101 protein-coding genes and 3 pseudogenes (2 of these 104 only partly in view) are annotated in these 115,343 nt (G+C 71.7%); 65 read left to right on the top strand and 39 right to left on the bottom strand.

Annotated elements, in window-relative coordinates; genetic code table 11:
• Nucleotides 1-1,158, top strand: partial view of an MFS transporter gene (locus tag ACQEVU_RS29685; protein WP_433329234.1) — the 3' portion only. It extends 78 nt beyond the left edge of the window; 1,158 of the gene's 1,236 nt are visible here — the last part of the coding sequence; its start codon lies off the left edge, out of view; it ends in the stop codon at nt 1,156-1,158.
• Here the strand turns inward: ACQEVU_RS29685 and ACQEVU_RS29680 are convergent.
• Nucleotides 1,150-1,917 (bottom strand): enoyl-CoA hydratase/isomerase family protein, encoded by a 768-nt coding sequence (locus ACQEVU_RS29680; protein WP_433329232.1) that lies wholly within the window; start codon nt 1,915-1,917, stop codon nt 1,150-1,152. The genes ACQEVU_RS29685 and ACQEVU_RS29680 overlap by 9 nt on opposite strands.
• Nucleotides 1,914-2,894, bottom strand: coding sequence for a zinc-binding dehydrogenase (locus ACQEVU_RS29675; RefSeq protein WP_433329230.1), 981 nt, complete (start codon nt 2,892-2,894; stop codon nt 1,914-1,916). Before ACQEVU_RS29675 ends, ACQEVU_RS29680 begins: the two co-directional genes overlap by 4 nt.
• 174 nt (nt 2,895-3,068) lie before the next feature.
• Here ACQEVU_RS29675 and ACQEVU_RS29670 point away from each other — a divergent pair, with 174 nt between their 5' ends.
• From ACQEVU_RS29670 to tkt, 11 genes are all read left to right on the top strand, one after another.
• On the top strand, nt 3,069-4,268 hold the full coding sequence (locus ACQEVU_RS29670; RefSeq protein ID WP_433329228.1) for an acyl-CoA dehydrogenase family protein: 1,200 nt from the start codon (nt 3,069-3,071) through the stop codon (nt 4,266-4,268).
• 2 nt (nt 4,269-4,270) lie between these two features.
• Nucleotides 4,271-6,406 (top strand): acetate--CoA ligase family protein, encoded by a 2,136-nt coding sequence (locus tag ACQEVU_RS29665; protein WP_433329226.1) that lies wholly within the window; start codon nt 4,271-4,273, stop codon nt 6,404-6,406.
• Between the two features lie 34 nt (nt 6,407-6,440).
• Nucleotides 6,441-7,541 (top strand): acyl-CoA dehydrogenase family protein, encoded by a 1,101-nt coding sequence (locus ACQEVU_RS29660; protein WP_433329224.1) that lies wholly within the window; start codon nt 6,441-6,443, stop codon nt 7,539-7,541.
• A gap of 1 nt (nt 7,542) precedes the next feature.
• The gene (locus ACQEVU_RS29655) at nt 7,543-7,965 is read left to right on the top strand and encodes a Zn-ribbon domain-containing OB-fold protein (protein WP_433329222.1); all 423 of its coding nucleotides are present in this window, start codon (nt 7,543-7,545) and stop codon (nt 7,963-7,965) included.
• Nucleotides 7,962-9,110: a thiolase C-terminal domain-containing protein gene (locus ACQEVU_RS29650; RefSeq protein WP_433329220.1), complete on the top strand. Its 1,149-nt coding sequence runs from the start codon at nt 7,962-7,964 to the stop codon at nt 9,108-9,110. Before ACQEVU_RS29655 ends, ACQEVU_RS29650 begins: the two co-directional genes overlap by 4 nt.
• Nucleotides 9,111-9,124: 14 nt before the next feature.
• Nucleotides 9,125-10,033 (top strand): SDR family oxidoreductase, encoded by a 909-nt coding sequence (locus ACQEVU_RS29645; protein WP_433329218.1) that lies wholly within the window; start codon nt 9,125-9,127, stop codon nt 10,031-10,033.
• Nucleotides 10,033-10,905, top strand: coding sequence for a MaoC/PaaZ C-terminal domain-containing protein (locus tag ACQEVU_RS29640; protein WP_433329216.1), 873 nt, complete (start codon nt 10,033-10,035; stop codon nt 10,903-10,905). The genes ACQEVU_RS29645 and ACQEVU_RS29640 overlap by 1 nt, the downstream gene beginning before the upstream one ends.
• Before the next feature lie 2 nt (nt 10,906-10,907).
• Complete coding sequence (locus ACQEVU_RS29635) at nt 10,908-12,068, top strand: acyl-CoA dehydrogenase family protein (protein WP_433335128.1); 1,161 nt, start codon at nt 10,908-10,910, stop codon at nt 12,066-12,068.
• Nucleotides 12,061-12,726, top strand: a complete 666-nt coding sequence (npdG, locus tag ACQEVU_RS29630) for an NADPH-dependent F420 reductase (RefSeq protein WP_433329214.1) — start codon at nt 12,061-12,063, stop codon at nt 12,724-12,726. Before ACQEVU_RS29635 ends, npdG begins: the two co-directional genes overlap by 8 nt.
• 32 nt (nt 12,727-12,758) lie before the next feature.
• The gene (gene fabG, locus ACQEVU_RS29625; RefSeq protein WP_433329212.1) at nt 12,759-13,520 is read left to right on the top strand and encodes a 3-oxoacyl-ACP reductase FabG; all 762 of its coding nucleotides are present in this window, start codon (nt 12,759-12,761) and stop codon (nt 13,518-13,520) included.
• A 190-nt stretch (nt 13,521-13,710) separates the two neighbouring features.
• Complete coding sequence (gene tkt / locus ACQEVU_RS29620; RefSeq protein ID WP_433329210.1) at nt 13,711-15,786, top strand: transketolase; 2,076 nt, start codon at nt 13,711-13,713, stop codon at nt 15,784-15,786.
• A gap of 102 nt (nt 15,787-15,888) precedes the next feature.
• Here tkt and zwf read toward each other — a convergent pair whose 3' ends face one another.
• Nucleotides 15,889-17,367: a glucose-6-phosphate dehydrogenase gene (gene zwf / locus ACQEVU_RS29615; protein WP_433329208.1), complete on the bottom strand. Its 1,479-nt coding sequence runs from the start codon at nt 17,365-17,367 to the stop codon at nt 15,889-15,891.
• Nucleotides 17,368-17,516: 149 nt separating this feature from the next.
• On the opposite strand from zwf, the gene ACQEVU_RS29610 reads away from it, so the two are divergent.
• The 8 genes from ACQEVU_RS29610 (at nt 17,517) to ACQEVU_RS29575 (ending at nt 26,649) form a co-directional block, all read left to right on the top strand.
• Nucleotides 17,517-18,269 (top strand): HAD-IA family hydrolase, encoded by a 753-nt coding sequence (locus ACQEVU_RS29610; RefSeq protein ID WP_433329206.1) that lies wholly within the window; start codon nt 17,517-17,519, stop codon nt 18,267-18,269.
• A 55-nt stretch (nt 18,270-18,324) separates the two neighbouring features.
• Nucleotides 18,325-18,699 (top strand): DUF488 domain-containing protein, encoded by a 375-nt coding sequence (locus ACQEVU_RS29605; protein ID WP_433329204.1) that lies wholly within the window; start codon nt 18,325-18,327, stop codon nt 18,697-18,699.
• Nucleotides 18,700-19,184: 485 nt separating this feature from the next.
• Complete coding sequence (locus ACQEVU_RS29600; RefSeq protein WP_433329202.1) at nt 19,185-21,155, top strand: S8 family serine peptidase; 1,971 nt, start codon at nt 19,185-19,187, stop codon at nt 21,153-21,155.
• 153 nt (nt 21,156-21,308) lie between these two features.
• Nucleotides 21,309-22,121 carry an MIP/aquaporin family protein gene (locus ACQEVU_RS29595; protein ID WP_433335126.1) on the top strand — a complete coding sequence of 271 codons (813 nt, stop codon included), beginning with the start codon at nt 21,309-21,311 and terminating at the stop codon, nt 22,119-22,121.
• Nucleotides 22,114-23,592: a glycerol kinase GlpK gene (glpK, locus tag ACQEVU_RS29590; RefSeq protein ID WP_433329200.1), complete on the top strand. Its 1,479-nt coding sequence runs from the start codon at nt 22,114-22,116 to the stop codon at nt 23,590-23,592. The genes ACQEVU_RS29595 and glpK overlap by 8 nt, the downstream gene beginning before the upstream one ends.
• Before the next feature lie 2 nt (nt 23,593-23,594).
• Nucleotides 23,595-25,310, top strand: coding sequence for a glycerol-3-phosphate dehydrogenase/oxidase (locus ACQEVU_RS29585; RefSeq protein WP_433329198.1), 1,716 nt, complete (start codon nt 23,595-23,597; stop codon nt 25,308-25,310).
• Between the two features lie 13 nt (nt 25,311-25,323).
• The gene (locus tag ACQEVU_RS29580) at nt 25,324-25,854 is read left to right on the top strand and encodes a GNAT family N-acetyltransferase (protein ID WP_433329196.1); all 531 of its coding nucleotides are present in this window, start codon (nt 25,324-25,326) and stop codon (nt 25,852-25,854) included.
• Between the two features lie 393 nt (nt 25,855-26,247).
• On the top strand, nt 26,248-26,649 hold the full coding sequence (locus tag ACQEVU_RS29575) for an excalibur calcium-binding domain-containing protein (RefSeq protein ID WP_433329194.1): 402 nt from the start codon (nt 26,248-26,250) through the stop codon (nt 26,647-26,649).
• 10 nt (nt 26,650-26,659) lie between these two features.
• On the opposite strand, the gene ACQEVU_RS29570 is transcribed toward ACQEVU_RS29575, so the two are convergent.
• Nucleotides 26,660-26,893 (bottom strand): hypothetical protein, encoded by a 234-nt coding sequence (locus tag ACQEVU_RS29570; protein ID WP_433329192.1) that lies wholly within the window; start codon nt 26,891-26,893, stop codon nt 26,660-26,662.
• A 112-nt stretch (nt 26,894-27,005) separates the two neighbouring features.
• Between ACQEVU_RS29570 and ACQEVU_RS29565 the strand changes: the two genes are divergently transcribed.
• From ACQEVU_RS29565 to ACQEVU_RS29555, 3 genes are all read left to right on the top strand, one after another.
• A complete protein-coding gene (locus ACQEVU_RS29565; protein WP_433329190.1) occupies nt 27,006-28,253 on the top strand; it encodes a vanadium-dependent haloperoxidase in 1,248 nt (415 codons plus the stop codon).
• Nucleotides 28,254-28,325: 72 nt separating this feature from the next.
• Entirely contained in the window at nt 28,326-28,715 is a 390-nt protein-coding gene (locus tag ACQEVU_RS29560) for a hypothetical protein (RefSeq protein ID WP_433329188.1), read from the top strand.
• A gap of 37 nt (nt 28,716-28,752) precedes the next feature.
• Entirely contained in the window at nt 28,753-29,376 is a 624-nt protein-coding gene (locus ACQEVU_RS29555; protein ID WP_433329186.1) for a hypothetical protein, read from the top strand.
• 116 nt (nt 29,377-29,492) lie between these two features.
• Here ACQEVU_RS29555 and ACQEVU_RS29550 read toward each other — a convergent pair whose 3' ends face one another.
• A complete protein-coding gene (locus ACQEVU_RS29550; protein ID WP_433329184.1) occupies nt 29,493-30,686 on the bottom strand; it encodes a tetratricopeptide repeat protein in 1,194 nt (397 codons plus the stop codon).
• Between the two features lie 259 nt (nt 30,687-30,945).
• Here ACQEVU_RS29550 and ACQEVU_RS29545 point away from each other — a divergent pair, with 259 nt between their 5' ends.
• Both ACQEVU_RS29545 and ACQEVU_RS29540 read left to right on the top strand, forming a co-directional pair.
• A complete protein-coding gene (locus tag ACQEVU_RS29545) occupies nt 30,946-32,742 on the top strand; it encodes a ricin-type beta-trefoil lectin domain protein (RefSeq protein ID WP_433329182.1) in 1,797 nt (598 codons plus the stop codon).
• A 123-nt stretch (nt 32,743-32,865) separates the two neighbouring features.
• A complete protein-coding gene (locus ACQEVU_RS29540; protein ID WP_433329180.1) occupies nt 32,866-33,189 on the top strand; it encodes a hypothetical protein in 324 nt (107 codons plus the stop codon).
• 5 nt (nt 33,190-33,194) lie between these two features.
• Here ACQEVU_RS29540 and ACQEVU_RS29535 read toward each other — a convergent pair whose 3' ends face one another.
• From ACQEVU_RS29535 to ACQEVU_RS29520, 4 genes are all read right to left on the bottom strand, one after another.
• Complete coding sequence (locus tag ACQEVU_RS29535; protein ID WP_433329178.1) at nt 33,195-34,388, bottom strand: cytochrome P450; 1,194 nt, start codon at nt 34,386-34,388, stop codon at nt 33,195-33,197.
• 79 nt (nt 34,389-34,467) lie between these two features.
• Nucleotides 34,468-37,416, bottom strand: a complete 2,949-nt coding sequence (locus ACQEVU_RS29530) for a hypothetical protein (RefSeq protein ID WP_433329176.1) — start codon at nt 37,414-37,416, stop codon at nt 34,468-34,470.
• A gap of 28 nt (nt 37,417-37,444) precedes the next feature.
• The gene (locus ACQEVU_RS29525) at nt 37,445-40,276 is read right to left on the bottom strand and encodes a hypothetical protein (RefSeq protein WP_433329174.1); all 2,832 of its coding nucleotides are present in this window, start codon (nt 40,274-40,276) and stop codon (nt 37,445-37,447) included.
• Nucleotides 40,277-40,402: 126 nt separating this feature from the next.
• The gene (locus tag ACQEVU_RS29520; RefSeq protein ID WP_433329172.1) at nt 40,403-40,996 is read right to left on the bottom strand and encodes a PASTA domain-containing protein; all 594 of its coding nucleotides are present in this window, start codon (nt 40,994-40,996) and stop codon (nt 40,403-40,405) included.
• 165 nt (nt 40,997-41,161) lie between these two features.
• On the opposite strand from ACQEVU_RS29520, the gene ACQEVU_RS29515 reads away from it, so the two are divergent.
• The 5 genes from ACQEVU_RS29515 to ACQEVU_RS29495 all read left to right on the top strand — a co-directional run bounded on the left by ACQEVU_RS29515 (nt 41,162) and on the right by ACQEVU_RS29495 (nt 44,780).
• On the top strand, nt 41,162-41,347 hold the full coding sequence (locus ACQEVU_RS29515) for a hypothetical protein (RefSeq protein WP_433329171.1): 186 nt from the start codon (nt 41,162-41,164) through the stop codon (nt 41,345-41,347).
• Nucleotides 41,348-41,499: 152 nt separating this feature from the next.
• Complete coding sequence (locus ACQEVU_RS29510) at nt 41,500-42,324, top strand: cell shape-determining protein MreB (RefSeq protein ID WP_433329170.1); 825 nt, start codon at nt 41,500-41,502, stop codon at nt 42,322-42,324.
• Between the two features lie 60 nt (nt 42,325-42,384).
• On the top strand, nt 42,385-42,702 hold the full coding sequence (locus ACQEVU_RS29505; protein WP_433329169.1) for a TraR/DksA family transcriptional regulator: 318 nt from the start codon (nt 42,385-42,387) through the stop codon (nt 42,700-42,702).
• 446 nt (nt 42,703-43,148) lie between these two features.
• Nucleotides 43,149-43,496: a TraR/DksA family transcriptional regulator gene (locus ACQEVU_RS29500; RefSeq protein ID WP_433329168.1), complete on the top strand. Its 348-nt coding sequence runs from the start codon at nt 43,149-43,151 to the stop codon at nt 43,494-43,496.
• Nucleotides 43,497-43,535: 39 nt separating this feature from the next.
• Nucleotides 43,536-44,780: a PucR family transcriptional regulator gene (locus tag ACQEVU_RS29495; RefSeq protein WP_433329166.1), complete on the top strand. Its 1,245-nt coding sequence runs from the start codon at nt 43,536-43,538 to the stop codon at nt 44,778-44,780.
• 6 nt (nt 44,781-44,786) lie between these two features.
• On the opposite strand, the gene gdhA is transcribed toward ACQEVU_RS29495, so the two are convergent.
• On the bottom strand, nt 44,787-46,139 hold the full coding sequence (gene gdhA, locus ACQEVU_RS29490) for an NADP-specific glutamate dehydrogenase (protein ID WP_433329164.1): 1,353 nt from the start codon (nt 46,137-46,139) through the stop codon (nt 44,787-44,789).
• A 421-nt stretch (nt 46,140-46,560) separates the two neighbouring features.
• Here gdhA and ACQEVU_RS29485 point away from each other — a divergent pair, with 421 nt between their 5' ends.
• Both ACQEVU_RS29485 and ACQEVU_RS29480 read left to right on the top strand, forming a co-directional pair.
• On the top strand, nt 46,561-48,444 hold the full coding sequence (locus ACQEVU_RS29485) for a sensor histidine kinase (protein ID WP_433329162.1): 1,884 nt from the start codon (nt 46,561-46,563) through the stop codon (nt 48,442-48,444).
• Between the two features lie 33 nt (nt 48,445-48,477).
• On the top strand, nt 48,478-48,762 hold the full coding sequence (locus ACQEVU_RS29480) for a hypothetical protein (protein ID WP_433329160.1): 285 nt from the start codon (nt 48,478-48,480) through the stop codon (nt 48,760-48,762).
• A gap of 56 nt (nt 48,763-48,818) precedes the next feature.
• Here the strand turns inward: ACQEVU_RS29480 and ACQEVU_RS29475 are convergent, their stop codons facing one another.
• Together ACQEVU_RS29475 and ACQEVU_RS29470 are read right to left on the bottom strand one after the other, a co-directional pair.
• A complete protein-coding gene (locus tag ACQEVU_RS29475) occupies nt 48,819-49,694 on the bottom strand; it encodes an SDR family NAD(P)-dependent oxidoreductase (protein ID WP_433329158.1) in 876 nt (291 codons plus the stop codon).
• On the bottom strand, nt 49,691-50,035 hold the full coding sequence (locus ACQEVU_RS29470) for a nuclear transport factor 2 family protein (RefSeq protein ID WP_433329156.1): 345 nt from the start codon (nt 50,033-50,035) through the stop codon (nt 49,691-49,693). The genes ACQEVU_RS29475 and ACQEVU_RS29470 overlap by 4 nt, the downstream gene beginning before the upstream one ends.
• Before the next feature lie 79 nt (nt 50,036-50,114).
• On the opposite strand from ACQEVU_RS29470, the gene ACQEVU_RS29465 reads away from it, so the two are divergent.
• Nucleotides 50,115-50,927, top strand: coding sequence for a MerR family transcriptional regulator (locus tag ACQEVU_RS29465; RefSeq protein WP_433329154.1), 813 nt, complete (start codon nt 50,115-50,117; stop codon nt 50,925-50,927).
• Nucleotides 50,928-51,006: 79 nt separating this feature from the next.
• Here the strand turns inward: ACQEVU_RS29465 and ACQEVU_RS29460 are convergent, their stop codons facing one another.
• Nucleotides 51,007-52,077: an ROK family protein gene (locus ACQEVU_RS29460; protein WP_433329152.1), complete on the bottom strand. Its 1,071-nt coding sequence runs from the start codon at nt 52,075-52,077 to the stop codon at nt 51,007-51,009.
• Between the two features lie 295 nt (nt 52,078-52,372).
• Between ACQEVU_RS29460 and ACQEVU_RS29455 the strand changes: the two genes are divergently transcribed.
• The 3 genes from ACQEVU_RS29455 (at nt 52,373) to ACQEVU_RS29445 (ending at nt 57,727) form a co-directional block, all read left to right on the top strand.
• On the top strand, nt 52,373-54,715 hold the full coding sequence (locus ACQEVU_RS29455; RefSeq protein ID WP_433329150.1) for an adenylyl cyclase: 2,343 nt from the start codon (nt 52,373-52,375) through the stop codon (nt 54,713-54,715).
• Nucleotides 54,716-54,777: 62 nt separating this feature from the next.
• Nucleotides 54,778-55,806, top strand: coding sequence for a WxL protein peptidoglycan domain-containing protein (locus ACQEVU_RS29450; protein ID WP_433329148.1), 1,029 nt, complete (start codon nt 54,778-54,780; stop codon nt 55,804-55,806).
• Nucleotides 55,807-56,323: 517 nt separating this feature from the next.
• Nucleotides 56,324-57,727 carry a galactose-binding domain-containing protein gene (locus ACQEVU_RS29445; RefSeq protein WP_433329146.1) on the top strand — a complete coding sequence of 468 codons (1,404 nt, stop codon included), beginning with the start codon at nt 56,324-56,326 and terminating at the stop codon, nt 57,725-57,727.
• An 85-nt stretch (nt 57,728-57,812) separates the two neighbouring features.
• Here ACQEVU_RS29445 and ACQEVU_RS29440 read toward each other — a convergent pair whose 3' ends face one another.
• From ACQEVU_RS29440 to ACQEVU_RS29415, 6 genes are all read right to left on the bottom strand, one after another.
• Nucleotides 57,813-58,031: an amidohydrolase family protein gene (locus tag ACQEVU_RS29440; protein WP_433329144.1), complete on the bottom strand. Its 219-nt coding sequence runs from the start codon at nt 58,029-58,031 to the stop codon at nt 57,813-57,815.
• A gap of 2 nt (nt 58,032-58,033) precedes the next feature.
• On the bottom strand, nt 58,034-58,501 hold the full coding sequence (locus ACQEVU_RS29435; RefSeq protein ID WP_433329142.1) for a hypothetical protein: 468 nt from the start codon (nt 58,499-58,501) through the stop codon (nt 58,034-58,036).
• Nucleotides 58,502-58,642: 141 nt separating this feature from the next.
• Nucleotides 58,643-60,058 carry a GH1 family beta-glucosidase gene (locus ACQEVU_RS29430; RefSeq protein WP_433329140.1) on the bottom strand — a complete coding sequence of 472 codons (1,416 nt, stop codon included), beginning with the start codon at nt 60,056-60,058 and terminating at the stop codon, nt 58,643-58,645.
• Nucleotides 60,055-60,948 carry a carbohydrate ABC transporter permease gene (locus ACQEVU_RS29425; protein ID WP_433329138.1) on the bottom strand — a complete coding sequence of 298 codons (894 nt, stop codon included), beginning with the start codon at nt 60,946-60,948 and terminating at the stop codon, nt 60,055-60,057. The genes ACQEVU_RS29430 and ACQEVU_RS29425 overlap by 4 nt, the downstream gene beginning before the upstream one ends.
• Before the next feature lie 10 nt (nt 60,949-60,958).
• Nucleotides 60,959-61,891, bottom strand: coding sequence for a carbohydrate ABC transporter permease (locus ACQEVU_RS29420; RefSeq protein WP_433329136.1), 933 nt, complete (start codon nt 61,889-61,891; stop codon nt 60,959-60,961).
• 65 nt (nt 61,892-61,956) lie between these two features.
• Nucleotides 61,957-63,234, bottom strand: coding sequence for an ABC transporter substrate-binding protein (locus tag ACQEVU_RS29415; protein WP_433329134.1), 1,278 nt, complete (start codon nt 63,232-63,234; stop codon nt 61,957-61,959).
• 265 nt (nt 63,235-63,499) lie between these two features.
• Between ACQEVU_RS29415 and ACQEVU_RS29410 the strand changes: the two genes are divergently transcribed.
• Entirely contained in the window at nt 63,500-64,516 is a 1,017-nt protein-coding gene (locus ACQEVU_RS29410; RefSeq protein WP_433329132.1) for a LacI family DNA-binding transcriptional regulator, read from the top strand.
• A gap of 65 nt (nt 64,517-64,581) precedes the next feature.
• Here ACQEVU_RS29410 and ACQEVU_RS29405 read toward each other — a convergent pair whose 3' ends face one another.
• The 3 genes from ACQEVU_RS29405 to ACQEVU_RS29395 form a co-directional block, all read right to left on the bottom strand.
• Nucleotides 64,582-64,755 (bottom strand): hypothetical protein, encoded by a 174-nt coding sequence (locus ACQEVU_RS29405; RefSeq protein WP_433329130.1) that lies wholly within the window; start codon nt 64,753-64,755, stop codon nt 64,582-64,584.
• The gene (locus ACQEVU_RS29400) at nt 64,752-65,009 is read right to left on the bottom strand and encodes a hypothetical protein (protein WP_433329128.1); all 258 of its coding nucleotides are present in this window, start codon (nt 65,007-65,009) and stop codon (nt 64,752-64,754) included. The genes ACQEVU_RS29405 and ACQEVU_RS29400 overlap by 4 nt, the downstream gene beginning before the upstream one ends.
• Nucleotides 65,010-65,081: 72 nt before the next feature.
• Complete coding sequence (locus ACQEVU_RS29395) at nt 65,082-65,963, bottom strand: SDR family oxidoreductase (protein ID WP_433329126.1); 882 nt, start codon at nt 65,961-65,963, stop codon at nt 65,082-65,084.
• Nucleotides 65,964-66,049: 86 nt separating this feature from the next.
• On the opposite strand from ACQEVU_RS29395, the gene ACQEVU_RS29390 reads away from it, so the two are divergent.
• Nucleotides 66,050-66,628, top strand: coding sequence for a TetR/AcrR family transcriptional regulator (locus tag ACQEVU_RS29390; RefSeq protein ID WP_433329124.1), 579 nt, complete (start codon nt 66,050-66,052; stop codon nt 66,626-66,628).
• Nucleotides 66,629-66,635: 7 nt separating this feature from the next.
• Here the strand turns inward: ACQEVU_RS29390 and ACQEVU_RS29385 are convergent, their stop codons facing one another.
• Complete coding sequence (locus ACQEVU_RS29385) at nt 66,636-66,926, bottom strand: hypothetical protein (protein WP_433329122.1); 291 nt, start codon at nt 66,924-66,926, stop codon at nt 66,636-66,638.
• A gap of 330 nt (nt 66,927-67,256) precedes the next feature.
• On the opposite strand from ACQEVU_RS29385, the gene ACQEVU_RS29380 reads away from it, so the two are divergent.
• Together ACQEVU_RS29380 and ACQEVU_RS29375 are read left to right on the top strand one after the other, a co-directional pair.
• Nucleotides 67,257-68,450, top strand: a complete 1,194-nt coding sequence (locus ACQEVU_RS29380; protein ID WP_433329120.1) for a Clp protease N-terminal domain-containing protein — start codon at nt 67,257-67,259, stop codon at nt 68,448-68,450.
• A gap of 64 nt (nt 68,451-68,514) precedes the next feature.
• Nucleotides 68,515-69,171, top strand: a pseudogene (locus ACQEVU_RS29375) (DUF2332 family protein); the annotation flags it as partial.
• Nucleotides 69,172-69,608: 437 nt separating this feature from the next.
• Here ACQEVU_RS29375 and ACQEVU_RS29370 read toward each other — a convergent pair.
• Complete coding sequence (locus tag ACQEVU_RS29370; RefSeq protein WP_433329118.1) at nt 69,609-70,592, bottom strand: DUF5937 family protein; 984 nt, start codon at nt 70,590-70,592, stop codon at nt 69,609-69,611.
• A 117-nt stretch (nt 70,593-70,709) separates the two neighbouring features.
• Between ACQEVU_RS29370 and ACQEVU_RS29365 the strand changes: the two genes are divergently transcribed.
• The gene (locus tag ACQEVU_RS29365; RefSeq protein WP_433329116.1) at nt 70,710-71,876 is read left to right on the top strand and encodes an MFS transporter; all 1,167 of its coding nucleotides are present in this window, start codon (nt 70,710-70,712) and stop codon (nt 71,874-71,876) included.
• 372 nt (nt 71,877-72,248) lie between these two features.
• On the opposite strand, the gene ACQEVU_RS29360 is transcribed toward ACQEVU_RS29365, so the two are convergent.
• From ACQEVU_RS29360 to ACQEVU_RS29350, 3 genes are read right to left on the bottom strand one after another with little or no spacing between them, the layout of a single operon-like run.
• Complete coding sequence (locus tag ACQEVU_RS29360; protein ID WP_433329114.1) at nt 72,249-72,482, bottom strand: hypothetical protein; 234 nt, start codon at nt 72,480-72,482, stop codon at nt 72,249-72,251.
• A 57-nt stretch (nt 72,483-72,539) separates the two neighbouring features.
• On the bottom strand, nt 72,540-73,244 hold the full coding sequence (locus tag ACQEVU_RS29355; protein ID WP_433329112.1) for a DUF998 domain-containing protein: 705 nt from the start codon (nt 73,242-73,244) through the stop codon (nt 72,540-72,542).
• A gap of 52 nt (nt 73,245-73,296) precedes the next feature.
• Nucleotides 73,297-73,566, bottom strand: a complete 270-nt coding sequence (locus tag ACQEVU_RS29350) for a hypothetical protein (protein ID WP_433329110.1) — start codon at nt 73,564-73,566, stop codon at nt 73,297-73,299.
• Between the two features lie 45 nt (nt 73,567-73,611).
• Between ACQEVU_RS29350 and ACQEVU_RS29345 the strand changes: the two genes are divergently transcribed.
• Nucleotides 73,612-74,460, top strand: coding sequence for a helix-turn-helix domain-containing protein (locus tag ACQEVU_RS29345; RefSeq protein WP_433329108.1), 849 nt, complete (start codon nt 73,612-73,614; stop codon nt 74,458-74,460).
• On the opposite strand, the gene ACQEVU_RS29340 is transcribed toward ACQEVU_RS29345, so the two are convergent.
• The gene (locus tag ACQEVU_RS29340) at nt 74,457-74,777 is read right to left on the bottom strand and encodes a hypothetical protein (RefSeq protein ID WP_433329106.1); all 321 of its coding nucleotides are present in this window, start codon (nt 74,775-74,777) and stop codon (nt 74,457-74,459) included. The genes ACQEVU_RS29345 and ACQEVU_RS29340 overlap by 4 nt on opposite strands.
• Nucleotides 74,778-75,102: 325 nt before the next feature.
• Nucleotides 75,103-75,363, bottom strand: a complete 261-nt coding sequence (locus ACQEVU_RS29335) for a hypothetical protein (RefSeq protein WP_433329104.1) — start codon at nt 75,361-75,363, stop codon at nt 75,103-75,105.
• Between the two features lie 32 nt (nt 75,364-75,395).
• On the opposite strand from ACQEVU_RS29335, the gene ACQEVU_RS29330 reads away from it, so the two are divergent.
• From ACQEVU_RS29330 to ACQEVU_RS29320, 3 genes are all read left to right on the top strand, one after another.
• Nucleotides 75,396-75,590 (top strand): hypothetical protein, encoded by a 195-nt coding sequence (locus ACQEVU_RS29330; RefSeq protein ID WP_433329102.1) that lies wholly within the window; start codon nt 75,396-75,398, stop codon nt 75,588-75,590.
• 123 nt (nt 75,591-75,713) lie between these two features.
• Nucleotides 75,714-76,466 carry an ABC transporter ATP-binding protein gene (locus tag ACQEVU_RS29325; RefSeq protein WP_433329100.1) on the top strand — a complete coding sequence of 251 codons (753 nt, stop codon included), beginning with the start codon at nt 75,714-75,716 and terminating at the stop codon, nt 76,464-76,466.
• 1 nt (nt 76,467) lies between these two features.
• Entirely contained in the window at nt 76,468-79,020 is a 2,553-nt protein-coding gene (locus ACQEVU_RS29320; protein ID WP_433329098.1) for an ABC transporter permease, read from the top strand.
• Nucleotides 79,021-79,050: 30 nt separating this feature from the next.
• On the opposite strand, the gene ACQEVU_RS29315 is transcribed toward ACQEVU_RS29320, so the two are convergent.
• On the bottom strand, nt 79,051-79,731 hold the full coding sequence (locus ACQEVU_RS29315; protein ID WP_433329096.1) for a response regulator: 681 nt from the start codon (nt 79,729-79,731) through the stop codon (nt 79,051-79,053).
• A complete protein-coding gene (locus ACQEVU_RS29310; RefSeq protein ID WP_433329094.1) occupies nt 79,728-80,876 on the bottom strand; it encodes a sensor histidine kinase in 1,149 nt (382 codons plus the stop codon). Before ACQEVU_RS29310 ends, ACQEVU_RS29315 begins: the two co-directional genes overlap by 4 nt.
• Here ACQEVU_RS29310 and ACQEVU_RS29305 point away from each other — a divergent pair.
• From ACQEVU_RS29305 to ACQEVU_RS29290, 4 genes and pseudogenes are all read left to right on the top strand, one after another.
• Nucleotides 80,772-81,437: pseudogene (locus ACQEVU_RS29305) on the top strand (UbiX family flavin prenyltransferase); the annotation flags it as partial. The gene ACQEVU_RS29310 and the pseudogene ACQEVU_RS29305 sit on opposite strands and share 105 nt — an antisense overlap.
• Nucleotides 81,438-81,450: 13 nt before the next feature.
• The gene (locus tag ACQEVU_RS29300; RefSeq protein ID WP_433335396.1) at nt 81,451-81,591 is read left to right on the top strand and encodes a hypothetical protein; all 141 of its coding nucleotides are present in this window, start codon (nt 81,451-81,453) and stop codon (nt 81,589-81,591) included.
• A gap of 46 nt (nt 81,592-81,637) precedes the next feature.
• A complete protein-coding gene (locus ACQEVU_RS29295; RefSeq protein WP_433329092.1) occupies nt 81,638-83,056 on the top strand; it encodes a non-oxidative hydroxyarylic acid decarboxylases subunit C in 1,419 nt (472 codons plus the stop codon).
• Nucleotides 83,053-83,403 (top strand): non-oxidative hydroxyarylic acid decarboxylases subunit D, encoded by a 351-nt coding sequence (locus ACQEVU_RS29290; protein ID WP_433329090.1) that lies wholly within the window; start codon nt 83,053-83,055, stop codon nt 83,401-83,403. Before ACQEVU_RS29295 ends, ACQEVU_RS29290 begins: the two co-directional genes overlap by 4 nt.
• Here ACQEVU_RS29290 and ACQEVU_RS29285 read toward each other — a convergent pair.
• Nucleotides 83,318-84,553, bottom strand: a complete 1,236-nt coding sequence (locus tag ACQEVU_RS29285) for an SMP-30/gluconolactonase/LRE family protein (RefSeq protein ID WP_433329088.1) — start codon at nt 84,551-84,553, stop codon at nt 83,318-83,320. The genes ACQEVU_RS29290 and ACQEVU_RS29285 overlap by 86 nt on opposite strands.
• 690 nt (nt 84,554-85,243) lie before the next feature.
• Between ACQEVU_RS29285 and ACQEVU_RS29280 the strand changes: the two genes are divergently transcribed.
• On the top strand, nt 85,244-86,650 hold the full coding sequence (locus tag ACQEVU_RS29280; RefSeq protein WP_433329086.1) for an acyltransferase family protein: 1,407 nt from the start codon (nt 85,244-85,246) through the stop codon (nt 86,648-86,650).
• A 258-nt stretch (nt 86,651-86,908) separates the two neighbouring features.
• Here the strand turns inward: ACQEVU_RS29280 and ACQEVU_RS29275 are convergent, their stop codons facing one another.
• The 3 genes from ACQEVU_RS29275 to ACQEVU_RS29265 form a co-directional block, all read right to left on the bottom strand.
• A complete protein-coding gene (locus ACQEVU_RS29275; RefSeq protein WP_433329084.1) occupies nt 86,909-88,318 on the bottom strand; it encodes a wax ester/triacylglycerol synthase family O-acyltransferase in 1,410 nt (469 codons plus the stop codon).
• A 230-nt stretch (nt 88,319-88,548) separates the two neighbouring features.
• Nucleotides 88,549-88,935 (bottom strand): hypothetical protein, encoded by a 387-nt coding sequence (locus tag ACQEVU_RS29270; protein WP_433329082.1) that lies wholly within the window; start codon nt 88,933-88,935, stop codon nt 88,549-88,551.
• Nucleotides 88,936-88,951: 16 nt separating this feature from the next.
• On the bottom strand, nt 88,952-89,089 hold the full coding sequence (locus tag ACQEVU_RS29265) for a hypothetical protein (RefSeq protein WP_433329080.1): 138 nt from the start codon (nt 89,087-89,089) through the stop codon (nt 88,952-88,954).
• Nucleotides 89,090-89,251: 162 nt separating this feature from the next.
• Between ACQEVU_RS29265 and ACQEVU_RS29260 the strand changes: the two genes are divergently transcribed.
• Both ACQEVU_RS29260 and ACQEVU_RS29255 read left to right on the top strand, forming a co-directional pair.
• The gene (locus tag ACQEVU_RS29260) at nt 89,252-90,136 is read left to right on the top strand and encodes a COG4705 family protein (RefSeq protein ID WP_433329078.1); all 885 of its coding nucleotides are present in this window, start codon (nt 89,252-89,254) and stop codon (nt 90,134-90,136) included.
• A gap of 285 nt (nt 90,137-90,421) precedes the next feature.
• Nucleotides 90,422-91,987: a tannase/feruloyl esterase family alpha/beta hydrolase gene (locus ACQEVU_RS29255; protein WP_433329076.1), complete on the top strand. Its 1,566-nt coding sequence runs from the start codon at nt 90,422-90,424 to the stop codon at nt 91,985-91,987.
• A gap of 593 nt (nt 91,988-92,580) precedes the next feature.
• Here ACQEVU_RS29255 and ACQEVU_RS29250 read toward each other — a convergent pair.
• Entirely contained in the window at nt 92,581-93,099 is a 519-nt protein-coding gene (locus ACQEVU_RS29250) for an SRPBCC family protein (protein WP_433329074.1), read from the bottom strand.
• A gap of 101 nt (nt 93,100-93,200) precedes the next feature.
• On the opposite strand from ACQEVU_RS29250, the gene ACQEVU_RS29245 reads away from it, so the two are divergent.
• Together ACQEVU_RS29245 and ACQEVU_RS29240 are read left to right on the top strand one after the other, a co-directional pair.
• The gene (locus ACQEVU_RS29245) at nt 93,201-93,506 is read left to right on the top strand and encodes a hypothetical protein (RefSeq protein WP_433329072.1); all 306 of its coding nucleotides are present in this window, start codon (nt 93,201-93,203) and stop codon (nt 93,504-93,506) included.
• A 401-nt stretch (nt 93,507-93,907) separates the two neighbouring features.
• Entirely contained in the window at nt 93,908-94,192 is a 285-nt protein-coding gene (locus ACQEVU_RS29240; protein WP_433329070.1) for a hypothetical protein, read from the top strand.
• A 198-nt stretch (nt 94,193-94,390) separates the two neighbouring features.
• Here ACQEVU_RS29240 and ACQEVU_RS29235 read toward each other — a convergent pair whose 3' ends face one another.
• The gene (locus tag ACQEVU_RS29235) at nt 94,391-95,914 is read right to left on the bottom strand and encodes a M1 family metallopeptidase (RefSeq protein ID WP_433329068.1); all 1,524 of its coding nucleotides are present in this window, start codon (nt 95,912-95,914) and stop codon (nt 94,391-94,393) included.
• Between the two features lie 203 nt (nt 95,915-96,117).
• Between ACQEVU_RS29235 and ACQEVU_RS29230 the strand changes: the two genes are divergently transcribed.
• The 7 genes from ACQEVU_RS29230 (at nt 96,118) to ACQEVU_RS29200 (ending at nt 110,735) form a co-directional block, all read left to right on the top strand.
• Nucleotides 96,118-96,387: an integrase gene (locus ACQEVU_RS29230; RefSeq protein WP_433329066.1), complete on the top strand. Its 270-nt coding sequence runs from the start codon at nt 96,118-96,120 to the stop codon at nt 96,385-96,387.
• A gap of 101 nt (nt 96,388-96,488) precedes the next feature.
• Nucleotides 96,489-97,073, top strand: coding sequence for a hypothetical protein (locus ACQEVU_RS29225; RefSeq protein ID WP_433329064.1), 585 nt, complete (start codon nt 96,489-96,491; stop codon nt 97,071-97,073).
• Nucleotides 97,074-97,691: 618 nt separating this feature from the next.
• Nucleotides 97,692-100,964: a hypothetical protein gene (locus ACQEVU_RS29220; RefSeq protein WP_433329062.1), complete on the top strand. Its 3,273-nt coding sequence runs from the start codon at nt 97,692-97,694 to the stop codon at nt 100,962-100,964.
• 22 nt (nt 100,965-100,986) lie between these two features.
• On the top strand, nt 100,987-104,904 hold the full coding sequence (locus ACQEVU_RS29215) for a hypothetical protein (protein ID WP_433329060.1): 3,918 nt from the start codon (nt 100,987-100,989) through the stop codon (nt 104,902-104,904).
• A 73-nt stretch (nt 104,905-104,977) separates the two neighbouring features.
• The gene (locus tag ACQEVU_RS29210) at nt 104,978-105,874 is read left to right on the top strand and encodes a response regulator transcription factor (protein WP_433329058.1); all 897 of its coding nucleotides are present in this window, start codon (nt 104,978-104,980) and stop codon (nt 105,872-105,874) included.
• Nucleotides 105,875-106,529: 655 nt separating this feature from the next.
• On the top strand, nt 106,530-107,015 hold the full coding sequence (locus ACQEVU_RS29205) for a chromosome partitioning protein (RefSeq protein WP_433329056.1): 486 nt from the start codon (nt 106,530-106,532) through the stop codon (nt 107,013-107,015).
• 156 nt (nt 107,016-107,171) lie between these two features.
• Nucleotides 107,172-110,735, top strand: a complete 3,564-nt coding sequence (locus tag ACQEVU_RS29200; RefSeq protein WP_433329054.1) for a hypothetical protein — start codon at nt 107,172-107,174, stop codon at nt 110,733-110,735.
• 92 nt (nt 110,736-110,827) lie between these two features.
• On the opposite strand, the gene ACQEVU_RS29195 is transcribed toward ACQEVU_RS29200, so the two are convergent.
• Nucleotides 110,828-111,502, bottom strand: coding sequence for an IS6 family transposase (locus ACQEVU_RS29195; protein WP_433335124.1), 675 nt, complete (start codon nt 111,500-111,502; stop codon nt 110,828-110,830).
• A gap of 128 nt (nt 111,503-111,630) precedes the next feature.
• On the opposite strand from ACQEVU_RS29195, the gene ACQEVU_RS29190 reads away from it, so the two are divergent.
• From ACQEVU_RS29190 to ACQEVU_RS29180, 3 genes and pseudogenes are all read left to right on the top strand, one after another.
• On the top strand, nt 111,631-111,837 hold the full coding sequence (locus ACQEVU_RS29190; RefSeq protein WP_433329052.1) for an excisionase family DNA-binding protein: 207 nt from the start codon (nt 111,631-111,633) through the stop codon (nt 111,835-111,837).
• A pseudogene (locus tag ACQEVU_RS29185) lies at nt 111,837-113,113 on the top strand (tyrosine-type recombinase/integrase). The gene ACQEVU_RS29190 and the pseudogene ACQEVU_RS29185 overlap by 1 nt, the downstream one beginning before the upstream one ends.
• 89 nt (nt 113,114-113,202) lie before the next feature.
• Complete coding sequence (locus ACQEVU_RS29180) at nt 113,203-113,754, top strand: hypothetical protein (RefSeq protein WP_433329050.1); 552 nt, start codon at nt 113,203-113,205, stop codon at nt 113,752-113,754.
• An 827-nt stretch (nt 113,755-114,581) separates the two neighbouring features.
• On the opposite strand, the gene ACQEVU_RS29175 is transcribed toward ACQEVU_RS29180, so the two are convergent.
• Complete coding sequence (locus ACQEVU_RS29175; protein WP_433329048.1) at nt 114,582-114,857, bottom strand: hypothetical protein; 276 nt, start codon at nt 114,855-114,857, stop codon at nt 114,582-114,584.
• 136 nt (nt 114,858-114,993) lie between these two features.
• Here ACQEVU_RS29175 and ACQEVU_RS29170 point away from each other — a divergent pair, with 136 nt between their 5' ends.
• Nucleotides 114,994-115,343 carry the 5' portion of a LysM peptidoglycan-binding domain-containing protein gene (locus ACQEVU_RS29170; RefSeq protein WP_433329046.1) on the top strand. Its footprint extends 703 nt past the window's final position, so the window shows 350 of its 1,053 coding nt (coding positions 1-350); it begins with the start codon at nt 114,994-114,996; its stop codon lies beyond the right edge, outside the window.

Raw genomic sequence — 115,343 nt, 5'->3', positions numbered from 1 at the left:
GTCGCCCAGGTCACCGGCAACTGTGGCATGTGGATGCACCGCACCGCGCACGTGTGGCTGGTCGTCCAGCTCTCCGGGGCCGACGGGCTGGCGGTGGGTGTCGTGACGAGCCTGCAGTACCTCTCGATGATCGTGCTGAGCGTCGGCGGCGGTTCGCTGGGGGACCGGTTCGACAAGCGCCGGCTCATGCTGGTCACGCAGGTGGCGTCGGTCCTCGCCTGCCTCGCGCTGGCCCTGCTCATCTTCAGGGGCCTGGTGACGCTCCCGATCGCCTACGTGTTCGCGGTTCTGCTGGGCATCCCGAACGCGATCGACGCCCCGGTGCGGCTGGCCTATCCGCGCCAGCTGGTACCGCGGGAGGTCCTCGCCCCCGCGGTGGGTCTCAACGGCGCGGTGTTCCAGTTCGCGCGGGTGGTGGGTCCGGCCCTGGCCGGCGGCGTGCTCGCCCTGCTCGGAACGGGCCAGGCGTTCCTGGTGGTCGCGGCGCTGGGCGCGGTGTCGTGCACGGCGCTGCTCGGGATCCGGCCGCCGGTCCGAGGCAACCGGGTCGAGCGCGGCCGGGTGGCCGGCTGGCGGCGCACCCTGCGCGAGCTGCGGAACCCGGCGTACCTGGTGCCCCTGTTCGGCGGCCTGGTCCTGGGCATCGGGATGACGAACCTGCAGCTGGTCCTGCCCCTGCTGGTGCACTCCTCCGACTCGGCGGCCCGCAGCTTCGGCGTCTACCTCGCCATGATCGGCGCCGGTGGCGTGGTGGGCTCCGCGCTGACCTCCGTGGTCGTCTCGGTGCCCCGCAACCGGCACTTGCACCTGTGGTCGGCCGTCTTCGCCGCGGTCACGATCGTCGTGGCGCTCCTGCCGAGCGGGGTCTGGCTGGCGGTGGCGTTGTTCGTGGCCGGCGCGGTGATGCAGGCGTTCGGCACGACGGCGATCTCGGCGTTGCAGCTGCGCGGGTCGGCCGATCTGCAGAGCAAGCTGATGGCGTTGTACGTCATCGTGTTCTTCGTCTGGGCACCCCTCGGCGCGCCGCTCTTCGGCGGGCTGGCCGACCTGCTCGGCGCCCGGTCGGCGCTGACCGCCTCCGGGGTGCTCTGCCTGGTCCTGATCGGCCTGTCGGTGGTGGTGCTCCGGCGCGGCCGGGGCCCGGCGTCGTCACTGTGATCGCAGCGAGACCGTTGCGGCTCCGCCGGCGGTGAAGTGCCGGCGGAAGTGCCGCCACTCCTCGTCCAGGGACGCCGCACGGTCGCGGCCCCGGATGCTGCGCAGCAGGCCGACCAGCTGGGCGAGGACGGCCGGCGAGTGCGCCGCCAGCGTCGCCACGTGCCGGTCGACGGTCTCCTCCAGCGCCGCGCCCGGCACGACCTCCGAGCACAGCCCGAGCCGCAGGAGCTCCGCCGCGCCGAGGCGCTCGCCGAGCAGCAGGATGCGAGTGGCCGCCGCCTCGCCCACGGCCCGGGTCAGCCGCGTCGCGCCGCCCCACCCGGGCAGCCGGCCGTGCGGCAGGTGGAGGTCGCCGGCCACCGCGTCCTCGGCGGCGACGACGAGGTGGCAGGCGAGCAGCAGTTCGAGCCCGCCGGCGAACGCGGCACCGTTCACCGCCGCGATCACCGGCTTCCCGGCGTCCTCGATCTCGTGCATGAGCCGCCGTCCCGCATCGAGGTAGGCGAGGCGGGACTGGGCGTCGCCGAGCGCGGCGGACGCCTTGACGTCGGCGCCCGGGCAGAACGTGCGCCCCGTGCCGGTGATGACCAGCGCGGCGACGTCCGGCTCCGCGCCGTGCTCCCGGACGAACGCGCGCAGCGCGTCCACCATGTCCGGCCCCAGCGCGTTGGCCCGCTCCGGGCGGTCGAGGCGGGCCCACGCGGCGGCGCCCCGCCGCTCGACCCGCACCCCGTTCGCGGCTCGATCGCCCCCGTTCACGGTTCGATCACCAGCTTCCCGAACGCGGTGCCGCTCGCCAGCCGAGCGAACTGGTCGCGCGCCGCGCTGAGCGGCGCCACCGAGTCGATGACGGGCCTCACCTTGGCGGCCACGACGAAGCGCAGCAGCGACCGGAGGTCGTCGATCGTGCCCAGGGTGGATCCCCTGACCGTGATCTGGCGGGAGAACAGCCGGGCGAGGTTGGTCCGGACGCCGAAGCCCGCGGTCGCTCCGGAGACGACGATCGTTCCGCCCGGGCGGACGGCGGCCAGCGACGTGGACCAGGTCGATCCGCCGACGGTGTCGAGCACGATGTCCGCGTCGCCGGGCACTGTCGCGCCGGTGAGCAGAACCCGGTCGGCGCCGAGCGCCTCGGCGCGCTCGCCCCGCGCCGCGTCGCGGGTCATCACCTGCACGTCCAGCCCTGCCCCCTTGGCCAGCAGGATCGCCGCGGTCGAGACGCCGCCGCCGGCGCCGTGGACGAGCACCCGGTCGCCGGGGCGCGCCCCGGCCTTGGTGAACAGCATCCGGTAGGCGGTGAGCCAGGCCGTGGGCAGGCAGGCCGCCTCGGCCCAGCCGAGCTCGGGTGGCTTGGGCACCAGGTTGCGCCGCGGCACGGTGATCCGGCCGCGCAGCGCGCCGAGCCCGGCGTCGGAGAGGATCAGCCGGCCGGGGTCGAGGGTCTCGTCGCCGTGGCCGCGGCTCGGGTCGCCGAGCACGCTGTGCACGACGTACTCGCCGCCGGCGTCGTCCACCACCGCCGCGTCGGTGCCGAGCACACAGGGCAGGCCGTGCGCCGGTACGACCGATCCCTTGAGCGTCCACAGGTCGTGATGGTTCAACGCGGCGGCCCGCACGGTCACCGTGACGGGGTCGCCCGGCACCGTGCCCGGGCCCGGAGGGTCGGGGAGGTCGCCGACGGCGAGGGCGGCCAGTGGATCGTCGGACGAGGTCGACGCGGCGTAGGCGCAGAGCATTGGCCCTCCAGGGGAGCAGACGGACTCTCGACAACATACCAACTAGACGGTACGGTCGGGAGACCCCGAGGCGCCCGATCAAGTCGAGGCGGTCTCGGGAGTTCCAGGCCGGGCGCCGATGCTCACCGTTGCCTCGCGCGAGCGGACCGGCCGCTTCCACTCAGGGGAGGATGCGTGGCGACCGACTTCGGCGATGCCCGGCTCGACGAGTTCCGTGGCGAGATCCGGGACTGGCTCCGGGTCCACCGGCGGCCCGCCCTGGCCGGGATGGGGGAGTACGACCTCGAGCGGGAGGCGTGGCGGAACCCGGCCTCCCCGCTCTTCGACGATTTCACCGCGTGGGAGAACGCCTCGCTGGAAGCCCGGCTCGTCTGCCCGCACTGGCCGGAGGAGTACGGCGGGCGCGGCCTGGACGACCTGCAGATGGCGGTGCTCGCCGAGGAGTTCGCCGCCGCCGACATGCCCCGCATCACCCGGGGCATGGGCGAGCGGCTGGCCGGCCCGGCGATCGTCGCCCACGGCACCCCCGAGCAGAAGGCGTACTTCCTGCCCCGCGTGGTCAACGGCGACGACCGCTACTGCCAGGGCTTCTCCGAGCCCGGCGCGGGCTCGGACCTCGCCTCCCTCACGACCCGGGGCGTGGTCGAAGGCGACGAGATCGTCATCACCGGCCAGAAGATCTGGACCTCGCGCGCGCACCTCGCCGACACCATGTTCCTGTTGTGCCGGACCGATCCCACCGCGCCGAAGCACCGCGGCATCTCCTACGTCCTCGTGCCGATGCGGGACAACGGCATCACGATCAGCCCCCTGATCACCATGTCCGGGGAGAACGCGTTCTGCCAGGAGTACATCGACGGCGCCCGCGCCCCGCTGTTCAACGTGATCGGCGGGCTGAACAACGGGTGGCGCTCGGCCATGACCACGCTCGGCAGCGAGCGGGGCGCGGTCGCCGCGGTCCAGCACCTCGAGTACGAGAAGGAATGGTCGGCCCTCGTCGAGCGGGCCCGGGAGCTCGGGCGGTCCGACGACCCGCTGGTGCGCCAGCGCCTCGCCTGGGCCTACTGCCAGGTGCACGTGATGAAGGCGACCGGGCAGCGGGTGCTGGCGACCCTGGCCCGCGGCGGCGAGCTCGGCGCCGAGGCGTCGCTGACCAAGCTGGTCTGGAGCGAGTACCACCGGCGGCTCGGCGAGATCGCGGTCGACATCGAAGGCGCCGAAGCCCTGATCCGGCCCGAGGGCGAGGGTTACCCGATCACGAGGTGGCAGAAGGCGTACCTCACCAGCCGCGCCGAGACGATCTTCGCCGGCACGAGCGAGGTGCAGCGGCGCATCGTCGCCGAGCGGGCCCTCGGTCTGCCCAAGTCGGGCTAGGCGTGGTCGCGTTGGATCTGTCGCCGCTGTTCCGCCCGCGCTCGGTGGCCCTCGTCGGGGCGACCGAACGGTCCAACTGGTCGGTCAACACCTTCAACAACCTGCGCCGGTACTCGCCGGACGTGACCGTGCACTGCGTCAGCCCGAGCCGGCAGAGCGTGCACGGGATGCTCGCGGCGCCGACGCTGACCGCGCTCGGCGAGCCCGTCGACCTCGCGTACATCATGGCGCCCCGGCAGTACGTGCCGGACCTGGTGCGCGAGGCCGGGACGCTGGGCATCCGGGGCGCCGTCGTGCTCACCGCCGGCTTCGGGGAGACCGAGGACGGCAAGGCACTGCAACGCGAACTGGTCGCGGCGGCGGCGGAGACCGGCGTCCGGGTGCTCGGCCCCAACGTCAGCGGCTACATCGACGTCGGCCGGTCGATCGTGCCGTTCGGGCTGGCCCTGCCGGCGCTGGCCGATCCGGGGGGCGCGTCGTTCGTCCTGCAGTCCGGCGGGCTCATGAAGCCGGTGCTGTCCCTCGCCAACGCGTGGGGCATCGGGGTCGGCTCGATCATCGGCACGGGCAACGAGGCCGCCCTGTCGACCACCGACGTCGCCGCCCACCTCCTGGACGATCCGCAGACCCGGGCGATCGGGCTGTTCGTGGAGGGGTTCCGCGATCCCGGCGCGTTCCGGGCGCTGGCGCGGCGGGCCGACGAGCTCGACCGCCCGATCGTGGCGCTCGCCGTCGGGCGCAGCGACGTGGCCCGGCGGGCCGCGCTGTCCCACACCGGCTCCCTCGCCGGCGACTCGCTCGTCACCTCCGCGGTCCTCGCCGACCTCGGGGTCGTCGAGGTGCACTCCATGGAGGAGCTTGTCGCCACCACCGGGCTGCTCGCCGCCGGGGTCCGCCCCGCCGGCGACCGTGTCGCGGTCGTCGGCGCGTCCGGCGGCGGGTGCGAGCTCATCGCCGACAAGGCCGCCGACGTCGGGCTCCGGCTCCCGGACCTGCCCGAGCCGGCGATGGCCGGCCTGAAGGAACTGCTGCCGGACTTCTCCGACGTCCACAATCCGCTCGACGTCACCGGGTACGCCACCGTGGACATCGAGCTCCCGATCAAGGCGGCCGAGGTGATCGCCGGTACGGCCGCCGACGACTACGACGTGGTGCTGTTCCAGGCGTTCGTCACGCCGCCCGACGATCCGCCCGACCCCGGCGGCGTGCGCCGGCACTTCACCGCGATCGCCGAGACCGCGCACGCCCTGGGCATACCGCTGCTCCTGCAGGACGAGGTGGCCGCCGGGATGGGCTCGTTCGCCCGCGGCCTCTTCCGCGAGCTCGGCCTGATCCGGCTGCCCGGGGTCGAGGTCGGGCTGCGGGCCCTCGCCCACGCGGTGCGGTACACCGGCCGCCGAAGCCGGCCCCGGAACCCGGCACCGCCGCTCGCCGCGCCGCGCGAGCCGCTGCCCGCCGGCAACGGTCGATGGTCCGAGGCCCAGGCGCTGGCGGCACTGCGCGAGTTCGGCCTGCCGGCCGTGCCGTTCCGGATCGCCGGCGACGAGGGTTCGGCGGTGGCGTATGCGCGGGAGTTCGGTGGCCCGGTGGCGCTCAAGGTCGTCTCACCCGACATCGCGCACAAGACCGAGGCGGGCGGCGTGGAGCTGGGCATCCACGGCGACGCGGAGGTGGCGGCCGCGTACCGGCGCATGCACGACACCGTCGCGCGGCGGGCACCGGGCGCCGCGGTGGACGGCGTCCTGGTCGCGCCGATGCGCGCCGGCGGCGTCGAGCTGATCATCGGGGTGAACCGGGACCCGACCTGGGGGCCGATCCTGCTGGTCGGCCTCGGCGGAGTCCTGGTGGAGGTGCTGCAGGACGTGGCGCTGCGGCCGCTGCCGGTGACCGCCGACGACGTGCACACCATGCTCGCCGGGCTCAAGGGGGCCGCGCTGCTCGACGGCCCGCGGGGCACGGCGCCGGTGGACCACGACGCGCTGGCCCGGGCCGTCGCGTCCGTGGCCGCGGCCGCGCAGGCGTGGGGCGACCGGTGGGAGTCCATCGAGGTCAACCCGCTTCGCGTGGACGGATCGCTGGTCGAGGCGCTCGACGCCCTCGTGCAGTGGCGCTCGACCGGGACGGATGCGACGAAGTGACACGAACGAACCTCGACGGCGGAAGGAGAACGCGGTGAGGCTGGCTTTCACGGATGAGCAGGAGGAGCTGCGTACCTCTGTGCGTCGCCTGCTGGCCGAACACTGGAGCCCGGAAAAGCGCCGGGCGGCGCTGGACTCGGCCGAGCCCTACGACGCGCGACTGTGGAAGACCATGGCCGAGGGCCTGGGCCTGCACGGCATGGCCATCCCCGAGGAGTACGGCGGCGCCGGCTACGGCTTCGTCGAGCAGTCGGTCGTGCTGGAGGAGATCGGCCGCGCGCTGCTGCGCGCCCCGTACCTGTCCACCGTAACGGTGGCCGCGACCGCCCTGCAGGCCGGTCAGGACGAGGCGCTGCGGGCCGACTGGCTGCCGCGCATCGCCGCGGGCCAGGCCGTGGCGGCGCTGGCACACGACGAGCGCCGTGGCGCCCGGCCGGCCGCGGCGGTCCGCGACGGCGCCGGCTGGCGGGTGAGCGGGACGAAGGCGTACGTCGTCGACGGCGCCCAGGCGGACCTGTTCGTCGTAACGGCGACGGGCGACGACGGCCCGGTGCTGCTCGCCGTGGAGGGCTCGGCCGACGGCGTCGCCACGCTCGAGCACCCGACGCTCGACCTGACCCGGCGCCTGGCCACGGTGACCTTCACCGAGGCCCAGGGGCGCGCCATCGCCGTGGGCGACCAGGCCCGGGACGTCCTGGACCGGACCCTCGACGTGGCCGCCGTGGCCCTCGCCTGTGAGCAGGTCGGCGGCGCGGCGGCGGCGCTGGAGATGACGGTCGAGTACGCGAAGATCCGCGAGCAGTTCGGCGCGCCGATCGGCAGCTTCCAGGCGATCAAGTTCAAGTGCGCCGACATGCTCCTCGACCTGGAGGCGGCCCGCTCGGCCGCGTACTACGCCGCGGCGTCCGTCAACGACAACGCCGCCGACCTGCCGATCGCCGCGTCCGTCGCCAAGGCCGTGTGCTCCGACGCGTACACGGCCATCACCGCCGAGATGATCCAGATCCACGGCGGCATCGGGTACACCTGGGAGCACGACGCCCACCTGTACTTCAAGCGGGCCAAGGCCGCCCAGCACCTGTTCGGCGACGCCGACCGGCACCGGGCCCGGCTGGCCGACCTGGTGGGCATCTGAGATGGGGGACAACAGCGGCAAGGCGGTACCGCAGCCCACTCCCGACACCGAACCGTACTGGGCCGGCGCGGCCGAGGGCGAGCTGCGGCTGCCGCGCTGCGCCGAGTGCGACCACGTCTTCTTCTACCCGCGGTCGATCTGCCCGCGCTGCTCCTCCTCGAAGATCGAATGGTTCGCCGCAAGCGGGCGCGGCACGCTGCACTCGTACCTGATCAGCCACCGCCCGGCCCGGGGCTTCGAGGGCGAGGAGCCGTACGCGGTGGCCGTCGTCGAGCTGCGGGAGGGGCCGCGGCTGATGTCGAACATCGTGGACGTACCCAACGACCCCGGGCACCTCGTGCTCGACATGGAGCTGGAGGTCGTGTTCGAGATGCACGGCGACGTGGCGGTACCGAAGTTCCGGCCCGTGGCCGGTGCGCGGTGAGCATCCGGGGCAAGGTGGCGATCGTCGGCGCCGCCGAAAGCGAGCAACTGGGCCGGATCACCGACAAGTCGGCCCTGCAGCTGCACGCCGAGAGCGCAGCCGCCGCGATCCGGGACGCCGGGCTGAGCATCGACGACATCGACGGCGTCGCGTGCGCCGGCGAGAGCCCGCTCGACGTCGCACACTACCTCGGCATCCGTCCGTCCTATCTGGACGGCACGATGGTCGGCGGCTCGTCGTTCATGCTCCACGTCCGCCACGCCGCGGCCGCCATCGTCGCCGGCCTGGCCACCAACGTCCTCATCACGCACGGCGAGTCCGGCCGGTCCCGCATCGGCATGCAGCCGTGGGCGCCCGCGCCCCAGTCCATGCGCGGGCAGTTCGAGGTGCCCTACGGCGGGGTGCTCGCGCCCTCGACGTTCCCGATCGGCGTGCTGCGGTACATGAAGGACTACGGCATGACGGCCGAGGAGCTCGCCATGGTGCCGGTGGTCCAGCGCCGGTGGGCGGCTCGCAACCCGCGCGCGAAGCTGCGCCAGGCGATCACGGTCGACGACGTCCTGAACTCCAAGATGATCGCCTACCCGCTGCACCTGCTGGAGTGCTGCCTGGTGACCGACGGGGGCGGGGCGCTGGTGGTGACCTCGGCGCAGCGCGCCACGGCCGGGCCCCGGCCGCCGGTGTACCTGCTGGGTGCCGGCGAGTCCGGCGAGTCCACCGCCATCTCCGCGATGGCCGACCTCACGTACTCGCGGGCGTTCCACGACGCCGGCCGGGCCGCGTTCGCCGAGTCCGGGATCGGCCACGACGACGTCGACCACCTCATGATCTACGACGCCTTCGCGCACACGCCGCTGTACGGGCTGGAGGCGCTCGGGTTCGTCGAGCGGGGCGAGGCGTTCCGGTTCGTGGCGGAGGGGCACACCGCGCCGGGCGGCCGGCTGCCGCTGAACACCAACGGCGGCGGTCTGGCGTACACGCACACCGGCATGTACGGGATGTTCGCCATCCAGGAGTCGGTACGCCAGATCCGGGGCGAGGCGGCCGCGCAGGTCGACGGCGTGGAGGTCGGTGTGGTGCTGGGCAACGGCGGCTCGTTCATGAGCGCCGGCGTCCTGGTGTTGGGAGGGGCGGCGACGCTGTGACGGAAGGAAGCGAGATGTCGGGAATCCTGGAGGGACGGGTCGCCGTCATCACCGGCGCCGGCAACGGGATCGGGCGGTTCCACGCCCTGGAGTACGGCCGGCAGGGCGCCAGGGTCGTGGTCAACGACCGGGGCGGCGCCCGCGACGGATCGGGTACGTCGTCCACGCCGGCCGACGAGGTGGTCGCCGAGATCATCGCGCTGGGCGGCGAGGCGGTGGCCGACCATGCCGACGTGTCGGACATGGCGGGCGCCGAGGCGATGATCCGGAAGGCGGTCGACACGTTCGGCACGCTCGACGTGCTGGTCAACAACGCCGGGATCATCCGCGACCGGACCATCACCAACATGTCCGAGGACGAGTGGGACGACGTCATCCGGGTCCACCTGAAGGGCACCTTCGCCCCCACGCGGGCCGCGGCCCGGTACTGGAAGGACAGGGCGAAGGCCGGCGAGCCGGTCGCCGCCCGGATCATCAACACGTCTTCTTCTTCGGGCCTGCTCGGCAACGTGGGCCAGAGCAACTACGGCGCGGCCAAGGCCGGCATCGCCGGGTTCACCGTCATCGCCGCGATGGAGCTGTACCGCTACGGCGTGACGGTCAACGCCGTCGCGCCCGGCGCCCGGACGCGCATGACCGAAGGGCTGATCGACGCGCCCGAGGGCGACTTCGACCCGTACGACCCCGCGGCGATCTCGCCGCTGGTGGCGTGGCTCGGGAGCCTGAAGTCGGCCGACGTCACCGGTCAGGTGTTCGGCTCGCACGGCGGTTTCCTGTCGGTCTACGAGGGCTGGCGGCACGGACCGTCGCTCGACGTGGGGCGCCTGTACCGGGCCGAGGAGCTCAACGACGTGGTCCGCGACCTGCTGGGCCGGTCGGCACACAACGAGCGCCTGCCGGTCGCGTACGGTCAGGGGACCTGATGGCCCTGGACCTGAGCGCGGTGGGTGCCCGAAGCGCCCCGGTCGAGCACGCCTGGACGTCCGACGACGCGTTGCTCTACGCGCTGGCGGTGGGCGCCGGCCAGGACCCGCTCGCGGAGCTCGACCTCACGACGGAGCACACCGAGGGCGTACCGCAGCGCGTGCTGCCCACCTTCGGCGCGCTGCTGAGCCAGAAGGTGCAGCGGCCCGACATCGGCGACTTCGACCGCTCGAAGCTCGTGCACGCCGAGCAGCACCTGACCCTCGCCGCGCCGCTGCCGACCGCCGGCGCGGTCCGGCTGGTCGCCGAGGTGGAGGCGATCCACGACAAGGGCGGCGGCGCGCTGGTCTGGACCGCCACGCACGCCGAGGATCTGGACACCGGCGCCCGGGTCTTCTCCACCCGGTCGGCCGCGTTCATCCGCGGCGAGGGCGGCTTCGGCGGCGAGCGGGGCGGCGCCGAGCCGTGGCAACGGCCCGACCGTTCCCCGGACGAGGTCGTACGGTATCGGACCCGGCCCGAGCAGGCGCTGCTCTACCGGCTCACCGGCGACCGCAACCCGCTGCACTCCGACCCCGCGTTCGCCGCCCGCGGCGGGTTCGACCGGCCCATCCTCCACGGGATGTGCACGTTCGGGTTCACCGGGCGTGCCCTTGTCCGGGCCGCCGGCGGCGACCCGGACCTCCTCGCGTCAGTCGGCGGCCGGTTCACCGCGCCGGTCGTGCCCGGCGAGGAGCTGGAGATCCGGATGTGGGTCGACGGCGACGAGGTCCTGTTCCAGACGCTGCGCGGCGACGGCACGGTCGTCATCGACCGGGGCCGGGCCGTCGTGGATTCCGCGCGAGCCGAGCGACGAGAGGTTTCCCCATGAACGTGAACCCGAAGGACTTCCTCGGGCTGGAGTCATCCCTGGACCCCGTCGACCGGCAGGTCGTCGACACCGTGCGGTCCTTCGTCCGGGACCGGGTGCTGCCCGATGCCGGCGGCTGGTACGACCGCGCCGAGTTCCCTCGCCACCTGGTCGGGGAGATGGCCAAGATCGGCCTGCTCGGCATGCACCTCGAGGGCTACGGCTGCGCCGGCACCACCGCCACGCAGTACGGCCTGGCCTGCCTGGAGCTGGAGGCGGGGGACAGCGGGATCCGCAGTTTCGTCTCGGTCCAGGGCTCGCTCGCGATGTTCCCGATCCACGCCTACGGCTCGCAGGAGCAGAAGAACGAGTGGCTGCCGCGGATGGCCGCGGGTGAGGCGATCGGCTGCTTCGGGCTGACCGAGCCGGATTCGGGCAGCGACCCGGCGAGCATGCGAACGCACGCGCGGCGCGACGGCACGGACTGGATTCTCAACGGATCGAAGATGTGGATCACCAACGGCCCGATCGCCGACGTCGCGGTGGTCTGGGCGCAGACCACTGAGGGCGTACGGGGCTTCCTCGTGCCGCGCGGCGTCGCCGGCTTCCAGGCCCATGAGATCCGGCAGAAGATGTCACTGCGCGCGTCGTACACGGGCGAGCTGGTGTTCCAGGACGTGCGGCTGCCGGGCGACGCGGTACTGCCCGGCGTCGTCGGCATGCGCGGACCGCTGTCGTGCCTCTCGGAGGCGCGGTTCGGCATCCTCTTCGGCGTGGTCGGCGCGGCCCGGGCGTGCTATGAGGCCGCCCTGGACTACACCATCGGCCGTACCCAGTTCGGCCGCCCCCTTGCCGCAAACCAGCTGGTGCAGCGGGCCCTGGTGGAGCTCATGGTCCGGGTGAACCGCTCGTACCTGCTGGCCCGTCACCTCGGCGCGCTGAAGGACGCCGGCGGCCTGGCGCCGGCGCTGGTCAGCTACGGCAAGATGGAGAACGTCAGGGCGGCCATCGAGGTCGCCCGGGAGGCCCGCGGGTTGCTCGGCGCCAACGGCATCTCGCTGGAGTACCCGGTGATCCGGCACATGACCAACCTGGAGTCGGTCTACACCTACGAAGGCACCCACGAGATCCACACCCTGGTCCTCGGACAGGCGCTGACCGGTCTGGCGGCGTTCCGTGGCTGAGGATGCATCGACCCCGCTGCCCCGCACGATCGCCATCCTGGGCGGGACGGGCCCGCAAGGGCGCGGCCTGGCCCGGCGCCTGGCCCTGGCCGGCTTCGACGTCGCCGTCGGCAGCCGATCCGCGCAGCGCGCACGGGAGACGGCGGCGGCGATCGGGCCGGACCTGACCGGCGGCACCAATGCCGAGGTGGTGGCCGGCGCCGACGTCGTCATCGTCGCCGTCCCGTGGGACGGGCACGCCGAGCTCCTCAAGAGCCTGGCCGGGGAGCTGGCGGGAAAGGTCGTCGTCGACTGCGTCAACCCGCTCGGCTTCGACAAGCAGGGCCCCTACGCCCTGGACGTACCGGAGGGCAGCGCCGCGCAACAGGCGGCCGCCCTGCTGCCGGACAGTCTGGTGACGGCGGCGTTTCATCACGTGAGCGCCGAGCTGCTTGAGGATGAGGCGATCGCCACCTGCGACGTCGACGTCCTGGTGCTCGGCGACGACCGGCACGCCACGGACGTCGTCCAGGGCATTGCCGCCCGCATTCCCGGCATGCGCGGCATCTACGCGGGCCGGCTGCGAAACGCGCGGCAGGTCGAGGCCCTGACCGCCAACCTGATTGCCATCAACCGGCGCTACAAGACCCACGCCGGCATCCGCGTGACGGACGTGTGACGGCGCGGATCACCCCCCGCAGAGGAGACGACGTGAGCAACACCAATGGACGTACCGCGATCGTGACCGGCGGCGCGCGCGGCATCGGCGCGGCCACGGCCCGGCGGCTCGCCGAGGACGGCTTCGCCGTGGCGGTGCTCGACCTCGACGAGGGCGACTGCCGGCCGGTCGTCGACGCGATCGAGTCGGCGGGCGGCCGCGGCCTGGCCGTTGGTGTTGACGTGTCCGCCGAGGCCGGCGTCGAGGCCGCGGTGACCCGGGTCGCCGCGGAGCTCGGCGACCCCACGGTCCTGGTCAACAACGCCGGCGTCCTGCGCGACAACCTGCTGTTCAAGATGAGCGCCGGCGACTGGGACTCGGTGATGCACGTCCACCTGCGCGGGGCGTTCCTCATGAGCCGCGCCGTGCAGCGGTACATGACCGCGCAGCAGTGGGGTCGCATCGTCAACCTGTCCAGCACCTCCGCGCTCGGCAACCGCGGTCAGGCCAACTACGCGGCGGCCAAGGCCGGCATCCAGGGGTTCACCAAGACGCTCGCCATCGAACTGGGCAGGTTCGGCATCACCGCGAACGCGATCGCGCCCGGCTTCATCGAGACGGACATGACCGCCGCGACCGCCGCACGCATCGGCGTGCCGTTCGAGGAGCTGAAGGCCCAGCGCGCCGCCCAGATCCCGGTCGGGCGCACCGGCAAGCCGGAGGACGTCGCCCACACGGTCTCGTTCTTCGTCAGCGACGGGGCGGGTTTCGTGTCCGGGCAGGTCGTCTACGTCGCCGGCGGCCCCCGCGGCTAGGGGCGCGACGGCGCAACGACAGGTTGCGCCGCGCCAGGCCCGCGGTGCAGACGCCAGGCGTGGCGCGGGTGGCGGGACAATCCCTCGATCCGGGTGAGTCTGCCGCAAACCCCGTGGATATTGGTTTGTACGGAGGGGCCTGGGACTGCGATGTGCCGAGCCCGACGACGCCCGCCAGGATCCACGATCCATGGAGGTCATCTTGACCACCACGACCATCGATCTGGACACGCTCTCCGTCAACACCATCCGCGGCCTGTGCATGGACGCGATCCAGCGGGCGGAGTCCGGGCATCCGGGCACGCCGATGGGGATCGCGCCGGTCGCCTACACGCTGTGGCAGCGGTTCCTGCGCTTCGATCCGGCCGATCCGATCTGGCCGAACCGGGACCGGTTCGTGCTGTCCGAGGGCCACGCCTCGGCGCTGCTGTGGTCGCTGCTGTACCTCAGCGGGGTGCGCGCGGTCGACCCGGACTACGAGGTGCTCGGCCGTCCCTCGGTCACCCTCGAGGACCTCAAGACGTTCCGGCAGCTCGACTCGCGCGCTCCCGGCCACCCCGAGTACCGGTGGACGAGCGGGGTCGAGACCACCACCGGCCCGCTCGGCCAGGGTGACGCGACCTCGGTCGGGATGGCCATCGCCGGCCGGTGGCTGGCGGCGCGGTACAACCGGGACGACTTCCCGCTGTTCGACTTCGACGTGTACTCGATCACCGGCGACGGCGACCTGATGGAGGGCGTCGCGTCGGAGGCGGCCTCGCTCGCCGGTCACCTGCGGCTGTCCAACCTGTGCTGGATCTACGACTCGAACCGGGTGACGATCGAGGGCTCCACCGACCTGGCGTTCACCGAGGACGTGGCCGAACGCTTCCTGGCGTACGGCTGGAACGTGACGACCGTCGCGGACGCCAACGACCTCGACGCCGTTGATCGGGCGCTGCACAACTTCCGGGCCGAACACGCGCGCCCGACGCTGATCGTGGTGCACAGCCACATCGGGTACGGCTCCCCGGTCGAAGGCACCGCGCAGGCACACGGCGAGCCGCTCGGCCCGCAGGCCGTACGGGAGACCAAACGGTTCCTCGGCATGCCCGAGGACGTCGACTTCTACGTCCCCGACGAGGTGCAGGAGTGGTTCGCCCGGGGCATCGGCACCCGCGGCGGCACGGCCCGCGCCGCCTGGCGGTCGAGCTTCGAGGGGTACCGGGCGCGGTATCCGGAGCTGGCCGACGAGATCGAGCGGATGCAGCGACGCGCACTTCCGGATGGCTGGCAGGATGCGCTGCCGACCTTCCCGGCCGATGCGAAGGGGGTCGCCACCCGCGACTCCTCGGGCAAGGTGCTCAACGCGCTGGCGCAGGCGGTGCCATGGCTGCTGGGCGGATCGGCCGACCTCGCCCCGTCCACCAAGACGCGCCTCACGTTCCCCGGCTCCGGAGACTTCCAGGCCGGCGATCCGTCCGGACGCAACTTCCATCTCGGCATCCGCGAGCACGCCGCGGCGGCGATCGCCAACGGGATGGCGCTTTCCAAGCTGCGCCCGTACTGGTCGACCTTCCTGATCTTCTCCGACTACGCCCGCGCCGCGATCCGGCTGTCGGCGCTGATGGAGATCCCGACGGTGCACATCTTCAGCCATGACTCGATCGGCGTCGGCGAGGACGGGCCGACCCATCAGCCCGTCGAGCAGCTCGCCTCGCTGCGGGCCACGCCGGGGCTGCTGGTGTTCCGCCCGGCCGACGCCAACGAGGTGGTCGAATCGTGGCGGGTCATCGCCGGACTGCGACGCGCACCGGCGGCGCTCGTGCTCACCCGGCAGCCGGTGCCCACGTTCGACCGCACCCGGCTGGCCGCTGCCGCCGGGGTCGCGAAGGGCGCGTACGTGCTGGCCGACCCGCCCTCGGGCGAGCCGGACGTGATCCTGCTGGCGACCGGCTCGGAGGTGGCGCTGGCGCTCGCGGCACGCGACGAGCTCGCCGTCGGCGGGATCGGCGCCCGGGTGGTGAGCATGCCGTGCTGGGAGCTGTTCGACCGGCAGCCGCGCGAGTACCGCGACGAGGTGCTGCCCCCGTCGGTCCGTGCCCGGGTCGCGATCGAGCAGGCGTCCACGCTCGGCTGGGAACGGTACGTGGGGGACTCCGGCGCGATCGTCGGCATGCACACGTTCGGCGCCTCCGCGCCGCTCAAGCAGCTGCTGAGCAAATTCGGGTTCACGCCCGAGCGGGTAACACAGGTCGCCCGGGAGCAGGTGGCCGCGAACACCTGAGCGCCGAGGCGGCCGCGCCCGGAGCCGGTGCTCGACTCCGGCCAGATCCAGACGTACATCGACAAGTATTGGTCGCCGCCTGGAACGACCTGCTGATCCCGGTCACGCGTTGTCTGGCAGGTACCAGTGGTGCGGCGAGATGAGCTGGTGAATGGAGTCCGGGCCCCACGATCCGGGCTCGTACGACTGCACGGGTGGCGGATCGTCGAGCAGCGGGCCGGACAGCTCCCAGAGCCGTTCGATGCCGTCGGCGCGGGTGAACAGCGACTGGTTGCCCAGCATCGCGTCGAGGAGGAGCCGTTCGTAGCCGGCCAGTGCGTGCCGGGTGCAGAACGAGTCGGCGTACCGGAAGGTCATGCTGCCCTCGCCCAGGCGCATGGTGGCGCCGGGCTCCTTGGCCAGGAAGCGGGCCGCGATCCAGCCGGGATCGTCGAAGTCGATCACCAGCTTGTTGGTGGGCGTGACGGTCGTGTCCGGATCGAGGGCGAACATTCGCATCACCGGCTGCTTGAGGGCGAGGGTGACGACCTGCCGCCGCTGCGCGAGCAATTTGCCGGAGCGCAGGTAGAACGGCACCCCCGACCAGCGCCAGTTGTCCACCTCGACGCGCGCGGCGATGAAGGTCTCGGTCTGCGAGCCGGGGTCGACGCCGCGCTCGTCGCGGTAGCCGCGGTACTGGCCGCGGACCACGCGGCCGGCGTCCAGGGGCGGCATGGCCGCGAAGACCTTGGCGGTCTCGTCGCGCAGCTGCTTGGCGGCCAGGGCGGTCGGTGGCTCCATCGCCACGAAGCCCAGCACCTGGAACAGGTGGGTGACGATCATGTCGCGGAAGGTGCCGGTCTGTTCGAAGAACCCGGCGCGGCCCTCGAGCCCGAGCGTCTCGGGCACGTCGATCTGGACGTGGCTGATGTGGTCGCGGTTCCAGATCGGCTCGAACAGCCCGTTGGCGAAGCGCAGGGCGAGGATGTTGTCGACCGACTCCTTGCCCAGGAAGTGGTCGATGCGGAACACCTGGGACTCGTCGAAGGTGGCGTGGATGGTGTCGTCGAGCGCGCGGGCCGAGGCCAGGTCCGTGCCGAAGGGCTTCTCGATGATGACGCGCGAGATGCTGCTGGCCAGCCCGGTGGCGCCGAGCATGCCGATGGTGGGTGTGAAGCCCTGCGGCGGCACGGCCAGGTGGAACAGCCGGCGTGGGTTGCCGCCGATCGACCTCTCGGCCGCCGCCACCGCGTCGAGCAGCGGCTGCGGATCCTCCGGCGCGGCCGCGCCGAAGGACAGCGACTCGGCGAACTCGTGCCAGGCCGCGCCGGTCGGCTCCGCCAGCCCGAACTCGGCCACGGCGTCCCTGGCCTGCCGGCGGAACTCGTCGTCGGTGTGTGCGGACCGCGCCGAGCCGACGATCCGATACCTGGCCGGCAGCAGACCGGCCTTCGCCAGGCTGAACAGCCCGGGCAGCAACTTGCGCCGGGCGAGGTCCCCGGTGGCGCCGAACAGCACGATCACGTGATCGTCGCGGGGCGCGCCCTCCCGCTGCGGCGTGACGGACTCCCTGGTACCAGGCGCGGCATATTGAACGCTCATGATCCCTGGACACTCCGAGGTTCCGGTGTTCCCCTGTGTTTCGTGGGCCCATACCCGGCTCGGCCGGGCATACACCGATGACCCGCGCCGGTGGATCGAGGCACGTCCGTCCTGGTTGCTGCCGGATCAACCCCGGTACCGTGAGAGAGGTGCTGAGCCTGCCTGCAGGCGTGCGCGCCTGCCTCTTCGACCTCGACGGTGTCCTGACGCCGACCGCGGCGGTGCACGCGGCGGCGTGGAAGGAGACCTTCGACGGCTTCCTGCGCCAGCGCGCCGCGCGCGTCGGGGAGGAGTTCAGGCCGTTCGACCTTGCGGCCGATTACGACGAGTACGTGGACGGCAAGCCCCGCCTCGACGGCACGCGGTCGTTCCTGGCGTCCCGCGACATCACGCTGCCGGAGGGCCAACCGGATGACCCGCCCACCCGGGAAACGGTCCAAGGGCTGAGCGCGCGTAAGGACACGGCGTTCTCGCGGAGGCTGGGCGACGGGGTCGAGCCGTTCGAGGGTTCGGTGCGGTATCTGCGCGCGGCACGCGACGCCGGGCTGCGGCGTGCGGTGGTGTCGTCGAGCAAGCACTGCGCCGCGGTCCTCGCGGCCGCCGGCATCGACGGCTTCGTCGAGGCCAGGGTCGACGGGATCGTCGCCGAGCGGGAACGACTGCATGGCAAGCCGACCCCCGACACGTACCTGTGCGCGGCCCGCATGCTCGGTGTCGAACCGGAAGCGGCGGCGGTGTTCGAGGACGCGCTGGCCGGCGTCGCCGCCGGCCACGCCGGCGGATTCGGATACGTCGTGGGCGTGGACCGGGTGGGCCAGGCCGACGAGCTCCGCACGCACGGCGCCGACACCGTGGTGCAGGATCTCGCCGAGCTCCTGGACCGGCCCGAACCGGGCGCATGATGGGACGTGGATGTCCACCGGCCCATACGAGTGCGGTCAGTCGGGGAGTACTGCCATGGCCAAGAAGATCACATACCGCAGGATCTACGAGGAGTCCTCGCCCGAGGACGGCAAGCGGGTGCTCGTCGATCGCGTCTGGCCGCGGGGGATGCGCAAGGCGGACGCACATGTCGACGAGTGGCTGCGTGACGTCGCCCCGTCCACCGAGCTGCGGCGCTGGTACGGCCACGAACCCGGCCGCTTCGACGAGTTCCGCCGCCGCTACCTCACCGAACTGCGCGAGCCCGCCCGGCAGCAGGCCGCAGACCATCTGCGCGACATCGCCAAGCACGACAAGGTCACCCTGCTGACCGCGACCCACGACGTCGACCACAGCCAGGCCGCGGTCCTCACCGAGTGGCTGAGCAGCGCCCGTCGATCCAAGGCCTGATCCGCCGCGGGCCGCAGCACCTTCGACGTACGCGTGGCCATCCCGGCGGGGTGGCCACGCGGTCTCTGGTCAAAAGAATAAGAAGCGAATTGGCATGGCTGGGCGTTACTGCGGCCCGGGCCGTCGGCGCATAGCGCCGAAATGGCCATGTGGCGTTGTGCGGGCTATCGACGGCACTCGCCGCTGCGGGTGGGCGCAATTGACACGGCAAAAAGTCCTGCGGCCTCGTTCGGGCGCGCAGGACCAGCGATCTTTGGTGAACGAAAAATAGGTGTTTCTTACCGATGGGGACTATCGGCCGTACAGACGAGTGAACTTCTACCGGGGGCGCTAATAGGCTCACCTGGCCCCAATCAGATCGTGGGGTGACCCCCCATTTCGCAGGAGGCCAGGATTTGAACTCCCGGTTGCCCCGGTACGCCTTATTCGCCGCGACAGCGGCGACGACCGTCGTGGCGGGCGCTGCACTTGCGCCGCTGCCCGCGATGGCCGAAACGACCGGACCCAATCTCAGCTACGTCGTCAACGCGGTGAGCAAGGAGCGGACGGCGGACGCCGCCGCTGCTGTCACCGCGGCCGGCGGCACGGTGACGGTGTCGTACGCCCAGATCGGCGTCGTCATCGCTCGCTCCACCAATCCCTCGTTCGTCCAGGCGGTGAAGGGCAACACCCACGGTGACGCCGTCCTGTCGGTGGGCGCCACCCGGACCGCGGCGCTGCCCGCCATGACCGAGGACACCGAGGCCGTCGACGACTACGCGCCGGACGCGATGGAGAACGCGACGCGTCAGAGCGACATGGTCCTCATCGGCGCCCGTGCGGCGCACGAGGTCAACCTCGGCAGCTCCACCGTCACGGTCGGTGTGCTCGACGACGGCATCGACGCCAACCACCAGGACCTCGCGCCGGTCGTCGACCAGTCGAAGTCCGTCAACTGCGTGGGAACGGGCGCTCCCGACACCACGCCGGGGGCGTGGCGGCCCACCAGCATCACCGCCGACTACCACGGCACCCACGTGGCCGGGACCATCGCCTCGGCCAAGAACGGCGTCGGCATCGTCGGCGTCGCGCCCGGCGTCAAGCTGGCCTCCATCAAGGTGGTCAACTCCGACGGGTTCATCTACCCCGAGTACGCGATCTGCGGCTTCGTCTGGGCGGCGGAGCACGGCATCCAGGTCACGAACAACAGCTACTACATCGACCCCTGGCTGTACTGGTGCGAGAGCCAGGCCGACCAGGCGCCGGTCGTCGAGGCTGTCCGCCGGGCGGTGGACTACACCACCGCGCACGGCATCCTCAACGTGGCGGCGGCGGGCAACGAGAACCAGGACCTCGCCAACAAGACGGTGGACACGACGAGCCCCGACGACACCAACCCGGTGCGCCGCACGCTCGACCCGAGCTGCCTCGACCTGCCGAGCGAGCTGCCCGGCGTGGTGACGGTCTCCTCCACGACCCAGCCGACCGTCCCCGCGACGGCCGTCGGGCCGTGGGCGCCCGGGCTGACCACGCAGCCGGCGCGGTCGTCCTTCTCCAGCTTCGGCCTCGGGGCGGTGGATGTGGCCGCACCCGGCTCGAGCATCTACTCCACCTCCCCGTCGACCGGGGTCAGCAGCTACCGGACGCTGTCGGGTACCTCGATGGCGTCGCCGCACGTGGCGGGCGTCGCCGCCCTGCTGGTGTCCAAGCACCCGGGGGCAACCCCCGACTACATTGCGGAGCTGCTGCGCAAGCAGGCGATCCCGCTTGCCTGCCCCACCTCGGGCACCGACTACACCCAGGGCCGGTGCAAGGTGGACCCCGCGAACCCGAAGGTCAACGGCTTCTTCGGGTACGGCCTGGTCAACGCCTACAAGGCCGTCACCGAGGCCGAGGACGTGACCGCGCCGAGCGTGGCGGTCACGGGCGTCACCCAGGGCCAGCAGGTCACGCTGGGCGTGCCGGTCACGCCCGGCTGCACGACGACCGACGCCGACAGCGGCGTGGCGAAGGCCGCGACCCTGGCCGTCACCGGCGGTCCGAAGGTCGGCTACTTCACCGCCACCTGCTCGGGTGGCCGTGACCGCGCCGGCAACACGGCCGCTCCGGTCAGCGTCACCTACCAGGTGGTGTACGGCTGGCACGACTTCGGCTCGCCGATCAACGTCGGCAAGCTCAACGTCGTGAAGGCCGGCAGCGCAGTCCCGGTGAAGTTCAGCCTGTCGGGCAACCAGGGCCTGGACATCTTCTCGGGCGGTGCTCCTTCGGTGCGGGCGGTCGCGTGCGACACGTCGGCCCCGCAGGACCTGGTGGAGACGACGGTCACGGCCGGGTCGAGCTCGTTGACCTATGACGCGGCAACCGACCAGTACAACTACGTCTGGAAGACGCAGAAGAACCAGGCGAAGACGTGCGGGCAGCTGGTTGTCACGCTGATCGACGGCACCATTCACACCGCGGATTTCATGTTCAACTGATAACCGCGGTCGTCATGAAACTGTCATTTTTGCTGGTTTTATGACGACGGTATGACAATGGCAAATAGGAGGGGCCCCCGACATGTCGGGGGCCCCTTCGGGTTATGCCGGTGGTGTAGGTACCGCGCGGCCGGGTAGATCGCGGCGATGGCTGTGTTGCGCTGGCTGCGCGAGGAGAAACTGGCCGGGGAGCTGTCGGCGGAATTCGCCGGGACGATGATTCTCATCCTGTTCGGGTGTGGCTCGGTCGCACAGGTCCTCGCCGCCGGGCTCGGCGGCCACGACAGCATCGCGTGGGGGTGGGGGTTCGGCGTGACGTTCGGCGTGTACGTCGCCGGGCGGCTCAGCGGCGGCCACCTCAACCCGGCCGTGAGCGTGGCGCTCGCCGTGTTCAGCGGCTTCGAGTGGCGCAAGGTGCTGCCGTACTCCCTGGCGCAGACCCTCGGCGCCTTCGTCGGCGCCCTGCTGGTGCGCTGGAACTACGGGTCGATGCTGCACGCCGTCGACCCGGGGCACACCGTCAAGACGCAGATCGTGTTCTCCACCTTGCCGGGCAACGGCACCCTGCCGGTCGACGTGCGCGACGCGTTCCTCGACCAGATCATCGGCACGGCGATCCTGCTGTTCCTCATCATGGCCGTCACCGACGTCCTCAACGTCGCGCCGCGGGCCAACCTGATGGCGCTGGTCGTCGGGCTCATCGTCGTCGCGATCGGCATGTCGTGGGGCTCCGCCGCCGGGTACGCCATCAACCCGGCACGCGACTTCGGGCCGCGGGTCGCCTCGTTCCTCACCGGCTACGGGGGCGCCTTCGTGGACCAGACCGGCTACCCGTACTTCTGGGTGCCGATCGTCGCGCCCTTCATCGGCGGCCTCATCGGCGCCGGGGCATACCGCCTCGCTGTCTCGCGGTACCTGCCGGCCGAGCAGCGCGAGCCGGGAAGGGTGGACCAGACCAGTGGCTGACTACGTCGGGGCGATCGACCAGGGCACCACCAGCACGCGGGCGATGGTGTTCGACCACGACGGCGGCGTCGTGGCCCAGCGTCAGGTCGAGCACCGCCAGATTCTGCCGCGGGCCGGCTGGGTGGAGCACGACCCGGCCGAGATCCTGCGCAACGCGCGGCTGGTCGCCGGCGAGGCCTTCCAGGGGTACCAGATCCGCGCTCTCGGCATCACCAACCAGCGTGAGACCACCGTGGTGTGGGACCGGCGCACCGGCACGCCCTTCGGCAACGCGATCGTGTGGCAGGACACCCGCACCGACCGGATCGCCGAGGCCCTCAACCGCGACGGGCGCGGCGAGCTCATCCGGCGCAAGAGCGGCCTGCGCCCGGCCACGTACTTCTCCGGCGGCAAGCTGCAGTGGATCCTCGAGCACGTCGACGGCGCCCGGGACGCGGCCGAGCGCGGCGACGCGCTCTTCGGCACCATCGACACCTGGCTGATCTGGAACTTCACCGGCGGCCGGGTCCACGCGACCGACGTGACCAACGCCAGCCGGACCATGCTCATGGACCTGGAGACGCTGGACTGGGACGACGAGCTGCTGGCGTGCTTCGGCGTGCCCCGCGCGATGCTGCCGCGGATCTGCCCGTCGTGCGATCCCAGCAGCTACGGCCGCACGGACGAGGGGATCGCGCTCGCCGCCGCGCTCGGCGATCAGCACGCCGCCACCGTCGGGCAGGTCTGCTTCGCGCCCGGCGAGGCCAAGAACACCTACGGCACCGGCAACTTCCTGCTGCTCAACACCGGCACCCGGCCGGTCCGCTCGGAGCACGGCCTGCTCACCACGGTCGCGTACCGGTTCGGCTCCGCGCCGCCGGTCTACGCCCTGGAGGGCTCGATCGCCGTCACCGGCGCCGCGGTGCAGTGGCTGCGCGACCGCCTGCACATCATCGGCACCGCGGCCGAGAGCGAAACCCTCGCGGCCCGGGTGCCGGACAACGGCGGCATGTACTTCGTGCCCGCCTTCTCCGGCCTGTTCGCGCCCTACTGGCGCTCCGACGCGCGCGGCGCGATCGTCGGGCTGTCGCAGTACGACACCGACGCGCACCTCGCCCGCGCCACCCTGGAGGCGATCTGCTACCAGTCCCGCGACGTCGTCGAGGCGATGCAGCAGGACTCCGGCGTGACCCTCGACGTGCTGAAGGTCGACGGCGGCGTCACCGCCAACGACCTGTGCATGCAGCTGCAGGCCGACATCCTCGGCGTGCCGGTGAGCCGGCCCGTGGTCGCCGAGACCACCGCCCTGGGCGCCGCCTACGCCGCCGGGCTCGCGACCGGCTACTGGAACGACACGGACGAGCTGCGGGCCAACTGGCACGAGTCGCACCGCTGGACGCCGACCTGGTCCCCTCAGCAGCGCGCCGAGGGGTACCAGCACTGGCACGACGCCGTCCGCCGAACCCTGGACTGGATCGAGATCGGGGCCTGACCATGGACCACACCGGCACCATGTCACCGACCGCCAGGAACGAGGCCCTCGCGGCCCTCGCCGGCGCCGAGCTCGACGTCGTCGTCATCGGCGGCGGCGTGGTCGGGGCCGGCTGCGCCCTCGATGCCACCACCCGTGGCCTGTCCACGGGCCTGCTGGAGATGCGCGACTTCGCCAGCGGCACCTCGAGCCGGTCGAGCAAGCTCATCCACGGCGGGCTGCGCTACCTCGAGATGCTCGACTTCCGGCTGGTCCGCGAGGCGCTGCGCGAGCGGAACCTCCTCCTGCGCCGGCTGGCCCCGCACCTCGTCCGGCCGGTGCGCTTCGTGTACCCGCTCACGCATCACGTGTGGGAGCGCGCCTACGTCGGCGCCGGCGTCACGCTGTACGACATCATGGCCGGCCGCGGCCCCGGCGCCCTGCCGCGCCACCGCCAGCTGACCCGGCGCGCCGCGCTGCGGATCTGCCCGGCGCTGCGCCCGGACAGTTTCGTCGGCGCCATCCAGTACTGGGACGCGCAGGTCGACGACGCCCGGCACACGGTGTTCGTGGCCCGCACCGCCGCCGCCTACGGCGCGCACGTGCTGACCCGCGCGCAGGTCATCGGGTTCCTGCGCGAGGGCGGCCGGATCACCGGCGTGCGGGTGCGCGACCTGGAGGACGACCGGGAGTTCCAGGTCCGCGCCCGGCAGGTCGTCAACGCGACCGGGGTCTGGACCGACGACACCCAGGCGATGATCGGCGAACGCGGCCAGTTCCGCGTCCGCGCCTCCAAGGGCATCCACCTGGTCGTGCCGCGCGACCGCATCCGCTCCGCCGCCGGCCTGATCCTGCGCACCGCGACCAGCGTGCTGTTCGTCATCCCGTGGGGCCGGCACTGGATCGTCGGCACCACCGACACCGACTGGACCCTCGACAAGGCGCACCCGGCCGCGACCAGCACCGACATCGACTACCTGCTGCGCGAGGTCAACAAGGTCCTCGCCACGCCGCTGCGCCGCGACGACGTCGAGGGCATCTACGCCGGCCTGCGCCCGCTGCTGGCCGGCGAGTCCGAGCTCACGTCGAAGCTGTCCCGCGAGCACCTCGTCGCCACGCCGGTCCCCGGGGTCGTCGCGGTCGCGGGCGGCAAGTACACCACGTACCGGGTGATGGCCGCCGACGCCGTCGACGCCGCCGTCCACAACCTGGGCGGGGCGGTACCCCCGTCGTGCACCGACCAGATCCCGCTCGTCGGCGCCGACGGGTACGCGGCCCTGTGGAACCGGCGCGCGACGCTCGCCGCCGAGAGCGGCCTGCACGTCGCCCGGATCGAGCACCTGCTCGGCCGGTACGGCAGCCTCGTCCCCGAGGTGCTGGACCTGATCCGCGACGACCCGGGCCTGGCGTGGCCCGTGCCCGGTGCCGACGACTACCTGCAGGCGGAGGTGCGCTACGCCGTCGAGGCCGAGGGCGCCCGCCACGTCGAGGACGTGCTCACCCGCCGGACCCGCATCTCGATCGAGACGTTCGACCGGGGCATGACCGCGGTACGCCCCGTCGCCGGCCTCATGGCCGAAGCGCTCGGCTGGACCGCCGAGCAGATCGACCGCGAGGTGGACAGCTACCGGCTGCGCGTGGAGGCGGAGCGGGCCTCCCAGGACCAGCCGGACGACTGCACCGCCGAGCTGATCCGCAGCGAGGCCCCCGACGTGGTCCCGGTGGTGCACGCCGTCTGACTAGGATCGTTGCGTGCACACGGAACGGGTCCGGTTGCGGCGCTGGGAAGACGGCGACCTGGCCGCGTACTTCGACATCTACTCGCGCTGGGAGGTCATGCGCTGGCTCGGCGCACCGCCGCGGCGGGCCGTGCGTGACCTGGCGGAGGCGCGTGAACGCCTCGCCCGGTGGCACGAGCGCGAGGCGGGCCTCGAGGCTCCGCTGGGGCTCTGGGCGCTCGTGCCGGTCGAGGACGCGGCGCCGCGGCCCGTGGGGACGGTGCTGCTCCTGCCGCTGCACGACGCCGACGGCCCCACCGATGAGATCGAGATCGGCTGGCATCTGCACCCCGATCACCAGAAGCGCGGACTGGTCACCGAGGCCGCGGAGGTCCTGCTCGGTGCCGCCGCCGCGGCCGGTATCAGGCGCGTGCTCGCCGTGACCGATCCCGACAACGCCGCGTCGCAGGCGGTGGCGGGCCGCCTCGGCATGGCCGACGAGGGCCTGACCGATCGCTGGTTCGGCACGACGACCCGCCAGTTCGCCTGGACGGCCAGCGCCTGAGGGGCCGCGCGGGCTCGACGTCAGGATCCGCAGCCCTCCTCGCCGGAGGCCGTGACGATCGCCTGCACCACCGGCTGCGCCGTCGCGCCGATCTGGCCGCGGCTGGGTAGCGTCGGTGGGCGTGGGCTGCGACAGATGCCCACGCCCACCCGTCTTGTCGGCTACCCCCTTGGCCGACTTCTGCTGGCCGGGCCTGCGACGAACGGCAGGAAACGGTTCGGCCCGGCGATGTTGAGATACCCGCCGCCGCGAGGTGAAACCGACCTCGTAGGGTTCGCCCGCACCGCGGTGGTGCGGCATGCGCCAACGGGTGGATCAAGAGCCAATGATCGGCGGCGGGTGCCGCCCGGTCCACTGATCCATTCCGGGGTACCGCCGAAGCATGATCCGGCTGTGACCATCCGCCGACTCACCGCCATCGCCGTGACCGCGCTCGTCCTGACCGGCTGCGGCCCCGACAAGACACCGACCGAACCGGACAACCTGGTCGGTATCGCCCCGTCCGCCAGCGCCAGCCCCAGCCCCAGCGACTCGCCGAGCCCGACGCCGGCGGCCACCACCGCGGCCGCGCCGACGACCGTGCCCGCGGTGCCGACGCCGGCCGCGACGACGAAGAACCCGGCGCCGGTCAGGACGACGACGAAACCGCCGGCGCCGAAGACGACACCGCCCGCGGCCGTCTACTACAAGAACTGCGACGACGTCCGCGCGCACGGAGCGGCGCCGCTGTACCGCGGGCAGCCCGGCTACCGGGCCGGCCTGGACCGCGACGGCGACGGCGTGGCCTGCGAATGACGAGCGGTCATCATTCGCAGCTGTCACCGGCCCGGCCGGACGGCGCTCGCGGCGCGACCGGTGTCAGGTCGCCCACGTCGAGGCCGTGCCGGTGCAGCAGTTCCTGCAGCTGGCTGGTCGTGCACCAGTGCTCAGCACCCCAGGGGTCGGTGGCGCGGTGCCACATGCGGTCGCCCGTGCCGTCGCGGTCGCACCAGACGGCCTCGACCCGCCATCCGTCGGCGTGCAGTACCGCCTCCGCCATGACCCCATGATCGCTCGGAGTTTTGGCAGGTCAAAGGCCTGACGGAACTACATCCCGGTCATTCAAGTGTTTCCTATTGAATCGATCGGAAAAGACAACTATGGTCACGGGCGTGCACTCATCGAAGCCCATGTCTCGCCGCGCCCTGCTGGCGACCGCCGCCGGTGCGGGCGCGGCCACCGTGTTGATCCCGTCGCCGGCCGGCGCCGCCGCGCCCCGGCTCGACACGCTGCTCGAGTGGTACGACCGCACCGCCACCACCATCGGGGTCATCACCGGGCCACAGCAGGTGACCAACAGCCGTACGTGGGCCGTCGCCTGGATCGCCGCCTGGCGCGCGGTGTCCGCCGTGCGTCCGGGCGCCGACGCCGAACTCGCGCTGGCCGCCGCGGTCCACGAGACCCTCATCACCACCAATCCCGCCGCCGCGCCGGCGCTGGACGCCGCGCTCGCGACCACCCTGGCCCGGCTGAGCGTCCGGCGCCCGGAGCGAGCCGTCGCCGCCGGCGTCGACGCCGCCCGTGCGGTGCTCGCCGAGCGGGCCGGCGACGGGCTCGACCCGGCCTCGGTCAACCGGCCGTTCACGCCGCCGGCGGCCGCGCCCGGCGTGTGGCAGCCGACGCCACCCGCCTTCGCCGCCGCCGTACAGTCCGGGCAGGGCGACGGGCGGCCGTTCCTGGTGCCCAGCGTGGAGCCGCTGCAGCCGGGACCGCCGCCGGCCCTCGGCAGCGCCGTCTACCTGCGCGACCTCGCGGAGTCGCGGGCGGTCGGGGCCGTGGACAGCGCCGTGCGCACGGCGCAGCAGACGGCCGTGGCCCGATTCTGGTCGCAGAGCTCGCTCAACGGCTTCACCGGTGCGCTGCGCACGACCGTCGCGCCGCACGGCTCGCACGCCGCGGACCGGCGCCCGCTCGGGCAGCGGATCGCGCTCGTCGCGCTGTTCCACGCGGCGACGATCGACGCACAGATCACGACGTACAGGGCGAAGTACCGCTTCCTGTTCTGGCGGCCGGTCACCGCGATCCGGACCGGTTCCGTCGCACCGGATCCGTCGTGGACGCCGCTGCTCGCCACGCCAGCCCACCCGGAGTACCCGTCGGGGCACACCACCTACGCGGGCGCGGCGCAGGCGGTGCTGGAGACGCTCGCCGGGCCGCCGCGGGCGGCGTTCTCGCTGACGAGCGCGGTGGCGACCGACGTGACGCTGACGTACCGGCGCTGGTCGGACCTGACCCGCGACAACATCGATGCGCGCGTCTGGGAGGGCGTGCACTTCCGCAACACGGACGAGGTGGGGGCGGCCGTCGGGCGGCGGGCGGCCCTGGCCGCGCTCGCCCGCTGGACGGGGCGGCCGCTGTAGCGCCGGCTGGGCTTCGACGAGCTGCACCTCGACCGTTGGTGATCGCCGAGGTCCGTGGTTTGATGACGGCCCATGAGGACTCGGCGGGCGTTGCTCGGTGTGGTTGCGGTGGTCGCGGCGGCCCTGGCCGGAGGCTGCGACTCGTCGTCGCAGACCACCGGTGATGCGTGCACCGATGTGCGCAACACGATGACGCACTACACGACGGACGCGCCCGAGTACAAGGCGATGACGGACGAGGTGCAGAAGAGCTACAAGGGAACGGGCGACCCCGGCAAGCTCGAGGCCGCCAAGGCCACCTACTACAAGGCGTTCGGCAACGCGTTGCGGCCGATCGCGGACGAGGCGAAGGCGCCCGAGCTGAAGACGGCGATCGCGAAGGTGGCGGACGCGTACAGCGCGGGCAACGGCGACGTCAGTGCGCTGCAGGACGTCGTCAAGCTGTGTCCGCAGCAACCGTAGACGGCTTGCCTCATCGACGATTCCGCACGCTCGGGCCTTGATCCCGCTGCGGTCCTGTCTGGCCAGGCGATTGACCCGGGTGCGGGTGGGCGCGAAGATCAGCGGCGACGGGCTGGTCGGCGGCATCGGTCCGCCGGCGCTCGAGCCGTTCGATGAAAGAGCTGGCATGTTGGTCAAGGCGCCGCGCGCAGTCATCGCGGCACTGGTGCTGGTGGCGGCCGTCGCTTCCGGCTGTAGCGGGCCCGGCCTCGGGCCGCGCGATGGTGCCGCCGCCCGGAACGCCTCGCCGCCGCCGAAAGTCACCCTCAGCGCGCCGGCAGCGCTCGGGTCGTGGAAGCAGGCCACCGACCAGTCATCGGCCCGCGCGCTGGTCGCCGTGTTCACGGACGCCACCAACGCGTTCGCGGTGCGGTACGAGCAGCCCGGCAAACCGCCCAGGACGCTGATCGTCCTGGGCGCGACCGCCGCACGCTTCCATCCCGGCGACGCGACAATCCAGCAGGACGCCTTCTATACGGCGCTGAACAGCAGCTCAGCGCCAGTCGCCCCAAGGCCCCGACCTGGGTCAGCGGCCATATCGGCGGCGAGTCGGCGTGCGCGGACACGGACTCCTTGGGCACCGGGTACGCCGCCTGCACCTGGATCGGCCCCGGCGTCCTGATCGCGTTTCTGGTGCAGAACACTGACACCGACACCGCCAGCCGGGAAGTCGAGCCGTTGGTCGGCGACTTCATCACCATCCAGTAACCGCGGGGGACCAGGGGCAACTCGCGCGGGTCAGGTGGCGTGGCGATCGGACCTGGTGTCCTGGTCCAGTTGCGGGAGCAGGTCGTTGATCGCATGGACGATGTCCGTCAGGCCGGCTTCGGCCGCGGCGTCGGCGCTGGCCGTGAGTACTTCGGCGGCTTCGGCGTGTCCTGCTGCAAGCAGCAGTTGGCCGAGGGTGTAGCCGACGACGGCGATGCCGTCGGGTTGTTGGAGTTGGGTGACGATCTGGAGCGCGTCGGCCAGTCGCGGTATGGCGGATGGATGGTCGTCGCGGTCGAGGTCGATTCGGGCGAGGCCACAGCTGGCGTTGGCGATGCCGTCGAGGTCGCCGAGATGTTGGTAGAGCTCGAGACTTCGCTGGCGTAGCGTGGCGGCTGTGTCATGGTCGCCGCGCTGGTGGGCGATGTCGGCGATTTTGCCCCAGGTGATGGCGGTGGAGCGGGTGTCGCCGAGCCGCTCGTACACCGGCAGCTGCACTTCGCGGCGGATGCGGAGTGCTTCGTCGAGTTCGCCGCGTCGGTGGGCGATGTCGGCGATGTTGCCCCAGGCGATGGCGGCGGCGCGGATGTCGCCGAGCCGCTCGTACACCGGCAGCTGCACCTCGCGGCGAATGCGGAGTGCCTCGTCGAGTTCGCCGCGCTGGTAGGCGATGTCGGCGATGTTGCCCCAGGCGATGGCGGCGGCGCGGATGTCGCCGAGCCGCTCGTACACCGGCAGCTGCACTTCGCGGCGGATGCGGAATGCTTCGTCGAGTTCGCCGCGGTCGTAGGCGATGTCGCCGATCTGCCCCCAGGATCGCCGCCTCCTCCGCCTCATAGTCCAGGTCGTCACGCCCCTGCGGCGACGACGCCATGAACGCCAGCCCCAGTCGGTACGCGTCCAGCGCTGACGCCGCGACCGGCGCACCAAGCCGACGGGCCACCCGGCCTCCGACGGCGATCCCACTGTCCGGACCTCGAACACCACCGGCCGCCGGGCCCGGCTCAACAGCATCGCGAACTGGCCGCCGTCGCCGTCCAACCAGGCGTACAACTCGCGACCCAGCACGAGGAACGCCGACATGTCCCCGCCCCGGTACACCGCCTGCGCATACCGGGCGGCCACGTCGTGCAGGAACGCCACATCGGCCGGCGACAGGACCCGGCGGCGGCCCACCCGCGTACCGTCCGCCAGCAGCTCGAAGCCGGAGGCGTCCAGCACCACACCGGTCGTCACCCAGCACCTCCGCACGATCGACAGGAGCCCGCACAGCAACCTGACGGACAGCGGCTGGCAGTGCGAAGCGTTCGGCCGGTGGCGCTGATCAACCAGTGCGATCTGCCAACAAAGTTAAACAATTCGCTGTTGGACATTGTTCGGTGGCGGCGAAGTGGAACACACTGGGCATTCCTGACCCGTCCGCCAGCGGGAGATGCCCATGTTTCGATTGCAGTTCAGGCCGCGGCCCAAGGTTCTCGCCATAGTGGCGGGGGCCTTGCTCGTCGTCGGCCTCGGTACGGCGCCCGCGTGGGCGCAGCAACAGCGTCAGGGGCCGCCGGACCCGTCGATTCCGGCCAACGACAGTGCGCGTGGTCTCGTGTACGACGGGTTCAAGGTCGGTACCGGGCGCTGCAAAGGGCTGTTCGAGCTCAAATCCGTCCCGGGCGCGTGCACCCACGGACCCGACGCATCCTTCGCCGGGACCGATGTGAAGCGGTCCGTGGCGCCCCTCGCGGAGTCGACGAACGCGGCGCAGGCCGCGGCCGCGGCGAACATCGTGTGTGACGGTGACGGGCAGTCCGGCAACCGGGTCCAGGTGCTGTACATCCACGGCTCCGGCAACGCCGACCGCTACAGCCAGTATCTCGCCTCGATCCGCACCTGGACCCAGGGCGTGGACGACATCTACAGCGCCAGCGCGGCCCAGACCGGCGGGGTGCGGCACATCCGGTTCGTCACCGACGGCTCGTGCAACATCTCGGTGACCGACGTGGCCATCGACAACGGGTCGCTGTCCGACTTCGGCAACTCGGTCAACGCGATCAAGGCGCAGGGGTACAACCGCACGGATCGCAAGTACCTCATGTACGTCGACGCGACCGCGCTGTGCGGCGTGGCCTACGTGACGCTCGACGATCGGCCCGGGCAGGACAACGCCAACAACTCCGGGGCCAGTTTCAGCCGGGTCGACTCCGGGTGCTGGGGTTCCGGGCCGGCGGCGCACGAGCTCACCCACGCCATGGGCGCGGTCATGAGCAGCTCGCCGAACCACACCGCCTACGGGCACTGCACCGACGACTACGACATCATGTGCTACAACGACGGGCCGGGCACCGTCCTGCGCGTCGTGTGCACCGACCAGGCCCAGGACAACCGCCTGGACTGCAACAAGGACGACTACTTCAACACCAACCCGCCGGCCGGCTCCTACCTGGCCACGCACTGGAACACCGCCAACAACCGCTTCCTGCTCACCAGCGGCGGCTCCGGTGGCGGCGGCATTCCGGCGGCGGCCGGGACGGTCACCGGTCCGGGCGGCAAGTGCGTGGACGTGAGCGGCGACGACACCGGCGGCAACGGGGCCGCGGTCCAGTTGTGGGACTGCCAGTCCTACGCGGTGGACCAGCACTGGACACACAACGCGGACGGTTCGCTGCAGACGCTGGGCCGGTGCCTGGACATCGTGGGGAACGGGACCGCGCTCGGCGCGCTGGTCGAGCTGTGGGACTGCAACGGCGTCGGTGGGCAGAAGTGGGTGCAGCAGGCCGACGGGTCGCTGCGCAATCCGCAGTCCGGCCGGTGCCTGGACTCGCCCAACGGGGCGACCGGCAACGGCACCCGGCTGCAGATCTGGGACTGCAACGGCAGCGGCGCGCAGAAGTTCGCCGTCAACGGCGGCGGCACGATCAACGGCCCGGGCGGCAAGTGCGTGGACGTGAGCGGCGACGACACCGCCGGCAACGGGGGCGCGGTCCAGTTGTGGGACTGCCAGTCCAACGCCGTCGACCAGCACTGGTACCACAACACGAACAACTCGCTGCGGACGCTGGGCCGGTGCCTCGACATCGTGGGCAACGGGACGGCGCTCGGCACGCAGGTCCAGTTGTGGGACTGCAACGGGGTCGGGGGCCAGGCGTGGGTGCAGCAGGCCGACGGGTCGCTGCGCAATCCGCAGTCCGGCCGGTGCCTGGACTCGCCCAACGGGGCCACCGGCAACGGCACCCGGCTGCAGATCTGGGACTGCAACGGCAGCGGCGCACAGAAGTTCGCCCTCGTCTAGAGGTCCGGCACGAGGATGGCCGTCCCGCCGGGCGGCCATCCCGCGTATCAGGACCCGGCAGGGTCACGCGCCGCTCGGCGAGGGGACAGCGGGCCGGCGGCGAGGTCGCTAGTATCCGGCGCCGTGAAGGAACTCATCGGACGGCTCGTGCTGCCCGTCATCTGTGCGCTGCTCGGGCTCGGGGTGTACTGGTTCGGCGGGATCGGCGACAACAGCGACGTCACGTGCGGCGGGCGGGTCATGCGGCCCGCCGACTCGTGCGACCACGTCACCAACGGCGCGACCCGCACCAACGACTACGACCAGGAAAAGGCCGAGCACGCGCGGCTGTCCAACGGGATCAAGTACGCCGGGCTGGGCATCGTCGGGCTCAGCGGGCTCGCCGTGGTGTACGTCGGCGTCTCCGGCGGCATCCGGGCGGCCCGCCGCAAGCGGGCCGCCGCGTAGCCGGCTCAGGCGGCGACGGCCGTCATCGGCAGGCTCGTCGGGCTGACCATCACCCACGGGTTGCGGAACTCGGCGGGCTCGGCGTGGTCGACGGCGAGGTCGGCGTACCGGCGCAGGAGGATCTCCATGGCGATCCGGGCCTCCAGGCGGGCCAGCGGCGCGCCCAGGCAGAAGTGCAGGCCGTGGCCGAAGCCCAGGTGCGGGTTCGGGGCGCGACGCGGGTCGAAGCGCTCCGGGTCGGCGAAGACGCGCGGGTCGCGGTTGGCGGCGGCGAGCCACGGCACGACCAGCGCGCCGGCCGGGATCGCGACGCCGGCGAGCTCGGTGTCGGTGGTGGCGCGGCGGATCAGGCGCGGGAACGGGGTGCGCAGCCGCACGACCTCCTCGATCGCGCCGGGCAGCAGGGCCGGGTCGGCCCGCAGATCCGCGGCGGCGTCCGGGTGCTCGTCGAGGCAGAGCATCATGTTGCCCAGCGTCGCCGTGGTGGTGATGTGCCCGGCGATCAGCAGCAGGCCGACGAACCCGACGATCTCCTCGTCGGACAGGCTAGCGCCCTCGGTCTCGGCGAGCACGAGCCGGCTGGTCAGGTCGTCGCCGGGGGCCGCCCGCCGCGCCCGGATCCGCTCCAGCAGATAGGCGTTCATCTGGTGTACCGCGGGAGCCGCCGCGGCCACCGCCTCCCCGTTCGCCAGGCGTGACACGGGCTGGTCGGGGCCGGCCTCGGCACGCTCGAAGATGCGGTCCGCCCACTCGCGGAACAGCGGCCGGTCCTCGGCGGGGATGCCGAGCAGCTCGGCGATGACGATGACCGGCAGCGGGTACGCCAGGTCCTCCACCAGGTCGAACCCGTCCGTCCCGGCCCGGGCGTCCAGCAGCGTGGTGGTCACCTCGGCGATGCGCGGTTCGAGGCCGGCCACCACCCGCGGCGTGAACGCCTGGCTGACTAGCCGGCGCAGCGCGTCGTGCCGCGGCGGGTCCATGCGCACGAAGTTGCCCCGCTGGAACAGCTCGAAGTCCTCTTGTTGGGGGAGGAGGTCGCCGAGGTCGGAGGAGTATGTTGCGGCGTCGGCCAGGACGGCGACGGTTTCCGGGTGCCCGAGCACGTTGGTGCAGCGCTGCGCACCGTCGTAGGAGACGGGACCGTCGCGGCGGGACCGCTCCAGCCAGGCGTGCAGGTCGGTGAGGGTGAGGGTCGGCATCGCCGGGGCCTACCCGGCCGGCCCGCCGCCAAACGCCCGGGCCGCCGGCGCACTACGGGCATCGCCCGTCGCGGCGGAGCTAACGGTGTGGCCGGCGCGCGGGCTGGGCAACCGGACGGGCGTTGCGGCGGGCCGCTCGCGGCCGGATCGTCAGCTGGGCGGCCAGCGCGGTGACGGCCAGCGCGGCACCGGCGGCCAGGACCGTCCACAGCGGAGCCGGCGACGGGCGGGGCGCATCGATGGACAGCGACGGCAGGAACAGACCGATCGTCGCCCACGCGACGAGTGCGGCCAGCAGGCCCGCGACGACGCCGGCGGCCACGACGCCGAGCGCGGTGGCGGCGTCGGTCCGCGCGGTCACCCGGCGCGGCATGCCCTGGATGCGCAGCGGGCCGTACGCGTCGGCGGAGGACGCCGCGACCACCACGGTCCCGGCGGCGCCGAGCAGCGCGGCCAGGGCGCCGGCGACGAGGAAGAACCGCAGGGCGAGCGGAGCGCCGCGGTGGCCCAGGGCGGCGCGCTCGTCGGCGACCGTGTGGCGGGCGACGACGGTGAGGCCGTGCGCGGCCAGCTCGCTCTCGACCGTGGCCGGCGCGCCCGCGGCGAGCCACACCTGGCCTTCCTTGACCACGCCGGAGTCGGTCGAGAGCAGGTCGGCGCGCTCCAGGTCGACGAGCGTGCCGTGCCGGCCGAGGCCGGGCACGGCGTGCAACGGGGCGGCCACGCCGGCGGTCACCGCGACACCGTCGAACAGGCCGAACGCGCCGTCGGGCGGCAGCGGACCCGTCGACAGCACCGGCAGCGCAACGGTGAGGTCGGCGGGGCGCACGGTACCGGCGCTGCTGCGGCCGGTGCTGGGCAGCGTCAGCGCGAGCCCGTCGGCGGTCGTGGCGGCCGTCGCGGACGGGGGCGCCTCCCAGTGCCGGGCCAGGTCGGCCGGGGTGCCGTCGGCGTCCAGGCGGTGCACGGTCAGCCGGCAGACCGGGCCGACGGCTGTCGCGACTCCGACCCGCAGCGCGACGAGCCGGCAGCCGGCGGCACAGGACGGGTCGTGGGCCTGGTAGGTGTGCCGCCCGGCGAAGAGGGCGCCGAACCCGAGCGCCACCGCCGGGCCGCCGTTGTCCGGCGCGAGCACGGCGTACAGCGAAGTCGCCACCGTGCCGGCGTCGGCCAGGGTCAGCTCGACGGTGAGCGTCGTGCCGCGCAGGCGTACCGGCTCGGGCACCGTCATGGCCTGCAGGCGCGCGGCCAGGTCGCGCGGCGGCAACGCGGCGTAGTCGGGGTGCCAGATCGCGACCGCGGGCAGCCGTGCCGAGTCGACGGCGAGCACGGGCGGGGCGCCCGTGGACAGGACGGGCAGCGGTACCGCGGCCATCGCGAACTTCCCGCCGGGATCCACGGCACGGGTCGCCGCCAGCAGCGCGGACCGGGTGGTGTCGCGCACGGTCAGCACCGTGGGGGCGCCGGTGGCCAGGTCGGCGGCGCGGGCCACGGTCGCGGCGGACACGTCCGTCGCGGTGGCCGCAAAGCCCAGCAACCCGAACGCGACAACGAGCAGCGCCAGCAGCCGCTGGCCGGTCGGCTGGCGGGCCAGCCGGGTCGCGGTCAGGGCGGTGACCAGCCGTCCGCGGTGCAGCGCCCGGCCGGCGATCCGGGCGGCGAGCGGCCCGGCCAGTCGCGCGGCGAGCAGGCCGATGGCCAGCATGACCAGCGGCGGGGCGAGCAGCGCGACGCCGGACAGCGTGCCGCCGCGAGCCTGCACCTGGACCACGGCGGCCACGGCGAGCACCACCACGAGGATCTCGACGGTGAGCGAGCGCCAGAGGCCGGGCCGCCGCTCGGTCTCGCGCAGCAGCTCGGCGACGGGGCGGCCGGCCGAGCGCAGCTGGGCGGCGACGGCGACCACGAGCGCGCCGGCCGTCGTCACGCCGGCCGCGAGGAGCATGAGCGGGTCGGCGTACCGTCCACTGAGGACGGCCACGGCCAGGTAGCCGATCGGCGCGCCGACCAGCACCGCCAGCGCGGTCTCGGCGGCGGCGAACCATCCGCGGCGCACTCCGGTGACGCCGCGCAGCGCGACGACGCCGAGCTCCTGGCGGCGGGCGCGGGCCGCGGCGGCGGCCGCGAAGACGATCAGCGCCCAGCTGAGCGCGGCCAGCGGCACCGCGGCCACCGCAGCGGTGGCGCGGGCCTGCGCCAGGTCGGCGTCGATGCCGGCGATCAGGTCGGGCAGGCGGGTGCCCAGTGCCGGGCTGCCGTCCGCCTGCACGCCGGCGGCGGCCAGCCAGGCGCGCAGCGCCGGCAGCGCGGCGACAGTGATGCCGCCCGGCCCGAAGTACCCGGCGAGGTGCTGCTCCTCGTCGGGATGGTCAATGGCGTTGAGCGTGACCCGGGAGACGTAGAAGGGCACACCGGCGCGGTCGGCGCCCGCGGCGTCGGCGACGGTGCCGCACCAGTACGGCTCGGCGGCGTCGCGGGCCCGCACCACCCCGACGACGGTGAGCCGGGCCGGGTCGCCGGCGGGCCGGTAGATCTCCTCGCCGCCGATGTACGCCCCGGCGGCCAGGTCGAGCGCGTCGCCGAGGCGCACGCCGAGGCCGGCCGCGGCGCGCTCGTTGACCACCACCTCCATGGCGCCCATCAGGCAGCGGCCGGCCACGACGACGACGTGGTCGCAGAGGTCCTGCCGGTAGCCGACCCGCCGGGAGTCGGCGGGCGGGGCCTTCTCCGGCCCGGCCGGGATCATCGTGATCTCGGAGCTGAACACCTGGGTGAGGCCGGGCCCGGCCAGGCGCGGCGTCGCGGACTGTTCGAACCCGACGTCCAGGCGGGGCACGGTCGCGGCGAGCTCGACCGTGCGCTCGACCGTCGACGCGGCGGCGAGGTGCCCGGCGACGATCTGCTCCTCGACGGTGCCCAGACAGGCCGGGGTGGCCACGGCGGCCGCGGTGGCCAGCGCGGCCAGGACCAGGGACAGCGCGAACTGCGCGCGCCGGCCCCGCACCATGTCCCACAGCAGGCCGATCATGCCGCCCCCGCGCTCCGCTGCGAGCCGGTCATACCTTTGCCCGGGCGGTGAGCAGGGCCACGGCGGCGAGACCGAGCGCGGCGGCCGCCGCGCCGGCCACGAGCGGTACCGCGGCCGGACCGGTCGGTGGCGGCAGCACGGACCAGCCGTCGGCGAACGGGTCCACGGGCGCGTCGGCGAGCAGCCGCGCGACCACGGCGGACAGCAGCCCGATCAGCACCCCGGCGACGGCCGGCACGGTCGCCGCCACGAACCCGGCGGCCCGCACCACCCGGCGCGGCGCCCCCTGGACGCGAAGCGCCAGCAGCTGCGCATCGGTGTCGGGGCGCTGCGTGGCGCCGGCGACGCCGAAGGCGCCGGCCACGAGCAGCAGCGCCAGCACCCCGGCCAGCAGGCCGTAGCGCAGGGCCGCGGCCGGGCCGTAGCCGTCCAGCCGGCGGTGCGCGGCCGCCGTGGAGTCCTCGGCGACGACCCGCAGCCCGGCGGCGCCCAGGTCGTCCACAATGGACGGCCGCGCGCCCGGGGCCAGCCACACCTGTTGCAGGTCGCCGGGGACCGCGGTGCCGGCGAGCCGGGCGGCGTACTCGAGGTCGACGATCGTGCCGTCCGCGCCCACCCGCGGCAGCACGCCGCACGGGTCCGGCGAGATCGGCACCGCCACGTCGCCGAAGGGGCTGACGGACGCCAGGTTGTGCTCGTCGCCGGCGGCGACGAAATGCCCGGTGACGAGCGCGGGCAGGGGCACCGGGGTGTCCACGACGTACACCCTCGGGTCGGTCGAGCCCGCCTTCCCCGGCGGGAGCGCGGTCAGCACGAGCGCCCCGTCGCGGTGGGTCGGGCTGACCGACGGCAAGGTGTCGCCGAGGGAGGTGCGCCAGCGGGCGGGGTCGCCGAAGACGCCGGCGGGCACGGCGACGGCACCGTCGGCGAGCAGCTGCCGGATCGTCACGGTCGTGCGGGCACCCTGGAGTTCGACGGTGGTCATCCGGCATCCGCGCCGGCACTGAGGAACATCCACTGTGGACGATCCGGCCGGGAAGACGGCGTTGAGGATTTCGCCGGTACCCCCGGCCACGAACCCGACCACGACGGACACGCCGGGCGCATCGGCGGTGGCGTCGAGCCGCAGCGCCGTGCCGGTCACGATCAGCGGCGCCGGCGCGGGCGGGTGCAGCCGGGCCGCGACGGCCGGACTGGTGCCGGTGACGGCGGCGAAGCGGTCCGAGTCGACGGCGAGCACGAGCCGGCGGTCCCGCCCCGCGCTCTGCACGACCGCCATGGCGGCGGTCCCGGCCGGGTCGGCGGCGCGCACCGCGGCGAGGAACCGCTCCTGGTCGCCGGTTTCGACGGTGAGCACGCGCTCGGCACCGATCGCGATCGCAGCCCGGTCGGCCCGGGCCTCGTCGGCGGCGATCCAGTCCTGCACGGCGACGACGAACAGGCACGCGCCGGCGGCGAGCAGCGGCACGAGCCGGTGCACGGCGCCGCGCCGGGCGAGCAGCAGCATACCGATCCCGGCGCCGAGCCGGCCGTTGTTGTCGCTCGCCACGGCGGCGGCGTGCCCGGCCCGGGCGGCGAGCGGCAGCAGCAGCCGGGACAGCAGGACCGCGGCGGCCAGCGCGAGCAGCACCGGTACGAACGCCTCGAGGCCGAACCCGGCGTCCGGCCTCCCGTGCCGGCTGACCGCCTGGAACACCGCCGCGCAGGCCAGGGCGAGCGCCGCGATGTCGGCGGTGGCACCGCCGCGCCGCGAGCCGTGCGGGGCGCCGGTCTGCAGCAGCCGCTGCACGGGCGTGGTGATGGTGCGCCAGTCGGCCATGATGATCGCGCCGAGCCCGCCGGCGGCGACCGCCCCGACGGCCGGCGGCGGGTACCGCCACGCGAACCCGCCGAGCGCAATGCCCGCCAGCAGCGGCAGGGCGCCCTCCCCGGCGGCGAGGATGAGCATCCGTGAGCGCGCGGTGCCGTGCAGCGCCATGCGGGCGACGTCGAGCCGGCGCGCCTCGGCCGCGTAGCGCGCGGTGACCGCGAACGCCAGCAGCGCGACCACGAACAGCTGAGCGGTGGCGAGCTGTACCCCGCGGCGCACTGCCCGCCCGTCGTCGGCGAGGTGCGCATACAGTTCGGCGGCGCCGGACGAGTACGCGAACTGCTGGCCGCGCAGCCGGTTCAGGGCGGCGTCGATGCGGCCGGGATCGGCGAACAGCTCGGCGGGCAGCAGCGCGTCGAGCGCTGCGTCGGCGAATCCGCTGCCGGCGAGGACGGTTTCGGCGGTGCCGTAGAGCGCGGTGCCGCCCTGTGCGAACCAGTACCAGTCGGTGGGGTTGCGGGCCCGGTACGTGCCGACGACGGTGAGCGCAAGCGGGGCGGTGCCGGACCCGGAGGAGTACCGGGCGCTGTCGCCGACGGCGATGCCGAGCGGCAGCCGCTCGCTGACGACGACCTCGCCGCGCGCGGCCGGGCAGCGCCCGGTGACGAGGACGGCGTCGCAGAAGTTGTCGCGGTACCGCAGCTCGCCCGCGACCGGCCTGGTGCCCAGCAGGAGCGTCCCGGAGCGCCGGAGCCCGACGGCGGCCCGCTGCGCGGGCAGCTCCAGCCCGACGCTGTCGCGGAACCGTTGCAGCGCCGCCGCCGCGACATCGGGGCGGTCGTCGCCGCCGGCGGTGACGCGGCCCTGCACGGTCAGCGTCCGCTGCGCCGGGGTGGCCTCGCGGACCAGGGCGGCCGCGCTGTCGCGGGCCGCCGCGGCGGAGTATGCGGGAGCGGCCGCGATCGCCGCCACGGCCAGCGCCGCGAGCAGTCCGAGGGCAAGCGACGACATGCGCCGCGCACGCACCGCGTCCCAGATCAGCTCCAGCACCGGGCAAGGATACGACGAATCATCGCAAGACAATGACCCGCTTGGATGGTGTGGGCGTTCATTGCGGTTGTGTGACCTGGAAGGCGCCTGCCGCACGCCTTCCAGGTCGGTTGGGCAGCTATCGACCTATGCCTTCTTCGTGCATGTGAGCACGATCAGGGTGTCCGTCGTGATCTGAGTTCCCGCCGGGTGGGACTGCTTCGTCACCGTCCAGTTCGCCGCCAGGATCACCACCGTGTCGCCCGGGTCCTGCGAACCGAGCTGGACCCTGGTCAGCCCGAGGTGCTTGAGCTCGTCCTGGGCCACGGCGGCGTTCTTGCCGACCAGGTTGGGCATCGTGACGGTGGCCGGGACGGGCGACGGTGACGCCGACGGTGAGGCGGCCGGCAGCGGCGCGGTGGTGGAAGGTGCTGCCGCGGCCACTGCCGCCGCCGTTGTCGCGGCGGCGCTGGCGTTTCCGCCCGGTGCGGCGTTCTTCTTGTCCTTGCCGATGACGGCGTTCACCGCGGCGGCGCAGCAGCACAACAGCAGCAGCGCAGCGGCGACGGATATGCCGATGATGACAGCCTTGGACGGCCGGCGACGTCCCGGCGGATTCGGCTGGTTGGTTGTGAACTGGGGGCCGGTAGGCGGGAATTGCTGGTTGTTCTGATATGCCACCGGGCGATTGTTCCGTTGCAAGGATCTATGGCCATCGGGAGTGTGGTCAGCGACTTCCATCCGATCGACTTGATCACAATGAAGCCGCGTCGGTGGGCGCGAGGGTCGCATTGCCGGTGGTCGGCAATGTGCGTGACGCGAGGTTGCCGACCGGTGCCGGTGCGTCGCCTGCGGTCGTCGGCGGATGCTGAAAGTCCTTTCGGTCCGCGTGCGGGGGTGATGACCATGACGACTGGCGTGTTGTACAGCAAGCGACCTGCCGTCCCGGTCGCCGCCTGCCCCCTGCAGAGCGGTTCGCCCGGCATCGGACCGGCGTGGCCGGATGCCGCCGGGGAGCGAGTCGGGCTCGAGCCGGTGCGCCGGCGGCAGTCGCCGCCCGGCCGGCCCGGCCGGTCGACCAGCATCCGCTGACCGTCGGACCGACGACGCGCGCGGTGTCCAGGGCCGGGTAGGCCCGGCCCGTCGACTGCGCCCGCTGTCCCGGACCGTGCTTGTCTTGGGGCCGGCAGCCGGATCTCCCGCCATCGCCAGGGACCGCGTTCGCGTACCCGAAAGGAGAACCAATGCTCACCAGACCAAGCGGCAACGCCGTTCTTGAAGGCCCGGACGACTTCAGGCGCCGTCACGTGGACGAGACCGCGCCGTACGAGCCCGCGGCCGTCGGGGTCGACCTGGGCAGTGCCAACACCAGGATTTGGGCGTCCGGCCGCGGTACCGTGCTCACCGCCAGCTCCGCGTCGGCCACCGCGCGGCTGTCCGGCCCGATGGTTCGGGGCCGAATCACCGACCCCGAGGCGATGCGGACGTTGCTGTCCGGTCTGCTGTCTGGCCGGCGGCGGCCGCTGCCGGCCGGTGTCGTGGTCGTGGCGTGCCGGCCGGTGGGCGGCGGCTCCGGTGCGGAGCTGGCCTTGCGCGAGGTCATGACGACCGTGTTCGAACCGGCGCGGCTGCTGTTCATCGACACCCTGCGGGCCGCGGCGATCGGTGCCGGCGCGGCGCCCGGCCCGTTGCTGATCGCCGATGTGGGCGCGCACCTGACCGAGGTCGCCGTGCTGGCGGGTGGCGTGACCGTCGCCGCCGGGCGGCGCGACATCGGGCTGCACGACCACGCCGACGGGCTGGACCCGGATGCGGCGGTCATCGCCGCCGTCACCGACCTGATCGATCAGGTTCGCCGGCAGCCTCGCCAGCGCCAGGCCGTTGCGGCGGCGCTCCGCGGTGGTCTGCTCCTCGTCGGCGGCGGCGCGGCCCGCCCGCGGCTGGCCGCCCGTATCGCCGGCGCCGCCGGCGCCCCGGTCCGCCGCCCCGCCGCACCGCACCTTGTCGCGGTGCGCGGCGCGGGCCTGGCCGCCCTGGCCGCGCTGCGTCGCCGTGCCATGCGTCCCTGACCGGCGGCCCGTGCGGCACACCGCAATCCGCTATCCGACGACCGTTGACGGGAGACCCGTATGGACATCGACACCGCTCCGAGCATCGACACGCTGCGGCAGATGCTGCAGGCCCAGCTGCGCCAGCACTCCGCGGACCTCACCGTGCTCACCGCCGCGGGCACCGATCCGGGGAGCACCGGCGAGGACCCGCAGACAATCACCGCGCGTACGGCCGCCGCCCGCCACGCGGTCGAGGAGACCACCGCCGCGCTGGCGCGTATCACCGCGGGCGTCTACGGGCGCTGCGAACGCTGTGCCGGCTCAATTCCCGGCGCGCGGCTGGAAATCCTGCCGCACGCCCGGTTCTGCGTGCCCTGCCAGGCGCGCGGACGATGACCGGCTAGCCCCGACAGTGCACCCGCGGGAAGGAGTAACCGTCGCCGTGACGCACATCAGCAGCACCATCGTCGCAGCGCTGCACGAACAGCTGGAGTCGCAGTTCGCGCAGCACATGGCACGGTTGATCACCTTGACGTGCCGTGCGGGCCGGACGGCCGAGGACGAAGCCGCGGTGGCGGTGCTTCGCCAGGCGGTCGCCGAGACGGCCGGAGCCCTGCAACGCATGGCCGACGGCAGCTACGGCCGGTGTGAACACTGCCGGCTGCCCATCCCGGCCGCGCAGCTGCAACGCCGCCCGGCCGCCCGCACCTGCCGTCGCTGCCAGCTCCTTCCCGGCAGCCCGGCGCGGCCGCGCATGGCGACCGCGGCGCCGCGCGCTCGCAGCGCACGCCGACCGAGGCCCGTCCCGTCGGACGGGCGACAAGCACCGAGGAGCCTTGACCGTGTACATCTTCAGCAGGCAGCGAGAACTCGACGTTCTGCGCGTCCTGTTGCAGGAGCATCGCGGCCGGTACCGCACGCAGCTTCGTCTGCTTGACCAACCGCCGTCGCAGCAGCATGCCGGGGCCGGCGACCAGATGACGATGGCGGCGGTCACCCTGCGCCGGCTCGACGAGATCGAACGTGCGCTGCAGGCCCTCGAGCACGGTCGTTACGGCGTCTGCTCGAGCTGCGTGATCGATATCCCGATCGATCATCTGGTCCGGCATCCGGCCGCGAAGCACTGTCCCGCATGCAGCCGGTTTAGACTGCCGGGGACCGGCAAACAAGGGCCGTATGGTCCGCGGTGAGGCGGCCACCGCCCGTATTGCCAGTGAAAGGTGAGGGGCGTGGCCGACAACAGCCGCCGGCGGCGACAGCCCGCCGCGACCGAACTGCCGCAAGCGCAGCTGGCGTGGCTGGCCGACGTCGCCACCGCCGCCGCCTCCGACGCCGGCGGTGTCCCGGTCGAGCTGCTCGGTGACTACCTGCCGATGCTGGCCGACGCGGCCCTCAGCGGACGCCGCCCCAGGCGCGCCGAGCTCGACGCGGTGGGCCGGCTCGGCCGCCAGGCCGCCGAGCAGGGTATCTCGGCCGGACGGGTGGTCCAGCTGTACCTGTCCTCGGCCCGGCGGCTGTGGCAGGACCTGCCCATGGTGGTGCGCTCCCGCGACAGCGAGGTCGTTCGCGCCGCGGCGGCGGCGGTGCTGCACGTCATCGACGACGCGGTCGCCACCCTCGCCGACGGCTACGCGGTGGCCCGCCGCGACCTGGTCCGCCGGGAGGAGGCGCTACGCCGGGAACTCGTCGACGACCTGCTGCGCGGCGACTCCGACCTCGGCAGCGTGGTCGAGCGGGCGGAGCCGTTCGGGCTCGACCTCGCCCGGGTGCACCAGGTGGCGCTCGCCGCCCCGAGCCGGCGGCTGCCCGACACCGACACGGCGATCAGCGCCCTGGAGGCGGTCATCTTCGACCGGCTCGGTGACCGCGACGTCCTCGTCGCCACGAAAGAGGGCCTGCTCGTCGTCCTCGCCCCGGCCGAGGCCAACGCGGCCGGCCGGGCCGCACGCGCCGACCGCAACGACGACCTCGGGCGGCTGATGCACGGCGAGCTCAACCGGCTCCGGCACGGGCGACCCTGGCGGGTTGCCGTCGGCCGTCCCCACCCCGGCCTGTACGGCATCGCCCGGTCCTACGAGGAGGCCCGCGAGGCGCTGACCATGGCCGGGCGCCTGCACGCCGACAAGACGGTCGTCACCGCCACCGATCTGCTGGTGTACCGGGTTCTGCTGCGCGACCAACCCGCCATGGTCGACCTGGTCTCCGCGGTGCTCACGCCGCTGAACCAGGCCCGCGGCGGCGCGGCGCCGCTGCTGGACACGCTGGACGCCTACTTCACCACCGGCGGGGTGGCCACCGAAGCCGCCAAGCAGCTGCACGTCGCGGTGCGCACGGTGACGTACCGCCTCGACCGGATCAAGGCCCTGACCGGCTACGACGCGGCCGACCCGGCGGACCGGTTCACCCTGCAGGCCGCGGTGCTCGGCGCCAAGGTCCTCAACTGGCCCGCCGAGGCGTTGCCGAGCACCGCGTAACCGCCGTCAGATCAGGCCTTGCGCCAGCATCGCCTCGGCCACCAGCCGGAACCCGTCGATGTTGGCGCCGGCGACATAGTTGCCCGGCATGCCGTACTCCTCCGCGGTGGCGTGGCAGCGCGCATGGATGTCACGCATGATGCCGCGCAGCCGCTGCTCGGAGTAGTCGAACGTCCACGAGTCGCGGCTGGCGTTCTGCTGCATCTCCAGCGCGCTGGCCGCCACCCCGCCCGCGTTGGCGGCCTTGCCGGGAGCGAACTGCACACCGGCCTCGGTGAACAGGCGTACCGCCGCCGGCGTCGTCGGCATGTTCGCCCCCTCCACCACGACCGTGCAACCCCCGGCGATCAGGGCGGCCGCATCGTCGGCGTCGATCTCGTTCTGCGTGGCACACGGAATGGCGACCAGGCACGGCACGTCCCGCCACACGCGCCCGCCGGGGACGAAGGTCGCGTGAGGGCGGTGGCGGACGTACTCCCCGATGCGCTCCCGCTGCACCTCCTTGAGCTCCTTGAGGACCGACAGGTCGATGCCCCGGTCATCGCGCACATAGCCGGTCGAGTCGGAGCAGGCGACCACCGTGCCGCCGAGCTCGTGCACCTTCTCGATCGCGTAGATCGCCACGTTGCCCGAGCCGGACACCACGACCCGCTTGCCGTCGATGCTGTCGCCGGCGGTGCGCAGCATCTCCTCGGCGAAGAACACCGCGCCGTAGCCGGTCGCCTCGCGCCGCACCTGGGCGCCGCCGTAGACAAGGCCCTTGCCGGTGAGCACCCCGGACTCGTACCGGTTCGTGATGCGCTTGTACTGCCCGAACAGGTAGCCGATCTCCCGGGCGCCGACGCCGATGTCGCCGGCCGGCACGTCGGTGTACTCGCCGATGTGGCGGTACAGCTCGGTCATGAACGACTGGCAGAACCGCATCACCTCGCGGTCGGAGCGGCCCTTCGGGTCGAAGTCCGACCCGCCCTTGCCGCCCCCGATCGGCATGCCGGTCAGGGCGTTCTTGAACAACTGCTCAAACCCGAGGAACTTCACGATCCCGAGGTAGACCGACGGGTGGAACCGCAGGCCGCCCTTGTAGGGGCCGAGCGCGGAGTTGAACTCGACGCGGAACCCGCGGTTGATGTGGACCTCGCCCCGGTCGTCCTCCCACGGCACCCGGAAAATGATCTGCCGCTCCGGCTCGCAGATCCGCTCGATGATCTTGGCGTGCGCGTACTCGGGGTGCTTGTCCAGCGCGGGGGCGACGCTGTCGAGCACCTCCCGGACCGCCTGATGGAACTCGTGCTCGCCGGGGTTGCGGTGCATCACCGTATCGAAAATCGAATCAAGCTTCTCCCGTGTTGACACGGTCATCCCTCCGGTGTGGTCGTCCGGGCATCGGCAATGCCAGTAGCGAGACGTCCACGCCGTTGTGGATAGGTATCAGGCTGTTCGAGGCGGCGCCGGCGGTTCGTGGGGGTTACAACGATATTTCCAAGGTGTTACGCGTCGGTACATCATGATCGCACCTGCGGCGGCTGCGGCGCGACCGGGCCCGGTCCGGCGTGTCGCACAACGCGTCGTGCGCGCCGCAGCGTGACGGGTGGCCGGCCGATCAGTGTCGTTCTGACTACCGCGAGACCGGAGGGGTGAATCAACGGGTGGTCCGCGGCGACCCGACTGTCAAGGGGGCCGGCCTTCGGCGAGCGTCGCCATAGCGTTGAGTGGTCGCGTTCGCTCGATCGGCGCTGCCTGCCCCGATACGGCGGAACCGAGGTGCTCAGGAAGTCAGCCCATGATGCAGGGACGCTTGGCGGCGTGGCTGGTACGGCCGAGCCCGCCGCCAGCCACCACTGGGATCGCAGTCGGCGCAGGGTTCGTCGTCGTGGAGACCCTGCTGGTGTACCCGCTCCGGCAGACCGCCCCGGTCGGCGCCCTGGCCGTCGTCTACCTGCTCGGTGTGGTGGTCGTCTCCACGGTATGGGGGTTGTGGCTGGGCGTGGCGACGTCGATCCTCAGCGCGATCGCATTCGACTACTTCCACACCCCACCGGTCGGGCGCTTCGAAACGGAGGACTGGCGCGACTGGCTCGGGCTCTCGGTGTACCTCATGGTCGCCGGGGTCGCCAGCTCGGTGGCGCAGCTGGCCCGGGCCAGGGCGGTCGAGACCGTCGAACGACGACGGGAGACCGACACGGTCGCCGAGCTGACCCGGCTGATCCTCGGCGCCGACGATGTGGCAGCGGTACTCCCGGAAGCCTCCGACCGGATCGCGCATGCCATGCAGCTGCCGTGGGCGCAGATCGAGCTCGGCACGGTCCCGCACAGCGATGGCCGGATCCAGCTGCCGTTACAGCCGGGCGCGCTCGTCGTCCCCGCGGACCTGCCGGACCGTACCTTGCGCCGCCTGCGGGACGGGGTGGTGCCCGGGCTGGCGACGGTGCTGCGGGCCGGCAGATCGCTGCAGGCCAGTCGCGCCGAGTCGGCGGCGCTGCTCAACGAACAGGCGGTGCTGCGGCGGGTGGCGGTGCTCGTGGCGACCGGCGTCGCTCCCGCCGAGATCGTCGCCGCGGTCGCCGCCGAGGCGGCCGAGCTGTTCAATGCGGATGCCACGGCGGTCGTGCGCTGGGAAGGTGGCCGGACGGTGGCCGTCGTCGCCGAGTACACCAGGAAGCCAGGAGCCGAGTCCATGCTGGGCAAACGGCTCGACTCCGCCGGCGGTGTCTCGGAGATGGTGCTGCGCGACTCCCGTCCGGCCCGCATGGACGCGTACGACGGCCGCAGCGGCCAGCTCGCCGACCTCGCCCGCGCCATGGGCTTCTACGCCTCCGTCGGCGCGCCGATCGTCGTCGACGGCAAGGTCTGGGGTGTCCTCGTCGCCCTGTGGGGCCGGGGCGGCGCACCGCCACCGGATATCGAGCAGGAGCTCGCGCAGTTCACCGATCTCGTCGCAACCGCGATCGCCAACACCGAAAGCCGCGCGGAGCTCAACGCGTCACGTACGCGGCTCGTCTTCGCCGCGGACGAGGCCCGCCGGGGCATCGAACGCGACCTGCACGACAGCGTGCAGCAGCGGCTCGTCTCGCTCGGGCTCGAGCTGCGCGCCGCCGAGGAGCTGGTTCCTCCGGACGCCGGCGAGCTGCGGTCCCGGCTGTCGAGCACCGCCGCGGGGCTCTCCGGCGTCTTCGACGACCTGCAGCGCATCGTCCGTGGCATCCATCCGGCGATCCTTTCGCAGGGCGGGCTGGGCCCCGCGATCAAGGCGCTCGCCCGCCGCTGCCCGGTGCCGACGGTGGTCAGTCCGGGGCCGAACCGCCGCCTGCCCAGTTACGTCGAGGTCGCCGCCTACTACGTGGTGTCGGAGGCGCTGGCCAACTCGGTCAAGCACGCCGGCGCCACGGCGATCGACGTGGAGCTCGACATCGTTCCCGCCGAGCCGGCGGTGGACGGAGCGGCGCAGGGCGAGGTTGTCCGCGTGACCGTCCGCGACGACGGCGCCGGCGGCGCCGACCCGCGCCACGGCTCCGGCCTGGCCGGCCTGCGCGACCGCGTCGAGGCGCTCGGTGGCACGCTGACGGTGAGCAGCCCGGCCGGCCGCGGTACGTCCCTCAGCGCGCAACTGCCGGTGGACGGCCAGTGCCGGCAGCGCGAGGCAGCCGAGCTGGCCCGCCCGCGTTGATCAGCGGGCCGGCTCGGCTAACCTTGCAGCACCATGGCGACCGAATTCATACATGAGGCCTACATCCTGCTGCTCGAAGGCCGGGTCCTGGAGATCTTCCACCGGGGCAACGAGGACTCGAGGCGCGTCCACGTGGCGTTCCTGGGCGTCTCCGTCAAGCCCAAGGGCGATCGGGTCAAGGTCCAGATCGGGCCGGCGTACGGCGACCAGGTCCTCTCCGGCGCCTGGCTCACCATGGACGCGGCCGAGTACGAGCGCTTCCGCGCGTTCCTCGCACTGGCCATCGCGGCTCGCGACAGCGCGCCCAACCCGGCCTAGCGATCCGGCGTCAGGTGGCGGGTGGCCGCCACACCGTGACCAGGTTGCCGCCGGTCTCAGGTGCGCGGGCGCTGCGCCGGTGAGGACGCGGCGCCGGTGCGGGGGTGGTCGGCGCCGCGGGACAGGGTCTCGTTCGCGCGGATGTCGGCCAGGGCCGCCTCCAGGGTGCCGGTGACCGCGTCGAACGCGTCCGCGCCGAGGACCAGCCGGTGCGGCGGCGGGTCCTGGCGCATCGCCGCCAGCACGGCGCGTACGCCGCGGCGCGGGTCGCCCGGCTGGCGCCCGTCCTGGGCGATCATCGCGGCGCGGACCCCCTCCAGCAGCGGCGCGTAGTCGGCGATCGGCTCGCGGACGGGCTCGCCGGCGAAGCCCGCGTACGCCCGGGTGCGAAACGCGCCCGGCTCGACCGCCAGCACGCGGATGCCGAGGCCGGCCACCTCCTCGCGCAGCGTGGCGGTGAGGCCCTCGATCGCGTGCTTGGCGGCGGCGTAGTAGCCGAAGCCGGGCACACCCCGCAGCCCGGCCGCCGACGACATGTTCACGATCCAGCCGGTACCGCGGGCGCGCATCCCCGGCAGCACCGCGCGCGTGACGGTCAGCACCGCGAAGAAGTTCAGCTCGAACAGATCGCGGACCGCGGCGCCGGGCATGCCCTCGACCGACCCCACCCAGCCGCGGCCGGCGTTGTTCACCAGCACGTCGATGCCGCCGAAGCGCGCCTCCGCGGCCGCCACCGCCTCCTCCACCTGGGCGGGGTCGGTGACGTCGAGGGGCACTACGAGTACCGAATCCGGATTGGCTTCGGCCCATGCGCGCAGCGGCTCGGTCCGGCGGGCGGTGAGCACGACGCGGTCCCCGGCCTCGAGCGCCGCCTCGGCGTAGGCCATCCCGAACCCGCCCGGGGTGCCGCCGGTGATGAACCAGGTCCTCACGGCTCGATCACCAGCCGGGCGATCCGGCCGTCGCGCAGCGCGAAGCGGAAGTGCAGGTCCACGACGCCACCCGGGAAGTCACCCTCCAGGTGGTGCACCACGTCGAAGGTCCGTTCGTCCGAGCGGTACGCCCCGACGAGCTCGATCGTGTACGAGTATTCGCTCGCCGCGCGGGAAAGCCAGTCGCGGATCTGGTCGGGGCCGCGATACGTGTGTCCCTCGTCGGTCACCGCCGCGTCCGGCGTGAGGTGCGCGACGGCGGCGTCGAGGTCGCGGGCCCGGTGGGCGTCGAGGTACGTGCGGATCACGTCGGGGAGTTCGTCCGGTGCGATGGGTTGCATGTGCCCACCGTCCGCTCTCGCCCCGGGGGAGGGTCAAGGGCGTGGACCCTCCCCCGGGGAGAGGGTGCAGAGTGAGGACATGCGTGCAGGCCTGACGATCGGCGAGTTCGCCACGGTGACCCACCTCAGCGTGCGGACGCTGCGCCGCTACCACGAGGCCGGCCTCCTGGAGCCGGCGGCGGTCGACCCGCACACCGGGTACCGCTACTACTCCCCGGAGCAGATCCCGCCCGCGCAGGTCATCCACCGGCTGCGCGAGCTCGACGTGCCGCTGGCCGACGTCAAGGCGATCCTCGCCACCGACGACCCGCGGGCGCGGACCGAGCTGGTCGCGGAGCACCTGCGCCGGCTGGAGGACGCGCTGGATCGCACCCGCGGCGCCGTCGCCGCCCTGCGCCAGCTGCTGCGCCCCGCCGACCCGCAGCTGCGCGTCGAGCTGCGCTCGGTGCCGGCGCGCACGGTCGCCGCCGTCAGCGCCGAGGTGCGGCTGGAGGAGTCCGTGCCGTGGTACGACGGGGCGATGGCCGAGCTGGACGCGGCGTATCCGGCGCCGGAGCGCACCGGCCCGCCGGGCGGCCGCTACGCCAACGAGCTGTTCACCGAGGGAGCGGGCGCGATGACGGTGTACCGCCCGGTGCGCACGCCCCGCCCGTCCGGCCGCATTCAGGTGCTGGAGCTGCCCGCGGCCGAGCTGGCCGTCACGGTGCACCCGGGTCCGCACGACGACATCGACGTCACCTACGGGCGGCTGGGCGCCTGGGTCGTCGAGCATGCGCTGACGGTCGACGGACCGATCCACGAGACGTACACGGTCGGGCCGCGCGACACCGCCGACCCGGCCCGCTGGCGCACCGAGATCGGCTGGCCGATCTTCCGTCTGGCCCCGGCATGACGCCCGGATTGCCGTGCCCGCCCCGGGTGCCACGTTCGTCGACGTACCATCGGCGGATCCCGGTATCGGTTCGAGGTAGTCAGCGGCGGCGGGCCGATGCGAGCGACGCCCCCGCCCACGCCTCGTGCGTCGCCCGGTCGAACGCGCCCCACAGCGCCGAGCGGAGGCCCAGCCGGGCGGCGGTGAACGTGACCCGGCGCGACGGCTCGTGCCGCGCGTACGCGTCTTCGGCGCTGCGCACGAACGCCGGGTCGGTGCTGCCGAGCACGCCGCCGAGCACGACCACGTCCGGGTCAACGAACGTGGCGACCTGCGCCAGCGCGGCCCCGACCGCCCGGCCGGCGGCCCGCATGCCGGACGGGGTGCCGTCGCGGGCCACGCTGACGAGCGCGTCGAGGCACCCGGTACGCCCGCAGCGGCAGCGCAGCCGGCACCCGGGCACCGGCACGTGCCCGATCTCGCCGCTGACGCCGTGCGTGCCCACAAAAATCCGCCCGTCGATGACCAGGCCGCCGCCGACCCCGTCGCCGGCGCTGACGTAGATCAGGCTGCGCACCGGCGGGGCGGCGGCGTGCACGTACTCGCCCCACGCGCCGAGGTCCGAACTGTTGTGCACGATGACCGTCGTCGCCGGCGGCAGGCGCAGCAGCTCCGCGGGGCGTACGCCGTCCCACCCGGGGACGCTGCCGATCGGCCGGACGGTCCGGTCGACGACCGGGAACGGTACGGTCACGCCGATCGCCCACAGGTCGCGGCGGCTGCGGCCGTGCCTGGAGAGGGCCTCGGTGAGCATGGTCCGGGCGAGCGCGAGCGCGTCCGAGGCCGAACCGTCGACCCGCCAGCTCACCCGCCGCTCGTCGACGACGTCGTGGTGCATGTCGCCGACCGCCACGCCGACGTGCCGGTGCCCGAGGTCGATGGCGCCCACCCAGCCGCGGTGCGGTACCAGCCTCAGCTGCGTCGAGGGGCGGCCCCGGCGCGGCGGGCGGTCCGCCGCGTGCTCGGCGAGCAGCCCCTCGGCGACGAGCTCCGCGACCGTCTGGGCGACGGCGCTGCGGGACAGCCCGATCAGCCGGGACAGGTCGTGGCGGGTGCGGGCGTGGCCACGATGGACCAGCTCGAGCACGGTTCGCCGGGTGGTGGACTGCATCCGCGGCTCCTTTCGTGCATGGAGTCTCGGCAGCTTACGTGCCCGCGGCAATCGGCTGTTCATTTCGTCCTGCCGGTGGACGAAAGGTCGGCCTACCGTCGACGGCGCGACCCCGGGCTCCCCGCCGTCCCGCAGTGCCGGTGCCGCGCAATCCGTGATTCACGAGCTCTCGCGGGTGTTCGGAGCGCGGTCGCGAGAGCGCTCTCAACAAGGGAGAGGCACGCGAGTGTTCCCGCCGCTTTCCCGCGCCAGGCCCCGAACCAGGCGCGTCACACGAACCGGGCTCGTCGCCGCCGTGGCGCTGGCCGGGTCGGCGCTCGTGGCGGTACCCGCCGCCGCGGCGCCCGACGAGCCGGACTTCGGCCCGAACGTGACCATCATCGATCAATCCATGTCCGTCGACGCCATCAACGCCGTGCTGGCCGCCGCCTCGGGGGAGTCCGAGTTCAGCACCGCCCGGCACGCCATCTTCTTCAAGCCCGGCACGTACGGCTCGGACGCCGGCGCGGCGAATCCGCTCACCGCCACCGGCATCGTGCTGGGCACCGTCGGCTACTACGAGACGGTCGGCGGTCTCGGCGCCAATCCGGGCGACGTGCTCATCAACGGGGCGCTGCACGTCGACGCGGTGCACGGCGCCGAGACCGACCCGTGGAATCACCAGTCGCCCGGCTCGCTCACCCGGTTCTGGCGGTCGATGAGCAACCTCGCGATCAACCCGATCCAGCGGCCGATCGACCCCAACGCGCCGGCCATCGACCCGGCCCGCGCCGACCCGCACCAGCTGCGCTGGGCGGTGTCGCAGGCCGCACCGCTGCGCCAGGTCGACATCCGCGGCAACCTCACGCTGATGGGACGGTACGGCGAGTACGCCAGCGGCGGCTACCTCGCCGACTCACGCGTCTCCGGCACGATCCTGTCCGGCTCCCAGCAGCAGTGGTACACCCGCGACAGCTCGATCGGCACCTGGAACGGCGGCGTGTGGAACATGGTGTTCTCCGGCGTCCAGGGCGCCCCCGCCCAGGACTTCCCGGACAGCCCGTCCGGCGACCTCGCGCACAGCAAGTTCACCACGCTGGCGACCACCCCGGTCTCCCGGCCGGCGCCCTACCTGACCTGGAACCAGTCCGACGGGTACGCCGTGTTCGTACCCGACGCCAAGCCGAACACCGCCGGGGCCGGCTGGCAGACCGGCACGCAGACCGGCAGCTCGCTGCCGATCGGCACGTTCTACCTGGCCAAGCCGGCCGACAGCGCGGCGACCATCAACGCGCAGCTGCAGGCGGGCAAGAACCTCATCCTCACCCCCGGCGTCTACGCCCTGAACCAGGCCATCGCCGTGAACCGGCCCGGAACCGTCGTCCTGGGCCTCGGCATGGCGACCCTGGCGCCGACCGCCGGCAACGCCGCGATCACCGTCGGGGACGTGGCCGGCGTGAAGCTCGCCGGGATCACCGTCGACGCGGGCGCGACGCCCTCGCCGGTACTGGTGCGTGTCGGCCCCGCCGGCGCCAAGCAGTCCAGCGCCACCGACCCGACGACCCTCTCCGACGTGTTCGTCCGCGTCGGCGGGCCGCAGGTCGGCCGGGCCGGTACCGCGATCGAGGTCAACTCCGCCAACGTCCTCCTCGACGACATCTGGGCGTGGCGGGCCGACCACGGTACCGGCGCCGCCTGGACGGTCAACACCGCCGCGCACGGCCTCGTCGTCAACGGCGACAACGTGACCGCCACCGGGCTGTTCGTCGAGCACTTCCAGCACAACCAGGTCGTGTGGAACGGCAACGGGGGCAGGACCGTGTTCTACCAGAGCGAGACGCCGTACGACCCGCCGAGCCAGGACGCCTGGACCGACGCCACGCAGCCGGGCTTCGCCTCGTACAAGGTCGGCGCCGGCGTGACGAGCCACCAGGCGTACGGCCTCGGCGTCTACTCGTTCTTCAACCAGGGCGCCGACATCCACCTGCACGCCGCGATCGAGGCGCCGAAGTGGAGCACCGTGCGCTTCAACAACACCGTCACCCGGTTCCTCAACGGCAGCGGCGGAATCGACAATATCGTCAACAACGTCGGCGGCGCGGTCCTGAAGGGCAACGACGCGACGGCGACGAAGTACCTGCGGTCCTACCCGCCCGCCGGTACGCCCGACCCGCCGGCCCCCGGCGGCGGACCGGACCAGCAGACGATCACCGCGACCATCGTCGAGGCGCCGGGCGAGTTCTCCTGGACGATCGATGCCGTCGACCACTCCGTCGTGCTGTCCAACGCCGCGAACATGGGCACCTTCCTGCAGTCCAGCGGCCAGCTCAAGCCGGTGAAGGTGACCGACACCCGCGCCGGCGGACCCGCCTGGTCGCTCTCCGGCCAGGTCGGCGACTTCACGGGCGGGCTGCCCGGCCGGTACCTCGGCTGGACCCCGCGCCTCGTCACCGGCGGCGCCGGTGCGGTGCCCGGCGGTGCCGTGGCCGCGGGCCTCACCAGCGGCAACGGCCTGGCCGACGCGTCGCTGCTCGGCTCCGCGGTCGACGGCCACGCCAAGGGCACCGCGACCCTCGGCGCCGACCTCGACCTGCGGGTGCCCGTCGACACCGCACCCGGCACGTACACCGCCACGCTCACCCTGACCGCGCTCAGCTGACCGCACCACCCGCGGCGCCCCCCGGTTCGCGGGGGCGCCGCGGGACCCTATCGGAGGCACCGATGAGAAGAGCCCTCGCGTCCGCCGTCGCCGCGCTCGCCGCCGTGGCGCTGCCGCTCGTACTGCCCGCCGCACCGGCCGTGGCGCAGCCCGCCGGCGGCGTGGTGTCCTGGGGCGTCGCGCCCGCCGCCAACGCGTTCGGCACCGGCCGGGCCCGTTTCGAGTACGGGCTGGATCCGGGCACGAGGATCGCCGACGGCATCGTCGTGGCCAACCACGGCGCCGCGCCGATCACCCTGCGCGTCTACGCCGGCGACGCCTTCACCACCCGTACCGGCGGGATCGACCTGCAGCCGACCGGCACGACGCCGAAGGACGTCGGCGCCTGGATCAAAGTCTCTGCCGACACCGTCACCGTCGCGGCCGGCGCGGCGGTCACTGTCCCGTTCACCCTGACCGTCCCGGCCGACGCCACCCCCGGTGACCACGTCGGCGGCCTGGTCACGACCCTCGTGGACGAGGCGGCGGCCGGCGGCGTGCGGGTCGAGCACCGGCTGGGCTCGCGGGTGTACGCCCGGGTGAGCGGCACGCTGCGCCCGGCGCTCACGGTCACCGATGTCCACGCCGAGTACGCCGGCACCGTCAACCCCCTCGGCACCGGCCCGGTCCGGATCACGTACACGGTCCGCAACACCGGCAACGTCCGGCTCGCCGGGCGAGAACAGGCGACCGTCGCCGGCCCGTTCGGCCTGCTGTCCCGCGACGCCGCCGACGAACTGCCGGAGATCCTGCCCGGCAACGCCCTCACCCGAACCGTCACCGTGCGCGGGGTGTGGCCCGCCACCCGGCTGACCGCCCGGATCGACCTCGTCCCGACCGGCGCGACCACCGACCCGGTGCCGCGCGCGAGCGCCACGACGGCGCTATGGACCGTACCGTGGGGCCAGCTGCTGGTACTCGCGGGCATCGCCGCCGCAGCGGCTGGCGTCCTCGCGCTGCGGCGACGGTCGAAGCGGCGCGTCGCGGCGGCCATCTCCGCCGCGGTCGAGGCGGCCCTCGCCGGCGAGCCCACGCCGATCGACGCGAGGTAACGTTCGGCTTCTGGATCTTTCCAACGAACTGCTGCGGCTGCTCGAGCTCCCGTTCGGGCAGCCGCTCGCAGGCCCGCCGCACGGCCGCCATCCGGCGCTGCGCGTCCACCCGCGCACGTCGACCCGCCAGGGTACGGGCCGTCCAGCAACTTGCTGCTGGGCTGCGCCGTCGAGTTTCGTCGCCGACGGGGGTGTGAGCCGGCTGAGCGGGATTCTTACGACTTAAGCCAACTCATATATTGACCGCTGGCGAAGTCCGCCCTAACCTCAAGCTGATCGATGGGTAGCGACGTGTCCGGTGGTGCCGGGCACGTCGTTGCCATGTCCGCGTCACGAGCCAGGAAAACGCTCTCCTCAACAGAATCAGCCCTTGACGCGGCCGGGGGAGAGGTTGGTAGCGTTCCCAAGAGAGCGCTCTCTAACCCCACCAGAGATCCATCACTGCCCGCCCCGCCGAACCGCCCTCGACGGCCAGACCGTCATGCGGCCGGGCGGGCACACGCTCCCGAGGAGATCCATGCACACCCCCGAACAACAGGACCCGCGCCCGCCGCGCCGGGTCAAGAGCTGGGCCGCCGGTGTCACCGCCGCGGCGACGCTGGCCCTGGTCGCCGTCACGGCCGTCGCGTATGCCGGTACCGGCAGTGGTGCGAAGGCCGGCGCCGGGACGCAGGTGGCGCAGCTGGCGGCCGCGGCCGCGCCCGTTCCGCCGGCCGGGTTCACGCTGACCTGGAGCGATGAGTTCAACGGCGCTGCGGGCACCGGCGTGAACACGGGTACGTGGAAGTACGACACCGGGCCGGGCAGTACGTTCGGCACGGGCGAGATCGAGACGATGACCAACAGCACGGCCAATGTGTTCCAGGACGGCAACGGGCACCTGGTGCTGCGGGCCCTGCACTCGGGCACCGACCCGCGGGCCGGCTGGACCTCGGGCCGCATCGAGACGCAGGCCGCCACCTTCGGTGCCAACGCCGGCGAGGTGGTGCGGATGGAGTCGTCGATTCAGCAGCCCAATGTGACGACGGCGAACGGGGCGGGGTACTGGCCGGCGTTCTGGATGCTCGGTTCGACGCTGCGGACCGGCACGCCGTGGCCGACCAGTGGTGAGGTCGACATTCTGGAGGACATCAACGGGCGTAGCTCGGTGTTCGGGACGCTGCACTGCGGGACGAACCCGGGTGGTCCGTGCAACGAGTCGACCGGTCTGGGCAGTGGTGAGCGTGCGTGTGCCGGGTGTCAGACCGGGTATCACACGTATGCGGTGGAGATCGACCGGTCGAAGTCGCCGGAGGAGATCCGGTGGTACCTCGACGGTGCCAACTACTTCACGCTGCCGGCGACGCGGGTGGACGCGACGACGTGGAACAACGCGGTGCACCACCCGTTCTTCATCATCTACGACCTTGCGATGGGCGGCGGCTTCCCCGACGCGTTCGGTGGCGGCCCCAACGCCAGCACCATCTCCGGCGGCCAGATGAACATCGACTGGGTCGCCGTCTACAACAAGAAGGGCGGCACCACCACGCCGCCGGCGGGCAACCTCTCGCAGGGCAGGCCGACCACCGCCTCCTCGCAGGAGAACGCCGGCACCGCCGCGGGCAACGCCACCGACGGCAACACCGGCACCCGCTGGTCGAGCGCGTTCAGCGACCCGCAGTGGCTGCGCGTCGACCTCGGCGGGACCCACACCATCAACAAGGTCACGCTCAACTGGGAGGCCGCCTACGCCAAGGCGTTCCAGATCCAGACCTCCAACGACGGCACCAACTGGACCACGATCTACAGCACGACCACCGGCACCGGGGGAGTGCAGACCCTGAACGTCTCCGGCTCCGGCCGGTACGTCCGGATGAACGGCACCCAGCGGGCCACGCAGTACGGCTACTCGCTCTGGGAGTTCCAGGTGTTCGGTAGCTGAGTCCACCACGCCCGACCGGGGCGCCGGGCCGACCGCCCGGCGCCCCGGCCGTTGCGGGGCCCCGTGCCGCCCGGGTGCCGGCGCGTCAGGGCAGCGTTCCGTGGGTCAGGACGCCGCGGGCCACCACGGCGTGGATGTCGAGCTGCTCGCCGAGCACGACGAGGTCGGCGTCCTTGCCGGGGTGCAGGCTGCCGGTCCGCTGACCCAGGCCGAGCACGGTGGCCGGCGTCGTGGCGGCGGCGATCGCGGCCTGCTGGATCGGCAGGCCCAGGCACCGCACGGCGTGGCGGACGGCGGCGTCCATGGTCAGGGTGCTGCCCGCGAGGGTGCCGTCGGCGAGCGTGACCCGGCCGTCGCGGGCGAAGATCGGGACCGGGCCGAGATGGAAGTCGCCGTTGGTACCCCCACAATGGGACCCGGCCCCGTGCCGCGCATGATCCCGGCGACGGTCCTCGTCGCCGCGGCCATCCGGTCGAGCTCGTCGGTGACCAGGCTCGCCAGGGTGCGGGTCGTGCCGTGCCGCTGGTGGAACGCGATCGCGGCGAGGATCTCGTCCGGGTCGTCGGTGGTGATCTGGGCCCCGCCGCCGCCGTGCATGTGCAGGTCGACGAAGCCCGGCAGCACGTAGCGGCGCTCGAGGTCGTGCCGCTCGCCGTCGGCCGCGGGCGGGTCGCCGGCGCCGACCCCGGCGATCGTCGCGCCGTCGATGACCAGCCACCCCGGATCGAGCACCCGCCGCGGCGTCACGACCCGCGCGTTCGCCAACACGATCATCCACGCGAGTCTAGTCAGCGGGCGCCGGCGCGGGTGGACACCGCTGCGGGCGGTCCGGCAGGTCGTCGGCCGGTCGCTGCGCCGGGCGCCGGTCCGGCTCAGTGACGTGCTGCCGCACCGCGCCGGCCGCCGCCCGGGTGCTCAGCGCCCGCGCCGGGCGCGGATGCGGTCGCGCAGCCAGTGGTAGCTGGCCTTCGGCGTGCGGGTGCCGGTGGCGTAGTCGACGTGCGCGAGGCCGAAGCGCGGCCCGTACCCGCGGGCCCACTCGAAGTTGTCGATGAGCGACCAGTAGAAGTAGCCGCGCAGGTCGAGCCGGTCGTCGGCGGCCGCCGCCCGGGCCGCCGCGCTCAGGTGCTCCGCGATGAACGCGATCCGTTCGGGGTCCGGGTCCGGATTGTCGCGCAGTTCGGCGCAGCCGTTCTCGGTGATGTACACCGGGGGCAGCTTCGGGAAGCGGCCGGCGAGGCCGGTCAGCGTGTCGAACAGCCCCGCCGGCTCGATCGGCCAGCCGAGCCCGGTGGTGGCCACGCCGCCCGGCTGCACCTGCCGCACGCCGATGTCGGCGGCGCTGCGCCGGGCCGGGTCGGGCTGCGCGTGCGGGGCGTCGGCGGCGTGCAGCCGGTAGTAGTAGTTCACGCCGAGGAAGTCCAGGGGCACCGAGATGCGCTCCAGGTCGCCGTCGCGCCGGAACGACAGGTCGCTGACGCCGGCGTACAGCCGCTCGAAGCCGTCGGGGTAGGCGCCGCCGAGGACCGGGTCGGTGAACTGGCGGTTGAGCATCAGGTCCAGCCGGTGCGCGGCCGCGCGGTCGGCGTCGCTGTCGGTGGCCGGCACGACGGGGGAGAGGTTGAGCGTGATGCCGACGCGGGCCCGCGCGCCGGCGGCCGCCCGGATCGCGGCGACCGCCCGGCCGTGCCCGAGCAGCAGGTGGTGCGCGGCGGCCAGCGCGCCGTGCCCCTCGGTGGCGCCGGGGGCGTGGCGGCCCTCGGCGTAGCCGACGATCGAGGAGCAGTACGGCTCGTTGAGCGTGATCCAGTCCCGGACCCGGTCCTGCAGGGCGCCGGCGACCAGGCTGGCGTACTCGGCGAACCGGTCGGCGGTGTCCCGCGTCCGCCAGCCGCCGCCGTCCTCGAGCGCCTGCGGCAGGTCCCAGTGGTAGAGGGTGACGAACGGCCGGATACCGCGTTCGCACAGGGCGTCGACGAGCCGGTCGTAGTAGTCCAGGCCCGCCGGGCTGATCTCGCCGCGCCCGGCGGGCAGGATGCGTGGCCAGGCGACGGAGAACCGGTAGGCGTCGACGCCGAGGCCGGCCAGCAGGTCCACGTCGTCGCGCCAGCGGTGGTAGCTGTCGCAGGCCACCGCGCCGGACGCGGCGCCGGCGACGGCGCCCGGGCGGCGGCAGAACACGTCCCAGATCGACTCGCCGCGGCCGTCGACGTCGACCGCGCCTTCGATCTGGTACGCCGCCGTGGCCGTACCCCACACGAAACCGGCCGGGACCTCGGGCAGGGTGGCCGGCGCGTGGGCGGCGCTCGTGTCGTCGTAGGTGAGGCTCATCCCTTGACCGCTCCCTGCATGATGCCGCCGACGATCTGGCGGCCGAGGACCATGAACACGACGAGGATCGGCAGCGTGGCCAGCAGCGTGCCGGTCAGCGTCAGCGTGTAGTCGGTGGTGTAGCCGCTGGCCAGGGCCGACAGGGCGACCTGCACGGTCGGGTTGTCCTGCAGTACCACCAAAGGCCAGAAGAAGTCGTTCCACGCCTGCATGAACGTGAACAGGCCCAGCACCGCCGCCGCGGGGCGGGCGGCGGGCAGCACCACGTGCCAGTACAGGCGGAAGGTGCCGCAGCCGTCGACGCGGCCGGCCTCGAGCAGCTCGTCGGGCACCGCGCGGCCGAGGTACTGCGTCATGAAGAACACGCCGAACGCGGTGACGAGGCCCGGGACGATGACGGCGGCGAGGTGCCCGGTCCAGCCCAGATCGGCCATCATGATGTACAGCGGGATGACGCCCAGCTGGTGCGGCACCATCGAGGTGCCGACGGCCAGCGCGAGCAGCCACCGGCGGCCGCGGAAGCGCAGCTTGGCGAAGGCGAACCCGGCCAGGGTGGAGAAGAACACCACCGACACGGTGACCGAGCCGCTGACGATGAACGAGTTGAGCAGCGCGAGGCCGAAGTCGGTCGTGTCGAAGACCCGGGCGATGTTGTCGAACAGGTGGCCGCCGGGCACGAGCGCCGGCGGCACCTGCGTGACCGCGTCGGGGGTCTGCGAGGACACCACGAGGGACCAGTACAGCGGGAAGACCGACCCGGCGACGACGGCCAGCAGGGCGGCGTACGTCCAGATCGAGCCTTTGCGGGGGTACCCGAACCCGCGCCGGCGCCGGGCCGGCCGGGGTGGCGGCGCGGCGACCGGCGTCTGCGGGTCCGCGAGGGTGGTCATGGCCATCTCCTCACTCCTCGTCGTTGGCGATGCGCCGGGTCAGCACGAGGTTGACGGCCGCGACGACGACGATCAGCAGGCACAGCGTCCAGGCGACCGCGGAGGCGTAGCCGAAGCGGAACTCCCGGAACCCCTGCTCGTACATGAACAGCGCGACCGTCTGGAACTGCCGGTCGGAGCCGCCGGTCGGGGTCTGAGAGCTGGCGAACAGCAGCGGCTCGGCCATGATCTGCAGGCCGCCGATGGTCGAGATCAGGGTGGTGAAGATGATCGTCGGGCGCAGCATCGGCACGGTGATGCGGCGCAACTGCTGGGCCTGCGTCGCACCGTCGAGGTCGGCGGCCTCGTAGAGGTGGTTGGGGATCGCCTGCATCGAGGCGAGGAAGATCAGCGCGTTGTACCCGGTCCACCGCCAGGCCACGATGACGGCGATGGCCAGGTGGGAGCTCCAGGTGTCGGCCTGCCAGTCGATCGGCCCGGCGCCGAGCAGGCCCAGGGCCCAGTTGACCATCCCGAAGTCGCGGCCGAACAGCTGGGTGAACACGATCGTCACCGCGACGATCGAGGTGACGTTGGGCAGCAGGATGCCCATGCGCAGCGCGGTGCGCGCCCGCAGCCGGTGGTTGAGCAGGTGGGCGATCCACAGCGCGGCGGCCAGCTGCGGCACCGTGGACAGCAGCCAGATGCTCAGCGTGTTGCCCAGCGCGTTCCAGAAGTACGGGTCCCGGATCAGCTCGGCGTAGTTGGCCAGGCCGACCCAGTGGTGGGCGCCGGAGTCCAGCAGGTCCCAGTCGTTGAACGACACGTAGGCCGTGTAGAGCAGCGGGAACAGCCCGAACGCGGCGAAGAGCAGGAAGAACGGCAGGATGTACAGGTAGGGGGAGCCCTTCGTGTCGAGCCGGCTCAGGCCGGCCCGGCGGGCCTGGTGCAGATAGGTGGCCATCGTCGATCCTTCGTCGCCGGGGCCGGCGGCGGCACGGGCGGCCGCCGCCGGCGGGGATGGTGCGGCTACTTGGCGAGGCGTTCCACGTCGCCGACCATCTGCTTCCACGACTCGTCGGGCGTCTGCTTCCCCTGCTCGATGCGGACCAGGGCGTCGCGGATCGTCGTCTGGATGTCGCCGGCCCGGGGGCCCTGGTACTGCGGCTTGAGCTGCTTCGCGGCCGTGGTGAACAGCTGGCCGACCGGGGCGTTGTTGAAGAAGTCGCTCTTGAACCCGGCGATTTCGGGCTTGTCGTACAGCGCCGGGGTCGAGGGCAGGTTGCCCTGCGAGGTGAACACCTTGCCCTGCTGCTCGGGCGCGGTCAGCCAGGCGGCCAGCGTCTTGGCCTCGGCGATGTGCTTGCCCTGCTTGGGCACGGCGAGGTAGGAGCCGCCCCAGTTGCCGCCGCCGCCCGGCACCGCCGCCACGTCCCACTTGCCGGCGGCCTGCTTCGACTGGTCCTTGATCTTCGTCATCATCCAGGCCGGGCACGCGATCGTGGCGAACTGGTCCTTGGCGAAGCCGTTGTTCCACTCCTGGGAGCTGCCGATCAGCTTCGCCGACAGGTTGCTCTGGATCGCCTGCACCGTCAGGTTCCAGGCCGAGCGGACCTCCGGGTTGGTGGCCACGACGACGCTGTTGTCGTCGCTGTAGTAGCCCACCGACGCCTGGCCGATGATCGCGTTGAACAGCTGGCCGCCGCCGTCGAAGAAGGCGCTGCCGGCCGGGGCCTTCTGCGCGTACTGCTTGCCGAACTCGATGTACCTGTCCCAGCCGCCGCGCCAGGCGGCCGACACCTGGTCGCGGTCGGTGGGCATGCCCGCCTTCTCGAACAGGTCGCGGCGGTAGCAGATGGCCAGGCCGCCGACGTCGGTGCCGTAGGCGATCTGCTTGCCGTCCTTGGTCAGCGACGCCTTCCACTTCCAGTCGAGGTACTCCGATTGGCGGTCCGTGCCCAGGTCGACGAAGAGGTTGCCCCGCTCGCGCATCTGGGCGATGAACCCGGTGTCGATGCCCTCGATGTCCCCGGCACCGGAGCCGGCGGCCAGGTGGGTGGCCAGGTCGCGGTGGTGGTCGTTGTACGCGGCGGTGCGCTCCTGGATCTTGACGTTCGGGTGGTCCTTCTCGTACTGCGCGTAGAGGTCCTTGTACCCGAAGTTGCCGAACAGGTTGACCGTCAGGGTGATCGGGCCGTTGCTGCCGCCGGTGCCGCTGTTCGTGCCGCACGCGGCCAGCACGGTGGCCGTGGCCGCGACAGCGGTCACGGCCACGGTCACCGTGCGCACCAGTCTGAAGCGGGGCATGCGCCTGCGTCCTTTCCGGCAGGGATGTAACCGGTTACATGTAACCGGTTACATCGCCGTGCCACTTGAGGTGTGTGGGGTGCAACGCTGATTGATCGAAGCGCGCGCCGGCTCAGGCGGTTGCCGCATGGGAGCGCTTCCGTTCCCAGTCTGGCCCGGTCCGGAGGGGCATTGTCAAGTCTCGAAACGATAACGGCGAATGCCTGCTTGACCGGTCGGCGCCGACGCTGCTACGGTCCTGAAACCGGTTACAAGAAAGCGCGCCATGGCCACCATCAGAGAGCTGGCGCGGCACTGCGGCGTCTCCGTCGCCACCGTGTCGCGCGTCTTCAACACCCCGGAAGTCGTCAGCCAGGAGACCCGGCAGCGCATCCTCGACGTCGCCGTGCAGATCGGCTACCTGCCCAACGAGTCGGCCCGCACCCTCGCCACGAAGAAGTCCCACCTCGTCGGCCTGGTCTGGGACACCGACCACCGCCGGCCCGGCTGGCGGCACCCGTTCCTGCAGGAGATCCTGGTCGCGCTCAAGACGGCGCTGAGCGGCCACGGGCTGCACCTGCTCATGCTCGCCGCCGCCACCGACGCGGCCGGACCGGACGCCCGGCAGCGCTACCTGCGCGCCGTGCGCCGGCACAACCTCGACGGCCTCGTCATCATCGACAACGGCGACCGCGACCCCGCCGTGCTCGACCTCGCCGACGCCGGCGTGCCGTGCGTCGCCCTCGACCTGCGGGTGGACGGCCCCACGGCCACCTACGTCACGTCCGACAACGCCGGCGGCGCCGCGCTCGCGGCGCGCCACCTCATCGAGCGCGGCCACCGCCGCATCGCCACCATCACCGGCCCGCAGCGCACCTGGCCGGCGGCCGAGCGGCTCACCGGCTTCCGCGCCGCACTGGCGGGAGCCGGCCTCGCGCTGCCCGAGCAGTACGTCGTCGAGGGCGACTTCTACCTCGACGGCGGCCACGCCGGGATGCGCCGGCTGCTCGCGCTCGCCGAACCGCCGACCGCCGTGTTCGCCGCCGGCGACGAGATGGCGATCGGCGCCATGCGCGCCATCGCCGAGGCCGGCCTGCGGGTGCCCGACGACGTCGCGGTCGTCGGCTTCGACGACATCGACGTCGCTGCGCTCATCCCGCCCGGCCTCACGACCGTCGCCCAGGACAAGGCCGGCTTCGGTACCGCGGCCGCCGAATCCCTCGTCGCCATGCTCCGCGGCGCCGACGAGCCCTGCGAACCCACGGCGCTGCCCACCACGCTGGTCGTGCGCGGCTCTACCTGACCGGGGCCCTGAGGACATGTGTCTCCGGGCCCCGGGCCGTCCGGGCCGTGCGCTCCCGGGCAGGGTCAGTGGCGGCCGCCGTCGCGGCGCGGACGGACGAGCGTGAACGAGTCCACGGCCGTCAGCGCGCCGAACGGGCCGGACACCGAGTAGTAGGTGACCTCCATGCGGGTGGCGTCGCCGGGGTGGTTGCCCGGGTCGACGGTGAACGCCGCGGAGACCGACGTCGGCGTCGTCACGACACGACCATCTCGCGCGACGGGTCCGCGCCGAACGTCAGGTGCACGCCGTGCACCTCCGGCGCCCCGGTCCGCCCCGGCTGGTGCCAGAACAGCGGCGTGCCGTCGTGCGCGAACGCGGTGCCGCCGGGCAGCAGCGCGCTGCCGCCCGCCGCCAGGGCCGCGGCCCCGCCGGTACCGGCGAAGAGCCCCCGCCGCGACAGCTGGCCGGACTTCTCGCCGGACTCGGACGACGTCTGTTGATCTGAAGTCATGTCGCCATGCTGTCGATGCCCGGGTGAAACCCGCCCCGGGCTCCGGGTAAACAACCGGTGACCCGTCGATGCTCAGGGCTGGATGTTCTCCAGGTCCGCCAGCAGGCTGGGGTGCTTCGGCGTCCAGCCGAGCGCCTGGCGGGTGTGGGCGCTGGACGAGGGCTGGTCGGTCGCGAAGATCTGGCCGAGGGGGCCGTAGGTCTCCGCGGGCACCGACTGGACCGGCAGGCCCAGGCGCCGCCCGATGACGGCGGCGATGTCGCGCACCTGGTCACCCTCGTCGGCCACCGCGTGCCAGGCGGTGCCGGCCGGCGCCTGCTCCAGGGCGAGCCGGAACAGCACCGCCGCGTCGAGCGCGTGCACGGCCGGCCAGCGCTGGGTGCCGTCGCCGGGGTAGCCGGACACGCCGCTGCTGCGGGCGATGTTGGTCAGCAGGCCGGCGAACCCGCCGGTGCCCTCGTTGTGGACGGTGCGCGGCAGGCGGACGGCCGTGCTGCGCACGCCGCGCGAGGCGAGGTCCAGCACCGCCGTGACCGAGCGGCCGCGGCCGCCGACCAGCCCGTCGGTCGGCACCGGGTCGGACTCGGTGGACGCGCGGCCCGGCGCGTACGGCGTTCCGGAGGCCGTGACCAGTGGACGGTCGCTGCCCACGAGCTCCTGGCCCAAGGCCGCGAGGGCGGCGCCCTCCTCGGCGACGGACCGGGCGACGGCCTCGGCGCTGCTGAAGTCGTTGCTGAACGCCAGGTGGATCACCCCGTCGGCCTGCGCCGCGCCGGCGCGCAGGACGTCGAGGTCGCCGAGGCCGCCCCGGATCGTCTCGGCGCCGGCCTGCTCGGCGGCCAGCGCGGAGGCGTCGGAGCGGGCGAGGGCGAGGACGGTGTGGCCGTTGCCGAGCAGCTCGGCGACGACGGCGGAGCCGATCAGGCCGGTGCCTCCGGTGATGAAGACGCGCATGGAACACCCCTTGCAAGTGACGGGACCTTTGTCCCATCACAGTAGCAGGGTGACGGGACAGAAGTCTCATCACTATGATGTGGCCCATGGCTCGGTGGGAACCAGGCGCGCGCGAGCGCCTCGTCGTGGCCGCCGTCGACCTGTTCACCGAGCAGGGGTACGACGCCACGACCGTCGCGCAGATCGCCGAGCGCGCCGGGGTCACGAAGAGCACCTTCTTCCGGCACTTCGCCGACAAGCGCGAGCTGCTGGTCGCCGGGCAGGAGACGCTGGGCCGGCTGCTGGCCGAGGGGATCGCCGAGGCGCCCGCGGACGCCACCCCGCTGCAGGCGGTCGCCGCCGGTCTCGAGCGCGCCTCGGCGGCGATGGGCCCGATGAACCGCGAGCTCGGCCCGCGCCTGAAGGCGGCCGTCGCCGCGAGCGCGGAGCTGCAGGAGCGCGACGCTCTCAAGAGCGTCAGCCTCGCGGCCGCGATGACCGCCGCGCTGGCCGCGCGCGGCGTGCCCGGCCCGACCGCGGCGCTCGCCGGTGAGCTGGGCGTCCTCGCGTTCAAGCGGGGGTACGCCGAATGGTCCGAGGGCGACCGCGAAGCCGACGACGACCTCGCCGGCTACGCCCTGGCGGCCCTCGAGGAGCTGCGCGCGGCGAGCGCGTCGCTGGGCTGACCGGTCGTCAGCCCGACGTCGTCGCGCTCGGCGGCGACCGCGCCCGCCGCGTGCCGCAGGGCGTCGCGCACGGCGACGATGCCGGGGACTCCGGCCGCGGTGGCACGGGCGGCGGTGAAGACCCGACGATCGGTGCGGTGATCGCGACGATGTGCTGCAGCCAGCCCAGGCCGGCTTGCTGCGCTGCTGGGATCAGCGCGGTGCTGTGCTGGACGAAGGTCTGCTGGGGCGGCAGCCCGGCCAGGGCGACGATGGTGCAGCCGCCCGGGTTCATGAGCCGCCGGCAGGCACCGAACACGGCGATCAGGTCCTCGCGCCACCTTCCACGCAGGGGGAGCTTCTATATCAACGCCGTTGCGTTAGGCGGCTGCCGAATTGGTCAAGGGGCCAGCGACGGAAGGCGGCATCGACCATCGGACAGACTTCCACGCTCTACCCCCAAAACTGGTGGGTCACATCAGCCCGTGCCCGCAGCCGGGAGTTGCAGCTGCCCGGTGCGCGCTCATGTTCGATATGCCGGTGATCGTGAGGGTCGACCACCGATGCCCCGATGCGCCGATAACCGCACGTCGCCGGTGTGGGGCGGATTTCCCTGGGGCAGTTGATCGCGGCGGCGACAATCGACGGTGTGGACGTGGTGGGTGTGCGGCCAGGTCGTGGTCTTGTCGGGACACTGGAGGGTGCGTACCGGCGGGCGGTCCGTCATGGGCAGACCGTGGTCAGCTCAGCGGAAGTGCTGCGGCGCGGTGTGCTGCGGGTGCCGGAACTGCGCCAGTTCCCGCCACCGTGGTCTCGTGACTGGCGGCAGCGCGGGGATCTGATCGACGACGACCCACCTTGGCAGCGGTCCCGGTTGTTTCCCGCCTTCGATCAGCAGGTGGCGGTGTTCGCCGACGGGGCGCTGCGAGAGGCGGCCCACCTCGGCGGTCCCGGCGTCGCCGTGTTCTCCCCACTGGTCCGTCACGCGGTCTACGAGGCCGTCCACGAGGCCAGCCGCCGTGACGGCGTACCGGCCGGCGTACGTCACCTGCTTGCCGCGATCTTCGCCGAGCCGGGCAACGCTGCAGCCCAACTCGCCAGGCAAATGTGGGTGGTCGGTCACGACGGCCTCGCTCTCGACCGTCAGGCACCCAAGTACCGCGCCGGCGACGACCCACCGGACTGGGCACCACAGGCGCTCAAGGCGCTGTGCGTCCTGCCGTCGAACGCGCCCCGCATGCTGCAACCGCCCTGGAGTGCCGCCGTAGCGGCCGGCCTGTACGTGGCGATGCGTCGACCCTTCCTTCGGCACGGAGCACGCTACGGCCACCCCATCCTCGCACTGGTCGAACACGACGCCGGCATACAGGCCATCCGCCTCGGGCACGCCCACACCGGGACCGTCGAACTGCTCCTGAGCGTGCTGGACCTGCACGAACAGCTGCACACTGCGGGCGCGGTGCTGCCGGAACCGGTCGCCCGCCACAACACCGCCGGTCAGATCCTGCGCGAGCACGGCGTCACCCTGCTCGCCGCCACCATGGCCGCGGCCCAGTCAGCGCCCGCGCTGCAACCTGTCCCAGACCCGGCAGCGGTCCCGACAAAAGGCTGGCCGCGGGAACGGAAGACCCGCCGCCCCACGCCGCCGCTGGACGCAGGCGCATTGCGCGCGCTGCGCTCGGCCAGCACGGCAGCGCGGCAGGCACGTGATCCCTTCGCCGGCACAACACACCTCTTGGTGACCATGCTTCGTGACGGCGACGACCCAGCCGCCGGCCTGCTCCGCAGGATCGGCGCGAACCCCGAAACAATCGCCGGACACGCATCCACCAGCCAGGGTTGACACGCCACCCCCGGCGCCTCCGCCGTCGAGACCGCAACCTCGATCATGTACCCACTCACCGACGATCGACCCAACCGCCGCTAGGCTCGGGCCAGAAAAGACCGTCCTGGCCCTGCTGCACGCCGTTCCACCGCCGAACCGGCAGCCGAACCTGCTGCTCGGCGTGGTTCGTCTGCTCGGCGGTCCGGTTGATGATCCGGCCGCGTTCCGTGACTTCACGGTGGAGAACTGGCCCGTGATCGAGGCGGAACTGCTCACGCGGGCGACGCAGACCAATGAGATTGGTCGGTGCGCGCTGCTGCTGCCGGTGCTTGCCTCTTTGCCCCAGCCGCTGGCGTTGCTGGAGGTCGGCACCGCCGCCGGGTTGAGTCTCTATCCCGACCGCTACGCCTACCGCTATGGCGATCATGAGATTGGCTCGAGCGGGCCGATCCTCGACTGCGCCCTCACCGGTACGGCACCGCCAACCCGCCTGCCCGAGGTGGTGTGGCGGGCCGGCCTGGACCTGAACCCGCTCGACGTCACCAACCCGGCCGACGTCGCTTGGCTGGAGGCGCTGATCTGGCCGGAACACCACCACCGACGGGATCGGCTGCGGGCCGCGGCCGCGATCGCTGCCGCTGACCCACCGTTGCTGGCCCGTGGTGACCTTGTGGATGATCTGCGGGGCCTGGCCGCCCAGGCTCCCGCCGGTGCGACTCTGGTGGTGTTCCCTACGACCTATGGAGCCGAGTCGACTGAACCCGCACCACGCCAACAGCCCATGGGAGGTCCCCAGGTGCACACCGAGGTGGTTCTGGTTCGTCACGCTGCATCCATCCCCCCGACGGCAGAGGGCCCCGACGAGCTGACCCGCCCTCTCGCCGACAACGGCCTTCAACAGGCGCTCGTTCTCACGCCGCACGTGCCAGACTCCCGCGCATCACCGCCTGACCGACACCGCTCTGCCCCGGCACACGACGCAGCGCGGACAACACCCGTCACGGCAACGCCACCGTTGTCCCGTCTCAGTCCAGTTGGCATCCGACCTGGCGTCTACCTGGCGTGGACAACATGGATGAGACGAAGATGGGGCCGCGTCTCATTGGAGTTGGCTCGTCGCTGCTGGTTGCCCCAAGTTGTTTCGATGCATGTGGCGTGGAACGGGTCTCGGCGAGTTCACGCTCCCACCAGCAGGTCGCCGAGCGGCGTGCGATGGTAGAGCACCGAGCGACCGGACCGGCCTGCGTCGAGTAGGCCAGCGCGGCGCAGGGCGCGCAGGTGGTCCCCGGCTGAGCCGGTCGGGATGCCGAGCGAGCGGGCGAGCTGGGTGGTGCTCGCCGGATCCCGCAGCGCCACGAGGACCCGGGCGCGGGTACGGCCGATGAGCTCTTCAAGGGCCGCCGACGGCGGTGCGGGCACCGCGGCCCACCAATCGGCAATCCCCCGCGCCGGGTAGATGATCGCCCGCGACCACGGGTCGTCCGTGTGGGCGGCGAGTCCGGGCCAGATGAACACCGACGGGATAAACATCATGCCCTCGCCGCCGACGGTGATGGTGTTGTCGGCCATCCGGGTCACCTCGATACCCCCGTCGCGCCAGTGAACACGAGCGTGGAGCCCTTCGATCGCCGCTGCCCAGCCTTGTCGTGCGAGCAGACCCGATCGATAGACGATGTCGCGTTCGCAGATCGCGCGCAGGTGGAGCCAGTCAGCGGCGAGCAACGCGTCCCAGGCGCGGCGCAGGCCGTCGGCAAGGACGTGGGTGACATCGGGGTCGGCGAGGACGGCGCGAGCGGCCGGGTCGTGGGTCGGTCGGGCGGCCAGGGACACGGCGATCTCGCCGCGGGCGACGTTGAGTGGCACGGCGCGGATCGCCACGAGGTCGTCGTCGATCGTCTGCAACGTGCCACGGGTCGGCGGTGGGGCGACGAACCCGGCACCGCCGCGTGGGTGGTGCAGTGCGAGCAGCGCCCGCAACGCCGGGTCGTCGCGGCGCAGCTCGTCGAACGCCGGCCGGTACCGGGCGATCGCCGGCGCGGGCCGCGAGTGGTGGCGGTCGACCCCGTCGAGCACCCGCAGGAGGTTCTCCAGCTCGAAGCTGGGCGAAAGCGCGAACCGGCTGTGCAGCAGGTCGGCCGAGTCGACGAGGTAGCGCAGCACCCTACGACTTTACGGTCACCACCGTAACTTTGGCTACACGACCGGGCACGGGGGCACGCTCATCGGGTGACACTGACCGATGTTGTGCCCCGGGCGACCTACCGCGACGTCTTCGCCGTGCCGGCGTTCCGGGTCCTGTTCCTGAGCCGCTCGTTGGCGATCGGCGCCGATACCCTGCGGATCGTCGCGCTGTCGGTGCTCGTCTTTACCGCGACCGGGTCGGCGTGGCTGTCGGCGGTGACATTCGGCATCGGCTTCCTGCCCCAGGTGCTCGGTGGTTTTCTGCTCGGCTCGCTCGCCGACCGGCTGCGCCCGCGTCCGCTGATCGTCACCGGCTACCTGGTCGAGTGCGCCGTAGCGCTGGCGCTGGCCACTCTGCCGCTGCCGATCTGGCTCAGCCTCGTGCTGGTCGCGGCCGTCGCGGTCGGCACACCGATCTTCGGCGGCGCCTCCAGCCGCCTCGTCGCCGATGTACTCACTGGCGATGCCTACGTGCTCGGTCGCTCGGTGAGCACCATGGCGTCGGGCGGCGCACAGCTGCTTGGGCTCGCGATCGGCGGCGCGGCGGTCGCCGCGCTGGGCGTCCACCACACACTTCTCGTCACCGCCGGCTGCCACCTCGTCGCCGGGTTCATCGTGCGGTTCGGGCTTTCAGACCTGTCGGCGCCGCCTGCGGCGGGCCCTTCGGCGGTCCGCCAAAGCTGGTCGACCAACGCGGGGCTGCTCGCCGATGCGTGGGTACGGCGGTTGCTGCTCGTGCACTGGCTCCCGTGCGCGTTCGCGGTGGGCGCCGAGGCGCTACTGGTCGCGTACTCCGCGGAGCGTGGTTTCCCGCCGGCGACGGTCGGGCTGCTGCTCGCCTGCTCACCCGCCGGCATGCTGGTCGGGCAGTTCGCGATCGGGCGCCTGATGCCGCCGGCGCTGCGTACCACATTGGTCAGGCCGCTGATCCTGCTCCTCGGGTTGCCGCCGGCGATGTTCGCCTTCAATCCGCCACTCATGGTCTGTGCGGCGCTGATGGCGGCCAGCGGCGCGGGCTTCTCGTACTCGCTGGGGCTGCAGCGTGCCTTCGTCGACGCCGTGCCCGAGGCCAACCGGGGGCAGGCGTTCGGATTGCTGTCCACCGGACTGATGACTTTGCAGGGCGTCGGGCCCGTCCTGTTCGGCGCGGTCGCACAGGTAAGCCAGATCCACTGGGCCATCGCGCTCGCCGGCGTCACGACCGTGGCGACCGCGCTGATCGCGCCCCGCAACCGCGACCACTTTCCAAGCCAGATTCAGTGAGACGACCCGTCCGGCGCCCCAACTTCGACGAGACGGGATACGGCCGAGTACCCCACCCGCGACAGACTCGATGAGATCCAGCGCCGAAGATCGCCGGCTACAACGAGACAGACGCCAGGTCGCCTGAGACGGGACAGCCGTCAACGCCGTCAAGCCAACATGGGGCCTGCAGCGGACGCTGCCTGAGGAAAACGACATCTTCGATGAGAGATCCCACACCTCTACGTGTAGGTTCTCATCCGCGATGGCGGATTCTTACGATCATGGTGGATGAGTTGACGGATCCGCCATGATGGTAAGAAACGGTTCGGCGCGACGACGAATCGTTGACGCTCTCGAGGTCGGACGCTACCGGTATCTCACCGTGGGGCGTCAGACCGCCTTGCCCGGCGGGGATTTGAACAGCGGGGTCGCCTCGGTCGGGTAGCCGCCACGCCCGGTGCGCCGTGCGCCGGCAGCGATGCGGACGAGGTCGATGTTGACGCCGGCAGCCCCGCTCGGGTCGTGGACCTTGAGCTTCACGTCGAGGCTCAACGTGGTACCCGCCCAGCCCTGCGCCTCGAGGTTGAGGTGTGCGACCCGACAGCCGGCCTGGACCGCGGTCAACCGTGGTCTGCGACAGCCCGGAGTGCTGTAGCTGCCATACAGCCGCTCCGATGGTCCTCATCCGCAATCAACTGAGCGGCCGGTGTCCTGGCCGGTGGTGTGTTGGCGGAGGAGTTTCAGGCTGATGGCGGAGGCCCAGGTCCAGGTGACCGCTCCGCCGAGAAGCAGCCACCGGAAGTCGCCGGTCGTCGCAGCGATTCCCGCGGCGGCGAGGTCGGCGGCGACGGCGGCGATGCTGTACGCCGCCCACGCGTGCTGGCCTCGGCTGAGGAACCGCCGGGCGAACACGATGCTGGCGGCGTCCAGCGCGAGTCCGGAGACAAGGGCCGCCGTGTTGTGCGCCTGCCCCCGCCAGGACGGCGTCGCCGCGCCGGTGCCGGCGGCGGGAAAGCCGGACACCGGGTCGGTGACGAAGGCGGCGGCTACGACGAGGGCGAGGCCGAACACGCCGAGTAGGCGAGGCCCCCAGGTCCGGGCGGGGCCGGAGCCGAGCACCCGTCGCGCGCCGACGGCGCCAGCCGCGGCGAGCAGCCCGGTGACGACGAAGTTCGTGGTCTGGATCCAGCCGAAGTCGCCGAGGCTGAGAGCGCTGAGCGGGTGTCGGGACGGGTCGAAGCCGGCTCGGGTGGACTCCTGGACGAGGACCGTCGTGAGGAACAACGGACCGGCGACGGCACCGCAGCCGAGCAAGAAGCGGACGCGGTTCGAGCGGCCTTGGTCGGGCGCTGCGGCAATGGTGAAGCGGCTGGTAGAGGTGGACATGATGATCACGCCTTCGAGTCGGGCTGTCGGAACCTATTGGTGGTGGTGGTGTTCATCGCGCGATCCTGTGCATCGTGGAGGTGTAGCCGCCGCCGGGGAAGGTCCACTGTCCGACGTTGGTGTCCTCGTCGACGAAGGTGCCCTTGTAGTAGGACAAGGACGCGGGCTCGCCGCCCCAGATGGTCAGGCTGTCCTGGCCGCCTTCCATCCACTCGTAGGTGACGGTGCCAGTGCTGTCACCGGAGAGTTGCCAGGTGCCGACCAGTCGGTCCAGAGACTGCATGGCAGGGCTGGGTGTCGGGGTTGGGGTGGTGCCGTTCATCGTGGTCCTCTCGTGTCGGTGGTGTCCTTACGGTAGGAAGGGGAAGTGGCCGAGATATCTCAGAAATCCGCAGGCTCGCCCGACCGAAACAGGGTCTTGCTGCAGAGCGGGCTGCTGGAGCCGGAGATGTTCGACCGGTACTTCGCGGTCCGCGGTTTCGAGCCGGCCGCCGATGTGGCGGCGTGTGTGTCGCACTACTGGGTCATGCGGTGGCGGCTGCCCTACAACGTGACCTACCGACCGACCGAAGTGCTCCCGACTCCGATGGTGCACGCCTTCTTCACCGCACAGGGCGGGTTCGTGCACGGGATCAGCGACGGCGCCCTCAGCTACGACACGGCCGGTGCCGGCGCCATCGCCGGCATCGCCTTCAAGCCTGGCGGTTTCGCGCCGTACTGGGGTGGACGCATCAACGAGCTGCGCGGCGGACGCATCAACCTGGCAACTGTGTTCCCCGACGCCGGCACCCGCTTCTGTAGTGAGCTGCTGCTGCAGCCCGAGGAGCAGATTGCGGAGGCCTTTGACAGTCTTCTGCGCTCAAGACCAGCCCAGCCTCCCATCCAGCACCTGGAGCTCATCGCGGACTCCGTGGCGGCCATGATGCGAGAGGACGGCCCTACCACGGTAAGCGCCCTCGCCGCAGAGCTCTTCCGCAGCGAGCGGAGCCTGCAGGCGGCCTTCACCGAGTACGTCGGAGTCGGCCCCAAGTGGCTCCTGAAACGGCAACGCCTGTTGAGGGCGATCGGCAGGACCGCCGACACAGCACGTCCCGATTGGGCCAGGGTGGCTGCCGAGATGGGGTACAGCAGCCAGACGCACCTGCTGAACGACTTCAAGGACGTCGTCGGAGTCACACCCACCGTCTACCTTAGGCAACTACGCCGACAGCGCTAACCCGGGCCATTCAGTAGCCGGATAGGTGTGAGCGCCCATTTGAGGAAGGACGCATTGGTGATGCCGCCGATCATGCTGACGGCCGTCGGTACGGCGGTGTCCTGGCCGCCGAGGCCGGCGATCGGGGCGATGGTGCCGGCCATGACCCATGGGGCGAACCCGAGCAGCGCGGAGCCGGTCCCGGCGTGGTCGGGAACCTCGGCGGAGGCGAGTGCTCCGCTGTCCGCGCCGATGCAGCCCTGCGCGGTCATCAGGACGAGGAAGCACGCGATGGCAAGGTAGAGCGGGGTGCCGAACCAGACGGCGCCGATGAGCATCGCGGTGCCGGCGGCGAGGGCCGAGCTGGCCGGTGAGGAGGACGGTGCGGGTGGCGACGCGTCCGGCGAGGCGGGCGGCGGTCAATGCGGCGAGGGTCATGCCGGCGGCGTTGGCGGCGAAGTCGATGGAGTAGCCGATCGGGGAGAGGTGGTTCATCGACTGCAGCACGAGCGCGGAGGTGGCGACGTACGCGAACAGGGCGCTTGTCGCCGAGCCGGTGACGATGAGGTAGCCGGCGGCGCCGGGCCAGGACGTACCGGCGGGCGCGGGCTATGGCGCGCAGACCACCGTGACGTCGGGGTGTGGCCGTGATGTGCTGAGTGGTCACGGCCGCAGCAGCACTTTGATGGCGCGGCGCTGGTCCATGGCCGTGTAGCCGTCGGCGGCTTGCTCGATCGGCAGGGTGAGGTCGAAGACCCGGCCGGGTTCGATCTGCCGGTCGAAGGTGCGGTCGATGAGGTCGGGCAGGAACCGGCGGACGGGGGCAGGGACGCCGTGCAGGTGTACGTGGGTGAAGAAGAGGTCCAGGCCGTCGAGGCGCACGTCGTGGGTCACGCCGACGTAGCCGACGTGCACCGGCACCACGCCGGGGGCTGACCGCGCTCGCGGACGGTGTCGTGTGGAGCGTCACCGCGACCGACCCGCCGCCCGGCGCGACCGTCGTGTCGGCGCTGCCCGAGGGCGCCCGGACCCGTTACCGCCTCCTGTCCCGCACCGCACCGGCCGAGGGGGCCGAGCCGGTCGAGCCGACCATCGAGGACGGCTACCTCGTCCTTACCGGTGCGCTGACACCGCGCGACGTCCGACCCTAGCGGTACGGCGCCGCCGACGTACTACCTCAGCAGTACGGCCGGATGAGTGCTTGGCGTCAATGTCCGGCGGCCACGCCGCGCCTAGCGTCAGGATGCAGTGGCCTGATCACGAGGGGATGCGCCATGGCATTAACAACAGAGGCTCCGCCGCGACGGTGGGCGGTGCAGACGACCGATCTGGTGAAGGTGTACGGCTCCGGGGACACCGAGGTCCGGGCGTTGGACGGAGTGACTGTCCGGTTCGAGCGCGGCCGGTTCACCGCGATCATGGGACCGTCCGGGTCGGGCAAGTCGACCCTGCTGCATTGCGCGGCCGGTCTCGATGCCGTCACCGCCGGTGCGGTACACATCGGCGACATCGAGCTCGGCGGGCTGTCCGACCGGGCGTTGACCCGGCTGCGGCGGGTGAGCGTCGGGTTCGTGTTCCAGTCGTTCAACCTGCTGCCGACGCTGACCGCCGAGCAGAACATCCGGCTGCCGCTCGACCTGGCCGGGGTCCGGGCCGACGCGGCGTGGTTCGCGCACATCGTCGAGGTGCTGGGGCTGGCCGACCGGCTGCGCCACACGCCGTCGCAGCTGTCCGGCGGCCAGCAGCAGCGGGTCGCCTGCGCGCGGGCGCTGCTGCCCCGGCCGGAGGTGGTGTTCGCCGACGAGCCGACCGGCAACCTGGATTCGCGCAGCGGCGCCGAGCTGCTGGACCTGCTGCGCCGCAGCGTGCACGAGCTGGGGCAGACGGTCGTCATGGTGACCCACGACCCGGTCGCGGCCGGGCATGCCGACCGGGCGCTGCTGCTGGCCGACGGGCGGGTCGCGGCCGACCTGGCCGGCCCGACCGCGGACGCGGTGCTGGACCGGCTCAAGCAGCTGGGGGGCTGAGATGGTGCGGACCACGATGGCGGGCCTGCGGGCCCGGCGCTGGCGGATGATCGCGACCGCGCTGGCGATCGTGCTCGGCGTCGGCTTCGTCGCCGGCGCGCTGGTGTTCGGCGACACGGCCAAGGCCGCGCTGTACGACGAGTACGCGCGGGCCGCGCAGCACATCGACCTGAGCGTGCAGCCGCCGCCCGCGCACGGCGGCGAGAAGTCCCGGGTGGACCCGGTGCTGCCGACGTCCACAGTGGACCGTCTGCGGTCGGTCGCCGGGGTCGGCGTCGTCGCCGGCCGGATGAGTGAGCCGCTGCCGCTGCTGGACCGCAACGGGCGGCTGGTCACCAACTTCGGGCAGTCGGGCGTGGCGCTGTCGGCGGGTGACGATCCGCGGCTGCGCGGATACGACGTGACCGCCGGCCGGGCCCCGGCCGAGGCCGGCGAGGCGGCGCTGGACGAGGCGAGCGCGCGGCGGCTGCGCTTTGCCGTCGGCGACCGGATCGTCGTGCTCGACACCGCGCAGCAGCGCCACGAGCTGCGGCTGGTGGGCGTGGTCGGGTTCGGCGCGGCCAAGGAGTACGCCGACCGCTCGGTCGTCGTGCTCACCGAGGCGGACATGACGGCGATCGCCGGGGCACGGGGCTACCGCGAGGTGGTCGCGACCACCGCCGGCGCCACCCCGGCCGACCTGCTCGGCCGCTCCCGGGCGGTGCTGCCGGCCGACGCGGTGGTGCAGAGCGGCGACCAGCGCCGCCACGACATCGCCTCCAACGCCGTCCACGAGGTCGACACGTTCCTGACCGTGCTGCAGATCTTCGCCGCGATCGCCGTCGTCGTGGCGGCGTTCGTGATCGCGAACACCTTCAACATCCTCATCGCGCAACGGCTGCGGGAGCTGGCGCTGCTGCGCTGCATCGGCGGGTCACGCGGCCAGGTGCTCGCCTCGGTGCTGTTCGAGGCCGCCGCGGTCGGGCTCGTCGGCGGGATCGCCGGACTCGCCTTGGGACTCGCCGTGGCGTACGGCATGTTCAGCGGGGCCAACGCGCTCGGCGCCGCCCTGCCCAGCCATGCCCTGGTGCTGACGGCCACCCCGGTCGTCGTCGCCGTCGTCGTCGGCCTGGTCGTCACCGTCGCCGCCGCGCTCGTGCCGGCGGTGCGGGCCGGGCGGGTGCCGCCGCTGGCGGCGTTGCGGGCGGTCCCGGCGGCGCGGGTCGGCTCGCGCGGAAACCGGATCCTGCTGACCGTCGTGGTCGGGCTGACCTCGGCGGTCGGCGTCGTGCTGACCGTCCGGGGCGAGCAGAGCACCGATCCGAAGACCGGCACGCTGCAGGTGGTGGCCGGCGGGGTCGTCGCGTTCCTGGCGGTCGTGCTGCTGTCGCCGCTGTACGTCGGGCCGCTGATCACCGTGCTGGGCTGGCTGCCCGGCCGGATCCTCGGTACCCCCGCCCGGCTCGCCGCCGCGAACGCCCGCCGCAGCCCAGGCCGGACCGCCGCCACGACGGCGGCGCTGATGATCGGCATCGGGCTGATGGCCGGCGCGGTCGTACTCACCGCGACCATCCAGGCCACGGCGACCGCGCAGCTCGTCTCGCACTATCCGGTCGACTTCATCCTGCAACCGGCCGACACCGGCCAGCACGACGTCAGCGTGCCGCCCGGCGCCGTGGCCAGGCTCCGCGCCGACCGCCTGCTCGGCGCGGTCGGCGAGGTGCGCCTCGACGCTGCGACCAGCAATGGCAGCCGCACCGAACTGGGCAGCTTCGACCCGGCCGCGCTGCGGACGCTGGCGACCTTCCCGATGGCCGCCGGCTCCCTCGACGACCTTCGGCCGGGCACCGCGATCCTGTTCACCGGCGCGCCCGAGAACCGGACCCACCGCCTCGGCGACCACATCGCGGTGGTCAGCTCGGCCGGCAAGCGGCTGGACCTGACCGTCGTGGGGCTGATCGCCGGGACCGCGCGCACCGGCGACACACTCGTCTCGTGGGACGACTTCACCACCCTGCGGCCGACCGGGGGCGACGACATGGTGCTCATCAAGGCGGCCGCCGGTGTCCCGCCAGACGCCTCCCGCAACGCCGTGGAGGCCGACCTGGCCGACTACCCTGCGGTCGCGATGAACAGCATCGCCGGCTGGCGCGACGAGATCACCACCACCGTCGACCAGCTCATCGGGGTGGTCGCCGCGCTGCTCGCGTTCGCGATGCTCATCGCGCTCGTCGGGATCGTGAACACCATGTCGTTGTCGGTGTTCGAACGCACCCGGGAATCCGCGCTCGCCCGCGCGCTCGGGCTGACCCGGGGGCAGCTGCGGGCCACACTGCTGTACGAGGCATGCCTGATCGCGCTGGTCGGCGCGGTCGTCGGGATCGCGTTCGGGGTCACCTACGGATGGCTGACCGGCCGGATCATGTTCGCCACTGTGCAGCCGCTGATCCAGGTTCCGTACGGGCAACTGCTCCTGCTGCTCGCCGTGGCCGCCCTGGCGGCGATCGTGGCCGCGGTCCTGCCGGCCCGCCGAGCGGCGAGCGCGTCGATCGTGGCGGCGATGGCCGAGACGTAGGCCGTGCGCCGGGCTGGGCGGCGCTTGCGCTCAGCCCGGCGCCGCGGGCCGGACCAGGCCTGTCTCGTACGCCATGACCACCAGCTGTACCCGGTCGCGCAGGTCGAGCTTGGTCAGGATCCGCCCGACGTGTGTCTTGACCGTCGTGTCGACGATGTGCAGCCGGACCGCGATCTCGGCGTTGGACAGCCCCTGCGCCACCAGCAGCAGCACCTCCTGCTCGCGCTCCGTCAGCCCGGCCAGCGCCGCGCCGGCCGGCCGGGGCGGCGCGAACTGGCCGGCGAAGCGGTCCAGGAGCCGGCGCGTCATCCGCGGCGCGACCACGGCGTCACCGGCGGCTACGATCCGGATCGCGGCCAGCAGCTCCTCGGGCGGCCCGGTCTTGAGCAGGAACGCGCTCGCACCGGCCTGCAGCGCCGCAAACGCCTCTGCGTCGGTGTCGAATGTGGTCAGTACCAGCACTCGCGGACCGCCGGGCTCGGCGCACAGCCGACGGGTCGCGTCGATGCCGTTCATCACCGGCATGCGGATGTCCATCACCACCACGTCGGCCGGAATGCGCTGCAGCACCCGCAGCGCCTCGGCACCGTCGCCGGCCTCCGCGGTGAGCGTCATGTCCGGCTGCGCGTTGAGCACCATCCGGAAACCGGCCCGGACCAGCGGCTGATCATCGACGACCATCACCCGGATCGTGGTCCCCGCCGAGGTCATGTCGCCCCCTTCACCGGCAGCGACGCGTCCACGTGCCAGCCGCCGCCGAACCGTGGCCCAGCGCTGAACTGTCCGTCGTGCACCGCGATGCGCTCCCGCATCCCGATCAGCCCGTGCCCGACCGCGCCGTTGGCGCTCGCGAGCCGACCGCCGCCGTCGTCTACGACGCTGATCGTCACCAGCTGGGGACTGTACTCCAGCCGGACCGTCACGTTGGCCTCCGCACCGGCATGGCGGATCGCATTCGTCAGCGCCTCCTGCACGACCCGGAACACCGTCAGCTCCTCCGCCGCCGACATGGCCGGCGGGTCGCCCACGCACTCGTGCGTGACCGCCAGCCCGGTCGTGCGCGCCCGCTCGATCAGCACGAGCACCTGCCCGATCGTCGCCACACCCCGATCGGCCCCGTCGCCGACCGGTTCGTCGCCGCGCAGCACCCCGACGATGCGATGCATGTCGCCCAGCGCGTCCCGGCCCGTCGCCGCGATGGTCCGCAGCGCCTCCTCGACCTGGGACGGGTCGTCCGCGAGCGCGTATCTGGCCCCTTCGGCCTGCACGACCATGACCGCGAGGGTGTGCGCGACGACGTCGTGCAGCTCCCGCGCGATCCCCGCCCGCTCGCCGGCCAGCGCCAGCTGCGCCAGGTGGTCGCGCTCCCGCTCGGCGGTGGCCGCCCGCTCCTCCAGGCTGCGCAGATACCGCCGGCGGGTGCGCAAGGTGTACGCCACCAGCCACACCGCCGTGCAGAACCCGAACAGCAGCAGTGCCGAGTACCACCACCGGAACGTCAGATGCCGCACCTGCTCGATGATCAGCCCGACAGCGACGATGCCCGCGGCCACGAACCCGTGCCACAGCACCGGCGCGTACTTCACCACCGAGTACATCGCGATCAGCACGGCAATGTCGAAACTCGTCGGATCGGGCCGCCCGAGGATCACCAGATGCCCCAGGGCGAGGGCCGACACGACCAGCATCACCGTCAGCGGGCGAATCCGGCGGAAGCCGACCGCGACCGCCATCGCCGCCCCGAACAGGACATGGAGCCGGTACACGTACGGCACCGTCAGCATCGCCACGCCCCCGGCCACCGCCAGATCGAACAGCACCGACCGGACGGTGACCCGCTCCGCCCCGGCCACCATGCACACAGCCTAGCCAGCAGATGCTGGGCCTGCCCCGCACGGACCGCTACGCGTGGGACGGCAGCGGTACACCGGCGCGGCGCGAGAACGCGACGGCGCGCTGATCCCGGAGTACTCCTGCACGGGAGACCCGTCGTGCGACTCGTTGTTGCCATGACCGGCGCCACCGGCGCGATCATCGGTATCCGCCTGCTGGACGCACTGCACGAGATGAAGGTCGAGACCCACCTCGTGATCAGCCGCTGGGCCCGGGCCACCATCAAGGAGGAGACCTCGTTCACGGCGGCCCAGGTGGCCGCGCTCGCGTCGGCCAGCTACGCACCTGATGACCAGAGCGCCGCCATCTCCAGCGGCTCGTTCAAGACCGACGGCATGGTGGTCGTGCCGTGCAGCGCGAAGGCCGTCGCGGGCATCCGCGCCGGCTACGGCGAGGGTCTGATCGTGCGGGCGGCCGACGTGACGATCAAGGAACGCCGCCGACTGGTCCTGGTGGTACGCGAGACCCCGCTCTCGCCGATCCACCTGGAGAACATGCTCGCGCTGGCCCGGATCGGGGCGACGATCCTGCCCCCCGGTGCCCGCGTTCTACAACCATCCCACGACCCTCGAGGACATCGTCGAACACATCGTGGTCCGCGTCGCCGACCAGTTCGGTCTGGACCTGCCGACCGCGCGCCGGTGGACCGGCATGGCTCGGGCACCCGCCGGCGACTAGCACCCGCCGGTGACCAGCACCCGCCGGCGATTGAGGAACAGCGATCATGGCTCATGAAGACCTGCGGGAATTCCTCGCGACCCTGGACGAGAACGGTCAGCTTCTCCGCTTCTGCGACCCGCTGTCCCCGGAGCCCCATCTGGGGGCCGCGGCCCGGGCCGTCTCCAACCTCACCGACCGCGGCCCGGCGCTGCTGTTCGACAACCTCGACGGGTACGAGCGAGGCCGGGTCGTCCTCAACGTGGTCGGCTCGTGGCCCAACCACGCCCTGATGCTGGGCCTGGACTCCGACACCCCGGTCAAGGAGCAGTTCTTCGAGTTCGCCCGGCGCTGGGACGCGTTCCCGGTCGAGGTCGAGCGCCGCGAGGACGCCCCGTGGCGGGAACACACGGTCGAAGGCGACGACATCGACCTGTTCCACCTGCTGCCGCTGTTCCGGCTCAACCGCTACGACGCCGGCACCTACATCGACAAGGCGCCGGTGATCAGCCGCGACCCCGATGACTGGGACAACTTCGACGCGCAGAACGTCGGCATCTACCGCATCCAGGTCAAGGGCAAGGCCCGGCTCGGGATCCAGCCTCTGCCAACGCACGACATCGGCCTGCACCTGCGCAAGGCCGAGGAGCGCGGCGAGAACCTGCCAGTGGCGATCGCGGTCGGCAACGAGCCGGTGATCACCACGGTGGCCGGGATGCCGCTGCTGTACGACCAGTCGGAGTACGAGATGGCCGGCGCGATCCGGGGCGCCCCGTACCGGATCGCCAAGGCCCCGCTGACGGGCATGGACGTCCCGTGGGGCGCCGAGGCGGTCCTCGAGGGCGAGATCATCGCGGGTATCCGCGAAGTGGAGGGCCCGTTCGGCGAGTTCACCGGCTACTACTCCGGGGCTCGCCGCCAGCCCGTCATCGCGATCCATCGCGTCTCACACCGGACCGATCCGATCTTCGAGCACCTGTACCTGGGGCGGCCGTGGACGGAGATGGACTACACGCTGGCGCTCAACACCAGCGTGCCGCTGTACCAGCAGCTCAAGAACGACTTCCCGGAGGTCGTCGCGGTCAACGCGATGTACACCCAGGGCCTGCTCGGCATCGTCTCGCTGCGGCCCCGCTACGGCGGCTTCGCCAAGGCGGTCGGGGTGAGGGCGATGACCACCCCGCACGGCCTCGGCTACTGCAAGGTGATCATCGTCGTGGACGAGAGCGTCGACCCGTTCAACCTCGCCCAGGTGATGTGGGCACTGTCGGTGAAGGTCCACCCCGCCCACGACGTCGTCTCCATCCCGGACCTGTCGATCCTGCCACTGGACCCCAGCTCCGAACCACCGGGCATCACCCACAAGCTCGTCATCGACGCGACCACGCCCATCGCGCCCGAGCAGCGCGGCCACTTCTCGCAGGAGGTCGAAGCGCCCGCCGGGACCGAAGCCTGGGAGAACCGCATCAAGGAGCTACTGAGGTGAGTACGACCACGATTCCGGACACCTGTCCCCGCTGCGACACCCACGAGGTCAGCCTGCTAACCGAATCACCCGTACCGGGCCGCTGGTCCATGTACCTGTGCGGGGTCTGCTTCTACAGTTGGCGCTCCACGGAGCCCGGGTACGCCACCGACCCGGCGACATACCCGGCCGCCTTCAAGATCGACCCCGCCGACATCCCGAAGATGCCCGTGGTGCCGTCGGCCTACAGTCCCCAGAGGTCATGTTCGGTGGCCGCCGTGGTCAGCGCAGGATGCCGGTGTGGCCGAGCGAGTACCGGCCGGGCTGCGGCCAGAAGCACAGCCCGTGCGGCTGGGTGCCGACCTTGATCCGGGCGAGCAGGTGCCCGTCGTCGGTGGAGATGGCGTAGACCTCGCTGTCGTACCGGCCGGAGAGCCACAGGACCTTGCCGTCCGCCGAGACGCCGCCCATGTCCGGGCTGCCGCCGCCGGGGATCTGCCACTTGGTGACGAGGGTGCCGGTGGCGAAGTCGAGGACCGACACCGAACCCTCGCCCCGGTTGGCGATGTACAGGCGCTTCGAGTCGCGGCTGACGTACAGCCCGTGCGCGCCGGCACCGGTCGGCAGGAACACCCGCACGGTGAACGCGTCCCCGTCGAGGATCCACACACCGGAGGTGTGCATGTCGGCGACGTACCAGGTCCGTCCGTCCGGGGTGATCTTGACGTCCTGCGGCATCGCCCCGTCGCGTGGCAGGTGCAGCTGGCCGACCACCTCTTGACGCTGGACGTCCACCTTGATCAGGTCGCCGGAGAACTCGCAGGTCGCGATGAAGTAGCGGCCGTCGGCCGAGAAGTCGGCGTGGTTCACCCCGGAGCAGTTGACCGGCACCGATCGCACGATCGCCATCGTGTGCGGGTCCCGGAAGTCGATGCGGTGCAACAGCTCCGCCATGACCATCGCGAACCTGCCGTCAGGGGTGAAGTACAGGTTGTACGGGTTTTCGACCGGGACGGGGGTGCCGAACGTGCCGGTCGCCGGGTCGATCGGGGTCAGTGTGTTGCCGTCGTTGTTGTTCACCCACAGCGTGCGCAGGTCCCAGGCCGGCACGACGTGCTGCGGTGCCTTGCCGACCTTGACTGTCTGGATGACCTTGTACGTCGCCGGGTCGATGACGGAGACGGTGTCGCTGCCGAGGTTCGGCACGTACACCCGGACGGGGTCGTTCCTGACCGTGTCGGCGAGCGCGCCGGGCCGGTCCGCGGCGTAGACGTCATGTGAGTCGAGCAGCGGCGGCATGCCGGGCAGCGCGGCGCCCGGCGCGGTGGTCCTGCCCGCACTCCCGGGCGGCTGGGAGGTGGCCGTGCTGGGCATGCTCATCCCGGGCATGGCCTCTGGCGTGTGGTGGTCGCCACGGCCCGCGCTGTTCGGTGCCGGCTTGGAGGAACACGCACCCAGCAGCAGTGCGGCGACGGTGAGTGCGGCGAGCGCACCGGAGCGAAGGTACTCGGGCGCCATCAGCAGACCAGCTCGGCCATTGTGACGGGACGCGGACCCCGCATGCTGGCGGTGACAGTCGCGAAATGCCAGAAATAGAGACCCACGATTGATCCGTTCTGTATGCCTTGCAGGGTATTGCGTACCACGGCAGCCGCCACCGGATCCGGGTAATCGAGCGAGTTGACGCCACATGCGCAACGATCGCGACCACCGCAGCGGAGTCTCCCCATATGCGGTCGGCCACCCTCTGCGGGAGCGGGGCGGCGCCGGGTGGGGGCCGGTATCTGCCTCGGGCGATCAGCGGGAGGTCACGAAGGCCGCATCTGTTGGCCACCTCGCTCTCGACTCGATGACGGCGCCTGGGACTACTAGGTGGGTGCCGTGTCCGATCCGGTCCGCTCACCCTGCTGGACGTTGTCGGTGTCGGCGCCGGGCTTCGCGTGGTCGGTGGCGTTGTCCTCGACGCCGCCGGGAGCTTCCTGCTCGTTGTGGTTGCCCTCTCGTACGTTGTCGGCGTCTGGGCCGTTTGTGACCTCGTTGTCCGGTCCGCCGGACGTTTCGGTGTCCGGGTGCCGATCTGTGCGGGCTACAGGGCCAACCGGCCTGACCCGCCTGCGACATCGGTCAGGAGACTGTGCGGCTGAGCGTAGCTGCTGGTCTTGCTCGCGCGGCACGCTTGCTGAGGTCGAGGCGAACCGGGGTGGTGACGTGGGCGCGTTGCGGCGGCGGGCTGAACGGACGCCGGCGTCGCGTGAGCGGTATGTGGATCTGCTGCGCGCGGTGGCGATCGCCGCGGTGGTGCTCGGCCATTGGCTCGTCAGCGTGGTCGACTACGACGCCCACGGCCACCTGACCGGGCGATCGGCATTGGATTCACTGCCGTGGGCGTACCCGATCACCTGGCTGGCACAGGTCATGCCGCTGTTCTTCATCGTCGGCGGGTACGCCAACGCCGCGTCGCTGGCCTCGCATCGCCGCCGCGGTGATGATGCGATCACCTGGCTGCAGGATCGCAGCGGCCGTCTCGTCCGCCCGACCACCACGCTGCTGCTCGTGCTCGCCGCCGGTGCGCTGATCGCCCGTGCGGCGGGCGTTGATCCCGACCTCACGCGCCAGGCGGTGTGGGTCGCCTCGATCCCTCTGTGGTTCCTGTCCGCGTACCTCGTCGTGGTGCTGCTGACCCCGCTCATGTATCGCCTGCATCAACGCTTCGGCTGGCGGGTGCCGCTGGTGCTGGTCGCCCTGGTCGCACTCGGCGACCTGGCTCGGCTGTCCGGGCCGGCTGTCCTTGGCGCCGGCAATTTCCTGTTCGGCTGGCTGGTGATCCATCAGATCGGATTCGCCTGGCGAGACGGCCGCCTGCCGTTCCGGCCGTTCGTGTGGGTACCGTTGCTCGTCGGCGGCCTGGCCGTGCTGCTGCTGCTGACGGTGGCCGGACCTTATGCGGTCAGCATGATCGACGTGCCGGGGCAGCGGCTGCACAATGCATCGCCACCATCGCTGGCGCTGCTTGCCGCCGCCGCTGTTCAGCTGGGCCTGGTGCTGATGCTGCACGATCCGGCCGGGCGCTGGCTGCGCCGTACGCGCCCCTGGCAGGCGGTGGTCGGGGTGAACGCGGTGGTGCTCACCATCTTCCTGTGGCACATGAGCGCCCTGCTCGTGCTCGTCGGTGCGCTCAACGTCCTGCACGCGCTGCCGGTGCCGCCCTTCGCCACCCGCGCGTGGTGGCTGTGGCGGCCGGCATGGTTGATCATGTTGACGGGGACGCTGACCGCGCTGGTCGCGGTGTTCGGCCGGATCGAGATGCGCAGCCCGGAGCGGCCGGCGGCTCCCGGCCGGCTGACGCGCTCCATCGCCGGCGGGGCGATGCGCGCCGGGCTGACAGTGGCCGCCTTCACGGCGGTCGTCGCCGGACTGCTCAGCAACAACCTGGCCCCCAGGACCGGCCACTACCTCGCCGGCCTGCCCGCCGCCGGCCTGCTCGCCTACCTGATCGGCGCGGCCGCGCTGCGACTCCTGCGCTCGGCGCCCCACGCCAGAGGCCGTTCCGCGGGGCCCGGCCGCGACACCGTGACCCGGCCGCCCGGTGAGGCCCCTGGCGGCGCCACCGCGTGAGGCTTGGGTCGCACGCACGGCGGAGGTGAGGTACTGCAGAGCTGCTGCTGCCCGGGCGCAGTTCCTAACCCCGCCCGCCTCGTTCGGACGCTGCCGCGCGACGCCTGGACGAGGCGGGCTCGTCGTCTCTACGGAGAGGCCGGCGGCCGCGACTCGGCCGAAGCGTGCGGTTCCTCCGGCCCAGCGCCGGCAAAGTCGTCGTGGCATTCGCGACCAAGCGTGCAAGCTGGCTGGAGTAGGCCCGGCGGCACGCATGCATCAGCGCACCGCCGCGGCAGATGCCGGGCTGATCGAATCGGTCAGGGCCGCCAGTGCGGTTGGGATGGCGTCGGCGAGGCGGTCGAGGTCCGGCACGGCGTGGTGGTCGGCGTGTAGTCCGATGTGGACCGATGCTCGGTAGGTCGACAGTGCGATGCCGAGTGTCTGGCCGTGGGCCAGGGGCGCGACGGGGTAGACGTGTTGGAGCGGGGCTCCTGCGAGTGTCAACGGTCGTGAGGGGATCGGGACGTTCGTGATCATCGTGTCGAACAGCAGCGGGCCTGCTCGGCGCAGCAGCGGGATGGTGAGATGCTGCGCCGGGGCCGGGATCCTCTCGGCGAGTACCGGGAATGCGCCTGGGCCGCGGGCGAATCCTGCGGCCTTGTTGCGATCCATCGCGGCGCGGACGTGGTGCAGCATGGTGATCGGGTCCTCCTGTTGGATCGGGAGATCGCACAGGTACCCGGACAGCACGTTGTGACGTTGGGGCTGGTTGGTGCGGCTGCGTCGGCTGACGGGGATGAACGCACGGATGGTGAGGTCCTGTGGGCGCTGGTCGTTGGCGAGAAGCCAGCGCCGTAGAGCGCCGGTGATGATTGCCAGTAGGACGTCGTGGTCGGTGCCGCCGCATCGCTGGCGTATCTGTTTGACATCTTGGGCGTCCAGCCGGACGAGGGCGAGACGCCGCGCCGTAGCGGGCGGCTGTTTGGCGGTGGCGGCGGTGCGGACGGCGTTGCGTGCGGAGTTGCCGGGGGCTGATGGCAGCAGCGCGGCGATGCGCGCGTGCAAGAGGACGGACGCGGCGATGCTCACCGTGCTGGTGGCCACGCCGAGCACGTGAGGAAGCTCCATCATGTTGCGGGCGGCGGCCGCGATGCCGTGTGCCGGCCGAGGCGGCCGGGCAGCGGTCGAGTCCGGCTCGGGCCGGCCGGGGCCGTGGTCGATGTACCCGTCGAACAGGCGAAGGCCGAGTTCGACCGTGCGGAGTCCGTCGGCCATGGCGTGGTGCAGCTTGATCAGCAGCGCGAATCGGCGCTCGGGCAGACCGGTCATCAGGTGGATTTGCCACAGGGGGCGGCTTAGGTCGAGGGGTTCGGCCATCAGCTCGCTGGCGAGCATGGTCATCGCGTCCTTGCCACGCTGCAGCCTGTGGAGGTGAACGTGTCGGGACAGGTCGAACGTCGTGTCGGGTGTCCATGCCGCGCCGCCGGGCGGCAACCAGGTGGTGCGTACGCGCTGGCGCAGCGCCGGTATCCGTGCGATGCGTTCGCCGAGTACCGCGAGGAGCCGAGCGGGTGGAATCCGTTGCCGTGGCTGGAAGGTGACCAGCGCGCCCAGGTGCATTGGCGCCTGCGGGGACTCCAGACGTAGAAAGGCAGTATCGAGGGGGCTCAACCGCTCGTGGTCCACCGACCGCACTCTCCATGCGATGTTCACCGGGTGTGGCGCCTCCATCAGACAGGCATGACGCGCGCTGCTCATCAATGCTGGCGATTTCTTGCGCCCATTCGACGTGGGTGTACGAATGTCACCCTTGTCAACGGCTCGAACCACCCGAGGTGAGAACGGCCATAGCAGGGGGGTGTCGCGACATCCTCGAGACGGGCGCTGAACACTGCGGTGGCCCGACTACCCGACGTTCAGATCGTCGCACCGCTTGACGCCAGGGCTGGGCGGGGGACGTGGCCGACGACGTGCCCACCGATCGCGGTGGTCGATATGAACGTGCGCCGGGCCGGGCGGCGAACCGCTCGGCGCCGGTGACCGCGCATCGCCTGGCGAACCTTGACGCCACCGCCGGTCCGCAGCGTCACGTCGTCCGCTGCGAGCAGCTGCTGCAGGCTTGGGATGGCGAGGTAGGAACGGTTGGCGAGCACGAAGCTGTCCCGCGGTGCGGTGGCGAACTCCGTGATGACGCCGGCGACGTGGAACGGCACCGTGCTGTAGTCGCCGGTCGAGTTCTTCAGCCGGAGCTGCACGAGGTCGCCGGTGTGCAGCTGGTAGCCGTTCAGCCCGGGCAACATCATGTCGAGCACCACCGCGTCATACGCGGTCGTCTTCGTCGCCCACAACCCGTCGGTACCGGAGAAAGGCCAGATCCACCGCGAACCCGTCGGCGTGCAACACCTGACGGATCGTTTCGGCCAGGACCTCTTCATCCTCCACGAGCAGCACCCGCACGCGATCACCCCCGACCGACTACTCAAGCCTGCTGCACACCGATGAGAGAGCGCTGAGAGCAGGCCAGCCGTTCAGTAATTCCTTATCCGGCTTGGAGTAGGTTTGCCCAAATTTGCCCGCTGTCGCCTGGGCCTGGCGACCCGACCGGCGCAAGGAGCTCTCGTGAAGCAGTCCGAGAACGCCACCGAGGCCGCGCTCACCAGCGGCGGCCGGTACGTCATCAAGAAACTGCCTGAGGTCACCCTCGCGTTCTGGATCATGAAGGTCGCGGCTACGACCCTGGGTGAGACCGCCGGAGACCTGTTCGCCCAGACCCTCAAATTGGGGTACTTCCTGACCACAATCGCCCTGTTCGGCATGTTCGTGATCACGTTGCTGGTGCAGTTGCGCTCCCGCAGGTACAACCCCTGCTTCTACTGGACGGTCATTCTGTCCACGAGCATGGCCGGCACGACCATGTCGGATTTCATGAACCGTGACGCGGCCCCGAAATACCTCCCCGACGGCGCGCACGCACTCGGCTGGGGGCCGCAGGGACTGGGACTGGGCTACCCGACCGGCGCGGCGATCCTCGTCGCGCTGCTGATCGCCATCTTCGTGGCGTGGCGGTACACCGGGCTGACGTTCGCCATCCGCGACATCGACACGTTCCGCGGCGAGGCGCTGTTCTGGGCGGCGATCCTGGTGTCCAACACGCTGGGCACCTCGATGGGCGACTTCCTGTCCGACAGCTCCGGTCTGGGCTACGGCGGCGGGGCCCTGCTCATCACCGCGGCCCTCGCCGTCCTGCTCGCGCTCAAGTACGTTCCCGCCGTGCCGGATGTGGCGTTGTTCTGGGCCGCGTTCGTGCTGACCCGGCCGCTGGGCGCCACCGCCGGCGACTTCCTCACTAAACCAACCGCCAAGGGCGGCTTGGACCTGGGCACGCTCGGCTCATCCGCGGTCCTGCTCACGGTCCTGTTCGCGCTCATGGCCTACGCCCATGTCAAGGACCGCAAACACGGGCCCCGTCTGCACGAACACAGAGCCGTCGCCGGCGACGCTTAGGCGTGCAAGGGTGACGGCAGGAGGCAGGCTAGCGACCGTACGCTGCAGGTGGCCGATTGGGCGCTGTGCAGAGCCGGACCGCGACAACGGCGTTTGTGCCCTATCGTTTGGACTCGCATGGCTGAGCCGAGGTCCGGTTTCCGACCCGCGGGGCGCGCCGTGCCCGCCATGTCATGGTTACCGGACCTCGCCAACTGGGCGCAGTGTGACGCGGGTCGCGGCGGGTAGCCAGTGGGGTGTCGGTGCACATGCGCCGCTCGCGCGGCTGTCCCTGCCGGAGCAGCGATGCGAACACCTCTCGTTATCATCGGCGCACTCCTGCTGCCGGTGGCGCTGACGTTGTCCGCCGTGGTCGGCGCCGTGCTTGTCGCCGGTCACGGCGCCTGCCCGCGCCTGTCCCGGCCGTACCTGCCCGGCGCGCGGATCCTCGCGATGACCACGGTCGCCCGCCCAGGCGCGATGGGCACCCGGGCCTCCCGTCTCGGCCGGTCCACGGTCACCGGGGTTCCGGCGTTCTGCGACGTCACGGTCGTCCTGACGCACCCGCCGCTTCGTGACCAGGTCCGGATCGAGGTGTGGCTGCCCCGATCGACGTGGAACGGCCGATTCCAGGCCACCGGCGGCGGAGCGTTTGCCGCGGGCGAGTTTGAGCGCGCCCTCGTCCCGGCGGTTCAGCGGGGCTACGCGGCGGCGTCCACCGACGCCGGCGTACCAGGCATTCTCAAGAGCCCGCCGGTCTGGGCGCTGCGCCATGACCGGACGATCAACGAGGGGCTGTTGGCCAACTTCGCCTACCGCTCAGTGCACGAGATGAGCCGGATCGGCAGACAGGTGATCGCGGGGTTCTACGGCCGGCCGCCCGCCTACTCCTATTTCACCGGCTGCTCCACCGGCGGCCGGCAGGGCCTGACCGAGGCACGGCGCTACCCCGATGACTTCGACGGCATCCTCGCCGACGCGCCCGCCATCGACTGGAACCGCCTGACCCTGGCTCAGTTCTGGCCGCAGGTCGTCATGAACGAGGCGGGTGTCTACCCGGCCGCATGCGAGTTCGCCGCCTTCAACCGCGCCGCGATCGCCGCGTGCGACGGCGACGACGGCCGCCTCGACGGGATCATCGAGCGGCCCGACGCCTGCCGGTTCGACCCCGGCCGGCTCGTCGGCACAAGCGTGCGCTGTCACGGCCGGACGATCCGGATCAGCCAGGCCGTCGCCGACATCGTCCGCAGAATCTGGGACGGCCCGACCACCCGCACCGGCAAGCGGCTCTGGTACGGCCTGCCCCGCGGCGCGTCCTTCAGCTGGCTGGCCGGCACAGCCAAGCCCCTGCTCGGCGCGCGGCACGGCGCACCGTTCCCCGTCGCCGCGGACTGGATCCGCTACTTCCTGCTGCGGCAACCCCACCTCGACGTCTCCACCATCGGCTACGCCGAGTTCGAGCGCCTGTTCGACGAGTCCCAGGCCCGCTACGCCGCGGTCATCGGCTCCGACGATCCCAACCTGTCCGCCTTCCGCGCTGCCGGCGGCAAAATGATCACCTGGCATGGCCTGGCCGACCCGGCGATCTTCCCGCAGGGCACGGTCGACTACCGCCGCCGCGTCGAATCCGCCATGGGCGGCGGCGAGGCCACCGACCGGTTCTACCGCGTCTTCCTCGCCCCGGGCGTGGGGCACTGCTCCGGCGGGGCCGGACCCGTCCCGACCGACCCGCTCGCTGCGCTGGTGGACTGGGTCGAACACGGCCGCGCGCCCGACACATTGCCGGCCGCCACCACCGGCGCTCATCCAAACATCAGCGGATTCCTGTGCCGCTACCCGCAGCAGGCAACCCCCGACCGCCCCTGTCACTGACGGACCGGCCGACCGCCTACGAATGCTCATCCTGCCGGAGGCAGGAGCGTTGCTGCAGGGCGTGTAGCACCGCCAGGGAGGAGGCGACGACGAGCGCGGCGGCGATCGAACACCGCAACTGCTCTGCGACGGTCCGGCGGGTCAGGGCACTCCTTGCGCCGCCGTCCGGTCGCGCACTGCCGCTCCTGGCGGTCGCCGCCGCGGGGCTCGCCCTGGCCACGACCGGAGCCTCGCTCATCGAGTTCGCCGACGGGTGGCCGGCATCACGCAGGCGCAGAGGCACAGCGCCGGCCGAGGTGGCGGAGCTGCTGCCGTGCCGGACGGGAGCCGTAGGGCCGCTGCCCGGGTAGGTCAGGCCAGATGCGGTGGCGTCGCCTGAGCTGCCGCGCCGAGCGGTAACCTATGAGATCCGGGCTATGCGCCGGCCACATGGTCAACCCGAGCAACCGCAGGCCGGATCGAAAACGCCCAGGCCGGAGGGTTACTCGCCTACGCCTGCCGACACGGGCACGCCCTGATCGACCGTCGTGCCTCGCTCGCCGATTCCTGGAGTATCTGCGAAAGACTCCGGAATGTGATCAGATGGGCCGCGGTCATTCGCCACCGGTTAGGTGTTCCGCCGACGATGTCTCGGTCCGCGTCGTGTCGGACTGAAGTTGCTTCAGGTGCTCGCCGAGACGCTCGAAGAACTCGATCCACCCGGCCTTGGCGCCTGCGGCATGCGCTTCGTCGGTGTTCACTCCCGCCTGGTGAAAACGCATCCGGGTGCCTTCGTCGATCGCATCGAAGTCAATCGTGACGACAGAAGCAACCGCTCCCTCGGTATTGTTCGGATCGCCGGTTGTCAGGACCAGCCGGCTTGGAACGTTCACCTCACGATAGGTGCCGTTGAGCGGATGTGCGGTTCCGTCCGGGGTCACGATGCTGGCCTCCCAGACGCCGCCGGGTCGGACGTCCATCGTGATCAGGTCCACCGGCGTCTCGAGCGCGCGCGGGCCGAACCACCGGGAAAAGTGCTCCGGCGTGGTCCAACTCGCGAACACCATCTCCGGCGGAGCGTCGTAGGTTCGGACGAGCGTGTACTCCTGCGTGAACGTGGGACCGTCGGTCATCGCCGGTCCTCCTTTCGCGGTTGATGTTTCGCTCGGTAATGGTTCATCCCATCGGGCAAGATCGCCGGCGCCGTCGAATATATTCGAGGGGCCCGTTGTCGGTGGCGTCGTCGCTGCTGGACCGGTTGCGGCTGCTGCCCGCCGCGGCGATTGACGGGAGACTGTTGCACGGCACCCGGACTGAGACCGGGCAGGTGTTCCTGGTAGCTGCGGTCACCCACGAGGGCGGGGCGGTCCTGGGTCAACGCGAGGTCCCCGGCAAGCGGGGCGAGAACGCGGTGATCGCCGACCTGTTGGCACCCCTGAACGTGGCCGGGAAGATGCTTACCCTCGACCGCTTGCACACCACGAAGAAGACCGCCCGACTGAACACCGCGCCGCTGAGCGCCCAATTCACGCTGATTTGAAGGGGAAGCAGCCCCTCGCGCTGCAGGCCGCCCAAGCATTGCTGTCCGTACCGACGCCGAGTTCATCGACCACACCGACGTCGACGACGACTGGGGGCACAGCCGTACCGAACGCCGGACGCTGCGCGCCGAGCCCTGCGACGACACGGTGTTTCCCGGGGCTCCGCAAGTCTTCCGGCTGCGCCGTGACACCGGCGGTCTGGACGGTGTGCGCACCAGTAAGGAAATCATCCGTGCACCCCTCCGGTAAACCACAGGGGGAACCCCACGAAGGGTTTCCCTGGCCAGCCGCAGCACCAAAGCGCGGATCGCGTGCACGGTCCGCGGCCGGCCCCGCCGGCGCGGGCCGCGACACCGCCGCGTCGCGGCGAGCATACAGGTCACGATGCCAGCGCAGGATCGTGTCGGGCAGAACCAGCGGCCTGGAGCGTGTCGCGCTGCCGTGGGCGAAGATCGACAAGGCGTTCCCGGCCCGGGTCAACAAGGAGCTGCACCTGGCGGTGCGGACGAAGGCCAGTCCCGTCGAAGGCGCGGCGCTGACCAGCCGGCGCTACCAGAAGGACATCTCCGGGTTCCTGCTGCGCTCGCTCGCCGAGGTCGATGCGCCGGCCGGCCAACTGCTCACCGCGATCGCCGCTCATGCCACCGTCACCGGTGAAACACCTGGCGGTACGTCGTCAACGTGACGCTCGCGTCTGTGGCGTTCGCCGACCTTGCCCTGGCGATCTGACCTTGGACCCGAGGCCGGTTGGACCGCGTCCCTCGATCCCACAACGCAACAGCGCCGCCGGGCCCGGTGCGGGCCGGGCGCATCGCCTGGCGGGATCGCTCGACGAACTGTTCCCGGCCGGCGACGGCGACCCGGATGCGACCAGCGACGATGATCATTCCGTCAGGCTGGTGCGCGGCACGTCGATCGGCCCGATGACGCGGCCGGGGTTCACCGTCCCGGCCGGACTCGCGGTGGCCGGATCCGGATTTGCGGGCTTGATGTCGCCGGAGAGCCAGGCCAGCAGCAGCGGCCGCACGTTCTGGCCCGCGAGCTGCCCGGCAAGGGCGAAGAACTGCTCGGTCGAGCCGTTGCCGTAGCGGTGCCGCGCCGCCCAGGTGCGCAGGATGGCGAAGAAGACCGGGTCGCCGACCTGCCGGCGCAGCGCGTGCAGGGTCATCGCGCCGCGGGAGTAGTTGGAGACGAGCATCGGCGCGCCGCCCTGCGGGTTGTAGGGTGCCGGCGACCAGATCGGCGAGCTCAGCGGGAGCGAGTAGAAGAGGTTGAACTGGTCGCGGACGGTCGCGCCGCCGTCGTGCTCGTCCCAGAGCCACGAGGCGTAGGTCGCGAAGCCTTCGTTCAGCCACAGGTCGTACCAGTAATCCGGGGAGACACTGTCGCCGAACCACTGGTGGGCCGTCTCGTGCGCCACCGTCTCCACGGCCCACGGTGCGCTGGCGCCTTCGAGGAAGCTGCTGGGATAGATCGGGCGGGTCTGCGTTTCCAGGGCGAACTGCAGGCCTTCGTCGCGTTCGACGATCGCCCCGGCGGACTCGAATGGATACGGCCCGAAGAGTCCCTCGAAATAGTCGATGATGTCGTCGGTACGTCCAATCGCCGCGTCCGCCGGACCGGGCGGAATGGCGGCGTCAACGGCGAGGATCGTCGGCCGGCCGTGGTGCAGGTGCTCGTCCACGCGCCAGCGGCCGATCGCGATCGTGCTGGTGTAGCTGACCATCGGCAGCGCGCTCGCCCAGCGCCAGGTCGTCCAGCCGTCCCGGGTCGAGTGGCCCAGCGGCAGCCCGTTGCCGATCGCGCCGAGCCCCTCGGGCACGGTCACGCGCACCGTGTAGGACGCCTTGTCGCTGGGGTGGTCGTTCACCGGGTACCAGTTCGCCGCCGACCTGGGCTCGCCCATTGCGATCGCCCCGTCGTCGGTGGCCACGAAGCCGTACTTCGTCGGCGGGAACTCGCCGGTCTCGTCGGGGATGACCCACTCGTAGGGCACGCCGTGGTACCGCACATCCACGGTGAACGGCCGCCCTCGCGGCAGCCCGCGGTCCGGGGTGACAACCAGCTCCCAGCCGTCGCGGGCCCAGCTCGCCGCCCGCCCGTCGACCTGGATCGCGTCCACGGTCAGCCCGAGCAGGTCGAGGTCGAACCGGGACAGGTTCTGGGTGGCCGTGGCCAGGATCGTTGCGTGGCCGGTCAGCTCGTCGGTTTCCGGGTTGTAGCGCACGTCGAGGTCGTAGTGCCCGACGTCGTAGCCGCCGTTGCCGTAGGTCGGGAAGTCGGGATCGCCAACCCCGGCGGACCCGGGCGTGAACACCGGCGCGGCGCCGGCCACCCCGCCGGTCGCGGTCACCAACGCGACGGTCGCCGCCGCGGCGACCAGCACTGTGCGTGTGCGCGTTCCCATGCAAACTTCCCCCGTTCGTCGAGTGGTACCTCGTGGCTGCGCTCAACTGGACGGACTATCGGGATATGTAGATGGTTGCCCCCGACCACCGGAAGTTCGCGCCGCGCATGATCGTCGCGTACTGGCGGCGTGAATCTTGCGGAGGCACTCGCGCTGCGCCTCGACCCGGCTGTTGGCATGGCGTCGGTATCCAGGTGCCCCGCATGAACGCGATCATCGAACGCTGGGTGCGGACCAGCCGCCGCGAGCTGCTGGACCGCGTGCTGATCTGGAACCAGCGGCAGCTGCCGCATGCGCTGCGGGAGTACGAGCGGTTCTCCAACCTGCACCGACCGCATCAGGGGATCGCGAACGTCCGGCCGCTGAAGCCGCTGCCCGAACCCATCACCGACCCGGACCAGCTCGCCCGGCCGAACATCCATCGGCGTGACCGCCTCGGTGGCGTCCTTCACGAATACGAGCACGCCGCCTGAACTGCCCGGATGGCATTCTCGGCAGGTACAGTGCGAGCAACCGCTCGGATACGCTGTGATCGGCCCGTGACGGGTTGCAGATATCAACTACCTTTGACGTCGTGACCAACTCGGCGGATCTCGCCTCGTGGGCCAACGTGGTCGCGACGGCCCTCGGTTCGATCGGCAGCACGGGCGCTCTGATCGTGGCGTACCGCCTGCTGCGGCGCGAGTCCGAGCGTGACCGGCTGCGCGATGTGGAGTCCCAGCTGAGCCAGGCGAACGCGGTGGCCGCCTGGACGTCGCGGTCGACCCTGACGTTGAAGAACGGCGGCGACCTGCCGGTGTACGACGTGCTCCTGGAGTTCCGGCACGCCGGCCCGGCGACCTACGAGGTCCAGGTGGACTACCTCGTCGCGCTGCCGCCGGGCGCCACGGTGACCCGGCGGCTCCCCGGCGCCGCCAGCAGGCGGTACCTATTCGTGTCGATGATGTTCCGGGACGCCTCGGGCCGGCGCTGGACCCGGACGAGCAAGGGCGAAATCCACCCGGCGATGCTCCCGGGCATCACGGACGAGCCCGATCGCCGCGGGGCCCGCTCGCGGCTGTCCCGGTTCCGGCGCCGCTTCAGCGAGCCTACCGGCGTAGAGGGCCTCCCTTCGGCCGTCGCCGACCCTACAGGCGCGCCGTTGAACACGATCGCCTGAAGTGTGGGTACCGCCGACGGCGGGCAACCCACGATCAACGACGAGGCCGACGGCGTGCGCTTCCTTCGTACGGCATCGTCGAGTACCGGCTGTCGGAGCGATACCCGGAGCTCTATGTAGCGCACATCGCCGACCGCGGCCACGTCATGCTCGCGCCGAGTCGGGTGACCGCCTCAAACTCCCGGTTCGGCCCGGCGCTCGTCCGGCTGGCCGCCGCGGGGCAGTTGATCAAGACGGCAGGCACGGCTACCGGCGCCTGGCGTTACAACGGGACGATCAGCTACTGGGCCAGGCCGGGAACGCCGTCGGCTCCCCTCCGTACCTGGACCGACTACTCCACCGCGATCGGACGCACTGCGGCGTGGACTGACGCAGATCGGGCCTGCGCCGCCGGCCCGATGGTTGAACTGTGAAGGCCGGGCATTCCCACCGGACGGCGACCACACCCGGTCGATTCCGCTGCACCTGAACTGAGTCTGAGGCTGCCCGCGATTTGGGTGCCATGTCGGTCGCCTGGTTGGCTGCTTGCGCGGCCGGTCCCGCTCGTAAGGCGCACGGCTCGGTGGTCCCGGCAGGCGCCGCCTTGCGGTCGTATCGTCAAGCTTCATGTGAACCGAGGTGGCCCGCTATGCCGCTCAGCGCGACAGGAGACCTCAGCGTCTCGCGGATCGCCTTCGGGCCGTCGGCGGGGAGTCCCCAAGGTGTGCTCCGCGGGTGGACCCGGGCCAGCCTGATTCCCTCCGGCGGCGCCGCCAGCAGCGACCGAAGGTCGCTTGTTTCCCCGGGTACTACCCGCACGCCGATCCCTATCCGCCGTTCGTGCTACGTCGATTCTCGTATTTCCCGCGTGGTCGGACGGCGCCGACCATGGCAGATATGCCCAGTGCGCAGATGTTCCGGGTGCATCTCAAGACGGCGTACCTCGATCTGGAGATCCGCGAGGTCCTGCAGTCGCCGCCCTCCGTCCTGCTCGGGGTGACCGACGCAGCCGAGGCAACGCTCGCCCAGCTGGCGGTCGGGACCGTCTACGACCTCGCCCTCGCTGGCGCGTTCCGCGACGCGATACGCCTGGTCGAGGCGGCCGCCGACCCCGGCACGATCCTCGCGAGGCATGGTGTCCCGCCGTCCGATCTGATCGTCGTGCCCACGCCAGCCCCGTCGCTGGCCGACCTGCCCGGCGCCGCCGCGGCGACACTCGTCGCCGTTCCGGATGCCCTGGGCGGGGCACTGCAGACCACCATGTCGGTGACGTCGGTCCGGGATCTGGCGCAGTGGCCGCCCTATTTGGCTGCGGTCAAGATCCTCATCGAGGCGCTGGCACCCGGTCGCAGCAAGCGGTACGACGTCGACGCACCGGCCGACCTGATCGCGCGGAGCGGGGAATTCGCCGCGCATCAGGTCCGCTATACCAGCACGGTGCTGATCGAGAGCAAGCCGTCGTCCGCGCTCCAGTGGCACGGCGGCCCGATCGACGTCACGTCGCTCGACGAGGCCGGATTCAACGGCGTCGCCTACGGCGCGGTGCTGCGTTTTACTCAGTCCTGGGCGCCGCGGGCGGTGGCGCTCGGCCAGCTGCTGCACAGCCTTCCGCTTGGCCCCGGGGAGAGCACCCGGCTCACCGTCGTGGACTGGCTGCGCCGGGTGGCCGCCTCCACCGAGGAGGATGTCGCCCAGGCGGAGCAGCTGTCGAACGCGCTGAGCAATTCGACCGCGATCTCCGAGGTCACCCGGGCCGTCGCGCGCGAGTTCCAGAGCGGCGACTCGGTGGCCACCTCGGCTTCCACCACCACGAGTGCGTCCACCCCGGGCATCCTGAGTCTGCTCGGCGGCCAAGCGTCCGCTGGGTTCAGCGCCGGCGTCGCGGCAACCTACTCGACGTCGACCGGAATCCGCTCGGTCAGCGCATCCGCCCTGCAGAGCATCACCGCGCGTACTCAGCAGAACGCGGCCCTGTCGCGGACCCGACGCGCGGCCATCGTCAGCGAGGTCAGCGAGAGTGACAGTGAGACGATCAACACCCGCGTGGTGGTGAACAACAACCACATGCATGCCATGTCGGTGCAGTACTACGAGGTCGTCCAGATGTGGGAGGCCACGAGCCGGCTGGAGCGGGTGGAACGCTGCATCTTCATTCCCATGCGGCTCGTCAACTTCCGCAACGAGCAGGTCGTCCGCCGGTACCTCAACATCCTGATCGGCGCCGCCCTGGATCGGTCCACTCAAGAGCTGCTGACCCGGCTGCGGCACACCGTGGTGCTCGAGTTTGCGTTCGAACGCTTCGCCACCGCCAATCTGGCCCAGATCCAGGCCGACGCGGACGCGCCACTTCCGACCGCTGATGCCGCTGGGCTGCTGGCCGCACTGGCGGGGGCCGCGGAGAAACGGGTCCGGATCCGGCAGTTGCGCGACCGCATCGCGGCCTGGCGGCGTGGGCTCGCCGGCGACGTGGCCGAGGCGGTCCGTTCCCGGTTGCTGGCCGACGCGGACCGGACCAGCCAGCGCTGGTACGAGGTGGACCGCGAGGCGATCATTGAGAGGATCAGCTGGGACTCCGCCGAGATCGGCGGCGTCACGGTGCAGATGGTCGACGGGTACACCATGGTTCGGACGCAACCGGCCAACCGCGGGCTGGATGCCGGAAGCGACCAGCCGTCCACCACCACGCCCGCCGAGGCGATCCGGCTCGACCGGCTGGCGTCGTTGCAGGTACGGCTTCTGCCGGCCAACGGGGCGGCGGCGTCCGACTACGGGCTCATCCGGTTGTGGCTGCTGGTCAATCTGCGCGGCAGGCGGCGCTGGGTGGACATCGGTTTCGTGGCCTCCCGGGGAGCGGACACGACGGTGACTCTGCTGCAGGCGCATCCGCCGGTCGACGTCCGCGACGTTGCCGCCCGGCTGATGAACGCGCAGCTGCACTACAGCCAGGCAATCTGGATGAACGCTGACCGCCAGTCCCTGATCATGCAGCTCACGCCGTACGCCTGTGACGTCGGCGGGGTCGACGTTCGGGTCGTCGAGTGGATCGACCCGGTGCCGATCACGGTGGCCGGCAACTATGTCGCCTTCCCGTTCACGTACGAGCGCGACGACGCCTGGAAGAAGTGGAAGCAGCGCGAACAGGACGAGTCCGTGCCAAGCGTGTCGCTGGTCCCGCTGCCGACCGGCGGCGTCTTCGCCGAGGCGGTGCTGGGCGAGTTCAACTCGGCCGAGAAGCTCGACCTGACGCGTTTCTGGAAGTGGCAAGAGTCGCCGATCCCCAACCTGGCGCCGGACATCGCTCCGGCGCAGCAGGGGCGGCAGACCCGGATCGGTGCGCCTGCGGTCACCGGCCTGCCCGCCTCACCGCTCAGCATCCAGCCGCCGCTGGCTCTCCCGGCCACGCTCGGCAACAGCGAGACGCTGCTCAAGACGCTGATGGTGTCCAAGCTGTTCAACGACATGAGCGGCATCGAGATCACCCGCGGTCTGCTCAAGGCCAGCCTCGAGGCGTCCCGGGACGGCGACGCGGCGGTGCAGAAGCAGGCCAACGACACGCTCAACGCGATCACCGGTGCGTTCGGCAAGCTGTTGCAGTCGGGCACTGATGGCGGCGAAAACCTCACCAAGACCGCCAAGGGCATCGGCTCGCTGTTCAACCTTAACGACAAGGGTGACAAGAAACAGCCGGGTGGCGGGATCGACCCCGGCATCATTCCGAAGAACGGTCAGAACCAGCAGTGGATGGCCAACTACGCCGGTTCGGCGATCGACATCGGCACCGCCGTTGACGGTGGCACCGCGCTCGACGGCCTGGTCGCCGGCGGCGGCGCCGACGCGCTGGCGTCGATCGGCGGCGAGATTGGACCCATCCTCGAAGCCCTCGGGCCGGCCGCGGCCGCCCTGCTCGCCTGACCTGTAAAGGACCCGATGTGCGATGGGATACCAGACGTTCATCAAGTCGCAGTACGGCGCGCTGAGCATCGGCGACGTCCTGCGGGGTGCGCCGACCGTACTGCTCGGGGTGCACGACGTGGCGGCCGCCGCGCTCGCCGGCGTCGGCGTCAAGACGGTGTTCGACCTGTCGGTTTCGGCGGTGTTCGACGGCGCCGCCCGGGTGGTCGCGTCGGCCGCGAACCCACGGTCGGTGCTGCGCCGCTACGGCCGTGGGCCGGCCTCGCTGATCGACGACGGTGCCCTGCTGACCGACACCGCCGAGTTGCCGTACGCCGGCATCGTCAAGCTTGCCGGAATCGACGCCGCCACGGCCGCCGCGCTGGAGCAGGCGCTGGCCGTGGCGACGATCCGCGACCTGGCGCTGTGGCCGCCGTTCCTGGCCGCCAAGTCCATCGTGCTCGAGGCCTACAACCCGGATCTGGGTCTGGAGATCGATCCGGAGGCGCCGGTCGAGCTCATCCCGCGCAGCGGTGAGTTCGGCACCGAACGGCACCTGTACTCCACGCTGGTCATGTTCCCCGGACCGTTCGAGGCCCCGCCACAGAGTCTCGACGGCATGCTCTTCGACATGACCGCGAATCCGGCCCATGGCTTCGAGCTGGTCCGGTACGGGGCCCGCCTCACCTACGCCCACACGTGGAACCCGATCGCCGTGGCCAAGGGTCACCTGCTGCACAGCCTGCCGCTCGCGCCGGGCGAGAGCACCAGCGTCGCGGTAATCGACTGGAGCAGCAAGTCGTCTGCCGCCACCAGCCAGTCCCTATCCGAATCCGAGCGTCTGAGCAGCAGCAACGACCGCGCACGGACGGTGTCGCAGATCGCCTCCAGCGTGGCTAGTGAGTTCACCCGCGGCGCCTCGGTCACCGCCACCGAGTCCACGTCGGTGGCCGGCGGGGTCGGCGGCATTCTCGGCTTCTTCGCCGGGTCGGCGTCCGGGGCGGCCAACCAGCAGACCGCGGTCACCCATACCGTGTCCACCGGCGACCGCAACATCGCCACAAACCTGCAGGACAACATCCGGGACTCCACCCAGCAGGTATCCTCCGCGCTGCGCAACCAGCGCGCCGCCTCGGTCAGCGAGGTGAACCAGACGCAGTCCGAGCACCTGTCCACCCGGTCGGTAACCAACTACAACCACATGCACGCGCTGACCGTGCAGTACTACGAGGTCGTCCAGGTCTACGAGACCCAGACCCGGCTGCAGGACGCCGAGCGGTGCATCTTCCTGCCGATGCGGCCGATCGACTTCACCGACGAGCGCAACATTCTGCGGTACCTTCCCATCCTCAAGGACGCGGCGCTGGACGGCACCACCCGCAACCTGCTGGCCGAGCTGGAGGAAGAGACGGCCAGCGGGTTCAGCCTGACCTTCCCGCACGACCGCCTCCCCCAGGTCCTGCTCGGACCGTTCTTTCCGCTGCGGCTGGACTTCGTGTACGGCCCGCGACTGCAGGCGAACGCGCGGAGCCTGGCCCGAGACGGGTTCATCGTCTTCAACGGCTCTGTCAACGCGTTCACCATCGACTATCGTCTCCAGCTCGATGCGATCCGCTGGCCAGCGGTGCGGCCCGGACAGCCGATCACCACGCCGATCCTCGGCGTCTCGATCACGCTGGAGGACGGAACCGTCATCGACGTCAGCCAGTCGGCCGCGGACGACGCCGATCCCGGCGACGTCGACCCCGTGCTGGGCAACGGCTCCCCGCTGTCGTTCGGCCGGATCGCCCGTATCGGTCTGAAGATCCACCCGGACTACATGGCCGGCCAGCAGCCGCAGGAGCACTTCATCCACTTCGAACTGGCCGTCCGGCTCGGCTCCGATGCCCGGTGGCTGGATTGCGGCTTCCTGATCGACTCGTCCGCCGCCGATCTGGCGGGCAGTCCGCTGATCACCGTGACCGCGCCGAGCGGCCTAGCCGAACTCGGCGCGGTCCTGAACGAGGACAGGCTGTACTACAGCCGCCAGATCTGGCTGCGCGAGGACCCGCAGACCCGGATCATGCAGCTGGCACCGTTCCGGCTGGACGTCGGCGGCGGCACCACCATCAACCTGGTCGACCATCTATCCCCGCAGCCGCTGGAGGTCGTCGGCAACTACCTCGTCTACCGATTCACCTATGAGCAGAACCATGAGTGGCAGGAGTGGAAGAAGCGGTACGCCGATCGCAGCGCAGCCACCGACGTGGACGTGGTGGCCGTACCCACCGGCGGCGTGTTCGCCGAGGCGGTCCTGGGCCGCGCCAACTCGGCCGAGAAGCTCGACCTGACGCGGTTCTTCGACTGGGCCGACTCGCCGCCCCCGGCACCGCCGGCCATCCAGGCGCTGCAGGCGGGGACGCACACCCCAGCCGAAGCACCGAATCTGGGCACGTTCGACACCCCGCTGGTCAGCATTCAGCAGCCGGTCGCCCTGCCCGATCCGGTCGGGCTGTCCAGCGTGCTCACCGCGATCACGACCAGCGACGCGTTCCGCAACATGAGCGGGCTGGCCGCCACGGGCGATGCCGCGAACGAGGCGCTGGACGCGTCGGGCAAGGCCTCCATCGGTGCGCTACAGGCGGCCGGTACGGCCTTGGCCACCACCTTGGACGCGTTCGCCCAAGCGCTGAGTGCCAAGAAGCCCGAGGACAAGACCCTGTCCGAAGCCGGTGCCGCGGCCAACCAGAAGGCCGCGGCAACCAAGGCAGCGGCGACCAACGGCGGCTCGCCAGCCGATCTGGTCCGCACCGGTCTGGTGCAGAAGGTGCTCGCCGACATGGGCCTGGCCACCGACGGTGGGACACCGGACGGCGGAACGGACGATGGAGGCACCCCGGACGCCGGGCTGCTCAACTCCACCCTGGTGACCGACCCGATGTTCGCCGACGTCGGCGGATTCGTCACCCTGCTGCAACTACTCTCCGACGACGATCTGATCAGCGGGATGGTCAAGCGGTTCACCGGGCTGGACAAGTCCGTTGACCCGCTGACGAAGTACCGGGAACTGGTCGACGAGATCACCACCCGGAGCGCGACCCTGCGCAACCCGTCCCGGTTCCTGTACGCGGCGGCGTTCGTCAAGACCGGCGTGCTGCCCGCAGACACCGACTTCGGTGCCGCCGACGTCACTGGCGTGCGGGCCAGCGCCCTGCGGGCCGCGGTGGCCCGCATCCTGGACACCGCAAAGACCATCAATAAGGCCGGCAATGCGAGCACCGCGCTAACCGCGATCCTCGAGGCCTGCGCGTCCGGCGGAGTGACCAACCTCAACCACGTGAGCTACGTGCTCGCCACGGCCCACCACGAGTCCCGGATGGGCGCGGCGATGACCGAGATCGGCAACGGCTTGTCCACCGCTACCGTGTTCACCGCTGACGCCTACTTCTTTGAGGCCGTCCCCGGCGGCAAGTCGAGCTACAACACGCTGGCCGGGAACGTCCGGGCCGGCGACCGGCTGAAGGCGGACGGGGTGATCCAGGCGTCGCCCGACGTCCAGGCGTGGAACGGCACGACCTACCCGGCCGGCCAGCCGGTGGCCATCAAAATTGCGGCGCGGCGCTGCGACTTCCTCACCTTCATCGGACGCGGGTATGCCCAGATCACCGGCCGGGCCAACTACGCCAAGTTCAGCAAGCGGGCATCGCTCGGCAACATCGACTTCGTCGCCGAGCCGCTCCGGGTGCTCGAGCCGCCTGCGGCGGCCGGGATCATGGTGCAGGGCATGCGCGGCGGAGAGTTCCGCGGCAATCACAAGCTCGCCGACTACGACGTCGCCGCGGGATTCGACGCGACCAACGCCCGGGACATCATCAACGGCGACAAGGCCACGTACGGCGCGTCGATCCGCGACATCGCCAAGAAGTACAAGGCGGCGCTGGTGTTCTTCCCGAAGTTGGACGAGTCCAGCACGATCGTGTGACGCCGCGTGTCGCGTAATAGGCAACGGACGATACCCGACTGCGAACGGGCCCAGCCAGCGCCACTATGAGCGCATGCCCGGGTTGTCGGCACGCGACCACCAGCGGCTGCTCGGCCTCGTCATCGACGCGATGCGCGATGTCGGCGCCGGGCGGACGATCTGGCCAACGGTCCTCGGCGAGCTGGCCGGGTCACTGGGTGTCACGCTCGGCGGCGCGATGGACGTGCAGTGGCCGGCTGGCACGGTGGCGACGTTGGCGGTGTGGCCCGGCTGGCCTGGCGGCACGCTGCCGACCCCGGCCGAGAATCGGGCGTACCCGCTGATCAGGCACTACGGCAACCACGCCGATACGGTGCCGCACACGCTGCGCGAGGTCGCGGATCGGTACCGCTGGCTGACCTCCCCGCGCTATGCACCGATGCGGGCCTGGTTCGGCGGGGCCCGGGAGCAGATTATGGTGCCGCTGGGCCGATCGGGCGGCGCGGTCCGGCTGCTAGGCGCGGCCCGGCCGGACGTACCGTTCACCGACCGGGAGCGGGCGTTCCTAAACCTGTTACAGCCGGCGCTCATCGAGCTAGATCGTCATACCGAGACGATCGAGAGGTGGCGACGGACGGCCACAGCCGGTGGCGGTGGTTCGATGTCCGACTGCCTCGCCGGACATCACATCACGCCGCGCGAGTTGGCCGTCCTGGCTCTGCTGGCCGAGGGGCAGTCGGTGGTCGCGGTCGGGCACCGGCTCGGCATCTCCCCGCGCACGGTGACCAAGCATCAGGAGAACCTGCAGCGGAAGTTGCGCACTGTGGACCGGCTGAGCACCGTGTTGCGCGCACAGCAGCTGGGCATCGTCGCCCCCCGGGCAGCGTCCCGCATCGAAGGCTTGTACACCCTGGAGCCCCAGGCTGGCACCCTAGGGCCGCCGCGGGTAGGTCTGGGTGAACCGCAGCGAGCTCCACCTAGAGCGTGGTGACGACCGGCTACCCGACGCCGAACGGCATCTCCGGCAGGCTCTTGCGATCGAGCCGCCAACAACCCGATCGAGGCCCATTCCCGCCAACTCCGGCCTGCCGGGGTGATCCCCGCGCAGCGGACGCACATCTCGGGGTACGAGCTGGCGGAGGGGAGTGCCGTCTGGTGGCGGGAGGTTCTGAGCGGCGGGATATGGCAGATGTTCGCGGGGGTGCACCGATCCGGAGGGCCGGCAGAGTGCCGCACCGCTCGACGCCGGGGTACACGCCGCGCGTGCTCTCGGCGGGCGCGGCGGCCGACCACCTCGCCGCCGCGGAGTCGCTGCGGCGCCGGCGTGAAGGGCGTACCGCTGACGCCGGGGCTCGCGAGGACGGTCGGCCGGATGCCGTCAGGCTTTGATCTCATTGCGGCCGGCCGGTGGCCGAGATGGAGATCTTGCACGGCTTGGCGTGTTCGGCGAGGGGTGGGCAGGGCTGATTTGTCCGAGATGTTCAGCGCATGCCAGGTCAGCGGCGGCTGTTGAACTGGAATCGGATCGTACGAGTGGTTGATGGAGCCTGCTGGAGTGTCCGGATGGCGTCGGATATCGATGGATGCCGGTGCCGGCCCCGCCCCTCGTCCGGCAGAATCTGAGTGACCGCGGAAGGGGTGGGCTGGTGGTGATCGAGGCTGGATTGGTGGCTGGCTATGTGATCGCATGGGCGGTGGGCAAGGCCCGCCGCGCCGCGGGCCGCCTCGATGCCGTGGTCGACGCGGCAATCGATGGTGGGTTGGACCAGCTGCACCAGGTTGTGGCGGCGAAGCTGGGTCCGCATCCGGTGCTTGAGGATCTGGCAGACGAGTTGGGCGAGGCCGACGGGCAGGTCAGTGACCTGACGCGGCGGCAGGTCGAGCTGGCGGTGACAGCGGCGGCGCGCAAGGACGACGCGTTCGGGCGGGCGGTGACCGCGCTTGTGGCGCAGTTACGGGCGGCCGAGCGGGCTGCGGGCGTGTCGGTGGTCGCGGGGAGCGGGTCGACGATTCTCACCGGGGCCGCGCACGCCGAAGCGCGGGACGGTGGTGTCGCGTTCGGTCAGGTCGGCGGGGATGTACACATCGACAAGGGCGGGGAGCGGCCGGGCCCTCCCGGGCCGGGCCGGTAGCGCCACCCACCGGGCCCGGTGTCGTCGACGCTGCGGCGCAGCAAGACCGATTCGATCGCGCCGGCCAGGGGCGTTCGGACAAGCACTATGCGCGGGGCGGCGCGGCCTTCAACTACGTCGCGGGAGACGCCATCGTCAACATGGCGCCCGCGCCGGGTGGCGTGGCCGGTGCGGTCGGCCTATCTGCAGCAGGTCGCCAGGATAGCTCCGCCGCACCTGCTGGACCGTGATACGGAGTTGGCCGAACTCGCGGCGTTCTGTCTGCAGGAAGGCCGTGGCCCGTACGTGTGGTGGCAGGCCGAGCGATGGGCGGGTAAGTCCGCGTTGATGTCGACCTTTGTGCTGCACCCGCCCGAACAGTTGGCCGGGAGGGTGCGGTTGGTGTCGTTCTTCGTCACCGCGCGCTTGGCTGCTCAGGACACCCGCGAGGCGTTCACGCAGTTCGTGACAGAGCAGCTGTGCGAGTTGCTGGGGCAGGAGCTGCCGACGAGCACGGGCGAGGCGGCCCGGGAAATGGCCATGTTGGACCTGCTCGGGCAGGCCGCTGCCCGCTGCCAGCAGGCGGATGGTCGGCTGGTTCTGGTTGTCGACGGTTTGGACGAGGACCGGGGCGTGACGACCGGCTCGTACGCGCACAGCATTGCCGCGCTGTTGCCCGCCCGGCCGCCCGCCGGGCTGCGGATCATCGTCGCCGGACGGCCGAACCCGCCGATCCCAGACGACGTGCCTGACTGGCACCCGCTGCGGGATCCCGGCATTATCCGCCCGCTCGACGAATCATCGGTTGCCATGGATGTGCAGCGGCTCGGACGGGAGGAACTCGGCCGCCTGCTCAAAGGCAGCCCGGCTGAACAAGACCTGCTCGGCCTGCTCACCGCCGCCGATGGCGGCCTGACCGGTCCCGACTTGCAACAGCTGACCGGAGCCGACCTGATCGACATCGAAGAGGTCCTGCACACGGTAACCGGGCGGACCTTCACCCGCCGCCCCAGCAGCCTAGCGATCGACACCCGGCCGGAGGTGTACCTGCTCGGTCACGAAGGCCTCCACGAGGTCGCCGTCCGCTACTTGGGCGACGAGCGGCTGGCCGGCTACCGCCGCCGGCTGCACGCCTGGGCCGACACGTACCGTGCCCCGGCCGACGCCGGGCCGGCGTGGCCGGCGCACACCCCGGAATACCTCGTAAGCGACTATCCGCGCATGCTCGAGTCCACAGGTGACATCGACCGGCTCGTCATGTTGGCCATCGACCCGCTCCGCCACCACCGGATGCTGGACGTGACCGGGGGCGACGCGGCCGCCCTCGCCGAAATCCGAAGCTGCCAAAACCTCCTGCTGGCCAGTCCTGATCTAGACCTACGCCGCCTCGTCCGCCTTTCGATCCACCGCGACGAGCTGGAAAACCGCAACAGCTCTCTCCCCACCGACCTGCCCGCAGCCTGGGCACTGCTTGGTCAGCCGGCCCGCGCAGAAGCCCTCGCCCGCAGCATCATTGACCTCGACCTGCAGGCCCGGGTTCTAGCCGACCTGGCCCGGGCGGTTGCCGAGCACGGCGAGCACGAGCGCGCCGAGCACCTCGCCGACAGCATCACCGACCGAGCCCAGCAAGCATCGGCGCTGTCCGCCGTAGCCCGGGCCGCGGCCGAGGCCGGCCGGCACGACCGCGCAGAACGACTCGCGCGTAGTATCAACGACCGGTACGAACAAGCACGGGCATTGGCTGGCCTGGCCCAGGCGGCAGCCGAGGCTGGCGAGCACGAACGCGCCGAGCAACTCGCCGGCAGCGTCGCTGACCCCGGCCTGCAGGCGCGGGCGTTGGCTACTCTGGCCGGCGCGGCGGCCACGGCCGGCGAGCACGAACGCGCCCGGCGGTTGGCCAGCCAGGCTGAGCAACTCGCTCGCAGGATCGCCGACCGACACCAGCAGACGCGCGTGTTGGCCGACCTGGCCCGGGCCGCGGCCACGATCGGCGAGCACGAGCGCGCCGAGCAACTCGCCCACAGCATGACCCACTCAGACACGCAAGCGCAGACGCTGGCAGACCTGAGCCAGGCGGCCGCCGCGATCGGTGAGGATGAACGGGCCCGACGGTTGGTCGGCCAGGCTGAGCAATCCGCCCGTCGCGTCACGAACCCGGGCCGGCGGGCGCGGGCATTGGCCGGCCTCGCCCAGGCCGCGGCCGAGGCCGGCGAGCACGAACGGGCCCGCTGGCTGGCCGGCCAGGCTGAGCAAACCGCTCGTGACCTCACCGAGCCAGACCGGCGGGCACAGTCGTTGGCCGGCCTGGCCCGCACTGAGGCCGAGGCCGGCGACCACGAGCGGGCCGAGCGGCTCGCCCGCAGCATCGCCGATCCAGGCCAGCACGCGTGGGCGCTGGCCCAACTGAGCCGAGCAGCGGCCGAGGCCGGTGAGCACGAGCGGGCCGAGCGGCTCGCCCACAGCATCGCCGATCCAGGCCAGCAGACGTGGGCGCTGGCCGAGCTGAGCCGAGAAGCGGCCAGAGCCGGGCAGGACGACCGAGCCGTGCGGCTCGCCAGCAGCATCCCCGACCCAGGTCAGCAGGCGCAAGCGCTGGCCAGCGCGGCGCGCGCGGCGGCGCGAGCCCGCAAGCATCAGCAGGCCCGACGGTTGGCCAACCAGCCAGAGCAACTCGCCCGCAGCATTCACGGGCCGTACCTGCAAGGGCAAGCGCTCGCCACCCTGGCCCAAGCAACCGCAGCGGCCGGCGAACACCGCCGTGCCGAGCAACTCGCCCGCAGCATCACCAACCCAGACAAACAGGCGTCAGCGCTAGCTGACCTGGCCCGGGCCGCGGCCGAGGCCGGCGACCACGTTCGGGCCGAGCAACTCGCCCGTAGCATCGCTGATCCCGGCCGGCGGGTGGCGGCGCTGACCGGTGTGGTCCGGGCGATGAGCGCAGCCGGTGAGCAGCAGCGAGCTCGGCAGCTGGCAGACGAAGCCGAGGAACTCGCCCGTAGCATCGCTGATCCGGGCCGGCGGGTGGCGGCGCTGGCCGGTGTGGTCCGGGCGATGAGCGCAGCCGGTGAGCAGCAGCGAGCTCGGCAGCTGGCAAACGAAGCCGAGGAACTCGCCCGTAGCATCGCTGATCCGGGCCGGCGGACGTCGGCGGTGGAAGATCTGGCCCGGGCGCTGGCCCGCGCCGGCGATCAGGAGCGCGCCGAGCGACTTACCGGCAGCATCGCTGATGCGGGCCGGCGGGCGTCCGTGCTGGCGGACCTGGCCCGGGCGCTGGCCGAGGCCGGCGAGCACGACCGTGCCGAGGAACTCGCCCGCAGCATCCCCGACCTAGGCCAGCTGGCATGGACGCTGGCCGGTGTAGCCCAGGCGGCGGCTGAAGCCGGCGAGCATGAGCTGGCCCTTCGGCTGGCCCACCAGGCCGAGCAACTCGCCCGCAGCTCCACCAACCCGTACCAAAGAGCGCAAGTGCTGGCCGACGTGGTCTGGGCAGTGGCCCGAAGCGGAGAACACAAGCGTGCAAAGCTGCTTGCCCGCAGCATCACCAACCCGGACCTTCAGGCGCGGGCATTGGTCGGCCTGGCGAAGGTCGTTGGTCCGCCCGATGCCGGTCGGTTGTTGGGCGAGGCGCTCGCTGTAGGGTTCTGGCTTACATCGCTGCCAGTGCTGGCGAAGTTGTATCCGCACGTCGTAACTGGCATCGCCGACGACGTCTACAGCGCCCAGCGCTCGCGGGACCAATAGTTCGACCTGCGACCCGGTCGTCAGGTGGTCGGCGGTCGGGGCCTGTTGCGTTTGCTGATCGGAGGGCGCTTTGGAGCGAGTTCGGCCGGTCGTCAGATTGCGGCGGCGAGTTCGGTGAAGGCCGCGGCAACGCGGAGCCCGCGCGGGGCGTCAAGCCCGAGTTCGTAGTGGCCGCGGCGCAGGTTCTGCATGAACGCGTGTCCGGCGATGATCGTCTGGTCGGTAGGCAGGCCGCGCATCGGTCTGAGCCGCTGTTTGAGCTGGCCGTGGTCGGCCTCGACCCGGTTGTTGGCATGCCGTTCGACGTGGTGCAACGCCGAGGGAACCAGCTCATCGAGCACCGCCGGGTACACCGGCGCCGCGTCGGTGATGACCTCGGTGGGTCGCACCTGCAACGTGGCCATCGCCCGGCGGAAGAACCGGCGTGCCGCGGCGGCGTCACGGTGGGCGGAGACGAGCACGTCGATGACCTGCCCGTCCTGGTCCACGGCGCGGTACACGTACCGCCAGACACCCTTGACGTTGACGTAGGTCTCGTCGGTGAACCACCTGTCGCCGGGTGCGCGCCGGCAGAACCGGGCCGCGTCGGCGAGTAGCGGGGTGAAGCGTTGGACCCAGCGGAAGATGGCGACGTGGTCGACCTCGACGCTCCGCTCGAGGAGGAGTTCTTCGACGTCGCGGTAGGAGAGGTTGTACCGCAGGTAGAGCCGGACGGCGACCACGATGACGTCGGGTGGGAACCGGAACCCGGCGAACGCCGACCGCAGTGGCAGGGCCGGACGCCAGCGGTTCGAGTCCTTCACCGTTCAAGCCTGCCTGACCGGGACAACGCTCAATGCAACGGACCCGCGGCAGATCTTTCGGCAACCAACGAGAACGGGGGAGGTGTCGCAGCGTGACGGATCAGCCGTCCGCATTCGTGCCGAAGTGGCGGTCGCCGGCTCAGGTGGCGCTGCTGCTCGGCTTCGGAATCTCCAAGGTGAAGATGAAGATCGCGACTGGCGAACTGCGATCGATCAAGGACGGCAAGTACCGCCGGATTCTGCCCGAGTGGGTGGACGAGTACATCCGGGACCAGATCGAGCGGCAGGAGGCGGCCTGATGGCGAGTCGTGCGCGAGCCAACGGAGAGGGCTCGATCTACCCGTAGCGCAACGGTTTCGCGGCGTACGTGTGGGTGACGAAGCCGGACGGCAAGCGGGGCCGCAAGTACGTCTACGGCAAGACCCGCGACGAGGTGCACGAGAAGTGGGTCAAGCTGCACGCCAAGGCGAACGACGGGCCGGTGGCGACGAAGACGCCCACCATCGGCTCTTACGCGGCGTACTGGCTGGAGGAGGTCGTCAAGCCGAACTTGTCGCCCGGGACGTACGTCGCGTTCGAGGTGGCCTGTCGGCTGTACATCGTCCCGGGCCTGGGCAAGAAGAAGCTCAACCTGCCCTCTCGGGACGCGCAGACCTGGATCAACGAGGTTGCCCGCACCTGCCAGTGCTGTGCGCAGGGCCGCGACGCTCGCCGGCCGAAGGCCAAACGCCGCTGCTGCGCGGTCGGGCGGTGCTGCCGGTCCTTGCTGTCGCCGGCGTCGCTCGGGCACATCCGGCGGACGCTGCGCTCGATGCTCGGCCAGGCGATGGTGGAGGACTCGGCCGCCCGCAACGTGGCCAAGCACCTGCGGCTACCGGCGGCGCGGCCTGCTCGGCGCAGCTCGTGGAGCACGGATGAGGCGCGCCGGTTCCTGGAGTCCGCGCGGGAGGACGGCGATCCGCTGTACGCCGCGTACGTCCTGGTCCTGGTCCTCGGGCTCCGCAAGGGTGAGATGCTGGGCCTGACCGACGACGCGATCGACTGGGCCGGCTGGGACCGGCGGTGCAAGCCGCACCGTGAGGCGTTCTGCGTGGAGTGCGTCGCCGAGTACGAGGTGACCCTGCAGATTGATCGGCAACTGCAGCGGGTCGGCACCGTGCTCCTGCACCGCGAGACGAAGACGCCCTTGTCCGACGCCGGCCTCCCGTTGCCGCCGATCTGCGCGGTGGATCTTCGGCAACGGCACCTCGACACCGAGCGGGACAGCGCGGAGGCCGGGGAGCTGTGGCACGGGCTGCGGCTGCTGTTCACGAACCGGTTCGGGACGCCCATAGAGCCGCGGAACTTCAACCGTTACTGGGCCGGCGCTGCTACGCGGCCGGCGTCCCGCGCATCACCGTTCGTGACGCTCGCCGGACGTGCGGGTCACTGCTGGCGGACCTGGACGTTCACCCCCGAGTGGCGATGCAGATCCTCCGACACGCGAAGTTCTCGATCACGATGGAGATCTACACGCAGGTTTCCTCGAAGAAGACCCGCGACGCCTTGAAGCGCGTCGGCGCGAGCCTCGGATAGGGCCATCCATTGACTCGCATTGCGACGCTTGGGTCGGCGGGACACTCCGCTCGGACCAGACGCCCCATCGGTTGTTGATCGGAGGCACCATGAGCGCCTTCCTCGGCCAACTTGGCACTCTCGTCGGTGTGGCACTCGGCGCCCTGGGGTCGTATCTCGTGTCGAGCGCTGGAGAACGCACTCGCTGGCGTCGTCAGCAGGCCACCCGATGGGACGACAAGCGCGGCGCCGCATATGCCCGGTATGCGCATCTCTTGAAGCAGACCCTTCGGGCCGCTCTGTGGCTCGCGGCGAGCAATGGCCTCAAGTGCCGGGCGCCAATCCTTTCGATCGGCGACATGGAAGCGGCCCTCGCGAAAATCGAATCCGAGCGTAGCGCCGCCTGGGAGGACGTACTTCTGCTTGGCGACACGGAGACCATCCGTGCTGCTCGGCAGTACACACTGGAAGCCTTGAGGCTAGAGCGGGCAGCACACGAGCAGCCCGTCGACCCCGAGACGTGGTCAGCGCAGTTGCGCAAGGTGGAAGAGACGCGAGCGGCCTTCCATGCGGCCGCCCGGAACGATCTTGGCGTACCAGCGCAGGACTTCGTGGACGAGATGTGGTCCTGGTATCCCACGTCGGAGCCTGAGCGACTGTGAGCGAGGCGAGGACCACTGCTGTACTTCGCTGCTGTACGGGCCTCGAAACGGCTGAGCCGGCGCCTGGGGCACCGGCTCTGGCCTGCGGGAACTGTGGGCCGCCAGGGACTCAACCCTGAACCTATGGATAAAGGGGAAGAGTGATTCGGCAGGTTTTGGCCCCACCTTGCGTTGGGACGGTGAGGCGATCGGCGTACTTCGTGAGGAGCCTGCCGTGGCGCCGAAGTCGAAGGTTGAGCTGTGCGCGGCGATCCGGTGGGACTCGCCTAGCGCGGGCTCGCCGAGGCGCTCTTGGCCGCTTTGTCGGAGGCGATGGCGGCCGCGTCGAACACGGCGCACGCGTCCTTGATCTCCGGCGCGCCGTCGCCGCCCCAGCGGGGTGTCCGCTTCTGCCGCTGTCCGGTGCTCGCCGGCCCAGCTGCACGATCTTCGCCTACGCATCCGTGCCGGCCTGCTTGGTGGTCGTGGTTGTTCCGTGGTTGCTCGGATGTCCACCAACCTGGACGGACGCACACGGACGGAAAAGGACAAGCCCCCGGGGTGCCACCTCGGGGCTTGCTACGCAGCGTCGACAGCGCCTGGACCAGCTGAGCGCCAGTAGTTGCGCCACGACGTCCGGGTCGATGGCGGTGCCGCCCACGGCGACCCGCTCGAGCGCCCGGAGGAGCCGCGCCTGCAGGACCGGTTCGGGGCGGTCACCGGCACCGTCGTCCTCGGCGTGCTGGGGGGCTGGCACCTCCCGCTGTTCCTCACCGAGTGGGGCGGCTGGCCCGGCGCGTCGTGGGTGTCGCCGATCGAGTTCGTGGCCTGCTGCGTGCCGCTCAGCGCTACCCGCTGCACGCCCAGCTCATCGCCTCGACCGCGATCGCCGTGCCGCTCATCGCGGCCACCCGCGGCCGGCTCGGCCTGCGCGGCGACCCTGATCGACCGGGCCGTCGCCGCCGAAGACCGACGGGCAGGAATGGCACCCAGCCGGCGTGCGGCGTGTTAATGTCGGCGAGCCGCCCGCCATCGGACTGAGCGCGGTCGCGGTTGAGCGCGAATATCTGCTCGAAGCGTCGGCCGTCGCCGAGCGCCCGCACCGCCACCTGCCACAGCCGCACGGGCTGGGCGTGGGCGTCGGCCCGAACGATCGCGAACTTCACACAGCCGTCCGGCGGTGCCGCCCCCCGCCGGACCGGCTCACGGCTGAACCATTTGCCGCCGTCGTTGTCGAGGCCGACGACTGGGAGGAAAGCAATGCTGCGTGGGGCGTGGTACCTGCTCGGCCTGGCCGCGCTGCTCGGCGTGGTGTTCTCGGCCGTGCCGGCGCGGGCCGAGACGGGCACCGACCGCTACTACGTCGTCGGGCCGCCCGTCGACGGGCAGGGCGAGTACCTCTTCGGCATCGCGGCGCAGACCCTCGGCGACGGCAACCGGTACCCGGAGATCTTCGCCCTCAACGAGGGGCGCCCGCAGCCCGGCGGCGGGCGGCTGACCGATCCCATGGACGTGGAGCCGGGCTGGATCCTGGTGCTGCCCGCCGACGCCTCCGGGCCTGGCGTCCACATCGGTGAGCCCCCGCCGATCGCCATGCCGGCGAGTTCGGG

The organism is Dactylosporangium sp. CA-139066 (assembly GCF_050936175.1).
In the GTDB taxonomy this organism is placed as follows: domain Bacteria; phylum Actinomycetota; class Actinomycetes; order Mycobacteriales; family Micromonosporaceae; genus Dactylosporangium.
Note: the sequence above shows the minus strand (reverse complement) of the source record. Positions and strands in the feature narration are given on the sequence as shown.

Coding starts and splice junctions, on each gene's coding strand:
- ACQEVU_RS29675 (WP_433329230.1), bottom strand. CDS start 2,894: ATGCTCTGCGCCTACGCCGCGTCGACCTCGTCCGACGATCCACTGGCC.
- ACQEVU_RS29655 (WP_433329222.1), top strand. CDS start 7,543: ATGGGGGACAACAGCGGCAAGGCGGTACCGCAGCCCACTCCCGACACC.
- ACQEVU_RS29645 (WP_433329218.1), top strand. CDS start 9,125: ATGTCGGGAATCCTGGAGGGACGGGTCGCCGTCATCACCGGCGCCGGC.
- ACQEVU_RS29640 (WP_433329216.1), top strand. CDS start 10,033: ATGGCCCTGGACCTGAGCGCGGTGGGTGCCCGAAGCGCCCCGGTCGAG.
- tkt (WP_433329210.1), top strand. CDS start 13,711: ATGGAGGTCATCTTGACCACCACGACCATCGATCTGGACACGCTCTCC.
- zwf (WP_433329208.1), bottom strand. CDS start 17,367: ATGAGCGTTCAATATGCCGCGCCTGGTACCAGGGAGTCCGTCACGCCG.
- ACQEVU_RS29605 (WP_433329204.1), top strand. CDS start 18,325: ATGGCCAAGAAGATCACATACCGCAGGATCTACGAGGAGTCCTCGCCC.
- ACQEVU_RS29600 (WP_433329202.1), top strand. CDS start 19,185: ATGGCCGAAACGACCGGACCCAATCTCAGCTACGTCGTCAACGCGGTG.
- ACQEVU_RS29585 (WP_433329198.1), top strand. CDS start 23,595: ATGGACCACACCGGCACCATGTCACCGACCGCCAGGAACGAGGCCCTC.
- ACQEVU_RS29570 (WP_433329192.1), bottom strand. CDS start 26,893: ATGGCGGAGGCGGTACTGCACGCCGACGGATGGCGGGTCGAGGCCGTC.
- ACQEVU_RS29560 (WP_433329188.1), top strand. CDS start 28,326: ATGAGGACTCGGCGGGCGTTGCTCGGTGTGGTTGCGGTGGTCGCGGCG.
- ACQEVU_RS29535 (WP_433329178.1), bottom strand. CDS start 34,388: ATGCCGACCCTCACCCTCACCGACCTGCACGCCTGGCTGGAGCGGTCC.
- ACQEVU_RS29530 (WP_433329176.1), bottom strand. CDS start 37,416: ATGATCGGCCTGCTGTGGGACATGGTGCGGGGCCGGCGCGCGCAGTTC.
- ACQEVU_RS29520 (WP_433329172.1), bottom strand. CDS start 40,996: ATGGAAGTCGCTGACCACACTCCCGATGGCCATAGATCCTTGCAACGG.
- ACQEVU_RS29515 (WP_433329171.1), top strand. CDS start 41,162: ATGACGACTGGCGTGTTGTACAGCAAGCGACCTGCCGTCCCGGTCGCC.
- ACQEVU_RS29510 (WP_433329170.1), top strand. CDS start 41,500: ATGCTCACCAGACCAAGCGGCAACGCCGTTCTTGAAGGCCCGGACGAC.
- ACQEVU_RS29505 (WP_433329169.1), top strand. CDS start 42,385: ATGGACATCGACACCGCTCCGAGCATCGACACGCTGCGGCAGATGCTG.
- gdhA (WP_433329164.1), bottom strand. CDS start 46,139: ATGACCGTGTCAACACGGGAGAAGCTTGATTCGATTTTCGATACGGTG.
- ACQEVU_RS29485 (WP_433329162.1), top strand. CDS start 46,561: ATGATGCAGGGACGCTTGGCGGCGTGGCTGGTACGGCCGAGCCCGCCG.
- ACQEVU_RS29480 (WP_433329160.1), top strand. CDS start 48,478: ATGGCGACCGAATTCATACATGAGGCCTACATCCTGCTGCTCGAAGGC.
- ACQEVU_RS29470 (WP_433329156.1), bottom strand. CDS start 50,035: ATGCAACCCATCGCACCGGACGAACTCCCCGACGTGATCCGCACGTAC.
- ACQEVU_RS29465 (WP_433329154.1), top strand. CDS start 50,115: ATGCGTGCAGGCCTGACGATCGGCGAGTTCGCCACGGTGACCCACCTC.
- ACQEVU_RS29460 (WP_433329152.1), bottom strand. CDS start 52,077: ATGCAGTCCACCACCCGGCGAACCGTGCTCGAGCTGGTCCATCGTGGC.
- ACQEVU_RS29450 (WP_433329148.1), top strand. CDS start 54,778: ATGAGAAGAGCCCTCGCGTCCGCCGTCGCCGCGCTCGCCGCCGTGGCG.
- ACQEVU_RS29445 (WP_433329146.1), top strand. CDS start 56,324: ATGCACACCCCCGAACAACAGGACCCGCGCCCGCCGCGCCGGGTCAAG.
- ACQEVU_RS29440 (WP_433329144.1), bottom strand. CDS start 58,031: ATGGACGCCGCCGTCCGCCACGCCGTGCGGTGCCTGGGCCTGCCGATC.
- ACQEVU_RS29435 (WP_433329142.1), bottom strand. CDS start 58,501: ATGATCGTGTTGGCGAACGCGCGGGTCGTGACGCCGCGGCGGGTGCTC.
- ACQEVU_RS29430 (WP_433329140.1), bottom strand. CDS start 60,058: ATGAGCCTCACCTACGACGACACGAGCGCCGCCCACGCGCCGGCCACC.
- ACQEVU_RS29425 (WP_433329138.1), bottom strand. CDS start 60,948: ATGACCACCCTCGCGGACCCGCAGACGCCGGTCGCCGCGCCGCCACCC.
- ACQEVU_RS29420 (WP_433329136.1), bottom strand. CDS start 61,891: ATGGCCACCTATCTGCACCAGGCCCGCCGGGCCGGCCTGAGCCGGCTC.
- ACQEVU_RS29415 (WP_433329134.1), bottom strand. CDS start 63,234: ATGCCCCGCTTCAGACTGGTGCGCACGGTGACCGTGGCCGTGACCGCT.
- ACQEVU_RS29410 (WP_433329132.1), top strand. CDS start 63,500: ATGGCCACCATCAGAGAGCTGGCGCGGCACTGCGGCGTCTCCGTCGCC.
- ACQEVU_RS29400 (WP_433329128.1), bottom strand. CDS start 65,009: ATGACTTCAGATCAACAGACGTCGTCCGAGTCCGGCGAGAAGTCCGGC.
- ACQEVU_RS29395 (WP_433329126.1), bottom strand. CDS start 65,963: ATGCGCGTCTTCATCACCGGAGGCACCGGCCTGATCGGCTCCGCCGTC.
- ACQEVU_RS29390 (WP_433329124.1), top strand. CDS start 66,050: ATGGCTCGGTGGGAACCAGGCGCGCGCGAGCGCCTCGTCGTGGCCGCC.
- ACQEVU_RS29355 (WP_433329112.1), bottom strand. CDS start 73,244: ATGTCCACCTCTACCAGCCGCTTCACCATTGCCGCAGCGCCCGACCAA.
- ACQEVU_RS29350 (WP_433329110.1), bottom strand. CDS start 73,566: ATGAACGGCACCACCCCAACCCCGACACCCAGCCCTGCCATGCAGTCT.
- ACQEVU_RS29340 (WP_433329106.1), bottom strand. CDS start 74,777: ATGCTCATCGGCGCCGTCTGGTTCGGCACCCCGCTCTACCTTGCCATC.
- ACQEVU_RS29325 (WP_433329100.1), top strand. CDS start 75,714: ATGGCATTAACAACAGAGGCTCCGCCGCGACGGTGGGCGGTGCAGACG.
- ACQEVU_RS29320 (WP_433329098.1), top strand. CDS start 76,468: ATGGTGCGGACCACGATGGCGGGCCTGCGGGCCCGGCGCTGGCGGATG.
- ACQEVU_RS29315 (WP_433329096.1), bottom strand. CDS start 79,731: ATGACCTCGGCGGGGACCACGATCCGGGTGATGGTCGTCGATGATCAG.
- ACQEVU_RS29310 (WP_433329094.1), bottom strand. CDS start 80,876: ATGGTGGCCGGGGCGGAGCGGGTCACCGTCCGGTCGGTGCTGTTCGAT.
- ACQEVU_RS29295 (WP_433329092.1), top strand. CDS start 81,638: ATGGCTCATGAAGACCTGCGGGAATTCCTCGCGACCCTGGACGAGAAC.
- ACQEVU_RS29285 (WP_433329088.1), bottom strand. CDS start 84,553: ATGGCGCCCGAGTACCTTCGCTCCGGTGCGCTCGCCGCACTCACCGTC.
- ACQEVU_RS29270 (WP_433329082.1), bottom strand. CDS start 88,935: ATGATGTTGCCCGGGCTGAACGGCTACCAGCTGCACACCGGCGACCTC.
- ACQEVU_RS29255 (WP_433329076.1), top strand. CDS start 90,422: ATGCGAACACCTCTCGTTATCATCGGCGCACTCCTGCTGCCGGTGGCG.
- ACQEVU_RS29250 (WP_433329074.1), bottom strand. CDS start 93,099: ATGACCGACGGTCCCACGTTCACGCAGGAGTACACGCTCGTCCGAACC.
- ACQEVU_RS29235 (WP_433329068.1), bottom strand. CDS start 95,914: ATGGGAACGCGCACACGCACAGTGCTGGTCGCCGCGGCGGCGACCGTC.
- ACQEVU_RS29230 (WP_433329066.1), top strand. CDS start 96,118: ATGAACGCGATCATCGAACGCTGGGTGCGGACCAGCCGCCGCGAGCTG.
- ACQEVU_RS29215 (WP_433329060.1), top strand. CDS start 100,987: ATGGGATACCAGACGTTCATCAAGTCGCAGTACGGCGCGCTGAGCATC.
- ACQEVU_RS29210 (WP_433329058.1), top strand. CDS start 104,978: ATGCCCGGGTTGTCGGCACGCGACCACCAGCGGCTGCTCGGCCTCGTC.
- ACQEVU_RS29180 (WP_433329050.1), top strand. CDS start 113,203: ATGAGCGCCTTCCTCGGCCAACTTGGCACTCTCGTCGGTGTGGCACTC.